Source organism: Klebsiella sp. RHBSTW-00215 (assembly GCF_014103785.1).
GTDB lineage: Bacteria > Pseudomonadota > Gammaproteobacteria > Enterobacterales > Enterobacteriaceae > Klebsiella.
In genome coordinates, this window is record NZ_JABXQS010000001.1 from 3,565,136 (window position 1) to 3,674,725 (window position 109,590).

Below are 109,590 nucleotides of genomic sequence, written 5' to 3' on the forward strand. Positions count from 1 at the left end.
AAAGTTGATACCGCCCTGTAGCGATAAGAAAGCCGGATGGCGGGAGAGAGTGGTCATAGGTTCCTTCCGAATTTATGGAGAAAAATTACGCATCAAGCAGTGTAACCGCGCAATATGACAATGACCCTAACACAAGCGTCCGCTACGATTTTATTACGACCCGTGAAAAGTGAAGCATTTGCTGGCATAATGTCTGGTTCATCACACTTCTCATTCTCTATTTTCAGGATAACCCCGTGCTAGTATCCAGCAACGTCACCATGCAGTTCGGCAGTAAGCCGCTGTTCGAAAACATTTCCGTCAAATTTGGCGGCGGCAACCGTTACGGCCTGATTGGGGCCAACGGTAGCGGTAAATCGACCTTTATGAAGATCCTCGGCGGCGATCTGGAACCGACGCTTGGCAACGTCTCCCTCGATCCAAACGAACGTATCGGTAAACTGCGTCAGGATCAGTTCGCGTTTGAAGAGTTCAGCGTGCTGGATACGGTTATCATGGGCCACGGCGAGCTGTGGGAAGTGAAGCAGGAGCGCGATCGTATCTACGCTCTGGCGGAGATGAGCGAAGAGGACGGCTACAAAGTGGCTGACCTCGAAGTGCTGTACGGCGAGATGGACGGCTATTCTGCCGAAGCGCGCGCCGGTGAGCTGCTGCTGGGCGTCGGCATTCCGGTGGAACAGCATTACGGTCCGATGAGCGAAGTTGCTCCCGGCTGGAAACTGCGTGTGCTGCTGGCTCAGGCGCTGTTCTCTAATCCGGACATCCTGCTGCTCGATGAACCGACGAACAACCTCGACATCGACACCATTCGCTGGCTGGAGCAGACGTTGAACGAGCGCGACAGCACCATGATCATCATTTCGCACGACCGTCACTTCCTCAACATGGTTTGTACCCACATGGCGGATCTCGACTACGGCGAGCTGCGCGTGTACGCCGGTAACTATGATGAATACATGACTGCCGCTACTCAGGCCCGCGAGCGTCTGTTGTCTGATAACGCTAAGAAAAAAGCGCAGATTGCCGATCTGCAATCCTTCGTCAGCCGCTTTAGCGCCAACGCCTCTAAATCACGCCAGGCGACTTCTCGCGCCCGTCAGATTGATAAAATCAAACTTGATGAAGTGAAAGCCTCCAGCCGTCAAAACCCGTTCATTCGCTTTGAGCAGGATAAGAAACTGTTCCGTAACGCGCTGGCAGTCGAAGAGCTGGCGAAAGGTTTTGATAACAACCCGCTGTTTAAAAAATTCAATCTGCTGCTGGAAGTGGGCGAGAAGATTGCCATTCTTGGCGCCAACGGCGTGGGTAAATCTACCATGCTGAAAACGCTGGTCGGTGAGCTGACGCCGGATAACGGTACCGTTAAATGGTCCGAAAACGCGCAGATTGGTTACTACGCGCAGGATCATGAATACGAATTTGAAAATGACCTGACGGTATTTGACTGGATGAGCCAGTGGAAACAGGAAGGCGATGACGAGCAGGTGGTGCGCAGCTTCCTCGGCCGTCTGCTGTTCAGCCAGGACGATATCAAGAAGCCTGCAAAAGTACTTTCCGGTGGTGAGAAGGGCCGTATGCTGTTCGGTAAGCTGATGATGCAGAAGCCGAACATCCTGGTCATGGATGAACCGACCAACCACCTGGATATGGAATCGATTGAATCGCTGAACATGGCGCTGGAGATGTATCAGGGCACCCTGATCTTCGTCTCCCACGACCGCGAATTCGTCAGTTCGCTGGCAACCCGCGTGATCGAAATTACGCCTGAGCGCGTGGTGGACTTCACCGGTAACTACGAAGATTATCTGCGCAGTAAAGGCGTCGAATAATTTTCCCGTTGTTTGCCCCGGATGACGGCGCTAGCGCGCCTTATCCGGGCTACCGGCCCACAGACGGCGGTGAACTTGTAGCCCGGGCAAGGCGCGTCAAGCGCCGCCCCCGGGAGCAGAGCGCAGAGTGGTTGAATTTCCCGGAGGCGTTGCTGTGCCTCCGACGGTAGCGCGAAAAAAGCCTATTGCTCCTGTTCTCTCTCCCGGTGGGAGAAGGGCAGTCTTGGGGCTCCAGATCGCACTACACCAGCCACTCGTTCCTTTCTTCACCATTCACCAGCAGTCGGCGTTTTTCTCCCGCCGGTAATGACACTTTCAGCATTTTCCACGCCGGACGATAATCCCCACTAGCGTTGACCTTCAGGTTGATAGTCGCACCATCACACACCATCTCCCACTCCAGCCACAGCGCATTGCCTTCTTTATAGCCCCAGCTTTCGCCATCATCTTCAAACAACAGTCCGTTGGCTGAACCCACGCCTTTCAGCGGGAACAGCTTCAGTTCGCGGCTATCATCTTTATGCGCATCGACGTAGGTAATGCGCTCGCTCATCGGCAAGCCAGCCCCAGCCCGCACCAGCAACGGTAGTTTTTCCAGCGGCGCATCAAGCATTATCCACTGACCGCCAGAGAACCATTCGCTACTATAAAAATCGTACCAGCCGGATTCGTTGTCTGGTAACCAGACGCGGCGCTGACGCTGGCCTTGTTCGACTACGCTGGCGACCAGGATATCGCGACCGAGAAGAAAGTCATCGCACTCTTCAAAGGTCTGTTGATCGTGCTCGTGGTCGAGAAACGTTGGGCGTAACATCGGTTCATCATCGGCATGCGCCTGCCATAACAGGGTATAAAGATACGGGAGCAGACGATAACGCAGTTCAACCGCTCCGCGAATTGCTGGCGTGATGGCCGGATACATCCATGGTTCGTTTACCGTCTGGTCATCATTCCAGGAATGGATAGTAAAGCGTGGATGCATTATCCCATTCAGCACCCAGCGAACGAACAGCTCCGCGTCAGGTTTATCACCGGAAAAACCACCAACGTCGTGGCCGAGGTTGTAGAGGCCAGATAAACTCATCCCAAGCCCCATACGAGTGTTGTAGCGCAATGTGTCCCAGTTGGTCCGGTTATCACCACTCCAGGTCTGAACATAACGCTGCATTCCGGCGCAGCCGGAACGAGAGATCAGATATGGCCGTTTTTCCGGCGCGAAACGCTGTTGGGCTTCAAGCGAGGCGCGTATCATCAATAAAGGCATAACCGGGCGGATATGCTTGATGGCAATTTCGTGGCCGAAGCCGTGGCAGCGCGCCTCTCCATCCCATACCTCAAACTCGTTATTGTCATTCCACGTTGAGTCAATTCCCATCTCCAGCAGTTGGGTGGTGACTCCCTCCTGCCACCAGGCGACGGTCTGCGGATTGGTGAAGTCAAGGTGAGAACCTTCGTCATCCCAAAAACTGGACCGTTCCGGGGCATCATTTTCTGAATCGCGAATGAATAACCCTTTTTCGGCGACTTCGTTATAGCGCGGGTGGTCCTGTAGCAGACAAGGTTTAATATTGGCCGCTAGCTTAAGCCCGGCATCGTGGAACGCCTTACTCATCACTTTTGGCTGCGGCACTTTGTCGTAGTTCCAGTTAAATACGTAGCGCTTACCGTTGATTGAGGTATAGCCGGATGAGAGCTGGAACGAATCGCACGGAATAGCGTGCTCATCACACAGGCGGATAAAGTTCATCAGCTGGTTTTGTGCGTCAGGGGCATCGGTGTAATGCATGGTGGAACCGCTGTAGCCGAGGCTCCATTTTGGTCCGAATAAGGTTTTACCGGTCAGGCGTACAAACGCTTTAGTCACATCCAACACGCGCTTACCGGTAAACATGTAGTAATCGATATCACCTGCTTCTGCCTGCCAACGGCGATAAGCGGTGTGATAGTTGTCGATTTCGTTGCCCAGATCCAGCCAGCTACTGCTTAGGTTGTCGTAGAACAGACCATAGCTGATGTCGCTGCGTTGAGCGATGGTAAAAGGAATATGTTTGTACAAAGGGTCGGTGCTCACGGCGTTGTAGCCCATTGCGTCGAGGTTACGCATTTCGTAACGCTTACCGGTACGTTGCAGATCGCCCGCTTTATCTCCAAGGCCGTAAAAACGTTCGTCTTTGCGGCGACTCTGGTAGTGCGCCACGCCGTCGCCGTGGGCGTTAACCAAATAAGCGCTGGTTGGGCGGTCATTCACCAACGATTGCCATTGACCTGCATCGTCCCGATAACTCCACTCCAGCCACAACGGCTGGTGCACCGTGACGCGTAGCTGCTGGGTGGCGATGGTCAGGCTGTCGTCCTGCTGTGTGAGAACCCAGTCAGGTAGAGTAAAACCGCTGAGATCCTCGCGCTGGCGTCCTTCCCAGGGGACATCCTGCTCCGGGGCAATACTCCAGGTGCGTTCCAGCGCCAGCTCGCCTTTCCGTTTTAGCAATACGCGGAACAGGTTTTCTTCCAGCACATACAGGCATAGTGTGTGCATTCCATCGACAGTCAGTTCAACGTGATGTGCCAGTTGTTGTTGCAATGTCCAGTGTTTGAGCGTTTTCATCATTTATATCCACTTTCAAGCGCGCTTGGCGCGGCGTTCAGCAATAAATGCTACCAGGAAAAAAGCGCCAATCAGGTCAAAGAACCCCATGGCGATAAATAGCGGATTGAAGCCGATTTTGTCGGCTGTCACTCCGATTAATAAAGAGAACAGGAAGCTGGCAATCCAGGCGGCGGATCCGCGCATCCCGTTGACGGTTGCCATCTGGCCTTTATCAAACGATTCCACAACCAGGGCGCTAAGCATGCAGGAGATTATCTGATGGCCGAAGCCGCCGATTGAGATCAGTACGATGGTGATATAGGGATCGCGGGTAATGGCGACGAGACCCAGTGAAATCATTAGAAACGCGCCGGTAACCGAGCTGGCAACTACTGAGTTAACTCGTGTGCAGCCAAACCAACGGGTATACAACCTGGTCAGATAACCACTGGCGACGCTACCGATATCAGCGGCGAGAAATGGCAGCCAGGCGAACATCGCGATTTGTTTCAGATCCATGCCGTGTTCTTTTGCCAGATACAGCGGTACCCAGAAACTGAGGACTGCCCAGGCCGGTTCCGCCATAAACGCAGGGATCGCAATCCCGTAAAAACGTTTGTTTTTACCAACGGTTTTCAGCGCGGTGAGGAACGGTAGCTTCACGGCCGGTGCTTCGTTATCCTGCTGAATATACTTCAGTTCGTCCTGGCTAAGATTCGGGTGTTTTTCCGGGTTATGATAAAACGCCCACCAAAGCACGACCCACAAAAGCGCCAGCCCACCGGTGAACATGAATGCGCCCTGCCAGCCGAATGAAGCGTGTGCGAAGTAGATAATTGGCGGCGCCAACATTGCGCCGACGGAGAAGCCGACGCCAGCCCAACCTGCCGCGATCGGACGCTCGGATTTTGGAAACCACTCACCTAGCGTTTTGGCGTTTGCTGGCGTTGCCGCCGCTTCAGCGCCACCCATGAAAAAACGCAGAATTGCCAGGTGCAGCCAGCTCCCCGCGCCAGCATGGGCAATGCAAGCGATAGCCCACAGCGTGGCACAGATCATAAAGCCGAGCTTGAGACCAATCACGTCGATGAGCCAACCACATAGCGGCTGGAAAATGGTGTATGCCAGTTGAAAAGCGCCGACTATCCACGAGTACTGCTCGGTAGTAATACCGAGAGAGGTTTTTAATTCCGGGGCGATAATCCCCAACGAGTTGCGTGTGATGTAGTTAACGGTAACGCCCAGTAAAAACAGCACCAGCACCCACCAGCGTAGATTCTTCACTATGCGGCGTGATTTACTCGCCGCCATATCATTATTGAGGCCTTGGCTCATAGAACTCTCCACGAGACATATAGTAGGAAAATTGACCAACCCACTTCCTGAGTGATCGCTAAACGTTTGTATTTCGTTGTTTGCTAATGTTTTAGCTCCACCATCATTGGTTGACTAATTTTGAAAGTTGGTGGACCAATTCAGGCTAAGGGAGAAAGAGGGTGGGCAATAGCGGCAATTCTGCAAATTTTTTCATGGAACGATCGGGATCGCAGTAATTCATCGCCAATTCGCTTAAAAATATTCACATTCTGAATATGAAAATTTTTTCATAATCAAATTAGAGCGCGATCACAAAATGGACAAAAAGCTCAAAGTGAGCGAAATAGCGGGGCGTACAGGGCTGTCGGTCAGTACCGTATCGCGTGTGCTGGCAGGTAAAGCGAACACCAGCGTGAAGGCGCGGCAGAAGGTACTGGACTGCGCTCGCGAACTGGGAGTCATGGAAGGTATCGCCGCCGGAAGAATGCTGCTTAATAATCTGGTGGTATTCGCCCCGCAGCGGGCTTTTGATGAGCGGACGGACATTTACTACTATCGCGTTATTCAGAGCATTAATACCGCGCTGATGCCGCACGAGGTTCATTTGCGCTATTGCGCTCTGGAAGAGAATGACAGCGATGCCAATTTGTTTTTGCATCGCATGCATGAAGTATCGACCCAGGCCGCTATTTTGCTGGGTATTGACGATCCGCATATTCACGATCTGGCGGCCGATCTGGCGAAACCTTGCGTGATGATTAACTGCCACGATGCGGGAATGCGCATACCTTCCGTGGCGCCGGATCATCGACTGATTGGCCAATTTGCCGCCCGCTATCTGTTTGATATGGGACATCAGGCGATCATGAATGTGATGTGCCTGCGTCGCTATACCATGGAGCTGCGCTTGCTGGGGATCAAGCAGGCATGGCGCGCGCGTAATTTGAGCTTTGTTGATAGCATGGATTTGATCGATGTGGCCAATTTCAGCGCCAGGGATACCGAAGAAAAAGTTGGCGAGTGGCTGGATCAACGCGGCGATAGCCCGCTACCGACGGCATTTCTGGTTGGCGGTGATTTTATGGCGGCAGGTACTATCGCTGCCTTACAAAAACGCGGTTTACGCGTGCCGCAGGATATTTCCGTCATGAGTATCGACGGCTTTAATCTGGCAGCGATTCAGGATGTGCCGCTAACCGCCGTACATGTCCCGCGCGATGAATTGGGGGTTGAAGCGGTACATTTACTACAGCAGAAGCTGATTCGTCCTGATGCGCCGCACGGTTCTTTATTGCTGCATGGCACATTGGCGGTACGTGATTCGGTACGGCGGATACGTGCTGGTAACCGCCGCACCGCCGTGGAACCAAAGGGGCTATATGACGATTAATCAACCATCCCCAGCGCCCGCTTGCCGTGGATATTTAAATCATCCAGGGTAAAGCGGTCTTTCCAGTCGGCTTCATAATCTTCACGCGGGAAATCTCCCGGCGAAGCGCCTTTCTCCAGCGCCGCTTTGACCTTCTGCGCATAGGCGAGATTTTTCTCGCACATCGGCGCGGCGGGGATGTACATTACGTTGCCCCAGCCCTGCTGGTTGTCCACCGGCGCGACCGAGTGGATTACGTCGCAGTGCCACCACACCGAATCGCCCGCATTTAGCGCAGGAATAGAGCTTAAGGCTTTAATCAGCAGCGGATGCCATTTTTCCGAAATAGGCAGCACCTTGCCCGGTGCGACGCCGCACAGTTCATCATCCGGCACATCGTCGAGCAGAGGGCGCAACAGCACATAGGCCATCGCTTCAGGAATTGGCACCACGTGCAGCAGGCCCTGATCGGGGATCATATCGGAGAGCGCGGTCCAGCCCTGGAAGGTACGGAACACTGAGCATTTGGTGGTGTTATCGACGGTATACTCCTCCACCTCAGTACGATGCGCCGCATCCCACGGATCGTAAGCGTCGATATTGCCGTTAAAAACGTCAGCAAAGACTTGCTGATAAGCCGGCAGCAGCCAACGCTCCAGCGCGCCGGAATCGGTATGTGCGCCAAGGCCTTTCGACGTGGTTCCCGGCGGGCGGCGGCGAATGCGGTCAGGATAAATCACGCTCACATCCGGGTCGAACCACTGCTTACCGTCGCGGTTAAAAGTCCACAGGCGGTTGAGGAAAGATTGCACGGCAGCCATTTCGTTGCTCTGGCGAGCCTGCATTTGCGTCTGTGACCAGTAAATCGGATAAATTTCCGGGCGCGAAGCATCCAGCGAGCCGAAAAAGGTGTCGCCGGGGCCTTTATAGACGTCGTCGAAATGGTTGAGGTCGAGATACTCCAGCATTGAGTTATCCCACGCCAGCGCCTGATCGCGAGAGAAATGACCTTTGATGACCGCGCAGCCGCGACGCTTGATAGCTTCGCGCTGGGCATCCGTTACCAGGCCCTGCGCAATATCGCTGAACGGAATGACCGGCCAGACATCCTGGCCGTTGGCTTTGAGGGCGTCAATTTCCTCCAGGCGTGCGGTGATGCGCGCCGTCAGCCGATCGAACACCGCCTGCACGTCACCGATCTGCGCGCGCAGCTCCTGCTTAATCTGGCGGATTGCCGCTTTATGGTCGGCGGGTAGTGTTTCACAGGTATGGGTAACAGCCATGATGACCCCTCACCTTTCATTCGAAAGTAATAAATCTTACAAACGTTAATTTAAGTTAAAATTAAGTTAATGCAAGTTTAAAATTATGCGGAGGTGCACAAAACGGAAAACCGGAGCAGAAAAGCCCCGGTGAGAGATCATTCGTTGAAAGGGGGAGCATGGTCGAGGACGGCCTGAATAACATTTAGCGCGCCGCCATGGTTGTTGTCATCGGTGGCGAAACGGGACACCGCTTTGATGCTCTCAGCGGCGTTATCCATGGCAAAGGAGTATTTCACCAGCTTTAACATCTCCGTATCGTTCGCGCTATCACCAATGGCCACGCAGGCCTGCGGGGAGATGTTCCAGCGCTTCAGCAGGCGGCTAATGCCGTTGGCTTTATGCAGGCCAGGGATAATTAAATCGACGAAGCCAAAGCCGCTGGTGACCGGTTTCATGATGCCGTCCAGCGAGACGTGCAGTTTGTCGATAAGCAGCGGGATTTCGCTATCCGGCAGGTTAAGCGAAAACTTAAACAGCTTATCGTCAATATCGTGGTAGTTGCTGATGCGCTGCAGGCGATGGTAGTGCTTTGACATCAGCGCGACAAAGGCGTCGGGGGCGCGGTCGCTGACGTAAGCGCTTTCAAGGCCGCAGGCGACGAAGTTGAGCTGCGGGTCTTTGAGCAATTCACCAATCACTATCTGGGATTCGTGGCGGGTGAGTTCGCCGTGAAACAGCTGTTGACCGTGTTCATATACCAGCGCGCCGTTTTCGGCAACGAAGGAGATCTGCTCGCGGATTTCCGGGAAAAATGAGATCAGCTGGTAGTACTGGTTGCCGCTGGCGACAACGAATTCGATACCCTGCTGTTGGAGTTGCGCGAACTGCGCGAGAAAACGCGAGCGGTCATACTGCTTGGCGTCATTGAGAAAAGTTCCGTCCATATCGGTGACGATAACTTTAACAATCATAACAAATGCTCCTGGCTTAACTTCGACCAGCAACATTCTAATTACAATGTGATGTGGAGCACAAATTTATTTCGAATGAAAGTTTGCGTTCACCAATGTGCAGGAGAAAATCCCCGGGTTGCGGCGTAAACGCCTTACCCGGGCTACCGGCTGTCCGGGCTACGGGGCTTGTGCCGTCGGGTAGCCCGGACAGGCGCAACGCGCCGCCTCCGGGGGATTTAACTTACAGCGTATGCTCGGTACGGGCGATAATATCGTCCTGGGCATCCGGCGACAGGGCGGTAAAGAACGCCGAGTATCCGGCGACGCGGACGACTAAATCGCGGTACTGGTCAGGGTGTTTCTTCGCTTCCAGCAGCGTCTCGCGCGACACGATGTTGTACTGAATATGCCAGCCTTTGTGTACCTCAAAGAAGGTACGCAGTAGCACCATCAGTTTCTGCTTATCGGACTCGTTTTCAAGCGTTGCCGGGTTCAGCTTCTGGTTCAACAGTACGCCGCCAAGAATCGAGCCGGTGGGCAGTTTACCCACTGAACTGATAACCGCGGTTGGCCCCAGATGGTCGGTACCGGAAGCCGGGCTCGCCCCTTCCGCCAGCGGTGAATGCGCTTTACGGCCATCCGGCGTCGCCATGGTCTGCGCGCCGAACGGGACGTTCGCGGAGATGGAGGAGGTCCCGGCGTAGTAGTTGCCGCCAATCGGGCCGCGACCGTAGCGCGGGTTGTGATACTGCTTCAGCTCATCGATATAGGTCTGGTAAGCGCGGGCCAGCAGGATATCAACGCTATCTTCGTCGTTGCCGTATTTCGGCGCGCCGTTGATTAAGCGCTGGCGCAACTGCTCGTGGGTCAAGCCTTCAAAGTCTTCAGCCAGCGCTTTTGCCAGCTCTTGCTGTCCAATGACGCCCTGATCGAACACCAGTTTCTTCACCGCTACCAGGCTGTTGCCGAGGTTAGCGATACCGACCTGCAGACCGGAAACCCAGTCATATTTAGCGCCGCCCTGCTTGATACTCTTCGCGCGCTCGATACAGTCATCAACCAGCGCCGAGCAGAGAATATCGTGCACGTTCTCTTCCAGCATGGTGTCGACCACATACTCAATCTCGATAGATTTGCGCGTGTAGTAGCGGATCTGCGTATCCCAGTCGGCCAGCACCTGGTCGAAGTTATCAAAGTTACCTTTCGACAGCGCGTGCGTTTGCGGCAGGAAAACTTCACCGCTGGTGGCATCGCGGCCGCCTTCCAGCGTCGCCAGCATTACGCGGGCAAAGTTGATAAAGCTCATCCCGGTGCAGCGATAGCCCCACTTGCCGCCGACCGCGGTTTCGATGCAGCCGATAGCGGCATAATCGTAGGCGTCCTGCGGCTCAATGCCGAGCTTGATAAATTCCGGAATAACGATTTCGTCGTTGTTGAACGCCGGCATCCCGAAGCCGCAGCGAATCACCTGCACGCAGGCGTCGAGGAAGTCGTTGCTCATGCCCGCGTGGTAACGCACGCTGAGGTTTGGCTGCGTAGAACGCAGGCGACCGCAGGATTCTAGAATCGCGTAGGAGAGCGGGTTCACTGCATCTTGCGCGACGCCGTCTACCAGATTTTGACCGCCGATGGTGACGTTCTGATACAGCGGGCTACCGGCGGAGGCTTTAGAGTGCGAGCCGGAGCGAATTTTGTTCACTTCCAGCAGCTTCAGCCAGCAGCAGTGCAGCAACTCAATGGCGTGCTCGCGGTCCAGAGATTGCTCAAGCTCGACATCGCGGCGATAGTACGGGTAGAGATACTGGTCCATGCGGCCAAAAGAGACCGAGTGACCGTTGGATTCGACCTGCAGAATCAGCTGAATGAAATAGCACAGCTGCAGCGCCTGCCAGAAGGTCTTAGGCGGTTCGTGGGCGATAATGTCGCAGTTCTCGGCAATGGCCAACAGCTCGTCGCGACGGGATTCACGGGTCTCCGTCGCCGCCATGCTGCGCGCCAGCTCAGCGAAGCGCTTGCTGTGCTCGCTCACTGCTTCCAGCACGATATCAATGGCTTTCAGGAACTGCTCGCCGTGCAGGTCTTCCAGTACTGTCAGGTTGATGCGAGAACGGCGCTCGGCGACTTTAGCGCGCATCCCGTCAAGGCCTTTTTCCAGCAGCAGTGGATAGTTGACAGCCAGGTGCGCATCGCCGGAGGTCATATTACCTTCGGCTTTAATAATCCCGGTTGCGAGCAGCGCTTTTTGCTCATCGGTGAACATCCCGTAGCAACGATCCTGTACGGTCTGGCCACGCCACCACGGACACACTTCGTGCAGTACGCGTTTGTTCTCTTCGCTGACCGCAAAGCCTGCGCCGGGGCGATCGGCCAGGTCATCGATCTCTTTTTCAATCCAGCTAACCGTATACTCCGGGAAGATTGGCGCGGCGCGGACTTCGCTTGCCTGGTTACCGACAACCAGTTCGTCATGTTTGATCCAGATAGTGCGTTCCGCCAGGTGATGGGCCAGCGCCAGCGCGCGGCGTACCGGAATCGGTTTATCCAGATGCTGCTGATAGGCTTCAGTATAGTGCTGGGCGCGCTCGGTACAGACCGGCGGCTTGACGATATGCACCAGCGCCATTTTATGTGCCTGAATGCGCGGGCTTAGGGTATCCAGTTTCAACGTTGTCATAAGGTTATCCTCGTAGAGTCGCCGTTAAACCTTTGCTCTGAGCGTAATGCTGCGCGAAGGCGAGCAGCTCGGGGGCAGCAAGCGGTTTGTCCGGAGCGGTATAGGGCTGACTGAGTAATTGGTATTTGTTCATTCCCAGCGTGTGATACGGCAGGAAGTGGATCTCGCCGACCTTTAAGCGGTCAGCGGCAAAATCGGTTATGGCGGTAATATCGCTTTCATTGGCGTTAAAGCCCTGAATCAGCGGCACGCGAATAATGATTTTTTTCCCGGCCTGCGCCACGCGTTGCAGATTATCCAGCACCCGGCGAGCACTGCCGTCGGTCCACTGCTGGAAAATAGCTTCATTGACATGTTTAAGGTCGGCGAGGAACAGGTCGATAAAGGGTAAAGAAGGCTCAACGTATTTCCATGGTACGTGCAGACAGGTTTCGACGGCGGTATGAATCCCTGCGTTGTGGCTGGCTTCAAACAGCTGGCGGGCCAGATCCGGGTTCATAAACGGCTCGCCGCCGGAGAGAGTGACGCCGCCGCCGCTGCGATCGTAAAACGGTTTATCGCGCAATACCTTCGCCATAATCTCTTCGACGTTTTTCTCTTCGCCGCACACCGTCAACGCCGTAGTCGGACAGCAGTCGCGCAGCTTGCTGATATGTGCATCGGTGAGCTTTTCTCGATGGATTATCAGGCCATCCAGTTTGCGGGTAATAACGTCCGGCGCCGCCTGCTGGCAGAGGTCGCAGCCGTCAAGACACAAGCGCGCGTCATACAGCAGATCCGCCGTGCGGGCGCGGCTTTCCGGGTTCTGACACCAGCGGCAGCCCAATGAACACCCTTTAAGGAATACGACGGTGCGGATCCCTGGGCCGTCATGGGTGGAGTAACGCTGAATGTTGAAGATCATGATTTACCCTCTTCTTTGCATATGAAGATTAAATTACTTTCGAATGAAAGTTGTATTGATATAAATCAACAAGCAGAGTGGGGGATAAAAGCGGGAGCAAAAAAGTTGCGAGCGGTCACAAATAATCCGGCGGTAAGGCCCGCCGGAGAAGGGTTAAGGTGTACCACACACCTCACACTGTGGATTACGCATCAGTTTCATTTCGCGAAACTGGCAGCGCATGGCGTCGTACATAACTATTTTACCCGTAGCAGGGCTGCCGTAACGGGTCAGAACCTTGATGGCTTCCATTGCCTGAAGCGAACCGATGGTACCGACCAGCGGCGCCATCACTCCGGCTTCGACGCAGGTAAGGGCGTTTTCGCCAAACAGACGGCTCAGGCAGCGGTAGCAGGGCTCATCTTCCTGATACGTAAAGACGCTGATTTGCCCTTCCATACGAATCGCCGCGCCGGAGACCAGCGGGGTTTTATGCCGGAAACACCCGGCATTGAGCTGGTTGCGAATAGCGACGTTGTCGGTACAGTCGAGCACCAGATCGTGGGCGGCGATTTGCGCCCACAGCGCTTCTTCATCCAGCAGCGCGTTTAGCGGCGTGAGCTGAACGTTGGGGTTAATGCGCGCAAGCGTAGCGCGGGCGGAGTCAACCTTCGGCTGGCCGATGGTGGCATCGCTGTGCAGAGTCTGGCGCTGGAGGTTAGAGAGCGACACGGTGTCGAAATCAAGCAGGGTAAGCTGGCCAACGCCAGCTGCCGCCAGATACTGCGCGGCGGCGCAGCCCAATCCGCCGAGGCCAACCACCAGCACACTGGAGGCTTTTAGCTGCTCCTGGCCGTCAAAATCGAAATTGCGCAGGATGATTTGCCGGTTGTAGCGCAGCATCTCTGCATCGCTCAGCTCCACGCCCATTACAGCCCCCCGAAAAGATGGTTAAAGGGCTCAACTTCTACCCATTCACCCGCTTCAACGTTATCGCGCTCGCGTTCCAGCACGATAAAACAGTTGCCGAGGCTGAATGAACTGAAGATGTGCGAACCCTGATGACCGGTGCTGCTAACGATCAGTTCACCGTCCGGGTTGCGTTGCAGTACGCCGCGCTGAAAATCGAGGCGCCCCGGCGATTTTTTCAGCCGTGAAGCGGCGCGTACGCGCAGGCGCATCGGCTGGGTCTGTCCGACGTTGCCGGAGAGTTTTGCCAGCAGCGGCTGCACCAGTTGATAAAAAGTCAGCGCAGCGGAAACCGGGTTGCCCGGCAGACCGCAGAACCAGCTGTGGTTGAGCTTGCCGAAAGCGAAAGGTTTGCCCGGCTTGATTGCCAGCTTCCAGAAGCCGATTTTCCCCAGCTCTTCGAGGATCTCTTTGGTGTAATCTGCTTCGCCGACGGAGACGCCGCCGGAGCTAATCACCACATCGGCCTGCTGGTCAGCCTGAATAAAGACTTCGCGTAGTTTGGCCGGGTCGTCGGGAATAATGCCGAGGTTAACGACCTCACAGCCCAGCTCTTGCAGCATCAGGTGTACCGCCAGGCGGTTGGTGTCGTAAATCTGCCCGTCGGCAAGCGGTTGTCCTGGAAGCTGAAGCTCATCGCCGGTGGAGAATACCGCAACGCGCACTTTACGCACCACGTCGACTTCTGCAACCCCCAGAGAAGCCAGCACCGGCAGTTCGGCGACGGTCAGGCGGGTTCCTGCAGGGAAGACGACCGCACCGTTAGCAATATCTTCGCCACGACGACGAATATTTTGCCCACTTTTTACCGGAGCGATAAAGCGCACTTCGCCGTCTGTTTGTTCGGTTTGCTCCTGCATCACCACCGCGTCGCAGCCTTCCGGTATCGGCGCCCCGGTCATAATGCGGATACAGGTGCCTGCGGGCCAGACGTCGTTAAAAGGCTGACCGGCAAAAGCCTTGCCTGCCACCGGCAGCACCGCGCCATCGGTGAGTTCAGCCAGGCGAACGGCGTAACCGTCCATCGCTGAGTTATCAAAACCAGGAACGTCGAGAGGCGAAACGAGATCATGGGCGGTCACGCGCGAAAAGGCCTGCAACAGCGGTACGGTTTCCGTCGCATTCAGCGGCATAATGCGATTGAGCATCTGGGTCAGGGCTGTGTCGAGTGGCATCAGTCCGGCGGTAAAATCCATGGGTTTCTCCTGCGGGCAAACATCGAAAACGCCTATTATACCCTAAATAATTCGAGTTGCAGGCAGGCGGCGACGTAGGGAACCCCCGGGAGCTTACTTCAGTAAGTGACTGGGGTGAGCGACAAATCTGTCTGGAACAGATTTGAACGCCGTATCCGGCGGCCCGTTAGGGCGAGGCTCATGGATGAGCCGAGTAACAAAGCCAACGCACATGCAACTTGAAGTATGACGGGTATATGGCAGAAAAGAGAAGCAGGCTATATCCCACCTGGGTACAAGCTTTACATCACCGCCTGCTCTTTCTATATTCAAAAATGGTATAGGACAGTCAGCAAGATAATGATATTTATACACGTTATCCTTCAAGCTGCCTCTTTGTTGGCTGTGCTCAGAAACCCCAGTCACATAGTTATCTATGCTCCCGGGGATTTCTTCTCTTGCCGCCTCGATGCATCTCGAATGATGGTGTGTATATACACTTTATCGTTAAGGAATGGCGTAATGGGCAAGGCGGTTATAGCAATTCATGGCGGCGCCGGGGCAATTACCCGCGCGCAGTTGACGCCGGAACGCGAGCGGGAGTACGTGGCGGCGCTGTCGGCGATTGTCGATAGCGGGCAAAAAATGCTGGCGGCCGGGGCCAGCGCGCTGGATGCGGTAACCGAAGCGGTGCGACTGCTGGAGGAGTGTCCGTTATTTAACGCCGGTATAGGCTCCGTATTTACCCGCGATACCACTCATGAACTCGATGCCTGCGTCATGGATGGTTACAGTTTACAGGCGGGAGCGGTGGCCGGAGTTAAGCATTTACGTAATCCGGTGCTGGCGGCGCGTCTGGTGCTGGAGCAAAGCCCGCATGTGCTGATGATTGGTGAGGGCGCAGAAGATTTTGCCGCTTCCCACGGTATGAAGCGGGTGGATAACGCCCTGTTTTCGACTCCTGAGCGCCTGTTGCAGCTACGTCAGGCGCAGGAGGGCGATGATATCGTGCTCGATCACCATGCTGCCCCGTTGGATGAGAGGCATAAAATGGGCACCGTCGGCGCGGTGGCGCTGGATCTGGCGGGTAATCTCGCGGCGGCAACCTCCACCGGCGGAATGACCAATAAGCTGCCGGGACGCGTCGGCGATAGCCCGCTGCCGGGAGCTGGCTGCTATGCCAATAACGCCAGCGTTGCCGTCTCTTGTACCGGTACCGGCGAGGTGTTTATGCGCACCCTGGCAGCCTATGATATTTCGGCGCTGATGGAGTACAGCAATCTCAGTTTGCACGACGCGTGCGAGCGGGTGGTGATGGAGAAACTCCCGGCGCTGGGCGGCAGCGGCGGTCTGATTGCGGTCGACAGAGAAGGCAACGTAGTATTGCCATTTAATAGCGAAGGTATGTACCGTGCCTGGTGCTACGCGGGCGATACGCCCACGATTGGAATTTATCGCGAATAAGAGGAAAGGGCGTTGCCGCATAGTCTGGAAATCGATGCTAATGATGTTCTGCTGGTACGCGATCTGAACGTTTCGTTTACTCAGCAGCAGCAGGCTTTTTCTGCCGTTCGTCACCTCTCGTTCACACTACGGCGCGGCGAGACGCTGGCGATTGTCGGTGAGTCTGGATCGGGTAAATCGGTAACGTCGCTGGCGCTGATGCGTCTGCTTGATTCGGCGACCAGCGAAGTGCGCAGCGATCAACTGCTGCTACGTCGCCGCAATCGGCAGGTGATTGAACTTAGCGAACAGTCTGATGCCGATATGCGCAGCGTGCGCGGTGCGGATATGGCGATGATTTTTCAGGAGCCGATGACCTCGCTGAACCCGGTGTTCACCATCGGTGAGCAGATCGCTGAATCAATACGATTGCATCAGGGGTTAAAGCATGATGAGGCGCTGCGTGAGGCCAAAAAGATGCTCGATCAGGTGCGGATCCCGGAAGCTGAAGCGATGCTGTCGCGTTATCCGCATCAGCTTTCCGGTGGGATGCGTCAGCGCGTGATGATCGCCATGGCGCTGTCGTGCCGTCCGGCGGTGCTGATTGCCGACGAACCCACGACCGCGCTGGATGTGACTATCCAGGCGCAGATTTTACAGCTGATTGCCGTCCTGCAAAAAGAGATGGCGATGGGCGTTATCTTTATTACCCACGATATGGGCGTGGTCGCCGATATTGCCGACCGGGTGCTGGTGATGTATCGCGGTGAGGCGGTGGAAACAGGCAGCGTCGAAGAGATTTTCCGTGCGCCAAAACACCCCTATACCCAGGCGCTGCTGGCGGCGGTACCGCGATTGGGTGCGATGCGCGGCAGCGATTTGCCGCGTCGCTTCCCACTCTTCAACCAAAGCGCGCCGGAAGAGGGTCTGAATACCGTTGTTGCTGGAGAACCCATTCTTAAAGTCCGCGATCTGGTGGCGCGCTTTCCGCTACGCAGCGGCATTCTCAACCGCGTTACCCGCGAGGTACATGCGGTGCAAAAAGTCAGCTTTGATTTATGGCCTGGCGAAACCTTAAGCCTGGTGGGCGAGTCCGGTTGTGGTAAATCTACCACCGGGCGGGCGTTGCTGCGGCTAGTGGAAACCCAGGGTGGGAGTATTACGTTTAACGGTCAGCGTATTGATACGCTGGCAGGCAGTAAGCTTCAGGCGCTGCGCCGTGATATTCAGTTTATCTTCCAGGATCCTTACGCTTCTCTCGACCCACGGCAAACGGTGGGGTATTCGATTATGGAGCCGCTGCGCGTGCATCGGCTGCTGGAAGGTGATGCCGCGAGAGAGCGAGTGGCCTGGCTGCTGGAGCGCGTCGGGCTGGAGCCGGAGCACGCATGGCGCTATCCACACGAGTTTTCCGGCGGCCAGCGGCAGCGCATCTGTATTGCCCGCGCGCTGGCGCTCAATCCAAAGGTGGTTATCGCCGACGAATCGGTATCGGCGCTGGACGTGTCGATTCGCGCGCAAATCATCAACTTGATGCTCGATTTACAGCGCGAAATGGGCATCGCGTTTCTGTTTATTTCCCACGACATGGCGGTGGTTGAACGCATCAGCCACCGCGTGGCGGTGATGTATCGCGGGCGGATTGTTGAGATTGGCCCGCGGCGCGCCGTGTTCGAAAACCCGCAGCACCCCTATACCCGTAAATTGATGGCTGCCGTACCGGTTGCCGACCCGGCGCATCGTCACCCGCAGCGCGTGCTGCTCTCTGACGAGCTGCCGGGCAATATCTACAAGCGGGGAGAAGAGGGGATCAGTACGCCGTTACAACAGGTAGGCCCGGGACATTTTGTCGCCAGAGAACCCGCCGCTGACGTACTGGCACGATAACAACGACACCAATAACGCAGCATTTCAGGAGAACAACATGACTCAACGCGTTTCAGGCAAATGGCTGTTGGCGCTGGGCGTCGCTTCGGCGCTGGCGACAACTCCGGCCTTTGCCGCAAAAGATATAGTGGTAGCGGTCGGTTCTAACTTCACGACCCTCGACCCATACGATGCTAACGACACGCTGTCGCAGGCGGTGGCTAAGTCCTTCTATCAAGGGCTATTTGGCCTTGATAAAGAGATGAAATTGCAGAATGTGCTGGCGGAGAGCTACACCGTTTCCCCGGACGGGCTTGTGTATACCGTTAAGCTGCATCCGGGCGTGAAGTTCCAGGACGGTACCGAGTTTAATGCCGAAGCGGTGAAGGCTAACCTCGATCGCGCCAGCAATCCGGAAAATCATCTCAAGCGCTATAACCTGTATAAAAATATCGCCAGCACCGAAGCTGTAGATCCGACAACGGTGAAAATCACGCTTAAACAGCCTTTCTCCGCGTTTATCAATATCCTGGCCCACCCGGCGACGGCGATGATTTCCCCGGCAGCGCTGAAGAAATACGGTAAAGAGATTGGTTTTCATCCGGTGGGTACCGGGCCTTATCAGCTCGATACCTGGAACCAGACCGATTTTGTTAAAGTGACGAAGTTCGCCGGTTACTGGCAGCAGGGGTTGCCGAAGCTGGATTCCATTACCTGGCGTCCGGTGGTGGATAACAATACCCGTGCGGCAATGTTGCAGACCGGTGAAGCGCAATTTGCTTTCCCGATCCCTTACGAGCAGGCGCCGCTGCTGGAGAAAAACAGCAAGCTGGAGCTGGTGGCCAGCCCGTCAATTATGCAGCGCTATATCAGCATGAACGTGACGCAAAAACCGTTTGATAATCCGAAAGTGCGCGAAGCGATTAACTACGCCATCAACCGTCAGGCGCTGGTGAAAGTGGCCTTTGCGGGCTATGCCACCCCGGCGACCGGCGTGGTGCCGCCCTCTATTGCCTATGCTGAAAGCTACACCGCGTGGCCGTATGACCCGGCTAAAGCGCGTGAGCTGCTGAAAGAAGCGGGATATCCTAACGGTTTCAACACCACCCTGTGGTCGTCGCATAATCACAGCACGGCGCAGAAAGTGCTGCAATTTACCCAGCAGCAGCTGGCGCAGGTGGGCATCAAGGCGCAGCTGACGGCGATGGATGCGGGCCAGCGCGCAGCGGAAGTGGAAGGTAAAGGGCAGAAAGAGAGCGGCGTGCGGATGTTCTATACCGGCTGGACGGCCTCAACCGGTGAAGCCGATTGGGCGCTGTCGCCGCTGTTTGCCTCGCAAAACTGGCCGCCGACCCTGTTCAACACGGCTTTCTACAGCAATCCTCAGGTCGATAAAGACCTCAACGAGGCGTTGAAAACGACCGACGTGAAGGAAAAAACGCGGCTGTATAAAGACGCGCAGGATACTATCTGGAAAGAGTCGCCGTGGGTGCCGCTGGTGGTGGAAAAACTGGTCTCAGCGCACAGTAAAAACCTGACTGGTTTTTATATCCAGCCGGATACCGGGTTTAGCTTTGAACAGGCGGATCTTAAGTAGAGAACTGTATACCCTAAATAATTCGAGTTACAGGACAAAACGGTTAACCGTTTTGAACAGCGCCTGCGCTGGCCCCAAAGGGGTGAGGCCGCAGGCCGAATCACGCGGCAAGCTCGTGAGTCCCCAGGAGCATAGATAACTATGTGACTGGGGTGAACGAGTGCAGCCAACGCACCTGAAACTTGAAGTATGACGGGTATATCTCCCCGGGCGCAGGCCGCGGGGACTTCACGCAAGGAGAAGCATGCTCAATTATGTGATTAAACGCCTGCTGGGGCTGATCCCTACGCTGCTGATTGTGGCGGTGTTGGTGTTTCTGTTCGTGCATATGCTGCCCGGCGATCCGGCGCGGCTAATTGCCGGGCCGGAAGCCGATGCGCAGGTGGTTGGAATGGTCCGCCAGCAACTGGGGCTCGATCAGCCGCTGTACGTGCAGTTCTGGCACTATATCACCAATATTTTGCAGGGAGATTTCGGCACCTCGATGGCTTCGCGCCGTCCGGTAAGCAGCGAAATCGCCAGCCGGTTTATGCCGACGTTCTGGCTAACGCTCGCCAGCATGAGTTGGGCGGTGGTGTTTGGTATGGCGGCGGGAATTGTGGCGGCAGTCTGGCGTAACCGCTGGCCGGATCGTTTAGGCATGGCGCTGGCGGTGACCGGGATCTCATTCCCGGCGTTTGCGCTCGGCATGCTGCTGATGCAGGTGTTTTCCGTTGAACTGGGCTGGCTGCCGACGGTGGGCGCCGACAGCTGGCGGCACTATATTTTGCCTTCGTTGACGCTCGGAGCGGCGGTAGCGGCGGTGATGGCGCGCTTTACCCGCGCCTCGTTCGTCGATGTTCTGCATGAAGACTACATGCGCACTGCCCGGGCGAAAGGGGTTAGTGAGACGCTGGTGGTGCTTAAGCACGGCCTGCGCAATGCGATGATCCCGGTGGTCACCATGATGGGGTTACAGTTCGGCTTTCTGCTCGGTGGTTCAATCGTGGTGGAGAAGGTCTTTAACTGGCCTGGGCTTGGGCGTTTGCTGGTGGACTCCGTCGAGATGCGCGACTATCCGGTGATTCAGGCGGAAGTGCTGCTGTTTTCGCTGGAGTTTATTCTTATCAATTTAGTGGTGGATGTACTCTATGCCGCCATTAACCCGGCTATCAGGTACAAGTAAGGTGCGATTGCTCAACTGGAGAAGACAAGCGGTTATCAACGCGATGCCGGGGATTAAACCCGGGCAGATACGCACGCCGTGGCATGAGTTCTGGCGACGTTTTCGTCGCCAGCCGGTGGCGATGGGAGCGGGGATATTTGTTCTGCTGCTGATTGCGGTTGCGGTCGTTGCGCCGTGGATTGCGCCGTTCGACGCGGAAAACTACTTTGATTACGATCGGCTTAACGACGGTCCGTCAATGATGCACTGGTTCGGTGTCGATTCATTAGGGCGGGATATTTTTAGTCGGGTGCTGGTAGGGGCGCAGATCTCGCTGGCTGCCGGGGTGTTCGCGGTATTGATCGGCGCGGTCATTGGCACCGTGCTCGGACTGTTGGCCGGATATTACGAAGGCTGGTGGGATCGCATCATTATGCGCATCTGCGACGTGCTGTTTGCGTTCCCCGGTATTCTGCTGGCGATCGCCGTCGTGGCAGTGATGGGCAGCGGGATGTCGAACGTCATCATTGCGGTGGCGATCTTTTCAATCCCGGCGTTTGCCCGTCTGGTGCGCGGCAACACGCTGGTGCTCAAGCAGCAAACCTTTATTGAGTCGGCGCGCAGCATCGGCGCCAGCGACGCTAATATTCTGTTTAGCCATATCTTGCCCGGCACGGTATCGTCGATTGTGGTCTATTTCACCATGCGCATCGGGGTATCCATTATCTCCGCCGCCAGCCTTTCATTTCTAGGGCTTGGCGCGCAGCCGCCGACCCCTGAGTGGGGCGCGATGCTGAATGAGGCGCGAGCGGATATGGTGATGGCTCCGCACGTGGCGCTGTTCCCGGCGATCGCCATTTTCCTGACGGTACTGGCGTTTAATCTGCTAGGGGACGGCCTGCGCGATGCGCTGGATCCGAAGATAAAGGGGTAGGCGTTCGAGGGTTTTGTTGCCCGGATAAGGTGCGTTAGCGCCGCAATCCGGGATACATTCAGAGGAAGGAATTAAACCCGGCTGCCCCACAGGTCGTATTCATCGGCGTGTTCGACTTTCACCCGCACAACGTCACCCGGTTTAACTTTGCTTTCGCCATTCAGGTAGACCGCGCCGTCGATTTCCGGAGCATCCGCCATGCTGCGGCCAATCGCGCCTTCTTCATCAACTTCATCGATCAGGACCATAATTTCGCGGCCCACTTTTTCTTGCAGGCGCTCGGCGGAGATCTGCTGTTGAAGTTGCATAAAGCGGTTCCAGCGCTCTTCTTTAACCTCTTCTGGCACCTGGTCCGCCAGTTCGTTAGCGGTCGCACCTTCCACCGGGCTGTATTTGAAGCAGCCAACGCGGTCGAGACGGGCCTCTTTCAGGAAGTCGAGCAGCATCTGGAAATCTTCTTCCGTTTCGCCCGGGAAGCCGACGATAAAGGTCGAGCGCAGGGTCAGCTCAGGGCAGACTTCGCGCCACTGTTTGATACGCGCCAGCTGACGGTCAGCGGAGCCAGGGCGTTTCATCATTTTGAGAATACGCGGGCTGGCGTGCTGTAGCGGGATATCCAGATACGGCAGAATTTTGCCTTCCGCCATCAGCGGGATGACATCATCAACATGCGGATACGGGTAGACGTAGTGCAGGCGCACCCAGATACCGAGCTTAGCCAGCTCTTCGCACAGGCTTACCATGTTGGTTTTCACCGGCATACCGTTATGGAAGCCGCTGCGATGCTTGACATCAACGCCGTAGGCGGAGGTGTCCTGAGAAATCACCAGCAGCTCTTTGACCCCGGCATCGGCCAGGCGTTTGGCTTCCGCCAGCACTTCACCAATCGGACGGCTGACCAGGTCGCCGCGCATTGACGGGATAATGCAGAAGGTGCAGCGATGGTTGCAGCCTTCAGAAATTTTTAAATAGGCGTAATGACGCGGCGTCAGCTTAACACCCTGTTCCGGCACCAGGCTCAGGAACGGGTTATGTTTTGGCTTCGGCGCGTAGTGGTGGACGTGTTCCAGCACCTGCTCGTAGCTGTGCGGGCCGGTAATTTCCAGCACCTTCGGATGGACTTCACGGATCTGATCTTCTTTCGCGCCCAGGCAACCGGTGACAATCACTTTGCCGTTTTCTTTCAGCGCTTCGCCAATCGCTTCCAGCGACTCCTGCACGGCGCTATCAATAAAGCCGCAGGTGTTTACGATAACCATATCGGCGTTATCGTAGGTTGGAACCACGTCATACCCTTCGGTGCGCAGTTCGGTCAGGATACGTTCTGAGTCCACGAGATTTTTCGGGCAGCCCAGAGAGACAAAGCCGATTTTCGGCTGATGGGTGACATTGCTCATAGCTTAAAAAGTGTTCAATTATTGGAATGGTCAGGGCAGGGATTTTACAGATCTTTGGGGAAAAGAGTATAGCAACGACATGCTTAATGATGAAAAAGCCCGGGAGAATATCCCGGGCGCGAAAATTACTGCGCTTGCGTCACCCCTGTACCTGGCGCTGTTCCGGGGGAAGTCGGCTCCCGGTTATCGCGAAGGGTAAATATCGAGATCAGTGTAAACAGCCCGGCGATGCCGCCCAGAATGTAATACGTGTGCGCAAAGCCAATGGTGTCGTACAAATATCCCGCCAATGGTGAGTAAATCGCGGTGGCGATAGAGGCAACAAACAGCACCAGCAGGTAGACCGTCGATGACAGCTTGTTGTCGAAGTTGGCGGCGATAAATTTAAACACCGAAACCAGAATCAGCGGTTTTTCCAGCGCATGCATCATTTTGACTGCGCCGATCCACACCGGACCAAGCGGGATAGCAGAGCCGACGATACGCACTGACATAATCAGCCCGGCAATGATCAACGCCCACTTCGCGCCGGTGCGGTTAACAAACCACGGCATCAGGCATAAAAACAGCGTTTCGCCGCACACCTGAATGGAAGCCAGAATCCCGTACCAACGGTTGCCTTCTTCCGGCGTCGGAAACTGCAGAGAAAAGTATTGAGCGAACTGCTGGTCATAGGTGTCGTAGATTTGCGTAACAAAAAGGGTAAACACCAACAGCATCCAGAACTGACCGTTCTTCGCCAGTTCCAGGGCATGCGAAACTTTCAACGCGCTGGTTTTTTGCATTTCCGCTTCGGTCAATTCGACCTTAGTCAGCATAAAACAGATTGCCGCGATAACGATGGCGAAGCTGGCCAGCCAGAAAGCAAGGTTCGGATTGCTGTCGATATATTTGCCGACGATCCACGCTGCAGCCGCCCAGCCTAACGATCCCCACATCCGCACGCGACCATATTCGAACTGATAGCGGCGCGAGATTTTATCGATATACGAATCAATCACCCCGCAGCCGGAGTTGAAAATAATCCCCAGGTATACCCCGCCAAGCAGTGCCCCTAGCCAGAAGCTGTGTACCAGTAGCGGCGCATATAAATAGATAAAGAACGGGCCAACCGGCAGCAGCATTGCGACCAGGATCCAGATCAGCCGCTTTTTCAGGCCAAACTTGTCGGAAATAAAACCGAAGAAGGGCTGCATCAGCAAGGCGATAAAGGCATTGACCGAATAGAGCAGGCCGGTTTTGGTCGCACTAATCCCGAGGTGTTGAGTGGTCCAGATAACAAAAAACGCCATGGTCGATGACCAGGCGAACAGATAGAGGAAATCGAAAAGACTCAACAAGATATAGTTTCTTTTGCCGGGCGTAATCATTTCAGTTCCTTCAAGCGATAGAGATAAAGGTTGCAAACAGGATCGAGCTGCTTGCTGTTGTTTTTGAATGTTATACGTAATACATTTATTGGCATGATATGACACCCGGCAGGCTTTTCAGGCAATAAGCATTACGCTGTTTTGTGATCATTGCTGCAATAAATGATTGTTCATCGCCAGATTGAAAATTGTATTTTTATGAGAGCGTATAACATTTTTATTGTTTTTTGCTTTGGGGGCTGTCTGAACGCAGGGAAGGATTTTACCTATCGTTGTAACATTGTAAATGATGTTAATGGACTGGTATTTATTGATCTCTCTCATCGTTTTGTACGAAAAATGACCATATTATAGTTATGGTAAAGGACGACAGAGGAGGAGCTATGATGACTGTTGACAAACTATATCGTAACCTTATGAATAAGCTGATTAATGCCAATATTGATCTTGATGCTTATTTGCAGTTGCGAAAAGCGAAAGGCTATATGTCGGTCAGCGAAAATGACCATCTGCGTGATAACCTGTTTGAACTGTGTCATGAAATGCGTGAACGCGCTCCGCGCTTGCAGCACGCCATCGCGCCGGAGGAGAAGGAAGCCCTGCGACTTGCGGGTGAAGCCATCGCCTCTGCGGCGGTATGCCTGATGACCGGGCATCATGATTGCCCATCCTACATTGCGATTAACGTAGATAAGCTGGAACGCTGCCTGGCAGTATTGACGCTAAATATTCATAAATTGAATGATTCTGCGCCTATTCACCCTGCCTGAGATAAGGGGGAGCCTGCTCCCCCTGATTAATGTTATGTAAAAATCTCTTCCCGCCTCCCCACGCTGGCTACCCTTATCCCATTGCTGACAAAAGGAGAGTGCCATGCGCCAGACCGTCAACCTGATAGCCCTTACCGCGTTGTTGTTACCCGCCGCAACCTTTGCCGCCCAGGAGCGCGTAGAGGTGTTGCTGAATCAGCTTGAACACCCGTGGGCGCTGGCCTTTCTGCCTGACGATAAAGGCATACTGATAACCCTGCGCGGCGGCGAGCTTAAGATCTGGCAACCGAACAAAGGGCTGTCTTCGGCGTTATCTGGCGTTCCGCAGGTATGGGCCAACGGTCAGGGTGGGCTGCTGGACGTCGTATTAGCGCCGGACTTTTCCCAGTCGCGACGCGTCTGGCTGAGCTATGCCGAAGGCGGCGATGATGGTAAAGCGGGGACCGCCGTCGGCTATGGGCGATTAAGCGATGATCTCAAGCGCCTGGAAAACTTCCAGGTCGTATTCCGCCAACAGCCAAAACTCTCTATCGGCAACCATTTCGGCGGACGGATGGTGTTTGACGGCCACGGGTATCTGTTTATCGGACTTGGGGAAAATAACCAGCGTTCGACAGCTCAGGATCTGGATAAGCTTCAGGGAAAAGTGGTCCGTCTGACGGCTGATGGCAAAGTCCCCACTGATAACCCTTTTGTCGGTAAGCCGGGCGTCAAGCCGGAAATCTGGTCTTACGGTATTCGTAATCCGCAGGGGATGGCGATGAATCCGTGGAGCGATACGCTGTGGTTGAATGAACACGGTCCACGCGGGGGTGATGAGATTAATATCCCGCAAAAGGGGAAAAACTACGGCTGGCCGCTGGCGACGCACGGCATCAATTACAGCGGTCTGCCGATACCGGAAGCCAAAGGCAAGGCGGTGGCGGGAACCGAAGCTCCGCTGTTTGTTTGGGAAAAATCTCCGGCGGTGAGCGGGATGGCTTTTTACGACGCAACGACCTTCCCGCAGTGGCAACACCGGTTGTTTATCGGTGCGCTGAAGGATCAGTCGCTGATTGTATTGAAGGTGGATGGCGATAAAGCCACTGAAGAGGAACGCATTTTGGCCGATCGCGGGAAGCGCATCCGTGATGTGCGCGTTGGACCCGACGGTTATCTGTATGTGTTAACCGACGAGTTCAACGGCGAACTGCTGAAGGTGAGTCCGGCAGGCTAAATCAGGTGACCGGGATCATCACTACATTGCGCCAGGCCTGACGCTCGTTAATCTGCTGATACCAGCGCTGCAGGTGCGGGCGCGGTTGCCAGGTTTTTACGCTTTCCAACAGGTTGTATACGAACGGCGCGACGGCAATATCGCCCAAGCCGAAGGCATCTCCTGAGAGCCACGGATGGTGCGCCAGTTCATCATCAAGAATGGCGAACAGCGCCTCGCAAGCGGCAATGCCCGCTTCAATTGCGACGGGATCGCGCTTTTCCGGCGGTGTTCTGACCAGCCCCATCAAAATGGGCCGATGAGCAGGAGAGAGCGAACCGTTGGACCAGTCCATCCATTTGTCACCCTGGGCACGCAATGCCGGCGACTCTACCCACAGGCGATTCTGACCATATTGCGCGGCCAGATAGCGAATAATAGTATTCGATTCCCAAAGCACGATGTCGGTGGACTCATCTTTTAACAGCGGCACCAGGCCATTGGGGTTCATGGCCAGATACGCCGGGTCATGGTTCAGGCCGAACTCCAGTCCCGCCAGAATTTGCTGATACGGGAGATCGAGCTCTTCCAGCACCCAGCGCACTTTCTTCACATTGGTCGAGTTATTTCTGCCCCATAGCGTAATCATATCCGCTCCTGCCTTTTATTTAGCCGCCATTGCAGCGTGATGAGCATTCATGTTGGAATAAAGTTAATATTCCGGCAAGTGATTTTATTCTACTGAAACTAAACGTTTTTTATGCCTACTACCTTGCGTTTGGGGCATCCTTGGGACACAACGTCAGAAAAACTACTGTTCAGCATTTCCACCTGGTTGCGGTCCATCTCTCCGATCCACTTCGAGTAAATCTCATAAACCATCTTCGCGTTCTCGTGGCCCATTTGCCCGGCGATGAAAGACGGGTTAGCTCCGGCAGTTAAAAGCCAGCATGCGAACGTGTGGCGCGACTGGTAAGGGCGTCTGCTCCTGATTCCCGCCTTCTTTAATCCCGCCTCCCAACTATACCCCAGAGACTGAGAGCCGTAATACTTCGTTTCCCCGCGCCAGTTTTTGGGCGGGATAAACACGAATCGCAATTTTTGTTGTTCAGTTAAGCCATGTTCTCGGTGATGAAAAGTGATTTCGGTTTTGCTTAATGCGCCAGTTAGCTTGAATTGCTCACGTAAGGCGTTCAGCGCAGGCTCAAGCAGGGTTACAGTTCTGTTCCCCGCTTCGGTTTTGGGTGGCACAAACAGCCCCTCATTAGTTTGATTACGCCTGACGTGAAGCTCACCCTTATCAAGATCTACATCCTCCCAGGCTAAAGCTGTTAGCTCGCCATGCCGAAGACCCGTAAAGATAGCTGTAGTCCAGAGCAAAGCATGCCGAGGAGTTAGCGCTTTTATAAATCCCTCGAACTCGCTCTGAAGAAGCGGATCCGGGTCTCTCCTGGAGCGCTTGAGCATCTTTATACCTTCGTGAGGGGTATGCTCGATAAAGCCGCTCAGGTTCGCCAGTTTGAGCAACGCAGTCAGGTTGTTCATCAGGCCGTTGACCGTGGATACAGCGCGACCTTTTCTTTTAAGCCAGGGCGCGTGATCGCTAAAGGTGTTACCAGTTAATAGCGCGTTCCTGTAATTCAACAGGTCGGTATGCTGAATATCCGCAATATGCGTATTACTTCCAACAATAGCGCAAAGTGTTGCTATACGTGATTCTGCGCCTCTGTATGACGCAGCTGAGACCTCAAGCTTTTTGGCATTAAGATAAACTTTGCACAATTCGCCGAAGGTTTTAATTTTTTGTGTTGTGGTGAATTTTTTAAGCGCCTTTGATTCAGGAAAGTGCTCTGCATAGTCAAATTTACCTTGCTGAATCTCACTCATAATTAAAGCACGGAGATTGCCAGCTTTTTTTATATTGCTATTTGATACAGTCCAGCCCCGCAAAACTTCGCGGCAACGTATGCCGCGATATAGAAAGCTAATTCTTATTCCTTTCCCATGCAGCTCTACGCCAGCAGGCATATTCATTATGTTTCCCCGACAAGCCTATTAATCCTGGTGTAGTTGTAGAGAAGCGTTACCCTTCCTTCTGAAGCCTTTGGATCTGGTGGGTGCTTCTTATAATGAATACCCTCGATCCATCTCCCCTCCCGGTAAGATTTAATTTGCCGGGGAGTCATATACATCTTCGCTACAATTCCCTTTTCCATCACCCATTCATCTTCTTGAGTAATATCGGCCATAAATAACCTCATGGCCGGGAAACTATAATCAGTTCCCCGGTTTAATGTTGATTATTGGAAATCAGTTCAGTGCGTACGGTCGTATTCTGCAATTGCTTCCATAGCTTCATCGGCGGTATATAGAGATGCAGGGTGAGTAATTCCTCTGATAAAGTCATCGCGGTCGCGTTGGCGATGCCTTAGCTCCAGTTCCGCAATGCGGGCCTCAGCCTCTTTGAGCTTTTTGGTCAGCCTGTCATGACCATCAACAATCTTCAGAGCCTCGCGGTTCATGCATTCCTCTGCCCGCTCTATGGCATTGCGAAGTTCACGGGTGCTTACAACACGCTTGTTCATTTCGCAGAGGTTATGCAGTGGAGCAAAGAACTCACGACGCACCAGTCGTGCGGCGACGATAATCAGGATGCTGCCGGACTCTCTGGCAACCTCCGGGGTAAGTTCGGTGATATTCATGCTGCACCCCCAAATATCCATTGATTACCCGCGTGAGCCTGGAACTTGCACGACGTATCCGGCAACAGAAGTTCCTGAACCACTTCACCGGTTTCAACGTAGTAATAATTGCTGTCGGTAACGTTGTTAATGAATAGAGCCTCACGCTCGTGCTCAGTCATTCCACCAATGATTTTCATCACCTTCTTAGTGATCGGGCGGAAATCCGGTTCTACACCTGCCAGCTTTGCTGCTGCGTAGTTGTGATGCCCGTCCATCAGGATGGTGTACTGAACCCCACGTAAAATGATGGGATAGACAGCCACTATGAACCGTTTAAAGCGCAGCGCTCTGTCTGCCACTTTCGACCTGTCCAGATAGCGCTGGCTGCTGATAAGTTGGCCTTTGATGATGCTCATGCCGCCACCTTGTGCGCTTCCGCATCGAACTTCCGGCCTTGATACCAACCGCGACGCAGCCAGCGACGGATGGTGCGCATAGCCTTTGCATCACCACGTACGGGCTCAGGGAAACCGCCGTATTTCACTGTTTTAGGTCCACGCTTGCGCTCTGACTGCATCATTCCGCACTCAATGATGTGATCGCGGTAGAAGGCCAGCCACTGCTTGCGATTACAGACAGGGCAAGGAATGTCACCACCATTCGTCAGCATGCCATCTTCGTATGCGTCGCAATCCCACAGATAACCATCGCAGCAAAGGCTATCCGGGTAATGCGCACCAAATTCATAACCTTGATATCCGCAGCTCATAAGGTTCCCTCCGTCGCATCCTGATAACCTTCAGGAACAAGGAAATTGAAAACACCGTGTGGACGCAGGCCCGTATTGAAAAAGCTCAATCGCCCCTTCATGGGTACGAATCGCAGCGGCTTCGCGTAGTTCAACTGAATTCCGACCGGGCCGAAAAACCACGGCGAGTCACTGAGTCGGGTGGTTCCGTCGATGCGGACAACCCCAACGATGCCGCCCAGCTGGAAGTTGTTGGCGGAAGGCATCATAAGTGCCACTTCTCGGCCGTTCGTCCTCTCCAGAATGCTACGAGCTTCTTTTACCTCGTCCACAGTAGGCCGTTTGCTTGAGGCGTGAATGAGTACCGGCCCACGGTATTTCGTGTCCCAATTTCGGTTCTCAATATCTTTGTATCCGTTAATGATGAGCCACGCCCACGGCTGGCGTATAGAGAGAGCTTTCATATTTCGTCCTCCAATTATTTATTCCACGCCGCCGGTCGTAATTGAAATCCTGCCGGTCTTTTTGGTAATGAGTTTCGGAATGAAGATTTTGCAGCCGTAAGTGTTTCTTTCTTCTTTTGCTTCTCATTACATACAGGGCGGTAATAGGCATTCTTACGATAAGCGCCTTTACCAAATGGGCGATATTGCAACTCTTCGCGTGCAAAGGAGCCGCCGCAGCCATAGCAGTGGTGTGTTTCGGTTTCCATATTTATTCCTGCGTTAAGGTGTGTGGATACCTGCCATTTAAGGCATTAATTCATTTATTCGATAATTAAAATGAAACTTCGGTATTTACTTTATATTGACCTGTAAGCAAGTCAGCATCTACGGAAATTAAATCTCCGTACAGGTCATAATTTAAAATAACATCACGAAATTGAAGTCCTGAAAGCGCATCCGTACGACCACAAAACATACGGTCTTCTTCGTGCTTGGTTGCTTCATGAATATCTTTTATTGACGCCATGGCATCAGACCACATGCAACTGTTACCAATGAACTGCGCAATAGCGAGTTTGCTTTGAGCTGCTTTAACCATCGGGTTGCTTTGCAGAAAATTAGCCATTGAACACCCCCGTAACATGTAGAATTTTGATGATCGTCGCTGACCAGGCAACAAGGCAGATAGCCAGAACAATTACCAGTGAACGAATGCCGTTTCTGCTCATATTCCTACCCTCTTATTGGTGCCGAACCTTCCCCCGGTATATCCTGACGGTTCCTACACCTACGGACCGAAGGAGGTTCGACATGTCTAATCTCGATGCACTTGAGCTAGCAAAAAACTACTTATCCCGAACAACTGAGCCACTAACCCCAATCGAATACCTGTCAAGGCTTCTGGACCTTGAGGGGGAATTCGAAGCCCTCCTCAGGGAGTCTGGTGATTTCGGGGTGCTTGATGACGAGACCTTTATTCGCCTTCACAACGAAGAGTTCGGTCACCTTTCTCCAGGTGATTACTGAGCGTCTTTAAAATCACACGTGCAGTAATTTCTGCTGCCTCTGTAATTTCACTTTCAGTCTTCCCAGCCAGAACCAACGCTATTGTTACGTCGCACACTGGCTGGGAAATCTTCTGGTTAATCAACTGAGCAATTCGGAAATTGCGGGTTTCTGGGCTGATTTCTGATGCCTTTTTCATTTCTGCTCCTATTGATTGATGTGACATGTCACACCTCGTTAGTTGACCCTTATCGCCGGGTAGCGGAACGTTTATCTATGGCACCGTTGTGGTGTTGATGGGTTAAATCTACTGCAAAATATTGTTGGTTGCAACTGTATTTTGTTGTTGTTTGGTGGGGGACCATTCGGCCAGAGCGGGAGTGACCGTATGGGGCAGGGAGGGGTTCGTGGTATGCTCATAAAAACGTCAAAGAGGATTGTGGATATGGACTACGAAGAAGCCGCGCAGCTGCGCTATCAGGAGATGTGTCGCATTGTCGGGGATGTCGTGTTTGCTATGGTTGCCGAAGGTCATGAAACCAAGCGGGTAGCCATAGCAGACGTGATAAGAACGGAGATTGCAAAGGGGCTGGATAAGTGGGATTTGGATCAGATTCAGGTGATGGAACTGGCGGTGAAGCTGCTGGAAGAGTAGGGCAAAGAAAACCCGGCGCGGGGGACCGGGTTTAGAAATGCTTACTAGTGTGCGTGCCTGAATTTATGCTTCAAAGCCAGCAATTTCATCGCAATTCCGGTTACTAGCAAGGTATGATTCGGAATCTTTGATGCCTTGTTAAGCATAGTGCCAATAACTAAAGATATAGCTAAGGATACCCCAACTCCAGAGAGAACAAACACTGAAATTATGGGATTTCTTGCCATATACATTTGCATCAGTACACCAAAAAACTCATCAAATTCTTTACTGTTTTCCTTCGCTAACTGCTCTGGTTGAAACTTGTTGGACGCTAGGGCAAAAATGACGAAAAACGGGGTAAGCACTGCAAATAAAGGCAGTGCAAACCAATTTCTGAACAGGCGATAGTTAAGAAACATTTTCGTTTTCTCTTTTTCAGAGATGTTATCGTCATCCAGAAAGCCTTCCAGCATTTCAACCGCTCGCCTCTGATGCTTCAATGCACTCTTACGACATAGGATCCAGTAGGCCAAAACGCCAACGCATATAGCTAGTGCATACAGCCAGTTTGTCATTTTTTGCCCTCCTTTTTCCTTTTCCGTTTCGCGTTTGAATCTTTTGCCCTTCGATCCAACTCGGTTTCAGTTGTTTTGAGTCTACCCCAAGTGTAGATGAAGTAAATAGCGATGGTAGGCAAAGAAAGAATCAGTAAACAACCCAAAAGCGGATGTCTATCATCAATTTTCTGCCAGGCATTGCTGAGGGCATCAATGGATTTAGAAACAATATCGTCGCCAACATCCAATTTAAAAAGAGAGAAGCCCATTGTAATCCTTTATAAACAACGAGTTGCTGCAATGATGAATCACCGCACCCCGTAACCCAAACATCTAATCTTTTTGTTAAGCTTTATTGCCCTTCTGGGCTGCAAGCCACCGGGCAACGGTCTTATCCATTGTCTCTTTGCGATCTTTCATTTCAGACAGCATTTGCTGCTGGTCTTCTTCCGGGAACGCATTGAAGGTTTTAAGCAGGTCCAATTGCATTGGGCCTAGCTTCATTGCGTCTGGAGTCACCACCTGATCGCCTTCGTCAGGAGGGAGCATGAACCAGTAGGGTGGATGACCTGTAACTTTTACAAGGCTATCAATACTGGCGGGCTTTGGAGTGGATTTTCCGTTAACCCACTGCTGCACAGTTTGCTGTGTCACACCTATTCTACGGGCGAGTTCTGCCTGACTCCATCCCGTCTCTTTCAGGAGCCTGCTAAGCCGGTACATTGAAATTTCTATAGCTTTCATCATTGGTAAATTTTACAGGGAATGCTTGTATTTATCATCACAAGAAATAACTGTTGACCATCAACAAGAGTATCTTGTACTCTTCATCTTGTTAACTTGGAGACTTGGTGAATGAAAGAAGAATTAAGAAACAAAATTACCCAGCGCTTTTCTCAAGCTGAAATTGGTCGGCGCCTGGGTTGTATGCAGCAATCGGTGTCGCTCTGGTTAAGTACCAAAGTTCCAGCCGCACGGGTAATCCAGCTTTGTGAGCTTATGGAGTGGAGCATTACGCCTCATGAGTTACGCCCTGATATTTATCCCAAAACTACCGATGGTTTGCCTGTAGGGATGAATGTACCTGAGAAACAAGAAGGAGTCTGATTAATGGAAATCAAACACGAGCATGTAGAAATGGTTCTGCTGGTCTGGGCTGCTGAAGTCGGTCAGGCATACGCAGCCAACGCTATTACTGAAGAGTATGTGCGTTCAGGTGGGACTGAGCTTCGCCTGGTTCCGGGCAAAACGTGGGCCAATCAGCAGAATATCTTCCACCGCTGGCTGAAAGGTGAAACCGAACAGCAGCGTGAAAAAATCCGTCTGCTGCTTCCGTCAATCCTGCGCGTTCTGCCGCGTGAAATTCGGCATCGTCTGAGCATCTACGACACGATTGAGCGTCGGGCTTTGCTGTCGGCTCAGTATGCAATCGGAACGGCGATTGATGCTCATGATGACGCGATTGAAGCACTGTACAGCAAGGCGTACCAGCATCGCGCTGTTGAAGTAACGAAATACCACTGATTCCGGAGGTGACTATGTGTAACCAGTCTGCTGCTGAATTGATTGCTCGCCTGAAACGGGCCTATCCGGCGTATGTGCCCTCTGAAGGAGATTGTGCAAACAACGGCATCCCTAAGGCCGGCACACGCTTTCAGCACAGGCACAAGGGCCACACGGTGACGGTAATCAGTGCGACTAAAAAAGATGTTTCATACCGCAAAGCCTGCGGGGCTATTGGCTGGGTGGGATTGAGAGAGTTTTTACGGCAACACAATGAGGTTTCGGAATGAACAATCAGGTCTTTGAAATTGTTCAGGCCATGTCGGGGCAGGGGAACTGCATCACGATCCCCGGACCGTATCTGGATTTCTTTGCAGGAGACAGGCAACAGCATTTGCTGGCGGCCATTCTCAATCAGCTGGTGTTCTGGTCGGGTAAGTCGAGCCTGGAAAATGGCTGGTTTTACAAAGAGCATGCAGCGCTTGCGAAAGAGGTTCGCGCTAAAGATGGTGATGTGGTCAGAAAGGCAATGTTCAAGATTACAGAGCAGTACCTGTCGGGGGTTATTGAGGAAGAACTTCGACAGGTAAGCGGTACACCGAAGAAGCATTACCGGGTCGATCAGGATGCACTAATCGCCAAAATATTCCCGCAAGGGGGAAATTCAAATAAACCATTGAAAGATATGGATACGGCTCAAGAGCCGAATGGAAACGGCTTAAGAGCCGAATCAAAGCAAGTTGTTGAAAGTAATGGAAACGGCTCTCAAGCCGAATGCATTCGTCCCAAGAGCCGAATGGAAACGGCCCAAGAGCCGAATCCTGGAAACGGCTCTCAAGCCGAATCCTATCTCTATACAGATCTTAAAAACAGATCACTACATACAGATCATAAAAACCACGCGGGAGAGATTCTTCCTGTGGATAACTTTGCAGAATCAGGACGTGAAACGGTCATCCCTGAGATGGAAATCCCGGATGCAACCGAAGACAGCAACCTGGCTACCGATGACGATTTCGATCTCGCGATTTGGTTCTGGTCGACCATCATCGAGATGTACGAACGCGCCGCCGAATTCGACGGAACTCTGGCAAAACCGAGAGAGCCAAACTTTGTCGCATGGGCCCAAGAGGTTCGCCTGCTTCGCCAGGAGCATGGATGTAGCCACGACCAAATTCGCACCATGATTGAGCGCATTCAGCGCGATCAGTTCTGGTGCCCAAAAGTTCAAACCATGAAGACATTACGCAACAAATGGCCAGAGCTGGCACTGAAGCTGTGCCCGGTAAATCTCGCAACCGGCGGCAACCTCGGTTTTAGCGGCAAAGTTCAGGCAGATATTCCCAAGGGTTTCAGGGGCTAAGGAGATTTTAATGAAATTACAGAAATGCCCTGATTGCGGCGCAGCACCTGAGTTTCACTGGAAAGATTATACGTTTGGATCCTGCTCTGGTGCGCTGAAATGTCCTAACGACCATTACCGAATCCAGCATAGTTACTGGGCTGGTGGAAAGAGAAAAGCCAGACAGGCCCTGGAACAAAAATGGGCTGCGGCGGTTAACAAAAACGAGGTGAGCAATGGAAAACCTGACTGATATCCTGAAAGCGATGGGTAAAGCCACTACCAGAGAAATAGCGGCGCGAATGAAGATTGAGCCTATCGAAGCGCTTAACCTGCTCCGTGAACTTGAAGAGCTTGAGAAGGTAGCCAGCACCAACGGCTACTGGAATCTGGTAATACCGTTTACGCCTGAAGTTAAACCGAAAGTTGCCGCTACCCCTAAACCAGTTTCACGCGCCAAGAATACCGCTAAGACAAAAGCACCACGCCACCCGGAGCGTCTGGATCCTGATGCTGAGCTTGAGAAGGTTTCGGAACTACTCCGCAAGAATGACCGCATGACCGCCGCTGATATTGGTAAGGCGCTGAGTCGCGACTCTCGCGGCATGATTTCTACACTGTGCGTACTGGAGAAGCGGGGCCGCATTGTGAAGAACGGGACAGGAAAGGGCGTTACATGGAGCTTGCCAGAGTCCACTGAAGAGCCAGTGCTGCCGGTTGAGTCTAAGCCCACTCAGGCGCAGGAATTCATTAATACAATCCCGGTGCTTATCAAGCCCCAGAATGAAACAGTCATCCCGACGCTGGCGCAAGTCGCGAAAGAAATCCGGCAAGCCAAAACAAAATTAAACCGCCTGCAGAAGTTGCGCGAAACCATACGTGAGCTTGGCAAGCACAAGAAATTCATTCAGCAGGTAATGGGGGCGTAAACATGGCTAAGAATTCAATCGACGCATACGGTGCCAGCGGCAAAACCAACGTTCTGATGTTTGAACCTGAAAAATTGCATCTGGTCACTGATAAGGCCCACCCGCTTTACGATGAACGTATTCACTTACCTCTCAGTGAAGCCATGGTGCTGAACATCATGGACCAGGGTGTTCTGGAGCCGATTATTGTCTGGAAAGACCCTGAAACCGGGCTGTCCTGTGTGGTCGATGGCCGTCAACGTGTCCGTCATACCCTGGAGGCTAACAGCCGTCTGGCAAAAGAGGGTAAAACCCCGCTGCTGGTTCCGGCAGTTACTAAACGCGGTTCAGCTGTACGCATGGCTCAGGCGATGGTCAGCGCAAACGAAATCCGCCAAGCCGATACACCGCTGGGCAGAGCCAAAAAAATGGCTGATGCGCTGGAGCGCGGGCATGATGAGGAAGACCTCGCGCTGATGTTCGGTGTCAGCGTCCCCACTGTACGCGCAACCCTATCACTGCTGGATGCCACTCAGGCAGTCAAAGACGCTGTAGAGTCCGGCACAGTAACAGTTACCCAGGCGCGTCAACTGGCATCACTGAAACCCGAAGAACAGCGGGAAAAGGTAGCCGAAATCGAAGCGGCAACTGCTGGCACTACCGGCCATGAAAAAGCGCGTCGCCAGCGTCAGGTGCTGGGCGATAAGAAACCACGCATTAAAACCCGCAAAGAAATAACCAAAGCCCTCGAGGGCGCCAGTGGAGATTACGCTGATGCTCTGCGCTGGGTGTTAGGGGAGGCTGTATGAATATTGAAACAGTAATCGAGCTCATTCAGTCGCTGGAGTCTGCGGGCGAGCTGTCGATCAGAGAGCAGAAGTTCCTGAAGCTGGCGAAAGCGTACCAGCAGCTGGCTGCGGAGAATGTGGTGCTGAAGGAAAGCCGAAATAATTTGGCTGAATTCATCCATGAAGAACTTGATGCTGATTACCCGCTGAATATGAATCTGGAAACCCATGCCACCGATCACATCGTAGCCGGGATTAAGGCTGATGGCCGCGTTGAAGGTGCACACTTCGTTGCTAATAGGATGCTGGCTGCTTGGGATGCAGGTTTTATCGAAGACACAGCCAAAAACGCTGCCGATATCGCTCGCATGATTCTCACCTCAACCGAGTTTATGGCAGATGCACCAGAGGGTGATTTCGACCGTTCTTTTGCTGATGGCATCCTGGAAGATATCGCCCAGCAGATGCGCGTGGAGGCCAAATGAGCATGAGCAACAGAAAAGCCAGAGCGCTCCTGTCCAGAGGTGGGAAACACTGGTACCTGCGGAAATGGGTGAGGGTAAGCAATCGCCGCTCAGTCGGCCTGGTGCATTCCGGTAGGCACGTAATGGGTCGTAAGGATAAAAACTCTGCTGCTCAGAACCGCTGGAAAAACCACACACACCGCACGGAGCGTGCAGCATGACAACTGATATCACCGAAATGGCGCAGAGAGCCAGAATCAACGCTGAGTGTGGTGAGCATCTTTCCCCAGCGGAGACCATGGAGCTGGTAGAGGCGCTGGAGAAGGCGCAGACAAAAGCGATTGAGCAGGGACGTACTGCCTGTGAGTTGTTCGACGAGGTTACTGCTCTGCGCCAGCGCATCGCCGAGCTGGAGTCCCGCACCATCACCGTGAAGCAAGGCGAGGTTCTGGTTACTGTGGCCGGTTTTACAGGCTGTGGTAAGAGCGCGATTGCTGGCGAAATTGAGATTGCCATGAAGGCTATCGGAGTGCCTGTGACCTGGGCTAATGGCGACGCCGAAAAACGGATGACTGGTGCTGACTGGCTTACCGCCATCGAGATGTATAAGCCCACCGTGCGCATTGTTGAGGTAAATATTCCTCGCGCCGCTGGCATCAAGGTGGAGGATGAGTGATGTTCAAAATCGAAAGTTCCGAACAACGCCTCAAGAGGGTTCTCACAGAAAACGCCGGAAAATTCACCATCGACGAAGACGGCTCTATTCATACCAACTGGCAGCATCCAGAGGTACAGGCAACTATGCGCAGGCACTTTGAGGCGCTCAGCAAAATTAAGGTGGACCGGAAATGAGCGAATTTTCACGAGAAACACTACTCAACATTATCGAGACTGACCATGTGCAATGCGGTGAGGCTTCGGCATTGGCCCGCATGGCGCTGGCCGCAATGGACTGCGAGCCGGTGGCGTACACCGACGAAGCAGAATTATGTTTCGTCAATGATATGGCCTGCATGTGGACAAAGGGGATGGGGATTAACGAAGTCCCACTCTATCGCCACGCGCAGCCAGCGCCGGTAGTGCCGGAAGATGTGCAGCGGGATGCTAAACGTTGGCGCGCATTGCTGGGAAGTGCCCGCATCCGAATTATTGGTTCGGCTGGATTCGATGCAACAGCGCACCCTGGCGAAAATCCTGATTATCGACATTTTGGCATGGAAATCTGGACGCATTATCCCAACTGGTTGCACGAGAAGAACGAGTACGGAATTGACACACTGACGCAATATGCTGACGCCATGCTCAGCGGAGGTAAGTCATGAAATTCGAAGAATGGTTATCGCAACAAAACGGCGTCATTGAGGTTGATTGCGGCTGTGTTACCACAGAAGCTTTTTATCACTGGATGCGCGTAGCTTATGAGGCTGGCAACTCTCCGGCGATTCCGGATGGTTCAAAAGAAGCGCTATCGGAAGCCGTCGCAGCGATTTATTTCACGGACAGCACCGATTATCTACCCGCCCTGTATTCAGTGGTGAACGCGTTATCGCCGGAGGTATTCGCCCAACTTTTAAGTAATGAGAAGGCTGCGTTTGATGCAACCAGATTGGCAGCTGCCCCGCAGGAGGTGAAAGGTGAGCATCAAATCAGGGATGAGATGGACATGGGCGCCAGAATAACAAGCCATCGGTTTAAGGTCTGACGCATGCCTTACAAACTCGAATCCGTAAAACGTAAACATGCTATTTGCTATCAACAAATCTAAGGTTTGTTATTTATGCGAATGATAACGAGGAAAAAGCCAGCCTTCACCGAGCTGTATCAAACCGGCGTATTAACGCGCATAGCCGCGGTAAAAAGTCCTGATGGTGGCGGCTGGCGGTTATTTGGTCTTTGGCGCGATAAGGAAATCGCGGTTTTTGTCGAGGCTGCGCGCGGAGGCGTTCGGGAGTGGGCTGGCCTGGACTATCTCGCCAGTTTCTGCGCAAGTTGCGGAATCAGCCTGTGGGAGATTCATAACAAGGTCGAACAAAAGTTACCAAATTGATAGCTCACATACAGCAAGCTGATTTATAATAATCACATCGGCTGAACACCGAATCTATGGCGCCATCACCGGAGTAAAGTGATGACGCAAAAACGCAGCAACGCCATTTCACACCGTGCCCTTGAGCGCGGTGTCTCTGTTCATCTGCGCCCAGGTGGTGCAGCATGAAATTACCTCGCCGCAAATGCAAAATCTGTAATGAGTGGTTTTATCCCGCTTACCCCAATATTCGCTGGTGCAGCCCCGAGCACGGAACAGCTCTAGCTATTCAACTGCATGAGAAAAAGAAAGCCAAAGAACGTTCTCAGGAACACCAACAGCAACGCCAGCAGCACAAAAAAGAGCGTGCTCTCTGGCGTCAGCGTAAAGATGCAGTAAAACCCCTCAAGCACTGGATTGATTACACCCAAAGAACGGTTAACGATATTTGCCGCGAAACGGCTCTGGCGAACGGTGAGGGCTGCATTTCTTGCGACACTCACAATGCCAACGCATGGCACGCCGGGCACTACCGGACGACCGCCGCCGCTGGTCACCTTCGCTTTAACCGCATCAACATCAACCTTCAATGCGACGTCTGTAATACCCATAAATCCGGGAATATCGAAGCTTATCGCGCAGGGCTGGTTAAGAAATACGGTGAAACTGCCGTCCAAGAGCTGGAAAACAACAATACCCCGCACCGCTGGACAGGCGAAGAGTTGAAGGCAATCAGGCTCGAAGCGCTGGCAGACTTACGCGCCCTGAAAAAAGCGCAGGAGGCTGCATGACTAATTCTTACTGCGAATCCCTCACGACTCAGCGCAATGCACCATCCCATTATTTAAAAGAGGTTGGTGACCAGTGGCGAACGCCGGATCCGCTTTTCTGGGGTATCAATGCGATGTTTGGCCCGTTGATGCTGGACCTGTTCGCTGATGATAGCAACGCAAAATGCCCTGTCTGGTACACGGCAGAAGATAATGCGCTGACACAGGACTGGTCGGAAATGCTGGACTTAATCGGTGGCGCAGCCTTTGGCAATCCACCGTATAGCCGCTCTCAATACCACGAAAAGCAAGCCATCACTGGCATGACTCACATCATGAACTACGCAGCAGCGCAACGAGAGAAGGGCGGCCGCTATGTTTTCCTGGTGAAATCCGCAACGAGCGAAACGTGGTGGCCGGAAGACGCGGATCATGTCTGCTTTATCCGTGGGCGAATTGGTTTCGATCTGCCTGTCTGGTTTAACCCTGCCAACGACAAACAAAGGCCGACCAGCGCATTTTTCGCTGGTGCCATAGCTGTGTTTGATAAGACCTGGCGAGGCGAGAAATTCAGCTATATCAACCGCACCGAACTGGAAGCGAAAGGCTACGCATTTATGGCGCTGGCACAGTTTGCTATTGATAAGAAGGTGACCGCATGAGCCGTGACGCAATAGAGCGGATCCGCTACCGCTGGATGAAGCTTCGCCTTTGCCGTCATCGCGGCACTGTATTGGTTGACTACCGCATACTGAAAAACTTTATACGCACCTGCCAGATCCGGGGAGAGACAGCATGACTCCAATGCAACGCCGTAGACATAATGCGGCCCTTAATGAGGTTGCCCTGGCTACGCATAAGCGCTATCTGGGGCGGGCAAAACTCTTGACCGGCATACAATCAGGCTGGATTAAATCATTGCTTACCGTATGGGGTGATACCATGCGCGGTGAGGCTGCGCCCCGATTACCAAGAAGCCATGAGTGCTGGCGAGTTATCAGAGGAGAACGCTGGTCTGATAAATCACTTGAGCGCTTTACTGCGGCAATTAAGCAGGCGAGGGAGGAAGGTTATCGCGGTCAGCATGCGTTAAATAGAGCACACGCAATTTTATGGCCGAAACCCACTACCAGCATAATAGATACCGCTATAAGAGATGATGATGCGGATTTCGTTGAGGAGTGTGTGTTAAAGGCATTCGACATAACGGATCCGGTTTATATCGTAGGGATGAGTTTTTACACCACTCGTAAAAAAGTCGCGGATATTGCCCGTGAGCTGGAGCGGGCAGCTCCATGGCTGACGTTCAAGATGGCAAAGGATCGTGTTAACTGGTGCTTGCAGGTATTTCAGGCGAAAACATTTTTGTCAGCCCGGCAAAGCCTGAAAGCCCAGGAAGATTAATGTCCAAGAGCCCACTTAAGTGGGCTTTTATGGGGCTTTGCAGGTAACGTTAGCTGCCTTTCGGGTAAAAATCACTTAAATAATGAGTAAACAGATAGTCCAAACTCACGCGCCAAATCATTTTGCTTCCGGTCATGAAGTATCTTCTGACAAAGGTTAAATCTAGGGCTAAATAACTTCCGCAAATTTAGGCTGCTTAATTTCTTGTGTAACAGATGAAATGGTTTGCGCCCTTTGCTTGAGAATAGCTTTCGTCTCATGATAATGCTGGGCTGTGGCCGTTTCGATGAAGTCCACATCATCACCAGCGATCTCAAAAACGGCATTTTTGATGTCATTCAGACTTACATTGAAAAACTCTTTACGTCTGTTAATAAGGTTAGTGCGTTGGTCATTGAAGCGCTGATGAAGTTTATTTTCCATAGAGGGGGCATCCTCGCTGAAGATCATCGCATGAACATCAAACAAAAAAGGCACTGAGGCGCTACCTAGTTCATCTACACGATCTTGTGGGTCAAGGCGACGCGTCATACCAATTTTGAAAACATCCTCACCAAAAGAACCAATATTAGATATAATGTAAACGTGTCCGCGCTTAGTTTGCTGAGCCATAGAAAGCGCTTTTTGACCTTTTAGTAACGCCTCTTCGAGGGCATTTTCCAATTCCATAACTTTTTCTTGGTGCTTTGCAGCTTGCTCGGCAGTCATTTGGGCTAGCTTCGACTCCATTTCTTTACGGGCTCTATCCAAGGCTTTTGTGGCGCGACGCTCTTCTTCCTCAGCTTCACGAAGTGCGCGTTCGATTTCAGCTTGCGCTCGTTTTTCCTCAGCCATCTGAGCGCGGATTTCTCGCTGCTCTTCGCGTTCTTCTTGTTTTCTCAGGCGATATTCATGGGTAAGGTGTAGTTCATCAATTTTCATATCTAAAAATGCGCGATTGATATAAATCTGGTTAACTTCATTCATCTTATTCAGTGCATCGAATGCTTTATAGATTCTTTGCTCCATCTGATGCACGTTTTTGAATGTGCAGTTTGCAATAGCTGCATCACATTCACTATTGAATGCTCGGGCTGTCATTTGAATTCCGCGAGTGGTCATTTTACGACCTTCACTTTTGGAACCACCTACCGTCCATTCGGTTGGGCAGTGAATTGCACCAAATTTAGTTTTGTCACGCAGCAGGTTTTTTTGTCGATCACGACATGCTTTGATCGCATCCTGAAAACTAGTCGAAGTATCAAAATCAAAGTGTGGTGCATAGAAACCCATGTCGGCAAATTCCATATCATCTCTATAAATTGACAGGGCTTCTTCCAATTCATCGTAAGTTATTTTTTTCTCGCGGTAGGAGTTGCGTAGTTCGTCGATCTGTTGTTCAATTTCTGCGCGTTTGGCTTTTTGTGTTTCTACAGAGGCCAGCGCCTCGGCATTCATGCGCCTGGATGCAATGCGAGCATCAGACAAAAGATCTTCTGCGCGTAAGGTAATAGATTTTGCATCAGCATTACTGGCAACTATTGTACTGGCCGCTTCAACTTTCGCTTCATCCAAAATTCTCTGTGAATCAGCTTCGAGCTCTTGTGCGGCTTGTTTGGCGATACTCACAATGCGATTTGCTTCGGCTTCAGCATCGGCAATTGTTGCGTAACGTTCAAGGCGAGCAGACTTTTCAGCAGAATCAGCTTTAGCTGATTTTAATTTTATTATGCTAACCACGAGCATGCCTAGAACAACGATGAACAATACCGCCACGATAATTGAGTAATACATTAATTCCATTAACTTATCCCCATGAGTAATTATTTGATGCGCATGTTATTTTTTATCTGTTTTGTTGCTATTTTTGCGAATGTGATTCCCTGGCGCCACCTCATCCGAAGGGGGCGAATTAAGCTCTGGCTTATTAATAAAGGTAAGCGAGACTGAAGCTATTGCATCCACCATGGACTGAAGTTCTTTTACCCGCTCAGCTACAGCTTGAATCGATACGGGACTAGTCTTGTTATTATTATGAATCTCTAACCAGCGCTGAATCGCAGCAATTATTTCAGCGTTGATTGAGCGATGGTTTTCGGCAGCTAACTCAGTAAGTTGTTGTTTTATCTTTGCTGGCATACGCACATTAAATTGCGGGTCTGTTCTGGCCATGCCTACTCCTCATAAATTTTTTGACATAGTAGAACGGTGATAGTACGCTTTCAATGGTAGCACGGTAATATAACGGAGGTGGGATGATAGGAGCACGTAAACTACCGCAGTTTAACCTGCGATGGCCGCAAAAAGATCTCGACTTGATAAGGAGGGTGGCGGAGGAAAATGGATGCTCAGCAAATTCAGAAATTTATCGGAGGGTGATGGAAAGCCTGAAGAAAGAAGGTCGGAGCACTGCTTAAAAGTTGAAGCCCCAACTACTTGCGATAGTCAGGGCTTCGGTATCAACAAACCACCTAGGAATATTGACATGACAAGTTTAGCAATAGCAGATCGTACAATCAACGTGCCTTTTCATGGCTCAAATCTTTTTATGGTTAGCTTCAACAATGAACCTTACGTACCGATGAAACCAGTCGTTGAAGGTATGGGTATGGTGTGGGCTGCTCAGTTTGTTAAGTTAAAACAGAGGTTTGCTAAAGGTGTTTCGGAAATCGAAATACCTTCCGCTGGTGGTAAGCAAGCGATGACATGCCTTGCTTTTCGTAAGTTTGCAGCTTGGCTTTCCAGTATTAACCCCAACAAAGTTCGCCAGGAAATCCGAGAAAAGGTAATTCAGTACCAGGAAGAATGCGATGATGTTCTTTACGAATACTGGACGAAGGGCGAAATCAAAAAACCTCGAAAAGCCGTGAAAACGCTACCAGGTAAAATCACCGCCGATCAGCAAGAAGCTATAAAGCAGTTAGTTCTGACTCGTGGACATGCGTTACCGAAGGAAAATCAGGCGCGAGCCATTATCACGATGTGGTCGTCGCTGAAATCTCACTTTGGTTGCAGCTATAAGGAAATCAGCGAAGAGCAGTTCACCGAAGCGCTTTCAATCGCTGCACGCGTAACGCTTGAGGGTGAACTGATTCCCGCTCAACAAAAATCAGTTACTCTTTCCGCGCCGGGACGCTACCAGTTGCTGCAAACGATTGAGGCAAATCAGGTGGTGGAAAGCCAGCTGATAGGCCCAAATCAATTCTGCGCCACTAAGGACGAATTCACCTCAATGTTGCGGTGGTGCGGATACGTGGTGACACGCCCTGAAGACCTGATGAAGCTTACGGCCGTAGAGCTGACCGAGTACATCCAGAAGTGCATGGTAAGGCGTAGAGAATGGCTCTCTACCCAGAATGCATAACACCGTATTTAGCAAATCGTGCTTATTTTTCAATTATCAGTTGATTTCAGGTCTAAAAATTAGATAATTCCTTCATGCTTGGCAGAGCTGCGCCACTCGGCAGCGACAAAAAGCGACAATTTGAATATAACGAGAACCCCGCCAGCGCGGGGTTTTTGCTTTCCGGCGATACGACAGGGGTATTCGCGAGATGCATTGCATCAGTACCCCTGTCACATCGTCGTATTGCAACTTAAACCAACCAAAAACGGTAGGTTCCATATTTGTTAATTTAAGGTAAAAAGTTGCCGTGAAGTTACCTGGTCAACCTCCAGACCGGGGCGGAAGTTGTCAGCCAGAGATGGAGTTAAAAGGCCGCAGACCACGGTATGACAAGCCAACGGTCTTCCGAAGCAATTCGGCTTCACGAACATTCACATTTATTTGTACTAAACATACTTTCGCCTGCTCGCTGCAGGCTTTTTTTTACGGATGACCTCTTTAATCATATGGCATGAGAGTGGTATTTGACTGCAAAACAATTTGATAATAAATTGTTAATGTGGTGAATCCCCCTATGCGGAGGGGCATTGCCAGTCTGATATGTTTTTTTGCGCATTGCGAGTCGTCTGTGGACTGGCGGCGACTTACCGGGAGGCACCCGGCACCACACCTAATAAAAAATGATGATAGCTGTAAGGCCCACTTCGGTGGGCTTTTTCTTTGGGCAAAAAAAAAGCCCGCATGGTTTCATGCAGGCAAGGCAGTTACATTTAGATTTTGTCCCGGTATATGTTTTTTTGTCCGGAAGTCGAAAGATACTGTCTCGAATACATTTTGTAAATAACGGATTCAAATCACAAGGCCATGCATTTGCATGGCTTTTTTCATTTGTGCCGCCAGAACGTCATTCACTCTGTGCTTTGTCGTTAATCCATCTGGCGGCCTTTCTAATTTCCCCTCGCACTGAGAGGACTCACAGCAATAGAGGGGGCTAAATGTCCGATCCTGTTTCTGCCACAACGATAGCGGCTGGTGGACTGTTCGGCGCCAGCCTATTCGGCCTGGCAACTGGTATTGATTACGGCGTGGTATTTGGTGCGTTTGCTGGTGCGGTGTTCTATGTCGCAACGGCGGTGAATATTAGCCGCATAAAGCTGGTGAGCTATTTCATCACTTCATTCATATTCGGTGTGATTGGTGCTCCTCTGCTGGGGTCGTACTTCTCAAAGTGGACTGGTTACAACGACAGGCCGCTTGATGCACTCGGCGCCGTAATCGTTGCAGCTATAGCCATTAAATTGCTGACTTTCGTAAACAGTCAGGACCTGGGTAGCCTGTTTGGGATTCTCTCTCGCTTACGTGGAGGAGGGACAAGCAATGGTAACAAGTGATCCGAGCGCAATCATCAATGCGGTGATCTGCGCTGTAATTGTTGTTGCGTTGATGTTCTACCGACGCGACGGTTCAAGACACCGCCCCATGATATCGCTGATGGCTTACTTCACTGTGCTGGTTTATGCCAGCATCCCTTTCCGTTTCCTGTTTGGCTTGTACGAGTCATCCCACTGGCTGGTGGTACTAGCGAACATTCTTATCTGCGGCGCGGTTCTCTGGTTCAGGGGGAATGTGGCGCGACTGGTTGATGCACTGAGGCACTGATGAATAAATCACAATTCCAGAAGGCGGCCGGTATCAGCGCCGGGTTAGCTGCGCGCTGGTTTCCCCACATTGATGCTGCGATGAAAGAATTCGGTATCACAGCTCCACTCGATCAGGCGATGTTCATTGCCCAGATGGGGCATGAATCGGGAGGCTTTACCCGGCTGGTGGAAAATCTGAACTATGCAGCAGATAGCCTTGTGCCTACGTTCGGTAAACACCGTATCACCGCCCAGCAGGCCGCCGCACTCGGCAGAACGGCAACGCAACCAGCTAATCAGCGAGCAATCGCGAATCTGGTGTATGGGGGCGAGTGGGGAAAAAAGAATCTCGGTAATCAGGTTGCCGGTGATGGCTGGAAATATCGCGGTCGCGGCCTGAAACAAGTTACGGGCTTGAGCAACTATCGCAGCTGCGGACAGGCGCTGAAGCTTGACCTTGTTACCCAGCCTGAGCTGCTGGAGCAGGACGAAAATGCCGCACGCTCCGCTGCATGGTTCTTTGCTACCAGCGGATGCCTTGTGTATTCCGGCGATGTTGAACGTATCACGATCATCATCAACGGCGGTAAAAACGGTCTTGATGACCGCCGTCGCCGCTTCAATCAGGCAAAAGCCGTACTGGTGGTGTGACATGCAATTGAGACTGTTTGTAGTTATTTCGGTTCTTCTTCTTTCAGCATGTGACTCCGGGCCAGAGCCAGCCAAATCAACGATGGTTGTTTCCTCTCAACTTTCTTCGGATGCTGACCGCATCAGAGTGACAAAAATGTCTGAATTTCGTGATGAGCTTGCATATGGGAGCTGGCGAGGTGTCTACCTCATTCAGGATAAGCAGACCGGACAGGAATACATCGGTATCAGCGGTATTGGAATTTCTGAGGTAGGTGCGCATAGCCAGATGGTTGGAAAAGTTTCGCAATCAGTAAGGGATGAACGATGAGCTTAGAAATTATTGCCGGACTGGTGGTTGTCATCCTAGGCGCCATTGCTGGAGCGTTCGGCATCGGCCACACACGCGGAACCAGCAAAGCGGAAGCCAAAGCCGAGCAGCAGCGAACCAAAGAGAACGCCGCCGCTAACGTCGCCGTGGCAGAACGGAAGGCGCAAGCAACTAAAGAGGCCAGCAATGTACAGCAGACTGTTAGCCATATGCCTGATGACGATGTTGATCGCGAGCTGCGCGAAAGATTTACCCGCAAAACCTGAAGTCATCGATACTGCCTGCAGCTGGGTGCGCATCATCTACCTGACTGACCACGATATCGATGTTCTCGACCGCCAGACAAAGCGCGACATTCTGGCGCACAACAAATCAGTGCAGGCTAACTGCCCGCAACAGTAAAGAGAGGAATGTATGACAGTAGTTCTAACAGCTAAACAGATTGAAGACCTCGCCGACTTTGCGAAAAAGGACGGACAACCGCAATACACCATCACTACCGGCACTATTCCTGAGTTTGAAGCTGAAGACGGTAGCACCATCCCGGAGTATCACGGTTTGATTGCCTATTCTGATTCGCTTGAGCATGGTGTTTTGCAACTGTGTGAGTAGGGCATTACAGGAGCCATTCTACAGAGTGGCTTCGATAATGCTGGAGGAATCTTATGGCAACGATTAGGGATTTATCCCGGCAGCTAAAGCAGTTGCAAAAGCAAATCCCTTTCGCTACGGCGCAGGCTATGACATCGGTAGTAAGGGATATCGCTGCAGCGCAAAAAGTGGCGCTGGGACGAAAGCTGGAATCGCCGACGCCTTTCACAGTTAATGCTGTGGGCTCATCGGGGGCCAGAAAGAATAACCTCCGCGCGAAAGTTTATGTGCGTGATATCGCCGCTGAGTATCTGGAGCCATTCGAGTTTGGCGGCGAGCATAAGCTGAACAGCCAGGCACTGCTCAACCCGAAGAACATCAAACTGAACAAGTACGGCAACATGCCGCGCAATAAGCTGTCGCAGTTGAAAGCGAAGCCCAATGTGTTCGTCGGTGAGGTCAATGGCGTAGATGCTGTTTGGCAAAGACGTAAACCAATGAAGGCGAAAAAGAAACGCGCTAAGCGCTCAGCAAATGGTACGCGTCGACCAAAGCGGAAACAGCGCGCTCCTAAGCTGCTGCTGAGGTTTGGCGATGCGTTGCCCGTAACGCCAGTGCTCGGGTACATGGACCGCTCACGGGCTATGGCGGAAGCATTGATGCCCGGTGCGCTGAGCCGTGCCATCGCAGAAGCGATCAGGACAGCAAAATAAGCAAGGTGATGAAATGTCGAAACAAAGGAAAAAGAAAACCACAGAATCTGCAAATTCTGCGGTTGGATGTAAGATTGATTCAGCGTGGCTGAATAGAGCGCAGAGAGAACTAATGCATTTACTGATTAATGCAGGACATTCTTAATTATCTCTTCGATATTTTTCTGGTGCTCAGTCGTAGAAGTGTCAATACCTTTTGCTATCTGGTTCAGCACTGTAACAATAGTGTCTCTGTTCATTACGTCCTGCTCCAGTAACTCAGCCGTTCGACGAAAAGAATCGGCTACCAAACCCTTTGATATACCAGCCTGTTCAGCGAACAGCAGCGACAGATGCACGGTTGCCGTTTGTTGTCCGGCAAGCATTGCTACGATGAGATCGAGTTGCTCTTTGGTCATAATCTTTTCCTTTAAGTGAAGCGCTCCACCTGCTCGTGGCGCGCCTCTTGAAAATACCCGACTCGATGTGGGCTTTCATCATCCGCTTACAAAAAATGGGTCCTTCCTGAGACTTTTGTAAGGCACGGGCATTGCGCGCCGCAGTGTTTTCCTAGCTACAGGTTTTCAAATTTGGGTAACAGGTAACAGTTACATTTTGTTTCATCTTCTGGTTTGTCACTGTTTATAAAAAACTTTCTCAAAAAAAATCTGTTACATGGGTTGTTACCTTTCTTCATGGGTAACAGATTTGGGTAACAGGTGCAGGTAACACAGAGGTAACAATGAACCAGTCGGATTTTGCAAAGCTCCACGGCGTCAGTCGTAAAACGGTCACGATGTGGAAAAGCAGGGGATGGCTGATCATGTCCGGTGATGACATTGATGTTAGCGCCTCGAATGCCCAGCTTGAAAAATACAGAAAAACAATTAACCGGACGGGTAAGGACAATACCGTCGTTCCCATTAAAAAGAATCCCATTCCGTTACCGTCTAAAGATAAAAATGCGGATGAAGGGGGCGATCCGTCACTGGAAAGTATTGCCAGGGAATTACTCCTGGAGAACGGGGCTGAGTTATCGCTGGATGAAGCGCGTCGTGTAAAAGAAAACTACTTAGCATTACTGACAAAATTAGAGTTTCAGCAAAAAGATGGTCAGCTCATTGAAATGACCGTAGCCGAGGAGGTTCTTTTCAACGCCTTTCGCCAACAGCGTGATGCCTGGCTCAACTGGCCATCAAGAGTGGCGCCGTTGATGGCTGCTGATCTTGGCGTGCCAGCGGACAGGATGACAGAGGTGCTGATTGAACATGTCCACAAACATATCTCAGTCCTCGGAGAACCAGAATTTAACCCGGCAGAAGACTGAGCGACTTCAGCTTAGTGCCAGAAAGGGGTGGATGCCGCCGCCGCGTATCAGCGTACCGCAATGGGCGGATGATTACCGAAAGCTGGCTAAAGAAGCGGGCAGCACCTCCGGTAACTGGGAGACCTCGACCGTAGAGATTGCCCGTGGCCCGATGCTGGCGGCGACCGAATCCGGCGTGCATGTCATTACGGTAATGTGCTGCACGCAGCTGATGAAAACGGCATTGCTGGAAAACCTGTTCGGCTATTTCGCTCACCTCGACCCATGCCCGATTTTGCTCCTGCAGCCGAAAGAAGAGGCAGCAGAGCAGTTTTCAAAAGAGCGTATCAGCCCACTGGTGCGGGTGACGCCGGTACTACGGAAAATCATCGGCGACTCAAAACAGAAGAGTTCGAAAGAAACCATCCTCTATAAAGCGTTTACCGGCGGATTTCTGGCGCTGGCTGGCGCCGGCAGTCCGGATAACCTGGCACGCCGACCTATCCGCGTTCTGCTGGCGGATGAGGTGGATAAATACCCGATTACCCGCGAGGGGGATCCGATCACCCTGGCGGAGGAGCGAACTGCAACGTTTGGCCTGACCTGGCTTTCTGTCCGCGCCTGTTCGCCGACCGTTGAGGACGAAAGCCGGATTGCCGACAGCTATGCCGAATCTGATCAGCGCCGGGCCTCTGTGGTTTGTCCGCACTGCGGGCATCGGCAGTTTCCGGATTTTTTCAAACACGTTCAGTGGCCGAAAGAGGGTGATAAACACCTGACAAAATCAGCCATGATCCACTGTGAGTGCTGCGGTGCAGGATGGTCTGAAGGAGAGCGCCTCCGGGCGTTACAAACCATTCGCTGGCACCAGACCCGGCCATTTGAGTGCTGTGGCTCACGCCACTCCCCGTTGCTTGAGTACGATCAGGTCTGGCGGGCGAATGATGAAAATAGCGTGGATGCTGTCTGGAAATGGTCAGAATCACCACGGCATGCAGTCTACCGGGCGATTTGCCCGGATTGCGGCAACGAGGCAGTCGACAACCACCACGCCGGCTATCAGGCCTCAAAACTGTTTAGCCCCTGGCAGAAAGATAAACCGTCGGATATCGCGGGAAAATATCTCAAGGCGAAGGGGGATCCAGATAAAGAACAAGCCTGGTGGAATACCCAGATGGGTTTGCCACACAGACCCAACCACGGAAAACAACTGCCGGTTGATATCTTACTGGCGCGTCGTGAAGTCTTCCCGGCTTCTGTTCCCGATGGTGTAGCGTTGTTAACTGCAGGCGTTGATACGCAGGATGACCGCTTCGAAATAACCATCACCGGGTGGGGCCGCGATGAGGAATCCTGGTCGGTTTCTCACGATGTTATCTATGGCGATCTGGAAACGGATGAACCATGGAAGCGTCTCGATGCGTACCTGAAGCAAATCTGGCGCCGGGGTGACGGTCGAGGTCTGAACATCATGGCGACATGCATGGACTCCGGCGGGCACCATACCCAGAAAGTCTACGAGTTTGCCAAAGAGCGCCTGGGTCGTCGTGTATGGGCGATCAAAGGTGAGTCTGCTCAAAGTGGCAGGCGTAACCCGGTCTGGCCGACAAAGCGCCCTTCGTCGAAAAGCAAAGCCAGTTTCCGTCCGATAATCATTGGTGTGAACTCTGCCAAGGATGTGGTGCGCGGAAGATTACATCTGGAACCTCCCGAGCCAGGAAAGCCTGCTGCAGGTTATATGCATTTTCCTGATGATCGTGATTTGGGGTATTTCAACCAGCTGTTGGCCGAACGACTTGTTTATAAAGTCACTGCAGGCCAACGTTACAGCATTTGGGACCCGATACCAGGTAGGGCGAACGAAGCGCTTGACTGCCTGGTCTACAGCTACGCCGCACTGTGTGGGCTCAAACATATGGGGTTAAAGCTCAATGTTCGGGCCTCAAACCTTGAAGCTAATCCTGATAAGTTCCTGCCGGCACTTGCCGTACCAGAAGAAAAAATCAGCTACGAGTTGCCCGGCGCGGTTATTGAAGAACCCGCGCCAGTTAAGCGTAAGCAAATCTCTAAACTCCTGCCGCAATAAGGAAAACCATGTTCAACCGAAACACCAGTCTGCTGGCTGGAATGAGTGATGATCAGGCGCGTGCAGCACTGGCTAAAGCTCAGGCTGCTTACGTTGACTTAGCAGCCGGGAGCCATGGTGTTTCGTTTTCCTATACACAGGGTGACGGAACACGCTCCGTGTCCTATCAACAAACCACACTGTCAGAACTATTAGGGCTAATTCAGCTTCTACAGGCGTATCTGGGTATTGTCGTGAGGCCACGTAAGCCAGTGAGGTTTCGATTCTGATGAATAAAGTACAAATACTTGGTCCGGATGGTACCCCGTATCGCGCACCGCGGCCCAGTATGCTGACGGGCGGCAGCCGGGTACCTTATGACGCCGCCGATTCATTTAGTGATCAGCTGGCGAACTGGCAGCCGGCGCTATGGTCGCCAGACAATGAAATCAACATCTATCGCGATCGTATCGTTTCGCGTGCCCGAGATTTGGTACGTAACGATGGTTGGGCGAATGGCGCTGTTACCCGCCTTCTGGATAACGCTGTCGGTGCCAATTTCAGGCCCATCATGAAACCCGATTACCGGGTGCTGCGTATGGTCACCGGTAATAAAGCCTTTGATTCAACATGGGCAGAAGAGTACGGCAAAGCGCTGGAGGCGCACTGGCGAACCTGGGCGTACGACACAGGGAGGTACTGCGATGTTGAACGCAAATTAACCGTGCCTCAGATGTTGCGCCTGGCCTTTCGCCACAAGCTGATTGACGGGGACGCGCTGATGGTACTCCAGTACCGGCCTGACCGGCTGGGACGGGGCAGGGGACGATATGCCACCACGGTTCAGGTCGTCGATCCTGACAGGCTAAGTAACCCACAGCAGAATTTCGACATGCCAAATATTCGCGGCGGCGTGGAGATTGATGCGGACGGTGCACCGGTTGCTTATCACATCCGCGAGGCGCATATCGGCGACTGGTGGAGTGGCGCCAAAACTATGACCTGGCGACGCATACCCCGCGAAACGAACTGGGGACGTCCGCATGTTGTCCATGATTTCGATCATGAGCGGGGAGCCCAGCACCGTGGCAATGGCATCCTGACACCTGTCATTCAGCGGCTGAAGATGCTAGTGAAATACGACCAGAGCGAACTGGAAGCCGCTATTTTGAATGCCATTTTTGCAGCCTATATCGAGTCACCGTACGATTCCGAAATGGTTCAGGCTGCGATGGGGGAAAGCTTTGACGACACCAGTCTTGGAGCCTATCAGGACGGCCGTGTGGAGTTTCACAATGACCGCCGACTGACCCTGCAAAACGGCGCCCGGATGCCGATTCTTTATCCCGGTGAAAAAATCACAACGGTTAACGCCGCACGGCCGTACAGCAACTTTGAAGTATTTGAATCCGCTGTGCTGCGTAATTTCTCGTCCGGTACCGGGCTTTCTCCGCAACAGGTTACACAGGACTGGTCTGATGTTAACTACAGCTCCGCTCGTTCGTCCTTACTGGAAGCCTGGAAGACACTGACACGGCGACGGGATGATTTTTCCATGGGGACGGCGCAGCCTGTTCTGACGGCGTTTGTTGAGGAAGTTCACGACAATGAAGACCTGCCGTTGCCTTCAGGTGCGCCTGATTTTGTCGAGGCCCGTGCCGCCTATTCCCGCGCGCGCTGGATGGGGCCGGGACGGGGCTGGGTAGACCCGGTTGCTGAGAAAAAAGGCGCCATTCTGGGTCTGGATGCAGGGCTTTCCACGCTTGAAATTGAAGTGGGGGAAAACGTCGGTGAGGACTGGGAGGAGGTGCTTGATCAGCGTCAGTTGGAGATTGAATCCTGCCTGAAGCGTGGCCTTCCATTACCCAGTTGGGCGCAGGCGGATCAGTTCGCCAGCGAGACAATCAAAGATCCGGAGGAAAAGTGAATCTACCCCATCTGGCTCAGCGGCTGTTTAATACGCCGCTGGCTCTTCACCCAAATAAAGCCGAGGTCATCATGGCCGCGGTTATGGACCGGTTTGGTATAAGCAGAATCGAATCCTCTCTGGCGATGGAAGACGATGACTGGTACGGCTACGACGGCAACCGCAGTCGGGAGTCAAAGCGTGATCCTGGATACGACAACGTAGGCGGGATTGCTGTTATCCCGGTTTGCGGCACTCTGGTTCAAAAGCTGGGATGCCTGAGGCCGTATAGCGGCATGACCGGTTATGACGGCATCCGCCAGTCATTTCTGACCGCGCTGGCCGACCCGGAAGTTAACGGCATCTGCCTGGATATTGATTCGCCCGGCGGTGAAGTGGCCGGGTGCTTTGATCTCGTGGATGAAATCTACAACGCCCGGGGCACGAAACCCATCCATGCCATTCTGACCGAAAATGCGTATTCCGCAGCGTATGCGATTGCCAGCGCAGCTGACCGTATTTCCGTTCCCAGAACCGGCGGTGTGGGTTCAGTCGGCGTCATCACCATGCATCTGGACTGGACGCAGCGAATTAAAGACGACGGTCTGAAAGTGACGATCATTACCTTCGGAAGTCGTAAAGCAGAAGGCTCGCCATTACGGGAACTCTCTGAAGAGGCCTTCAATGCCATCCAGCAGGACATTAACGCGATGGGGGAATTGTTTGTGAATACCGTCGCCAGGAATCGCGGGATTAGCGCGAAGGTGATTAAAAGTACTCAGGCTGCCTGTTTTATGGCTGCTGATGGTGTGGAAATTGGACTGGCTGATGAGGTGTGTACGCCTGATGCTGCATTCAGACATTTACTCGAAAAAACAGGAGCCTGAAATGGCAAAGAAACCATTTAGTTTTGCACACCTTCTCGGACGTGGCGCGTCGGCATCCGAAGAGGAAGAGGATAAAAAGGCCAAAAAGGCGAAAGCGCGTCGCGCGGAAGAAGACGAGCGCGATGATGATGCGGAAGACGATGAGCGTGACGACGACGCTGAAGAAGACGAACGCGACGACGATGCGGAAGATGAAGGCGACGATCCGGATGCTTCCGAAGAGGATGATTCCGACGATGACGACGACCGCAAAGAAGGCAAAGCGGCTAAAAGTGCCCGCATTGCTGAGCGTAAACGTTGCGCCCGCATCTTCGGCAGTAAGCACGCCGCGGCAAATCCGTCACTGGCCGCTTCACTCGCATTCAATACCGGGATGAGCTCTTCCGCCGCTATCGATGTTCTGGCATCCACGGCGCCAGCCTCGCAACCACAGGCAACGCGCGGGCGCTCTCTCGATCAGCGTATGCAGGAAAGCCATGATGTCCGGCTTGGGCAGGATGGAGGGAAACCAGCCAGCGGTAAATCGGCACTGGTGAGCAAAATGACCAGTCTCTACAACTCCACTAAAGGAGAGAAATAATGGATCAGTTTGGTCAGAATCAGTTCGCCCCGGGTATGAAAAGCTCGTTGTTTTTACCCGACCAGCTTATTGCGGGCACGCTCCAGCTGGTTACCGATTCCGGCATTATTACCGGCGGTACCTATAAGCGCGGAACGGTACTGGGGATGGTCACCGCCAGCGGGAAGTATAAACTGAGTGTGAAGACGGCAACCGATGGTAGCGAAACTCCGGTGGCGATTCTGGTTGATAATGTTGATGCGTTAACTGCAGATCAGAACGGCGGCCTGTACCTGATGGGCGAGTTCAACCAGAACCACATTATCTTTGATAACTCCTGGACCGTTCCGGCATTGAAAGCTGCTCTACGTCCGCTGGCTATTTTCCTGAAAGACAGTATCCAGGCTCCTGTAGCCGCTTCCTGATTTAACCCTCTTGCCACCTGATTCAATGCTTTAAAAGGCAGGGGCTGACTCATTCCAATCTTTGCCAGCGCATAGCTGGCATTATAAAGAGACTGAATATGGACAATATTTTTGATACCAGTGTGCTGGTAGGGGTAGTACCCAACCTGATGACCAGCCAGAACTGGTTACTGGATCGCTTCTTCCCGAATGTCGTGACTTATGAGACCGAAGAGGTGGCGATTGACGTTGATGTTGGTCTGCGTCGTATGGCGCCGTTTGTCTCTCCACTGGTAGAAGGCAAGATTGTAGAAAGCCGTAAATACCAGACTAATACCTTTAAACCTGCCTATATCAAGGATTTGCGTGCGCCAGACCTTCGCAAACCTATTCGCCGTCAGATTGGTGAACGTATTGGCGGTGAATTTACTGCCGGTGAGCGTGAAATGCTCAACCTGCAGTTCGAAATGGCAGACCAGATCGACATGATTCAACGTCGTCTGGAATGGATGGCCTCCAGCGCGCTGGTATCTGGTACGGTAACTGTCGCCGGTGAAGGATATGAAACCAAAGTTGTTAACTTTGGGCGATCTTCAGATTTGACGATTACTTTGAGCGGCGCTGATAAATGGCCTCAGTCTGTCGCTGCCGGAGCAACGAATACCCAGCCCTCTGATGATATTGAAGAGTGGCAGACTCTCATCCTGAAGAACTCAGGTGCAGTGCCAACTGACCTTGTTTTCACTAACAAATCATGGCGGGCATTCCGTCTGGATACCACCATCAAAGATAACGCCATCACTTTCCCTGCGCTAAGTCCGTTTGGTAACCAGGTTAATGCTGGCGCTCAGGTGAATAAAGGTGCGGTCTATAAAGGACGCTGGGGTAACTTTGATCTCTGGTTGTATAACGACTGGTACATTGACCCGCTGGATAATGTTGAAAAACCCATGATCCCGGATGGCGCTGTCATTATGAGCGGCGCTGACCTGATGGGGACCCGCGCCTTTGGCGTCATTCTGGATCCGGAGTTCAACTATGGCCCGCTGGCGTACGCACCCAAGTCCTGGGTTGAAAAGAATCCAGCACAACGCCTCATCCTGATGCAGTCCTCCCCGCTGGTTATTCCGAGCCGGGTGAACGCATCCCTCTGCGCAACGGTGGTCTGATATGGCTAAAACAACCAAAACCGGGTCGGTGGATGACCTGAATGCGGAAGGCACCGCCGAAGAAGGCCTGAATGTTGACGATCTGAATGCAGGCGGCATCGTTCAGGATAACCAACAGCATGACGAAAAAGACGGTGATTCAGTAGAGGATGCGGATAGCGATGAAGATGAAACCGCTGCCCCTGAATACGTAGTTCTGAAGGGGAACTGCATTCGCCATGACGGCGAGATTTACCGCGAAAATCTGCGTATTCCGGTCTCCGGTAAGGACGCCGAACGTCTGCTGGCTGCAGGTGTGATCGCCGATGTTCAGGTTCTTCGGCAGCGTGCGTTATCTGCTGCGCGTGGCGTGAAAATTACTACGGAGTAAGCGCGATGGGAGTGGACTGGGATTTACACCTGTTGAGTCCGCTACATGGCGTCTTCGGCGATGAACACGAGTACCGTCCCAAAGACGGTACTACTCCTTTCACGATTAACGGCATTTTTGACCGTGGGTATGCCCAGGCTGCTGAAAACCTCGATGGCGACTCAGTGATTAACACGTCCAGTCCGATGCTCGGTGTGCGTGATGCCGAGTTCCGCCAGTTGGGTAAACCTCAGCCTGAAGTATCGGACCGGGTGTTTATTAAAACCGTCGGTGGCCACGTCATTAATCAGTTATTCGTGGTGGCCAATGTCGAGCCTGACAGTCATGGCGGATCCCGCCTTGTTCTCAATGTGGTGAAAACACGATGAATGCATCAGCTATTCGCAAAATGGTGGTGACGGCGTTGTCCGGTCACACCGATGCCGGCGACCGCGTTTATTCGCCGCGGGACTGGCCAACCTCAGCAGCGCTCTATCCGGCGCTGCTGGTTCAGACCCCGTTCGACCATAAAAAGGCGCAGGGGCGGAATACGCCGGCGTTCACCACGGTGACCACCGTCCGTATCACTGGCCGCGTACAGGAATATGACGGGGAAACCGATGATGATGGCGCCATGCGGGCAGAGGTGGCTCTGGAGGACCTGCGCGAGCAGGTGGAAAGGGCGGTCATCAACAGCTACGAGCTCACCCGTAAAATCCAGAAGTACGCGGAAGTCCGTTCGACGATTAATGTTGACGGCGAGGGGGAAGCGCATTTGGGCCAGCTGCTGTTCGAAATCGATATCGAACATTATCAGGGGCCGGAAGATTTTTATCCCATCAACCCGCCTCCGCTGGAGGGGATCGATATCACCGTTGAAATGCCGGATGGCACCCCGCGCCCGCGCCTCAGTATTAACCTGCAGGAGTAATCAATGTTTGTAAAACCAAAAGACGGGCTTAGCGTTCGCTGCCCCGTCCGGGGAGAGCCTTTGCCCCAAGAGGGCGGGGAAGTTCCGGATAATACGTTCTGGCGCCGCCGGTTAAAGGATGGCGATGTCAGCCTGGTGCTGGAAAAAGGTGTGAAGAACACCGCTAAAAAAGAGGACGCTTAAATGACCGTTCCGTTTTCACGCGTACCCGGTAACCTCCGGCCGCCGTTGTTTTACGTCGAGTTCGACAACTCCATGGCCAATACGGCGACGGCGACGCAACGAACATTGCTGATTGGCCAGATGCTGGCTGCTGGTTCGACGCAGGTCAATATTCCCGTTAAAGTTTCCTCCGCCAATGGTGTTAGTGAACTGACCGGCAAGGGCTCGCAGTTGCATGGCATGATGACGGCCTATCAGAAGAATGATACGTCCGCTGAAATCTGGATCCTGCCGCTGGCGGACGACTCCGGGTCAATGACGGCCGCGAAGGGGAGTATTAAGGTTGCGTCACAGGCGTCAGAGACGGGCGTAATCTCTCTCTACCTCGCGGGGATCCGCGTGCAGCTCACCGTGCTGGCAACCGATACACCGGCGCAAATTGCGGCGGCACTGGTGGCTGCTATCGCCAAAAAAACCGACCTCCCGGTAACCGCTGCCGTAAAATCTGATGCGACGGATACGGTTGAACTGACGGCTAAAAATGCGGGGCTCCTCGGTAACGGGATTGATATTCGCCTCAACTATCTGGGGACGCAGGGTGGTGAAGTGACGCCGACTGGTCTGACGTTGACGGTGACAGCCATGACGGGCGGCGCAGGCGCGCCGGATTTTGTGGATGCCCTCGGCAACCTGCAGGATAAAACGTTCGATTTCATCATCAATCCCTACGACGATACGGCCTCTCTTGATGCCATGAAGGCGTTCCTGAACGACGCTTCCGGCCGCTGGGCGTGGGATAAGCAGCTCTACGGGCACGCCTTTGGAACAACATCGGGAACCTATGCTGAGTTGGGTACGAAAGGTGAGGCCCGAAATAACCAGCATGAAACACTGCTGGGTGTCTATCGCTCTCCAACGCCTCGTTATATCTGGTCTGCCGCGCTGACTGGCGCCATTGCCCCGAGTCTGCGTAATGATCCGGGCCGTCCGCTGCAGAGCCTGCCAGTTTATGGCGTGCTGGCGCCTGATCTGCAGGACCGTTTCGAACTCACTGAGCGTAACAACCTGCTGTACAGCGGCATTTCAACGTATACCGTCGCCGACGACGGAACGGTCAACGTGGAAAACATCATCACCACCTACCAGAAAAACAGTTACGGCGATGAAGACGACAGCTACCTGCAGGTGGAAACGTTGTTCAGTCTGATGTTCGTGACCCGCTATCTGCGCACGGCAGTGACAAGCAAGTTTGGGCGTATGAAACTGGCCGCCGACGGTACCCGTTTTGCACCCGGCCAGCCGATTGTCACGCCCAACATCATCAAAGCTGACCAGATCGCCGTATACCAGACACTGGTGTTTAACGGTTATGCCCAGGATGCTGAAGCGTTCGCGAAAAATATTATCGTGGAACAAAATGCGTCCAATCCGAACCGCGTTGACGTGCTGTGGCCGGGAACGCTCATCAATCAGCTGCGCATTTTTGCGCTGCTTAACCAGTTCCGCCTGCAGGCGCAGTCAACAGATACAGGAGCATAAATCATGGCTGATACCTCAAACCGCCTGGCTGGCACCGCCTACGTCACTGTGGACGGTGTTTCAGTCATGGTGGAGGGTTCCTTTAAATACCAGCCGTCTACTGTTAACCGCTCGACGCTGACGGGTATGGATGGTGTTCATGGTTATAAGGAAAAACCGGTTGCCGGGTATATTTCAGCACGTCTGCGTGACAGCGGCGGCACCAGTATCCGGGGTTTTAACGGGCAGACCAACGTTAACGTGATTGCCGAACTGGCGAACGGGAAAACGATTATTGGTCGCGCGCTCTGGACGGTAAACGTTCAGGAAGTGGAAAGCGAAGATGCAGTGTTCGATGTTCGCTGGGAAGGCCGCGACGTTACGGAGAATTAATGTATGGCAGAATTAGAACGTACGAAGACCATTATTCTGACCGTCCCCCTGGACGATACCGCGCAAAAAATACGTTATGAGCAACTGGAGCTGCAGGCCCCCACGCTGACTCAGGTTGAGAAGTTCTACGAAAAACAGGAATCCTCCACCTCGATTGCTGCAATGCGCTTGCTGATCGCCCTTGTGGCAGACACCCGGGAAAGCGTACTGGCGCCGATGGACTATGTGGATTTCTGCAAGTGTAAGGAGTATCTGCTCGGTTTTTTGAACTGGAAGCCCTGACCGCGTGGCAGGAGGTGGCGGCGGACGTCACCTTCTATTTCGGGTGGAGCGACGAACGGGCGTGGGGTATGACCCAGAAACGGCTGCTCTGGTGGGTGGCGCAGGCAAACCGAATCAATAAACTGAAGTCCGGAGGTCAGGACGATGAGTAACTCATTCGATTTCGAGCTGATTGCGGACGACAGGGTCAGCGCCACCATTGATGAAATCAACGAGGCCATTAAAAACCTGCTCCCTCAACTGGATGAGACGCAGGAAAAGCTTAACCTCGGCGGTGATGAGACGGTTGATAGTCTGGATGATGTCGGCGGACGACTGGATAAAATGGCCCGTAGTGCACGGGATAACGTCCAGTTCATCGGAGATATCATTCCTCCACTGAAGATCGTCGGTGAGCTGGCAGATAAAGTGGCTACCTTTGGCGCGGCCGGCGTTGTCGGATACGGCATAAAAAAGGTTGCCGACGGTTTCAGGGACGCGGCAAAAGAGGCTTACAACCTCGAAACACACGCGCAGAACACCGCTATGAGCGTTAAAGATTTCTCGGCACTATCCGGGGCATTACGTATTCTTGGTACAGATAGTGAGACCGCAGCCGCATCAATTGAGAGCGTCTTTAAATCCCTGAATGAGGCCGCCAGCGGGTCTAATGCGGGAGTTACGGGCGCGATGGCGCAAATTGGCGCTCAGATAGTCAAAAATAAAGATGGCTCCCTTGATCTGCTGAGCACACTTAACTCTATTTCCGGCGCCCTTCAAAACTGGAGCCCATCGCAACAAAAATCATTCGCTAATGCTGTCGGGCTAACCCCTGAGATGTTGACACTGTTACGTGAAGGCTCAAAGTATGCCGGACTGTTGGCAAAAGCAGAGAAGTTTGGCCTGACTGTTGACCCAGAACTAAATAAACAACTTTCTGATGTCAACGTGACGATGAATGAGTTGGGTGCTGCCTGGGATGGGCTAATCAATAAGGCAGAAAAAAAGGTTCTGAAATTTGTCATGTCTGACGGATCCGTTAAGAACGGACTGGAAGGTATAACAGACTTGCTCATCAACGGTGATTTTACTGCTCTGTCTCACGCAGTGGGCTTTATCAATACCGATGAGGCTGAAAAGTTACGTCGCATCCAGGGCAATAAAGACCTTTATAATACACTGAGCCGAAGCGAACGTGGGGCGGTTGATGCCGGCTTTATGACGGATGCTGTTCGTAAACGTTATGATGCCGAGTATGGCGCGATGGATGCGGCAGATCGCTTACGTAGCGACATGTCGGTGATAATGCCGCAAAATGTCCCCGGTAATGAAAAAATACCTTATCGACAAAACGACAACACCAGCCAGTATGACGATCTCCTCAGCGAGGCGGGTAGAAAGTACGGCGTTGACCCCCGCCTATTGAAAGCCATCATGAAGCAAGAATCTGCTGGCGACCCATATGCTGTTAGTCGAGCCGGAGCCCGCGGACTTATGCAGATTATGCCTTCTAATTTTAAGTCAACCGGGATTACAGACTGGACCGATCCCCGACAGAATATTTATGCTGGCGCGCAGATTATGGCGGAAAACATGCAGAATGCAGGGGGTAACATCCCGTTAGCGTTACGCTACTATAATGGTGGCTATGATAAGCGTCGCTGGGGGCGGGAGAATGCAGCTTATCCCGGTGCGGTTTTGGGACATTATCAGAATATTATCAGCGGCGATTCTGGGGGTACCTCATCTGGCAGCATTATTCAATCCGCGCAGAATACAGGCCCTGTATCTGTGAACGACATTACCAAATCATTCAAAAGCGCTATGGAAGATAACAAGCTGAAGCTCGAAATTACCATGGTCAGTGAGAAGGGGGATCGGAAGGTTTTTGAAAGCCAGGATGGTGGGCGGATAACGCTACCCATGAGCTATTAGTGATAGATGACAAAGTTTGCATGGAGAGGCAAACTATCAACACCCTGGGTAATAATTAAAAGGTTGGTTGATATGAGTGTTTATCAAGGTATCATTGTCTTGTTGGTATTGTTCGTTATTTGCCTGATTATGTCTTTTGGAAAAGTAAAGAGCAGAAAACGGACCTTAGCAAGAATTATCACTAGCTGTATCTTTGTTGTGTTTGTCGGAGTTTTCGCACTGTTCAAAAATGAATTATCTGAATTGGATAAATGCAAACAAAGCTACCATGGTTTTTATGTCAGTAATTCTTTGTGTTACAACACAACAAATGTGTCCCATGATTACCTAGAAGGGCATGGGGTTAACATTTCTGCAGTTATGTACTTATCCGAGAAAACAGCGGAGATAATAACGACAGATGGTCGCACTATAATAGTTGCCAAGTCGCCTGATGGCTTCTCCTTCTTTCCGCAGCGTTAGTTTCAGTAAAGATATCTATCACCGCAAACCGCTACAATGTTGGCGGTTTTTTTATACCTGGAGTTCAAATGCCGATTATTCAGGATGCGATTTCGTCGCTGATGGGCGGCGACGCCAGTGATGACTGGCAGAGTAAGTTGCAACCCTCCAGTTTCCGGGGTGTCCCGTTTGCCGTTATTGCTGAGGAAGGCAGTCACGGACGCCGGCAGGCAGTACATGAGTACCCCTATCGCGACACTGCCTGGATAGAGGATATGGGACGCGGTGTCCGTCGGATTGTTATTCGTGGCTTCCTCATTCAGGACAGTCAGATGTATGGCGGCGGGGATGTTATTACCCAGCGTCAGGCGCTCATCACTGCATGTGAAGAGAAAGGCGCAGGCACATTGATTCACCCGACTCTGGGTGAAATGACGGTGGCTATACCGGAAAACGGGCTTCGGCTTTCCGGTTCTGCAGATGCAGGCCGTGTTTTTGAATTCACGTTGATGGCGATCGAGTCAGGGCTAAAGGTTTTTGCGGTCACCGGCAGCAGTGCGGCAGGAAAATCTGTTCGCACAAATTACCTGAAGTTGGTCAGCACCACTGTATTAAGCACCATCGCACGGATTAAAGGTGAAGTCCGTGGCGTGACGCAGGCGATAAAAACCATCAGGAACACGATCGCTTTCTGGACAAATATGGTGGACAGCACCACCAATGAAGTGACGAATGTCAGCAACGTTCTCAAATCAACGTTCGGTAATCAGCGCTACGGGCGCTATAGCAAGGGGGAAGTAGGTGGCAGCTCATCAGGTGTAAACGGTAGCATCTCTGCCGATGACACCGATGATTTTGAATCACTTTCCGCGCAGGTATCAGCCAGCGCTATCATGGACCGTCAGGGGATTTTTGATACCGTCACCGGACTGAATAGCTCTGCCACGGTTGATGAGTTTGTGCAACGTACTGCTGACGTTATCAACGCTATCCTCAACTGCACCGGTGGTGTTAATGAGCGGATAACTGCGCTGGAGGAGTTGGCCAACGCCACCAGTTCAGAATATCAGCAGTCGTCAGCTGGCGCGGATATAGCGGAAAGCGTCAATGTTCTCATCATTGTTCTGTGCAGCGGGGCAATGGCGGCAGCGGCCGCTGAATCAAACCCGACGAGTCGCAACGAAGCAGAGCAGATAACCCGCCGGGTTTCAGACCAACTGGATGCTGCCCTACTGGCGACAGGTGACCGCGCCGACGATGAACTCTACAGTTCATTGTTGCTGGTCAGGTCGTCATTTCTCGACACCATGTCGTCGCTTTCAGCCAGTTTAAGCGAGCTCATGCAGTTCAATTCCGCGCAACCACTCCCCGCGCTGACGCTGGCTAATCGGTTATATCAGAATGTTGGGCGCGCTGATGAGCTGATTCAGGAATCAGACGTACCGCACCCGGCGTTTATGCCTGTTTCGATGAGGGTGTTACGACAATGAGCGATGATCAGGATGTAGTCACGCTGACAGTCGGTGACAAAAAAATAGAGGGCTGGGATTCAGCCCGCGTAACGCGATCTGTTGAGCGCTTCCCGTCTGATTTTAGCCTAGGACTTCTGGACTATTACCCGGGCACCTACGAAAAGCAGCTGGTGGTTGAGGGGGCGCCCTGTGAAGTTCATTTCGGTGAGGACCCGGTGATAACGGGTTATGTTGACAGCTGGGAACCCGCGATAACGAGAGCCCGGCATGAGGTACAGGCGAACGGACGCAGCAAATGTCAGGATCTGGTGGACTGTTCTGCCGAGTGGCCTAACAACGTCATCAACCGAAGTAATGCGCTGAATATCGCTTCCCGTCTGGCTTCATGGTACGGCATTAAAGTTTCATCCGATGTGGATGATATGGTGGAGGTGCCTCAGTTCACGATTAACTGGGGGGAGTCGCCACAGGAAATCATCGAGCGAGTATCCAGGTGGTCGGCGCTACTCTATTACGATTTGCCCGACGGAAACCTGCTGCTCACGCGCGTAGGAACCCGACGGGCGGCCAGTGGAGTGGCGGAAGGCGAGAACGTCGAGCAGGCGTACTACCGCGCCGATATGTCGGAACGATTCTCTGATTATGTTGGCGTTTCGATGAGCGTTTCGCCGATCGCCGGATTTTCTCCTGATACGGCCTATGATTCGGTGACGCTGGCCACCGCCCGGGATCCTGAGGCGGCCGGTATGCGATACCGCAAACGCATCGTTATCGTTGAAAGCACGCTGATGGCGTCGCGGCAGGCGCAGCGCGCCATCGACTGGGAGATGAACCGCCGTTATGGCCGTTCGAAGCAGTTAAGCGTCACAGTAGACAGTTGGCGGGATAAGGCCGGGAAGCTGTGGGAGCCAAATACGCTGATCCCGGTGAATCTCCCCACCCTCAGGTTACCAAACACTGAATTGCTGATAGCCGAAGTCACGTTTATGCGGGACAGCGATGGTACGCATGCCCGGTTGACGCTGATGCCGCCAGAGGCGTTTGCGGTGCAGCCCTATGCATTTTACCAGCAGATAGCAGGATTCAGCCAATGAACCAGTTTCGACATATTGCAAACCGTATTGCCAGCATGCTGGGCGTGGGGCGAGTTACTGCGATGCAGGACGGCGGTGGAACCCAGTCCGTGCAGTATCAGACCCCGCTCGAGGTCGCCAGCGCCCACCGGCTGGCCGAATTTGGGTTTTCCTCCGGGCTTCCCGTTGGTACCGATGTCGTGCTGGCGTTCCTGGGCGGTGATCGTTCGAACCCGGTAGTCATCGCGACCAACCATCAGGGGTACCGCCATTCAGATCTGACCCCCGGTGAAACGGTAATGTACAACCAGTGGGGTCTGTACATCCAGTTGACGGAGGACGGTATCAGCATCGATGCAAAAGGCCAGGACGTCACCGTCAATAACGCAAAAAATCTGACAGCTACCGCGACAGAACAGGTGAAACTCATTACACCTAAATTACTGGTTACCGGTGATGTGATTGATAACTGTGAAACCAACGACAAAACTCTGAAACAACTACGGGACGCATATAACGAGCACGATCACGAAGTGAAAGGGGTTGAACAAGGTAACGACGCCGTAACCAGCGAGAAACCGGGGGAACAGGTATGAGTGATATTTCATCATTCTGGAATGTCGATGCGCTTCATGCTGACTGGCGTACCGATCCTGGCGCGCTGGAAACCGGCAATGATCTGCAAACTGCAATCATCCTCAGTTTGTTCACAGATCGCCTTGCCCGCCGGGACGACGCTTATGACGGTAGTGATCGCCGCGGCTGGTGGGGAGACTCAGACGCCGATACGCAACTGGGTAGCCGGCTGTGGTTGCTGCGTCGAGAAAAACTGACGACCAATGTTGCCATACGGGCAGAAGAGTACGCAAAAGAGGCCCTTGACTGGCTGAAAGGCGATGGTGTGGTCAGTGATATCAGTTGCACAACGCAGATCGTTATCCCGAACAGACTCAACCTGATTATTCGTTATCTGCCGCCGAATGGAGACTGGCAGGAGAGCGCATTTTTCTGGATCTGGGAGCAAATAAATAATGCCGTTTAAACGAAAAACGCTGAGTGAGCTGCGCGAAGAAAACCGGCAGTTTATGCAGGCAGAACTTAAAAATGTCGGTGCCTTGCTTCGCTTCGGAAATCTGAAGGTCATAGCGGATATGGATGCCGGCATGTCACATCTTCACTATGCGTACCTGGATTATATTGCCCTGCAGACGAACCCGTTCACCTCTACCGGCGAATGGCTGGCGGGCTGGATGGCTCTTAAACAGATCTATCGGAAAGCGGCCACAGCTTCCCGGTCACCGGTACTAAAGGCCACGGGAACTGTTGGGGCAGTTCTTCCTGCGGGTACTGTTCTGAACCGATCCGATGGTTATCAGTATGTCACTGATTCGGAGCTGACCATATCAGCCGCGAAAACCGGCACCACTTCTGCCACGGCTGTTTTGCCCGATATATCTGACGACGTAAGTGGCGGCGGAAGCGCAGGCAACGCTGATGCCGGCACATTGCTGACGCTGGATGCCAACGTGTCAGGTATCGATAATACGCTGACACTGATCGAGGCGGCAAGCGGCGGGGCAGACATCGAGAATGAAGATAATTTCCGGCAGCGCGGGCTGCAGGCATACCAGAACCCGCCTCAGGGTGGAAGTGACGCCGATTATAAAAAATGGGCGCTGGAAATCTCTGGCGTAACCCGTGCATGGGTAAAGCGGCGCGGAATGGGGGCGGGTACCGTCGTTATTTACATTATGTGTGATGGCAATGACACGACGAATAACGGTTTCCCGGTCGGGGCCGATGGGGTGTCATCGCTTGAAGACTGGGGTGCAATAAAAGCGACCGGCGATCAGGGAAGGGTGGCGGATTATATTTATCCTCTCCAGGCTGATACCGCGATTATTTACGCCTGCTCTCCAATAGAAAAAGTTGTCGACTTCACCATCTCAGGGATCCCGGACACAGACTCCGACACAGTGCAGGCAATAAAAGACGCTATTAATTTGCTATTTTTTGACAACGGAACGCCGGACGGGTCAGGAAAAATATATCTCTCAGATATTAACGGTGCGATTAGTCAGGTCGCCGGCACGACGGGATATGTGCTGGAATCACCCTCCCAGAACATCATTTTAGGGACGGGTGAGCTGCCATTGCTGGGGGCGGTTGATTTCACATGAGCCTTTATTCTGTTGATGACTATACGCGTGCTTTGGTTTCACTGTTGCCCACCGGCCTTGCATGGCCCCGTGATGTTGAAAGTACACAGTACGCGACGGTCAAATCTCTTGCACATTCATTTGCACGTTCTGACACTGATTCATTGGCGCTATTGTCAGGTGGCTTTCCTTCAACAGCACTGATGATGCTTTACGAATGGGAGCGTACACTCGGACTGCCTGATGATTGTGCTATTGGCGAAATTGATAGTATTGGCGCTCGCCAGAGAGCTGTTGTTTCAAAACTCATCAGCACTGGCGGCTTAAATCGTAATTACTACATCACTATAGCGGCTGCATTGGGTTATGACGTTACGATTATGCTGTTTCGCCCTGCAATGTGCGGAATGTCAGTATGTGGAGATGCAATAAATGGTGATGAATGGCCATATACCTGGCAGATAAACGTACCGGGTTCAACAGTAAGGTATGCGTACTCGGGGGAAACATATTGCGGTGACCCCCTGGCTTCGTGGGGTGATAAACAACTGGAATGTTCAATTAACAAGATAGCTCCTTCACATATTAATATCATTTTTACGTATGGACTGGAAGCTGAAATGAACACACCTTCATATCAGTCTGAATTTGACCGGTTAATGAATTATGTCTGGCCCGCCTTTGAGATCTAAATACTAATTTCTCATTATTTTATATTAAAGGTTGTAATATATGTTGAAGATAAGTGACGTAGAACCAGTTACGGCGCTGGATGGATTATTTACGGATGGTAAAATTTCTGGCGGCATTCCTCCAACTCGCCTTGTTGCGGCATGGTTTAATTCTGTACAGACTGAGTTAGGGAAGGTGCGAACAAGTCCCTGATATGAGATCATGTTTGTCATCTGGAGCCATGGAACAGGGTTCATCATGAGTCATCAACTTACCTTCGCCGACAGTGAATTCAGCAGTAAGCGCCGTCAGACCAGAAAAGAGATTTTCTTGTCCCGTATGGAGCAGATTCTGCCATGGCAAAACATGGTGGAAGTCATCGAGCCGTTTTACCCCAAGGCTGGTAATGGCCGGCGACCTTATCCGCTGGAAACCATGCTACGCATTCACTGCATGCAGCATTGGTACAACCTGAGCGATGGCGCGATGGAAGATGCTCTGTACGAAATCGCCTCCATGCGTCGGTTTGCCCGGTTATCCCTGGATAGCGCCTTGCCTGACCGCACCACCATCATGAATTTCCGCCACCTGCTGGAGCAGCATCAACTGGCCCGCCAATTGTTCAAGACCATCAATCGCTGGCTGGCCGAAGCAGGCGTCATGATGACTCAAGGCACCTTGGTCGATGCCACCATCATTGAGGCACCCAGCTCGACCAAGAACAAAGAGCAGCAACGCGATCCGGAGATGCATCAGACCAAGAAAGGCAATCAGTGGCACTTTGGCATGAAGGCCCACATTGGTGTCGATGCCAAGAGTGGCCTGACCCACAGCCTAGTCACCACCGCGGCCAACGAGCATGACCTCAATCAGCTGGGTAATCTGCTGCATGGAGAGGAGCAATTTGTCTCAGCCGATGCCGGCTACCAAGGGGCGCCACAGCGCGAGGAGCTGGCCGAGGTGGATGTGGACTGGCTGATCGCCGAGCGCCCCGGCAAGGTAAGAACCTTGAAACAGCATCCACGCAAGAACAAAACGGCCATCAACATCGAATACATGAAAGCCAGCATCCGGGCCAAGGTGGAGCACCCATTTCGCATCATCAAGCGACAGTTCGGCTTCGTGAAAGCCAGATACAAGGGGTTGCTGAAAAACGATAACCAACTGGCGATGTTATTCACGCTGGCCAACCTGTTTCGGGCGGACCAAATGATACGTCAGTGGGAGAGATCTCACTAAAAACTGGGGATAACGCCTTAAATGGCGAAGAAACGGTCTAAATAGGCTGATTCAAGGCATTTACGGGAGAAAAAATCGGCTCAAACATGAAGAAATGAAATGACTGAGTCAGCCGAGAAGAATTTCCCCGCTTATTCGCACCTTCCCTAGTTAATGTGGTCGAGGGGGCCGGGATTGCAATAAACCCTGAAGACTCTGCACAGGTACTTGAGGCAATAAAGAAACTGGCTTTATCAGCAATGCCAACAATACCTGTCACCAGCGTAAACAGCAAAACAGGGGATGTTAACTTGAGCGCTGGAGATGTTGGAGCTTATCCCTCAACGGGCGGCGATTTGAGTGGCTCGATAAACGCAGCAGGGCTGGTATCCGAAGCAGGGCAGAGAGTATACAGCCCAAACAACCCACCTCCGCAATCCTTTATCACAAGTGGTATTGCAAATATTGGGGTTGGCGCTGTTGGCTCCTACGCAATTCTTAGAAATATGGTCTTAAATTCGACGATTAATCCCGGTGACGTTGTTAACGGAAGTCAGCTCATTTACTCCGGTGTTACAGCCTACGGAGGTGAGTCTGGTGGTGACTGGGCAAGAATCACTGAGGGAACTGCTGTTTCTGGTTCGTGGCGATGCATGGGGTTTGTCGTTAATACTGACAGACATTATGGCGTCTCATTATTCTTAAGGATTGCATAATGAAATATACAGACGTAAAAAATTTATCATATGCAAATGAGGATAAAACTCTTATCATCTGCGATGTTAAGTTTGAGTTGCTTTCTGATTACATTCCCTTTGCTGCATCGCCTGATGATACAGAAGATCACGGCAGAAGCATTTACAATGAATGCATTGCGGGTAACTATGGAAACATTGGAGATTACACTTCACCCGTTATTGATTATATCTTGTTAGCGGAGTATCGGCGTGATTCGCTCTTATCTTCTGCTAGTGATAAAATAAAAGACTGGCGCACAGAACTTGAGCTCGAAATCATTTCAGATGATGACAAAGTGAAGCTTGTTAAATGGATGGTCTATATCAAAGACTTAAAGTCTATAGATTTAACCCGTATTAAGAATAAAGCAGAATATGAATCTGTAAGTTGGGTAGAGATGCCCGAGTAAAGGTATTGTTATATTTTTATTCTTCTCATGCTAATAAACAATTTTATTTGGCTGGATAGTCTGGCCAATACGAGGTTGACTATATGTCAGAATTGACCCCTCCGCTGGGTACAGCAAGCTTCGATATCCTGAGAACCAATATCGAAAATATGGACATTGCCTTGAATGGAGATGGAGAAATATGGACAGATCGCGGCGGAAAAGAACGAACTACGTGGCAGGGTGTATTAAAACAAAACGCCGATGCAATTGAAAAAACCCGCGAAAATCTTATTCCCCTGAGCAAGCAGTACATGACGCTTGAAGCGGCCCAGGCAGATATCGCGAATATCTCTGAGGGTTCGACCACTTATGTGCGCAGCGCGGATGGAAGTTCGCTGGCAGATGAGTACATTAACAACGCCGGGACGCTGACAGCGACCGGGAGAAAGATGCTTTCTCAGGAATCCGTAGAGCCACTGTTAAAGCTGCTGGAACTGATCACCTTCATTTCAGACGATGAATATGAAGGTTCCGGCGTTGATTCAGCCGGAATGGACACTGCTGGTCGCTGGTTGTGGAAGTGGATAACGGATGTTTTGTGGTTAAAGAATCTCGTCGTGACGGGGGATTTAACTGCTGCGAAGGCTGAGGTAAAAGAGATTAATGCCGGACAGGTCACTATCAACGGTATTCCTTTAAAAAGCGTTGATAACGTCGACTACCTCGATTCAGATGAGTACGCCGGGGCGCTATTTGACAGCGCATTAGTGTCGGAAAATCTGCGCTGGCTGATGGGCTGGATTGGTGACCGGGCATTCTTTAAGAATGTGACGCTGGGCTCACTGCTGGCCCGTATCATCGATGTTGACAGCCTGACAATCGCTGGCGTGCCGTATCAGTCGTATTTAGCGGACGCATCCGAATTTGAAGGCAGCGTGCTCATGTCCGGCCTTCTGGATGAGAACAACCGTATTATCAGCGGTCTGTCGGAAAATGGCGGGACGTATCCTAAGGAAGAGGACAACTTCCGCGCATTCGTTGATGACAAAAACCTCAAGGTGCTGAGTACCCGCACCGCCAGAATGGCGGTATTTGCCACAGATACCGACTTCACTAATGTTCGTAACGAATCCGACTATTTCGTTTTTAATTCCCCCTCATCAGATGCCGTCGCCGGAGAAATCATGTGCCCATACAATGCCTGGCTGCCTGTTTCAGAGTACGGGCGTAAAACGCTCGCGCTATGGGGGCATTCGTTCATCGGGAACAACACTTCATTCAGTTTAAAGCTCAGCCAGTTGACCGGATATCCCGCCTACAACTTCGGGCGCTCCGGCGCGACGTCGGTCGCGATCGCACTCAGGAACGGCGCTTATACCAAAAACTACCAGCCTGCAGGGGGCGTCATCCCGGCGACAGGCGATGTGACGCTGACGCCAGCTCAGCCTGGGCCATTGCAGATTGTTGGCGATGTTGCTGCGGAAGACGGTCTGAAATGCTCCCTTGCCGGTGTTGATGGTGTCATTAACTGGACCGGAACGGAGATGGTATTCAGCCGTTCAGAAGCAGGGAGTACTGTCAGTGTCACCGGGCCGACGCCGTTGGTGGTTTATCCCTATACCACCCGAGAAATCGGCGATATTCCGCTGGCGACCCGTTACGACCAGCACCGCGAGTCTGTAAACATTCTGTGGATCGGCAGAAATAACGCTTCATCCATCATGCAAATCCTCGCTGATATGAAGGCCATCACTGACAAGCTGGCACGACAGAACCGGCGCTTTGTTGTGTTACCAGAATTCCCGATAGCCAGCGAAGTGATCGGCACGACCGGCCAGGCACAGGTCATGTACCTGAATTCAGAGCTGAAGCGGCTTTACCCCGGAAACTACTGTGAAATTAACGGTGTTGACCTGCTGCTGAACTTCAAAAATCACCACAACCCGGATTATCACCAGGACGTGGAAGATATTGCCAACGGCATCACCCCAACGTCCTTACGGCAGGACACCCTGCATCCCAGCCAAAGCCTGCGCCCTAATGCGCTGTTTATCGGCACTGAAGTCAACGCAATTTTCGTTCATCAATTCATGGTCAGCAAAGGCTGGCTGTAAAGGGAGTAATAAACATGACAGCAGGTCCTTTTGAGAAACGTGGAAATGTCACTCTGGCGAGTGGTGAATATCTATACCGTGATGCGGCTATTAACGATGCGTGTCGCTTGTTGCTGGATTTTGGTCGCACCTGGCCGGGCGGAAATAAAACATCCGGCTACAGCAAGGATGATATTGTGAAAAATCTTTGCTATACAAATGATGCAGCAACAGTCGGTAACGCAATGAGCTATGATGGTGGCGGCATTAAGTCATCTGGTAATTATCTGGATCGCATCCTGCTTCCAGACAGCGCCATACTTTCAGCGTCATGCACCCGGCAGCTTATTACTCTGACATTTAAATTACCCGTCACCGGATATGATCCCCAGAATACCGCACGACAATGTGCCTTATTTTCAGTAGGTAATGGGCCCACCTCTGCAACAGCACTCTCAGGCATTCTTGCAAACAGTAATGCCGCTGGCGCACTGAATAACATGCAGTTCCAGGCGTGGGGGGCGTGGTGGGATGGTTCTGGTGGTGTGGATACCGCTGTGAAAGCTGCGCTGGGGACAGTCACGCAGGTAGCGATGTATGCCTATAAGGTCAGTGATACACAGGTTAAGAGCCAGATTTTTGTTAACGGCTCCCCGGTCGTTGAAAAGGCAATCGCTAACTCAGCAGCGCGCCCAACGGAGTTTACGAAGGTTCAACTTTTGAGCGGCAGTTGGGCTTCTGCATCCGGTGGCACTGTGGGAACAATCTATCGCGCCGCCGTTTACGACATGACAAGTACAGATGTGAATCCGGCAGATATTGTTGCTCTGGATTATTCTCGCAATCATTCGCGCTTTAGCTAACAACAACTTGCGGCTGTCATGAAAATTGATAGCCGCACATCATTCAACGATATGAGGCAGGATGATAGCCCTGTTTGAAGGGGCGCTGTGATTAACCGTACCTTAACCACTGTTCCCTTAAATTAACATCTGAGATAATAACCTCACGAATAATAGATGAAAGATTGGTTAACTGTGAGTAGTAAGAAAACGTTAACGTTTGCGCAATTTTTGGTAATAAATAGTCAACTTGCCAACATATCAGATACTTGGGCTGATTTGTGGGCATTGATTTTCCATACGAGCCTTAGTGCGGGCAGGCTGCTGTCGCTTCGTTACGATGACATAGATGGCAATTCGATACTGATACGAGAGAGGGGGAGGCTGAAAGCGCTGCGCGTTGAAATTCCACCTACGGTGATGGCGATGATAGCCCGGCGACGGGAAAGGCATCCAGAGGATATTTTTGTGTTCCAGAGCCATTCAAATCGTGTGAAGAACGAATGTCGGCCAGTAACACTCATTGCGTTCAATGCTGCGTTGAGGCATGCGTCTAAATCACTACCCGCAGTGACTGTAAGCAGTAGTAGTGCAAGAAATATCACAAGTTAAGCGCCCCACCCAGTAGCCGTGTCGCAAATTATTATATAAAGCGTATTGCGTGCAAACTCACCACCAACTCCCGAAGCCCTTCTCTTTGGTGAGCTGTTTTTTGGGGCAGATTTTGGGGCAAAATGACGCTTGGGGCACGGTTTGGGGCAATCAAATGTCTGTATTTGTCTGCATTTGTCCAGAAGTCAATCACTCTATATCTTTGAAAATGAAGCAGATCATTGAATTTGCTAAACTATTTTTTTGCATGCCATAATAAAGTTAATATATAGGCAACCACGATCAAAAAAATTGCTCTGTTTGCGGCAGGGCGTGAGGTTATTGCGTAAACTTTAAAAACTTTACCAACTCGCTGTTTCTTTAAGGTCATTTGTACGCTTTACTCACCGGCTGCTGCGGCGCCGAAAGAGTGTTGCGGCATATTTTTGTTTGGAAAGGATACTTGGGTGGCTCTTATGACGCATGATGCTTTTTCCCTTCGCGGCCTCGCGGCAGGCTGCGCGCTTTTACTTCTCGTTGCGCCTGCGGTGCAGGCTGCGGAACAACTCCCCGATGCGCCGTCGATTGACGCGCGAGCCTGGATCCTGATGGACTATGCCAGCGGCAAAGTGCTCAGCGAAGGCAATGCTGATGAAAAACTCGACCCGGCGAGCCTGACCAAAATCATGACCAGCTACGTCGTCGGTCAGGCGTTAAAGGCGGGTAAGATTAAGTCCACCGACATGGTGACCATCGGGCGTGATGCGTGGGCAACCGGTAACCCGGCGCTGCGCGGTTCGTCGGTGATGTTCCTTAAGCCGGGCATGCAGGTCTCGGTCGAAGACCTGAATAAGGGCGTAATCATTCAGTCCGGCAACGATGCCAGCATCGCGATTGCCGACTACGTGGCGGGAAGTCAGGATGCGTTTGTCAGCCTGATGAACGGTTATGCGCAGAAGATGGGCCTGACTAATACCACCTTTATGACCGTGCACGGTCTGGATGCGCCGGGGCAGTTCAGTACCGCTCGTGATATGGCGCTGCTGACTAAAGCGATGATCCATGACGTGCCGGAAGAGTACGCCATTCATAAAGAAAAAGAGTTCACTTTTAACAAAATTCGTCAGCCAAACCGCAACCGGCTGCTGTGGAGCACCAGTTTTAATGCCGACGGCGTGAAAACAGGGACCACCGCAGGTGCGGGTTATAACCTGGTTTCCTCCGCAACGCAGGGCAATGATATGCGCCTGATTGCCGTGGTACTTGGAACTAAAACTGACCGCATCCGTTTTAATGAGTCAGAAAAACTGCTGACCTGGGGCTTCCGCTTCTATGAAACCGTAACGCCGATTAAACCGGATGCCACCTTTATTACCCAACGCGTCTGGTTTGGTGATAGCAGCGAAGCGAAGTTAGGCGCGGGCGAGGCCGGTTCCATTACGCTGCCGAAAGGACAGCTGAAAAACCTGAAGGCCAGCTACACCCTGAACGAAACGCAGCTGACCGCGCCGCTGACCAAAGGCCAGGTCGTGGGTACTATCGACTTTAAACTCAATGATAAGACCATTGAGCAGCGACCTCTGATAGTGATGGAAGCGGTAAACGAAGGTGGCTTCTTTAGCCGGATGGTTGATTTCGTGCTGATGAAACTGCACGGCTGGTTCGGTAGCTGGTTCTCTTAAGATGCAGGCCGCGCCCTGCGGGGCGCGGTTAGTAGAGTAGTGAAATCTGTTTTTCTTTCGCCAGCGCCTGTAGGTCGTCATCCGGACAAACGTCGCTGGCAATCACATCAAACTGCGCTAAATCACCCATTCTCGCCGGTCGAACTTTACCGAATTTACTGTGATCGACCACCAGCACGTGGTAGCGAGCGCTTTTCATCGCCCAGTGTTTGACCGGTAGCTCTTCCAGATTAAAACAGGTTGCGCCCTGCTCGCAGTCAATTCCGGCCGCTGAATAAAACGCGATATCCGGGCAAAGATGGCTCAGCGTATCCTGAAGGCTCAGCGGTTTAAAAATCGCGTTGCTGGCGTGGAATTCGCCGCCGCATAAAATCGCCCGACACTGGGGCTTATCCTGAAGGGAAAGAAAGGTATTGAGCGAATAGCACACGCCAGTAAAGGGCAGGGCGTTGTCGATGGCGTCGATGATCCACGGCGTGGTCGTTCCGCAGTCGAAAAAGGCCATCTGATGAGGTTCTAACAGTTTGGCGGCGTGGCGGGCGGCGCGTCGCTTCTCATCGACCAGGCGCGTTTTTTGGTCGCTTAACAGATAGTGCGTGGCGCTACGCGGCTCCAGCACAATGTAACCGCCGAGCAGCACCACCGGACCATTATGACCATTGAGATCGCGACGAATGGTCATTTCTGACACACCAAGCAGGGTTGCTGCTTCTTTTAGATGGAGTTTATCACTGCGCTTGAGTGCCTGAATAAGCTGGCTGATGCGTTCGTCACGACGAGTTTCCATATTCCCTCTAAGCTCAAAGCGCCCTGCATCGACAGGGCGTCAGCGGCGATTTTACCTGCCGAAAGAGGGTTAGTCACGCGGTGGAATAGCGCCGTGACTACGCGATGGGTTTCTCAGGAATAAGATTATCCGCGCACCCAGCCTTTGCGGATTGGCAACGAAAAAAACAGGCGGTACAGCCGCTGTAGATGCTGGTAAAGGCTATGTCCTCCGCTATGCCACAATAGCTGGGCGCTAAGGCAAGCGCTCATGGCGGTCAGCAGTCCACCCAGCATGTCCATCGGCCAGTGGACGCCGAGATAAACCCGGGACCAGGCGATTGCGCAGGCGATACCGAGGAGCAATGCGCCAGACCACAGTCGATGCCAGAACATAAAGGCCAGCGCAAAGGTAAAGCAGATGGTGCCGTGGTTGCTCGGGAAAGAGTTATTCGACGAATGGTGCAGGAAGTTATAGCCGACACCGGCGGCAAACGGACGTTCGTGTGGAAAGAGAAGGCCGAATATCCATGAAAGCGTGAGGCTAATAGCTAACGCCATCATGACCTTAAATACCAACTGGCGCTGATTAGGCCCCCATAGCCATAGGGCTAATACGAGTAATGGCACAAGAATAATCAGGTCTTTGGCAATAAAAGTCGCCACTTCAATCGCCCACCACGGGGAATCAGGCGTTGCATTGAGCAATGCAAACAGCGCGTAGTTGATATTTTCCAGCATACATCCAGGCTCTTTAGTCCGTCAGCAATAAGCCGCCTACCTTAAAAAAGGGTGGCGATGAGGTAAAGCAGTATTGTCTTAATTATCAGTTTGTTATGAATTTATACGTATTTGTGCCTTCGTTAACAGACTGCAATGGAGAGTATATAGCCTGTAATCTAATTGAAACATAAACGAAATATATACAGTTGGCTTTTCATTTGCTGATGGCGATGTTGTTACCTGAGTGGCGCTATTTTTCGTTGTCGCTCACAATTCGCTATCTCACCGGCTCGACTTTCATTAAACTTTGCGCGGTTTTATTTAAATAAGAGATTTCATGCAGAATTATTCGCTTTCGGGCAAGCGCCTCGGACGTCAGGCCTTGCTGTTTCCGCTGTGCCTGGTGCTATACGAATTTTCCACTTATATCGGCAACGACATGATCCAACCGGGAATGCTCTCGGTGGTGGAAGAGTTCGGCGTTGGCAATGAGTGGGTTCCGACCTCGATGACCGCTTATCTGGCCGGCGGTATGTTTTTACAGTGGCTGCTGGGGCCGCTGTCGGACCGTATCGGCCGTCGTCCGGTGATGCTGACCGGCGTTGTGTGGTTTATCGTGACCTGCCTGGCGACGCTGTTGGCGCAAACTATTGAGCAGTTTACGCTGCTGCGCTTTTTGCAGGGCATTAGCCTCTGTTTTATCGGCGCAGTGGGCTATGCAGCGATTCAGGAGTCTTTCGAAGAGGCGGTCTGTATCAAAATTACTGCCCTGATGGCCAACGTTGCGCTGATTGCGCCGCTTCTCGGGCCGCTGGTGGGGGCTGCCTGGGTTCATGTTCTGCCGTGGGAAATGATGTTTGTCCTGTTCGCCGTGTTGGCGGCTATTGCTTTCGTTGGCCTACAGCGGGCGATGCCGGAAACCGCCACCCGGATGGGCGAGAAACTGTCGGTAAAAGAGTTGGGGCGCGATTACCGTGAGGTGCTGAAAAACCTGCGTTTTGTAGCCGGAGCGCTGGCGACCGGTTTTGTCAGCCTGCCGTTGCTGGCCTGGATTGCCCAATCGCCAGTGATTATTATCAGCGGCGAGAAGGCGACCAGTTATGAATATGGCCTGCTACAGGTACCGATTTTTGGCGCGTTGATTGCCGGTAATCTGGTGCTGGCGCGCCAGACTTCACGCAAAACGGTGCGTTCGCTAATTATTCTCGGCGGCTGGCCGATTATGATTGGCCTGCTGATCTCCGCGGTGGCGACGGTGGCTTCAACCCACGCCTATCTGTGGATGACCGCAGGGCTGAGCGTTTACGCGTTCGGGATTGGTCTGGCCAACGCCGGACTGGTTCGCCTGACGTTATTTGCCAGCGAGATGAGTAAGGGGACGGTGTCGGCGGCGATGGGGATGCTGCAGATGCTGATCTTTACCGTTGGCATTGAAGTCAGTAAGCATGCTTATGAATCTGGCGGTAGCGGGATTTTCAGCTTGTTAAACTTACTGAGCGGGGTGCTGTGGCTGGCAATGACGGTCTACTTCCTGAAGGATAAGAGCGTGGGAAGCTCCCACGATCCTCAGTGACTTTCAAAATGACCCGCTACGACGTTAAGCGCCGCAGCGGGTCATTCCTCAGGCGAACGGCGCTTCGCGATTAAGCACTTTATCAATAATATGCAGCACGCCTTCCTCGTTGTTGTGCGGCGCATCATATCTAGCAACGGCTTTCACCGGGGCTGCGGCGTTTGCCATCGCAAAACCGAAACCGGCGTGTTGCAGCATTTCAATATCGTTTCCGCCGTCGCCGAACGCGACGACTTCATGGTTTTCAATGCCCCAGCGCTCTTGCAAAATACGCAAGCCGTTGGCTTTGTGTACGCCAGGAATAATCAGGTCAATGCTACCGTAGCCGGTGGCGACGGCAGTGACCATGTCGCCCAGCGCAGCGTGCAGTTTCGGCTGCATCTGCGGGATTAAGTGATCCGGTACGTTGAGGCCGAATTTCAGAATCACATCATCAATCTGATTAAAGTCGTCGACCAGTTCAAGGCGATGATAATACTTCGCTGCGATCGCCTTCAGTTCATCGTTATATTGATTGAGGGTGTAAGCGCTGCGTTTACCGCAGGCGATAATTTCAATGTCAGTCAGCGTTTGCAGATGATCGATGACGGTATTGAAATGCGCTTTTGGTATTTGGCAGTTAAACACATCGTCCCCGGCGCTGACCACCCAGCCGCCGTTTTCGGCGACAAAAGCAATCTCATTGGCTACCTCAGGGAAGAACGAAATCAACTGGTAATACTGGTTGCCGCTGGCCACGACGAAGCGGATGTCTTGTTCACGCATTCGCTGGTATTGGGCAAGGAAGCGCTGGCGGTTATAGGTTTTGGCATCGCTTAAGAAGGTGCCATCCATGTCTACCGCAATCAATTTGATGCTCATTAACTGTTCTCCAAAACAGGTTCAGGTTGTGGTTTCGCCACCGCGCGGGCGACCAGTGCTGCCACCAGGACCAGCGCCAGCACGACCATCATCGCACTGCGCAGGCCAAAATGTTCGCCAAGGAAGCCCAGCAGCGGCGGGCCGACGAGGAAGGCGAGGTAGCCGGTGATCGCCACGATGCTAACACGCTTCGGCGCATCGGGCCCGGTATCGCTGGCGGCGGAAATAGTCAGCGGGAAGCCCAGCGAAGCGCCGAGGCCCCATAACAGCACGGAAATGCCGGCGACCCACGGACTATCGACAAAAATAATCAGCGCAATGCCCAGCGCGCCCATCACCGCGCTGGCGCGAACGACGGTTACCCGGCTGTAGCGGTCGATAAACCAACCGCCGGTAAAGCGACCGATGGTCATTCCGAGCGTGAAGCCTGCGTAAATCAAAGAGCCGGAGGTTGGGCTGAAGCCATGACCATCCACCATTAGCAGCGGTAACCAGTCGTTGGCGGAACCTTCGGCAAAGGCCATCGCCAGCACGATTAACCCAATGAGTAACAGTTGGGTATCACGCCAGACCGGCAGTCCTTTTCCTTCGTTGCGTGCGGCTTCTGCAGCATTTTTGCCGGTACCGTCGGGGATGGCGCGAATGGCGATGGCGATAGGGAGGATAGCCACCAGCGCCGCCAGCAGAATATGCGGCGCGGCGGGCAGGCCGAAACCGGTGACCGCCATGCCAATTCCTGCACCGATCAGCGTGCCGAAGCTGTAGAAACCATGCATCATCGGCAGGACGGTTTTATTCATTTCACGTTCAACGGCAGCGCCTTCAACGTTAATTGCCACCTCGGCTGAGCCAAAGCTGGCACCAAAGATGGCCAGCCCAAGAGCAAATAGAACGGCTGATGTAAACCACAGCGCGACGCTGAGCACCAGCATCCCTACCACCGCGCAGGACATGGTGGCGCGAATGACTTTACGGGTGCCGAAACGATTGACCAGCCACGCAGAGCAGAGAATTCCGCTCATTGAACCTATCGATAGTCCAAATAATACAATCCCCATTTCCGCCGTGGATAGCGTCAGTAAATCGCGTATCGCTGGCGTGCGGGTTGCCCATGAGGCCATGAGTAATCCGGGAATAAAAAAGAACATGAAGAGCGCCCACAGCCGTAGCTGGAGGGCTCTGCGGGAGGTTTGTGCTGTCATCCGTAAATGCCCGTGAGTGAAGAGATGGAGACAACAGTAGCAAGGTTGTGTACATTTGTACATATAGGTTGCTTACTGCTGGCCGCTTTTTTATTGACCTCAATGACTCGATTCAGCCTGAGGGATATCTTAAGCGCGTGCCGTGAGAGTATGCGTCCATTTGAATAAAAGAGGGAAACTTATGGCTCGTCGACCGAACGACCCACAGCGTCGGGAGCGCATTTTGCAGGCGACGCTGGACACGATTGCTATACATGGAATTCATGCGGTCACGCATCGCAAAATCGCCAGCTGTGCCGGTGTTCCACTGGGCTCGCTGACTTACTATTTCAGCGGTATTGAGGCGCTGGTCGAAGAAGCATTCAGCGTATTTACCGGCCAGATGTCGGTACAGTATCAGCAGTTCTTCGCGAACGTAAGCAACCGTGAAGAGGCGTGTGACGCCATTGCTGAGCTGATTTTTAGCGCCCAGGTTACCACCGCGCGCAATATGGAACTGATGTACCAGCTTTACGCCTTTTGCAGCAGCCAGCCGAATTTAAAAGCAGTGATGCAGAACTGGATGTTACGCAGCCAGCAAACCCTCGAGCAGTGGTTTGAACCGGCAACGGCCCGCGGGCTGGATGCCTTCATTGAGGGTATGACGCTACATTTCGTGACCGACAGAGCGCCGCTATCAAGAGAAGCGATTCGGCTGATGGTGGGAAGGCTGGCGGGGGAGTGAGCGGGGCGCAGAAAACAAAAAACCCATCAACCTTGAACCTAAGCGGCGGGGTTGATGGGCTCCACAAAATGGGGACATCAAAGAAAAGCAGTGGCACTACTTATGACTGATGCCAGCAAAAAAAGTTCTGAGAATATGCGTTTTTTTCTGAAAAATTTACTGTAGCCCTGGCCAGATGATGACAATTAGCGTACCTGCCAGGGTTAACAACACGTTAGCGATAGCATAGGTCCCGGCGTACCCCAGCGCCGGAATGTTGCTGCGCGCGGTGTCGCTGATAATTTCCATCGCTGGCGCACAGGTGCGGGCTCCCATCATCGCGCCGAATAGCATTGCGCGGTTCATGCGCAGGACGTACGCGCCGAACAGGAAGCAGATAACCACCGGCACCAGGCTGACGATGAGACCCGCTGCCAGCATCTGGCCACCGACGGCGCCCAGGCCGTTATTAATCCCCGCACCCGCGCTGAGGCCGACACCGGCCATAAACACCATCAATCCGAACTCTTTCACCATATTCAGCGCCCCCTGGGGGATATAGCCGAACGTCGGATGGTTAGCTCGCAGGAAGCCGAGCATGATCCCGGCAAACAGCAGACCGGCGGCGTTACCGATGCCGAAGCTGAACGAACTGAACTGGAAGGTGATCATGCCGATCATCAGGCCGACGATGAAGAAGGCGCAGAAGGCGAGCAGGTCGGTCACCTGGCTGTGAATAGAGATAAAGCCGATACGGTCTGCGACAGTTTTAACGCGACGCGCGTCGCCGCTGACCTGTAACACATCGCCCTTATTAAGCACCACGTTATCGTCAATGGGCATTTCGATTTGGCTGCGGATCACGCGGTTTAAGAAGCAACCGTGATCGGTCAGCTTCAGCTGCGCCAGACGACGGCCAACGGCATTGTGATTTTTTACCACGATCTCTTCGGTGACGATGCGCATGTCCAGCAGGTCGCGGTCGAAGACCTCTTTGCCGTTACGAAAGCTCGGGTCGAGACGGGCATGGGCATCCGGGTAGCCCACCAGCGCGATATCATCGCCCATCTGCAACACCGCGTCACCGTCTGGGTTGGCGAGAATACCGTTACGGCGAATTCGCTCGATATAGCAGCCGGTCTGGCGATAAATACCCAGCTCGCGCAGGTTTTTGCCGTCTGCCCATGCCACCAGCTCCGGGCCGACGCGATAGGCGCGGATCACCGGCAGATAGACCTTGCGCCGGGAATCGTTATCGAGGCCACGTTCACGGGCGATTTGCTGGGCGCTGGTTTGCAAATCCTGGTGCTGTAGTTTGGGCATATAGCGAGCGCCAACAATCAGGCTCACCAGGCCAACCAGGTAGGTCAGAGCGTAGCCAAGACTCAGGTGATCGAGTGAGGCGGCGAGCTGCTCGCTGGACATGCCGAAGTGGCGTAGCGTATCGCCAGCGCCGACCAGCACCGGGGTTGAGGTCATTGCCCCGGCGAGCATCCCGGCCGTCAGGCCGATATCCCAGCCGAACAGCTTACCCAGACCCATGGCGATCAGCATTGCGCTACCGACCATTACCAGAGCCAGCATCAGGTAATTTTTCCCATCGCGAAAAAAAATAGAAAAAAAGTTGGGACCCGCTTCCACGCCGACACAAAAAATAAACAGCATAAAGCCGAGATTTAGGGCATCAGTGTTAATACTAAAATGTTGCTGGCCTAATAATAACGAAACGACTAAAACGCCAATGGAATTACCAAGTTGTACTGACCCGAGACGCAGTTTCCCGAGGCAAAGACCTAATGCAAGAACAACGAACAATAACAGGATGTAATTCCCGTTTAACAAATCTGCGACGTTTATATTCACGAAAGCCAACTTCTCATTTACTAGTAAGTTGTTGAAGGAAATGGTTATTTGGTCTAAGGTTGCTCCAGTGTTCGCGCTGTCACGAACGCTATTCTGGCATCCCGTTATAACCAGCAAAATATAGTCGATAGTTTAATCCTTCCTGGAGGCTTCGGCTAGTAACAATCGTTTTTGCACTGGCGGGATCTTTAATTGGAATGGACTGCCAGAATCTTTATCTGACTGGACGAAGTGGAAGTTGGTTAGAGGCAAAATCAGGAGGATGTAGTGAAATCTGAGCGTGCTTGGGCCGGTATTATCTGTGGGTTCTTTCTATTTATTGTGGTTTGTTTATCGCTGCTGTTACATATGAAAGGTGCCTTTCGGGCTACCGGTAATCCCGAGCTCGGGCTACTGTTTTTTTTACTCCCCGGCGCTGCGGCAAGCTGCCTCTCACCTGGACAGCGGGTTATTCGTCCCCTTATCGGCGCGATGCTGGCGGCCCCCATTTGTCTGGTGGTAATGCGGCTTTTCTTTGTGACTCAGCGTTCTTTCTGGCAGGAGCTGGCGTGGTTGTTTAGCGCGGTGTTCTGGTGCGCGCTTGGCGCATTATGCTTTCTGTTTATTTGCGCCTGGCTTGATACCAGACGCAAGCACTCATCAGAAGATTGAGCCGTCTCAGGCAAACAGACCCAAATTCTCTTTCGCCCAGGCTTCAAAATCCGTGCAGCCGCCGATGTGTTTCTGATCGACAAAAATCTGCGGTACGGTTTCTACCGGCTTGCCCACGGTTTTTTCCAGATCGGCTTTGCTGATGCCTTCGGCGTGGATATCAATGTAGCGATAGTTGAAATCATCACGCTCATTGGTCAACTTTTCAGCCAGTTCTTTGGCGCGAACGCAATACGGACAACCTGGACGACCAAAAATTACGGTAAACATCGTTTCTCTCCTTAAATCTCAGCCTGATGGCGAATGGGGCGTATCATGACGCGTTATGCCGACGAGGGAAAGAAGGTTCTGCCTTTTGCTTCGATGGTTTAGGGCTATGTTTGATAAATACTCTGGCGATGAAACCGCTATACTGGCCCTGTTGCGTGACCCGTTATCGCTGGGTTGTGCGAATTATTTGGACCGGAGGAGTGTTATGCGATCGCCCGCTGCATTGCCAAAAAGCGTGCTGGTGGTTGAGATTCTCGGCATGGTGTTGTTGACGCTGGCCTGGCTCTCGCTCAATCAGTACGTCAGTCTACCCGCGCCGTTTTCCAGCCCGACGGCTGCGCTATTGATGATCTTCGCGGGGATCCTGCTGATGCTCCCGGCCGCCGTGGCGTTAATGTGGCGGGTGGCGAAAGTGATTGCCCCGCAGTTGACGCAAACCAAAACCCCACCTTCTTCCTTGTCTGACAGAGAAAAACGAGATGACGCCGACCATTGAGCTGCTGCGTAGCCACCGTTCTATTCGCCATTTTACCGACGCGCCTATCAGTGATGAACAGCGCGCTGCGATTATTGCCGGTGCACAGGGGGCTTCCAGCTCCAGTTTTTTACAATGTACCTCAATCATTCGTGTTACCGATGCACAGCTGCGTCAACAGCTGGTGACAATGAGCGGCGGTCAGAAGCACGTGGCGCAGGCTGCCGAGTTCTGGGTGTTCTGCGCCGATTTTAACCGCAATCAGCAAATTTGCCCCGATGCCCAACTGGGACTGGCGGAACAGTTGCTGCTGGGTTGCGTTGATACCGCGATTATGGCGCAGAATGCGCTGGTGGCGGCAGAGTCTCTGGGGTTGGGCGGTGTCTATATCGGCGGCTTGCGCAACAATATTGATGCAGTGACCGAACTGCTGAAGCTGCCGCAGCACGTACTGCCGCTGTTTGGCCTGTGCCTTGGCTGGCCTGCGGATAACCCGGACGTAAAACCGCGCATGCCATCGGAGATGCTGGTGCACGAAAACAGCTATCAGCCGCTAGACGATGCGATACTTAGCGAATATGACGAGCAGCTGGCGCAGTATTATCTGTCACGTGGGAGCAACACGCGTCGTGATACCTGGAGCGACCATATCCGTCGTACTATTGTTAAAGAGAGTCGCCCGTTTATTCTTGAATATTTGCATAAGCAGGGATGGGCTACGCGCTGATTGCGTGTAAACTGCCCCGGCCTGACGCCAGGCGATTTTGCAAGGTCAGCGTAAATTTGAGTCGTTGTTAGCTATCAAAGGCCCGCCAAAGCGGGTCTTTTCGCAGAGGTACAGGGTGAAAATTGCCATATTATCCCGGGATGGAACGCTTTATTCATGTCGACGCCTGCGTGAAGCCGCGCATAAACGCGGTCATCAGGTCGAAATCCTCGATCCACTTTCTTGCTATATGAACGTCAGTCCGGTGGCCTCATCGATTCACTATAAAGGCCGCCAGCTACCGCATTTCGATGCTGTGATCCCTCGCATCGGTTCAGCGATCACCTATTACGGCACCGCCGCGCTGCGTCAGTTTGAGCTGCTGGGCAGCTATCCGCTGAATGAGTCTGTCGCTATTACGCGCGCCCGTGACAAGCTGCGCTCGCTACAGCTGCTGGCGCGTCAGGGGATCGACCTGCCGCTCACCGGGATTGCCCATTCACCGGATGATACCAGCGACCTGATCGCGATGGTGGGCGGCGCGCCGCTGGTGGTAAAACTGGTGGAAGGTACGCAGGGCATCGGCGTGGTGCTGGCCGAAACCCGCCAGGCGGCGGAGAGCGTGATTGACGCGTTTCGCGGTCTGAACGCCCATATTCTGGTGCAGGAGTATATCGCCGAGGCGAAAGGTCGGGATGTGCGCTGCCTGGTGGTGGGCAATGAAGTGGTGGCGGCGATTGAACGCCGGGCGAAGGAGGGCGACTTCCGTTCCAATCTGCATCGCGGTGGCGTGGCGACGGTCGCGACCATCAGCGAGCAGGAGCGAGAAATGGCGATTAAAGCCACGCAAACGCTGGGGTTGGATGTGGCGGGCGTCGATATTTTGCGTGCTACGCGCGGCCCGCTGGTGATGGAAGTGAATGCTTCTCCAGGCCTGGAGGGCGTTGAAACCACAACGGGGGCGGATATTGCCGGGCGAATGATTGACTGGATTGAGCGTCAGGCAACACCGGGGTTTTGTCTGAAAATGGGAGGTTAGTTTCCTTTCACGACAGCGTCATGGTACACGACGCTTTTTTTGCGTAAGCTATGGCGTCGCATTTTTTCACAGCAAGAGGTCACAGGTCATATGGATTCACTGGTCGTTCCGGGTCTTGATACGTTACGTCAATGGCTCGACGAATTGGGCATCAGCTTTTTTGAGTGTGATTCCTGCCAGGCGCTACATCTGCCGCATATGCAGAATTTCGAAGGCATTTTTGATGCCAAACTCGACCTGGTGGACAACGTGGTACTCTTTTCCGCACTGGCGGAAGTTAAGCCTTCTGCGCTGCTGCCGCTCTCTGCCGATCTTTCAGCGATTAACGCCAGTTCGTTGACCGTGAAGGCTTTTCTCGATATTCAGGATGATAATCTGCCGAAACTGGTGGTGTGCCAGGCGCTGATCGTCGGTGTCGGTATTACCTTTGATCAGTTCGCGTGGTTTTTCCGTCAGAGCGAAGAACAGATTTCAATGGTTATGCTCGAAGCCAGCGCCAATCAGGTGTTGTATAAGCCTGAGGAAGAAGAGCCCGTCGCTGAGAATATCCAGTACCATTTTCTTCACTAAGCCTGTCGAAAAATAGCGCAGCCACTGCCATAGCGGCTGCGTATTTCCCGCTTTTATTCTGCCATTAACCTTTCTTTAAAGAATTTTTCACCGCCATTCTGCCGCTTTCGGCTTATCACGTAGACCGTTATTGCATAAAAAATTGATAAAAGGCGTTTTTTTACCTGGGCTATAGCCTCTTATTCTGGCTACAGTTATTCTGACGATGCTTCCAGTTGCGGGCAACCATTCCGGGAGAGGTCCTCTCTCCTTTTCTTAGGCAATGAAAAAATATGCATGATTATTGCATGCAAACAAGTGCGTATATTCAGCCCGCTTGTTAACGGGCATTGAGAAGGAATAAGAGATATGACCGCCTTTGGTAAAAAATGGTTAACAGGTCTGGTTACGGGTGCGCTGATGGCCGTTTCTGCCGGTTCGCTCGCAGCTGAACAAAAAACCCTGCATGTTTATAACTGGTCTGATTATATTGCGCCGGATACGGTAGCGAATTTTGAGAAAGAGACCGGTATTAAAGTGGTGTATGACGTTTTTGATTCCAACGAAGTGCTGGAAGGCAAACTCATGGCGGGCAGCACCGGCTTTGACCTGGTGGTGCCGTCAGCGAGCTTCCTTGAACGACAGCTGGCGGCAGGGGTTTTCCAGCCGCTGGATAAGAGCAAGCTCCCCAACTGGAAAAATCTCGATCCGGAAGTGCTGAAGCTGGTGGCGAAGCACGACCCGGACAATAAATACGCGATACCGTACCTGTGGGCGACTACCGGTATTGGCTACAACGTGGATAAAGTCAAAGCCGTGCTGGGCAAAGATGTACCGCTGGACAGCTGGGATCTGGTGATGAAGCCGGAAAACCTGGAGAAACTGAAAAGCTGCGGCGTCTCATTCCTTGATGCTCCGGAAGAGATTTTCGCCACCGTGCTGAACTATCTCGGCAAAGATCCGAATAGCAGTAAAGCCGATGATTACACTGGCCCGGCGACCGACCTGCTGCTTAAGCTGCGTCCGAACATCCGCTATTTCCACTCCTCGCAGTACATCAATGACCTTGCCAACGGCGATATCTGCGTTGCTATCGGCTGGGCGGGTGACGTATGGCAGGCGGCTAATCGGGCGAAAGAAGCGAAGAACGGCGTAAACGTCTCCTACTTTATTCCGAAGGAGGGAGCGCTGGCGTTCTTTGATGTCTTCGCCATGCCTGCGGATGCCAAAAATAAAGATGAGGCTTATCAGTTCCTTAATTATCTGATGCGTCCTGATGTTATCGCGCATATTAGCGATCACGTTTATTACGCTAACGGTAACAAAGCCTCTACGCCGCTGGTTAGCGAAGAGATTCGTAATAACCCGGCAATTTATCCACCAGCTGACGTATTCGCCAAGCTGTTCACCCTGAAAGTACAGGATCCAAAAATCGACCGTGTGCGTACTCGCGCATGGACAAAAGTGAAAAGCGGGAAATAACGACTTTTAATACCGTTGTCCGGTGGCGTTAATGCTACCGGGCCTACAAAACCCGTAGGCCGGGCAAGCGTTAGCGCTGCCCGGCGATACGCACCATAACAGTGCGTTTGCACCAGTTTTGATTTCTGCCGGAGAACACCCCGTGAATGACGCAATCCCCCGCCCGCAGGCAAAAGCCCCCAAAGCGCTGACCCCGCTACTGGAAATTCGTAATTTAACCAAGTCGTTTGATGGGCAGCACGCCGTCGACGATGTCAATCTCACCATTTACAAAGGCGAAATCTTTGCCCTGCTGGGCGCATCCGGCTGCGGTAAATCGACCTTGCTGCGCATGCTGGCGGGTTTTGAACAGCCAACAGCTGGGCAGATTGTTCTCGATGGCGTCGACCTGGCGCGGGTGCCGCCGTATCAGCGGCCTATCAACATGATGTTTCAGTCCTACGCGCTGTTTCCGCATATGACGGTCGAGCAGAATATCGCCTTTGGCCTCAAGCAGGACAGATTACCGAAAGCGGAAATCACCAGTCGGGTGCAGGAGATGCTGGCGCTGGTGCATATGCAGGAGTTCGCGAAGCGCAAACCGCATCAGCTCTCTGGTGGCCAGCGCCAGCGCGTGGCGCTGGCCCGTAGCCTGGCGAAAAGACCGAAGCTGCTGTTGCTCGATGAGCCGATGGGGGCGCTGGATAAAAAGCTGCGCGACAGGATGCAGCTGGAAGTGGTCGATATTCTCGAGCGCGTCGGCGTCACCTGCGTGATGGTGACCCACGATCAGGAAGAAGCGATGACCATGGCGGGACGCATCGCCATTATGAACCGCGGCAAGTTTGTGCAAATTGGCGAGCCGGAGGAGATTTACGAGCATCCAACCACCCGCTATAGCGCGGAGTTTATCGGTTCGGTCAACGTCTTCGAAGGGCTGGTGAAAGAGCGTCAGGAAGATGGACTGGTGCTGGATTCGCCGGGTCTGACGCATCCATTGAAAGTAGACCCTGACGCCTCCGTGGTGGATAACGTCCCTGTGTGGGTAGCTCTGCGCCCGGAAAAAATCATGCTCTGCGAAGATCCGCCTGCGGATGGCTACAACTTTGCGGTGGGCGAAGTTATCTATATCGCCTATCTCGGCGACCTGTCTATCTACCATGTACGCCTGAAAAGCGGGCAGATGATCAGCGCCCAGTTACAAAACGAACACCGCTACCGCAAAGGTGCGCCGACGTGGGGCGATGAGGTTCGTTTGTGCTGGGACGCCGATAGCTGCGTCGTGCTGACGGTGTAAGGAGAGGGCGATGAGTACATTAGAACCTCCGTCAGGCGCGAAAAAGCCGGGCGGTTTTGCGCTGTGGCTGGCGCGCCTGCAAATGGCTCACGGGCGCAAACTGGTGATTGCGCTACCTTACGTGTGGCTGATTTTGCTGTTTCTGCTGCCGTTCCTGATTGTGTTTAAAATCAGCCTGGCGGAAATGGCGCGGGCGATCCCGCCTTATACCGATCTGCTGGAATGGGCTGACGGCCAGCTGACGCTGACGCTGAATCTTGGCAATTTCCTGCAGCTTACCGACGATCCGCTCTATTTCGAAGCGTATTTGCAGTCGCTTCAGGTGGCGGGGATCTCGACGTTCTGCTGCCTGCTGATGGGCTACCCGCTAGCGTGGGCGGTCGCGCACAGTAAACCATCAACGCGCAACATCCTGCTGCTGCTGGTTATCCTGCCATCGTGGACGTCGTTCCTGATCCGCGTCTATGCCTGGATGGGACTGCTGAAAAGCAACGGTGTGCTGAATAACTTCCTGTTGTGGCTGGGGGTTATCGATCAGCCGCTGGAGATCCTGCATACCAACCTTGCGGTCTATATCGGCATTGTATACGCCTATCTGCCGTTTATGGTGCTGCCGATTTATACCGCTCTGACGCGTATCGATTACTCACTGGTCGAGGCGTCGCTGGATCTGGGGGCGCGTCCGCTGAAAACCTTCTTCCAGGTCATTGTTCCGCTGACCAAAGGCGGCATTATCGCCGGGTCGATGCTGGTGTTTATTCCGGCGGTAGGGGAGTTCGTGATTCCGGAACTGTTGGGCGGCCCGGACAGCATTATGATTGGCCGCGTGCTGTGGCAGGAATTCTTTAATAACCGTGACTGGCCGGTGGCCTCGGCGGTAGCGATTGTGATGCTGTTGCTGCTGATCGTACCGATCATGTGGTTCCACAAGCATCAGCAAAAACAGGGAGGAGAACACGGATGAGTGATTTGCCGGTAGTCCGTTCGCCGTGGCGAATTTTAATTCTGGTGCTTGGCTTTACCTTCCTGTACGCGCCGATGCTCATGCTGGTGATTTACTCGTTCAACAGCTCGAAGCTGGTGACGGTCTGGGCCGGGTGGTCGACGCGCTGGTATCGCGAGCTGTTTCATGACGATGCGATGATGAGCGCGGTGGGACTGAGCCTGACCATTGCCGCCTGCGCCGCGACGGCGGCGGTGATCCTCGGTACCATTGCCGCGGTGGTGATGGTGCGTTTTGGTCGCTTTCGCGGTTCAAACGGTTTTGCCTTTATGATTACCGCGCCGCTGGTAATGCCTGATGTGATAACCGGTTTGTCGCTGCTGCTGCTGTTTGTGGCGCTGGGGCACTCTATTGGCTGGCCGTCGGATCGCGGAATGCTGACCATCTGGCTGGCGCACGTCACCTTTTGTACCGCTTACGTGGCGGTGGTAATTTCGTCGCGTCTGCGCGAGCTGGACCACTCTATCGAAGAGGCGGCAATGGATCTGGGGGCTGCGCCGCTGAAGGTCTTTTTCGTCATTACGCTGCCGATGATTATGCCGGCAGTGGTCTCCGGCTGGCTGCTGGCGTTTACCTTGTCTCTGGACGATTTGGTGATTGCCAGCTTTGTTTCCGGGCCGGGCGCGACGACGTTGCCGATGCTGGTCTTCTCCAGCGTGCGCATGGGCGTGAACCCGGAGATTAACGCCCTGGCGACCTTAATCCTCGGCGTGGTCGGAATTGTCGGTTTTATCGCCTGGTATTTGATGGCGCGCGCAGAAAAGCAGCGGGTGCGCGATATTCAGCGTGCAAGAAGGGGCTGAACCACCTATACCCGTCATACTTCAAGTTGCTTATGTGTTGGCTACGCTCACTCACCCCAGTCTCATAGTTATCTATGCTCCTGGGGACTCCCCCCCTTGCCGCCTTTAAGCAACTCGAATTATTTAGGGTATAATATCTGCAATAGAGTTAACATCGGCGCCGCATTTGTGGCGCCGTTTTCATGGAAGACTTTACGTTGGGATTGTTTACAAAAACGCACTCGTCTCATGCTCGTCTTAACGTTCCTGCACTGGTGCAGGTGGCGGCTTTCGCCATTATTTTGATCCGTGGTCTGGATCTGTTGATGATCCTCAATCAGCTTGGCGTCAGAGGGATCGCGGAATTTATCCATCGCAGCGTGCAGACGTGGCCGTTGACGTTGGTCTTTCTCTCAAGTCTGGTGCTGGTGTTCGTTGAAATCTGGTGTGCGTTTTCGCTGGTAAAAGGGCGTAACTGGGCGCGCTGGCTGTATCTGCTGACTCAGGTTATCGTCATCGGCTATCTGTGGGCCGCATCGTTAGGTTACGGTTATCCCGAGCTATTTAGCATCGCCGGAGAATCGAAGCGCGAAATCTTCCGCTCGCTGATGATGCAAAAACTGCCGGATTTGCTGGTGCTGGTGCTGCTGTTTGTCCCGGCCCCGTGTCGACGCTTTTTCCGTTTACAGTAACGGTGATACAATCCCCGCCCCTGTTTTTTTGAAGGTCTTCTTATGCACTGCGCACTTTATGACGCGGGCCGCTGTCGCTCCTGTCAGTGGCTGGAACTACCGGTACCGCAACAGCTCGCCGATAAAATGGCCGACCTGCATAGGCTGTTGGCGGAGAGTCCGGTAGCTAACTGGTGCGCACCGGTTTGTGGCCCGGAAGCCGGGTTTCGCAACAAAGCCAAAATGGTGGTCAGCGGCAGCGTTGAGCGTCCGCTCCTTGGCATGCTGCACCGCGATGGTACCCCGGAAGATCTCACCGATTGCCCGCTATATCCCGAAAGTTTTGCGCCAGTGTTTGCCGCGCTTAAACCGTTTATCGCCCGCGCCGGACTCACGCCCTATAACGTTGCCCGCAAACGCGGCGAGCTGAAGTATATTCTGCTTACCGAAAGCCAGCAGGACAGCAGCATGATGCTGCGCTTTGTCCTGCGCTCAGAGGCCAAACTTGGCCAACTGCGCGCCGCGCTGCCGGAGCTACAGGCTCAGTTGCCGCAGTTGAAAGTGATTACCGCCAACATTCAGCCGGTGCATATGGCGATAATGGAAGGGGAGCAGGAAATTTTCCTTACTGGCCAGCAGGCGCTGGCGGAAAATTTCAACGGCGTGCCGCTGTGGATCCGCCCGCAAAGTTTCTTTCAGACTAACCCGGTGGTTGCCAGCCAGCTGTACGCCACCGCTCGCGACTGGGTGCGCGGGCTGCCGGTCAACCATATGTGGGATCTGTTCTGCGGAGTCGGCGGTTTTGGCCTGCACTGCGCTACGCCGCAGATGCGTTTGACCGGAATTGAAATTGCTCCGGAGGCTATTGCCTGCGCGAAGCAGTCGGCGGCGGAGCTTGGCTTGCATAACCTGCATTTTCAGGCGCTCGACTCCACGCAGTTCGCCACTGGCGAAGGGGAAGTTCCCGAGCTGGTGCTGGTGAATCCGCCGCGTCGTGGTATCGGCAACGAGTTGTGTGACTACTTAAGCCGCATGGCACCCGGCTTTATCATCTACTCCAGCTGTAACGCCCGGACGATGGCGAAAGATATCGCCCGCCTGACCGGCTACCGAGTTGAGCGCGTCCAGCTGTTCGATATGTTTCCCCATACCGCCCACTATGAGGTGCTGACCCTGCTGGTTCGCGAAGTTTAAACAAAATGTGAACTCTTCAGCAGGCGAAGATCGGGTAAGCTTGGCTAATCAGAATGTATGAAAAGCGGAGTGCTGCCGGTGGCTAAGAGAATTCTGTTGGTTGAAGATGATGAGGATATTGCCGCGCTGCTGCGCCTGAATCTGCAGGATGAGGGGTATCAGATTGTCCACGAGGCGGACGGGGCGCAGGCGCTACAGTGGCTGGAGAAAGAGAGCTGGGATGCGGTGATTCTCGACCTGATGCTGCCCAACGTTGATGGTCTGGAAATCTGTCGGCGCATTCGCCAGCAAACTCGTTACCTGCCGGTGATTATTATCAGCGCTCGCGCCAGCGAAACCCAGCGCGTGCAGGGGCTGGAAATGGGTGCGGATGATTACCTTGCTAAACCCTTTTCAATTCTCGAACTAACCGCCAGAGTGAAAGCGGTGTTTCGCCGCCAGGAGGCGATGGGCCAGAATCTGTTGATGGATGCCGGGCGCATCGTCAGCCATGGTCTGAGCATCGACCCCTTGTCCCGCGAAGTGAAGCTGCGCGGCGAGGCGATCGATCTCACGCCGCGAGAGTTTGACCTGCTGTACTACTTTGCCCGCCACCCGGGCGAGGTCTTTTCCCGTCTTGCGCTGCTTGATCAAGTTTGGGGCTACCAGCATGACGGCTATGAGCATACGGTCAATACCCATATCAACCGCCTGCGAACTAAAATCGAACGCGACCCGACTGAACCTGACATCATCCTGACCGTCTGGGGAAAAGGCTATAAGTTCGCCGTGGAGCGCAAAGAGGCGCTGTCATGATCCACCGTCTCAGCCTCAGCCAGCGCCTGGCGTTGGTTTTCACCTCGCTGCTGCTGCTCTGCGCCATCGCCGTGTGCCTGATCCAGCTTTACAGCAGCGCGCAATATGGCAATGCGATGGTGCAGCGCCTCTCTGCCGGACTGGCGCAACAAATTGCCGCCCGCGAACCGCTTCTGGACTCTCAGGGGCAGGTTGATCGCCAGATGCTGAAACCACTTTTCGACCGGCTGATGACCTTTAACCCAAGCGTCGAGCTGTATCTGGTTTCACCCGACGGCGAGCTGCTGGCCGACGCTGCGCCGCCGGGTCATATCAAGCGTCAGCGTATTGGTCTGGACCCGGTACAAACTTTTCTCTCCGGCGGCACGTGGCCGATTTATGGCGACGACCCGCGCAGTATCGACCAGCAAAAAGTGTTTAGCGTCGCGCCGCTAAGGCAGGACGGCCAGCTGCGCGGCTATCTGTATATCATTTTACAGGGTGAAACCTTTAATGAACTGGCGGCGAGCGCCTGGCAGAAAACCTTGTGGAGCCTGTTATTGTGGACCCTGTTGCTGGTGGCTGCCCTTGGCCTGCTGGCGGGCGGCCTTGCCTGGTATTGGGTAACGCGCCCGGTGCGCCAGCTTACCGCGTTGGTGGCAACGGATGAAAAAGACAGCATTCGCGCGATTAAAGCGCTGGCGGCGCAAACCCCTGAAGCGAATCCGGGCAATGAAGTCGCCGTGCTGCATAACCGCTTTATCGAACTGGCCCGCCAGATTGCCGGACAGTGGGATCGCCTGGCTGATAGCGATCGCCAGCGTCGCGAATTCGTCGCCAATATCTCTCACGACCTGCGCACGCCGCTGACCTCGTTGCTGGGCTATCTGGAAACATTGACCCTTAAGGCCGATCGACTCACGGTGGAGGAGAACAAACAGTATCTGAACATCGCGCTACGTCAGGGGAATAAAGTTCGCCATCTTTCTCAGCAGCTGTTTGAGTTGGCCCGCCTGGAGCACGGGGGGATTAAGCCGCAGCCGGAGAAGTTTGCACTGGCTGAGCTGGTGCAGGACGTGGCGCAAAAGTTCGATTTGACGATCGCCACGCGAAAAATTGCTTTGCAGCTGGAGCTGTCGGAGGGGTTGCCGCCGGTTGTCGCGGACCTGTCGATGATCGAACGGGTGCTGACTAATCTACTCGATAACGCCCTGCGGCATACTCCGGAAGGCGGCGTGATTCGCCTGACGGCGCGTCGGTCAGGGCCGGAGTTTATCGTTGAGGTCGCGGATAGCGGGCCGGGAGTGGCTGGTGAGCTACGGGCAACGTTGTTTGAACGGCCTTCGGTACTTGAGCCTGGCGCGCAAAGTGCATTGCGGGGAGGGTTAGGGTTGATGATTGTGCGCAGGATGCTACAGCTACACGGCGGCGATATATGCCTTCTGGAAGCACCGGCAGGGGCCTGTTTTCAGTTTACCCTGCCGGTTTAAGGTTCCTGGTTTGTTGACCGGCTCTGTCCAGGTCGTGTGGTTGCACATTATCATCCCGGGGGCGGCCGCTTGATGCGCCTTGCCCGGGCTACAGGTTCACAGTCGCCTCGGGGAAGGATTACTCCGGGAACCACTGGTTGCTGATTTTCTGGTAGGTCCCGTCGGCTTTAATTGCCTTCAGTGCGTTATTCAGTTTTTCCAGCAGCGCTTTGTTATCCGGGCGTACCGCAATGCCAAGGCCGGTGCCGAAGTATTGCGGGTCGGTCACTTTCGGCGTCGCTACGCCCAGCTGCGGGTTGGTTTTCAGCCATTCGTTAACCACGGCGGTATCGCCAAATACTCCATCAATACGGCCATTTTTCAGGTCAATAAATGCATTCTGGTAGCTATCGTAGGCCACGGTTTTCACTTCAGGATGTTTATCCTGCAGGTATTTCTGATGCGTAGTGCCATTTTCCATGCCGATGCGCTTGCCTTTCAGATCGTCGAAAGAGTGGAAGGCATCTTTCTTCGAAATAACCAGCGCGGAGTTGGCGTAGTACGGGTCAGTAAACGCCACCTGCTTGCTGCGCTCCGGCGTGATGTCCATACCGGAAATCACCGCATCATATTTCTTGAATTTGAGCGCCGGGATCAGGCTGTCAAAAGCGTGGTTGGTAAAGGTACACTCGGCCTGCATCTGTTTGCATAGCGCGTTTGCCAGGTCGATGTCGAAACCGGCGATCTGGTTGTTGGCGTCCATCGATTCAAACGGTGGGTAAGTCGCTGAAACGCCAAAGCTGATTTTTTCTGCGGCGGCGGCGCCAAAGGCGAAAGAGGTAAGCAGTGCAGCCAGAACTAACTTTTTCATCGTCAAACTCCCGTCGGTCAATCTTATGATGTTGTGCCGTATTTGCGGCTGGGTCTAACAATGCCATTAAATGAATTTATATGCAATAAACATGGATATTTATTTTAATGTGAATAAAAAAAGACGGACAAGTCATTGGGCTTGTCCGTCCTCGTTTTGCTAATTATGCATTTCGCTGGAGCGGTTAGTTGCGTCGCTCAAATGCCAATGCTTTATGTTCAACCACCCGCATCAGCAGCGTCAGCAGGCCGTTGACGATGAGATAGACAATCCCGGCGGCGCCGAACACCATCACGTCATAGGTGCGCCCATAGAGCAGCTGGCTATGGCCCATCACTTCCATCAGCGTGATGGTGTAGGCCAGAGAGGTACTCTTGAACACCAGCACCACTTCGTTGGAGTAAGAGGAGAGGGCGCGCTTAAAAGCGTACGGCAGCAGAATCGCCAGGGTATCCTTTTTGCTCATCCCCAGCGCGCCGCAGGATTGCCACTGACCGTCAGGAATAGCGCGAATAGCACCATAAAACAGCTGCGTGGTATAAGCGGCGCTATTCAGCGAAAGGGCAATCAGCGCGCAGAGCCATGGCTCGGAAATCAGGTGCCAGATTGCCGGATATTCCTGCAGCGACGGGAACTGGCCCGGGCCGTAGTAAATCAGGAAGATCTGCACCAGCAGCGGCGTGCCGGTAAATAGCGTGATGTAGCCGCGAACAATCCATACCAACACCGGCGTTTTGAGCGTCAGGACGATGGTAAAAATCAGCGACAAAATCAGCGCCACCGCGATGGATGCCGCAGTCAGCGTCAGGCTGGTGTGCAGTCCTTTCAACAGTTCGGGTAAATAATCAAGCATCAGCCTGGACTCCTTTCGAAGCGCGTCGCACGCTGGTCAATACGTTTGAGGATGTACTGACTTAACAGGGTGATGACCAGATAGATTGCCGCCGCGATGATGTACCAGTTAAACGGCTCCTGAGTACGGGTGGCGATACTTTTGGTTTGCAGCATAAGATCGTTGACGCTGATAAGGCTGACTAACGCGGTATCCTTCAGCAGCACCAGCCACTGATTGCCGAGTCCCGGCAACGCATGACGCCACATTTGCGGCATCACCAGACGGAAGAAAATGGCGGATTTGGATAACCCCAGCGCCTGACCGGATTCCCACTGTCCCTGAGGGACTGCTTTTAGCGCCCCGCGCAGAGTCTGCGACGCATAAGCGGCGTAGAGCAGAGAGAGGGCAATGGCCCCGCAGAGGAACGGGCTGACGTCGAAGTTTTCAATTTCCATCTGCACAGGGATCTGCGCAAAGCCGAGATTGATCGTAAAGCCGTCAGAAAGAATGAGCAGCAGCTGCGAGGAGCCAAAATAGATAAACAGAACCACCAGAATTTCCGGTAGTCCGCGCAAAAGGGTGACAATGCCGGTTGCGAGCCAGGCGACGGGACGCAGCTTCACCGACTCGAGGACGGCAAACAGCATCGCCAGCACCAGACCGATGATCAGGGCGCAAACGGCAAGGCCGACGGTCATCCCGGCGGCGCTTGCTAATGGAAAAAATTCGTTCATTCAGCGTTACTTCTGGAACCATTTGTTATAGATAGACTGGTAAGTCCCATCGCTCTTCACTTTTTCCAGCGCAGCGTTGAATTTCTGCTGCAGCTCGGTATTACCCTGGCGCAGCGCAATGCCGAGACCGGTGCCGAAGTAGTCTTTGTCGGTGACTTTGTCGCCCACTGCTCCCAGCTTCGGATTGCTCTTCAGCCATTCGGTGACGACAGCGGTATCGCCGAAGACGGCGTCAATGCGACCGTTTTGCAGATCCAGCTTCGCGTTCTGGTAGCTGTCGTAAGGGACGGTGGTGATTTCCGGGTGCTTATCGGTGATGAATTTCTGGTGAGTCGTGCCGTTCTGGACGCCGACTTTTTTGCCTTTAAGCTGATCGATACTGGTGAATTTACCCTGCTGACCGACGAACAGCGCTGAGTTCTCGTAATATGGCGTGGTGAACAACACCTGTTTTTCACGCTCAGGGGTGATGTCCATCCCGGCCATTACCGCATCGAAACGGCGGAACTTGAGGCTTGGGATCAGGCTGTCGAAAGCCTGGTTGGTAAAGGTGCAGGTGGCATCAATCTCTTTACACAGCGCGTTGGCCAAATCGACATCGAATCCGACGATTTTGTTATTAGCATCAATCGCTTCAAACGGAGGATAGGAAGCCTCGGTGGCGAAACGAATGGTCTGGGCTGCGGTGGCGGAGAGGCTCATGCCCGCAAGAAGAGCGGCAATCAGTACTTTTTTCATCGTCATTTCCCCGAAAACATCAATGTGAAAGATAGTTTTTAAACGCGTCGGTTTGCGGATGCGTAAAGCAGTCAGCATCCCCTTGTTCGACGATATAGCCATTTTCCATATACACCACGCGGCTCGCGGTTTTACGCGCCACTTCCACCTCGTGGGTGACGATAACCTGCGTGATGCCGGTTTCAGCCAGTTCGCGAATAATGCTGACGATCTGAGCGGTGATTTCTGGATCGAGCGCCGCCGTTGGTTCATCAAACAGCAGAATCTGCGGTTCCATCATCAGCGCGCGGGCAATGGCGACACGCTGCTGCTGGCCGCCGGAAAGATGCAGTGGATAGCGATCGCTGTAGGGTTTCAGGCGCAGACGTTCGAGCAGCTTTTCGGCGCGGGCCAAAGCCTGATCCTTGCTTAAGCCGAGTACACGGCAGGGGGCTTCAATCAGGTTTTGCTGCACGGTCAGATGCGGCCACAGATTGTACTGTTGGAAAACCATACCGACGTTCTGGCGCAGCTCACGAATGGCTTTGTCAGAAGGCGCTTTGGTAAAGTCGAAATGATTCCCGGCAATGTGCAGGGTACCGGAACGCGGCATCTCCAGCAGGTTGAGTACGCGAAGCAGCGAGCTTTTACCGGCACCACTAGGGCCGAGCAGCACCAGCGTTTCCCCCTGCGGGCAATCCAGCGTGATGTCGAACAGCGCCTGGTGTGCGCCGTAGAAGCAGTTAATGCCGTTTAGTTTAATACTCATCTGGGCAGTCTGATACAAATAGCAATTGAGGCCGCAAATAGTACCTTTGGCAGAATAGTTATGCAATATTTATGCGTTAAAAGTTAAATGTAAACCACGTTTACATTTAAAGGTAGCACAAAATATGGCTTCGTGAAGGCGAGGGGAGTAAATGTCGGTATTACTGGAAGGAATACCGACATTTTACCGGGGTTATTAATCTGGCAGAGTCAGTTCAACGCCCAACTCAGCGTTTTTCGAGACTCTGACGCAGGCTACCTGCTGGCGCATGGGAGTTATTACCGAGGTAACGGACGTCATCCACGGCCCAGCACTGGCCTTCCTGAATCATCAGTACTTCGTCTTTCCAGCTTTGCGTCCCCTGTTTCAGCTCAACGCGCAGCGGAATATTACGCGCATCGCGATTAGGGATCGTGGAGGCGCTGGCGACATCGGCACTGTCGGCAGGCGTTGTGCTGCTGGAGAACAGGTTAGACTGCAGCAGGGTATTGTTTGACGGGTCCTGACGCGCGTCGTTCAGCAATTTCGCCAGATCGTCGCTCAGATACGGACGCAGCGCCGTCAGATCGCTGTTGCGATTCTGCACCTGGTAATCATAAAACTTCTGCGCCACGTCATCCGGACCGCCTTCGACGCAAGGGCCGCTGCGGGTGCCGTTATCTTTGTAGGCAGGCGTGACGGTGGTACAGGCGCTGAGCGCCAGCGCGCAGGGGAGGACTAATGCAAGAACTTTGTAGCGCATGATGATTTCCTTATAAGCTCACTACGTTAGAATATCTTTTCAAGCATAGTGTATCAGATAGGGATTGTGCTTGACCCTTAGAGCTAACGCATTGAACGCTAAAGAAGGAGTTTCATCATGCAATTCTCAACCACCCCGACCCTGGAAGGTCAGCCCATTATCGAATACTGCGGCGTCGTCACGGGGGAAGCGATTCTCGGTGCCAACGTATTCCGCGATTTTTTTGCCAGCATTCGCGATATCGTCGGCGGTCGTTCCGGTGCCTATGAGAAAGAGTTGCGTAAGGCGCGGGAAATCGCTTTCGAAGAGATGGGCGAGCAGGCGAAATCGCTGGGTGCGGATGCGATAGTCGGTATCGATATTGATTACGAAACCGTCGGTAAAGACAGCAGCATGCTGATGGTGAGCGTCAGCGGCACTGCGGTGAAGACCCGGCGATGAGAATTTGCCGGGCTGGCGTCCTGCTCGCGCTGCTGTTGGCGGGCTGTGCCACGGAAAAAGGGATTGTCGATCGCGACGGCTATCAGCTGGATACGCGCCACCCGGCTCAGGCGGCTTATCCGCGCATCAAGGTGCTGGTGATTCACTACACCGCCGATGATTTTGACGTTTCGCTGGCGACGCTAACGGATAATCAGGTGAGTTCCCACTACCTGATCCCAGAGAAACCGCCGCGGCATAATGGCAAGCCGCGGATCTGGCAACTGGTACCGGAAGAAGATCTGGCCTGGCATGCAGGCATCAGTTTCTGGCGCGGAAGTACGCGCATTAACGATACTTCGATTGGCATTGAGCTGGAGAATCGCGGCTGGCAAAAAACGGCAGGGGTAAAAAGCTTCACGCCGTTTAATCCGGCGCAGATTGACGCCCTGATCCCGTTGGCAAAAGATATTATCGCCCGCTACCACATTGCGCCGCAGAACGTTGTTGCCCATGCAGACATTGCCCCGCAGCGTAAAGACGATCCGGGGCCGCTTTTCCCGTGGCACAGGCTGGCGGAGCAGGGGATAGGCGCATGGCCGGATGCGCAGCGGGTGGCGTTTTATCTGCAAGGCCGCCCGTCATACGAACCAGTGGATACGGCAGAGCTGCTGGATGTACTGTCGCGCTACGGCTATCAGGTGACGCCGGAAATGACCCCAGCGCAGCAGAAGCGGGTGATTATGGCATTCCAGATGCACTTCCGCCCCGCGCGCTGGGATGGCGTTGCCGATGCCCAAACGCTGGCGATTGCTGAAGCGCTGCTGGAAAAGTACGGGCGGGGTTAGAGGTGCAGTTTACCGTGGTCTTTTAGCCATGCGGCGGTACGGATGATGCCTCCATCCATTGTCACCACCGGCTGGTAGCCTAGCTCCTGCTGGGCGCGGGTGATGTCGAGAGTGAAATCAAAGTTCAGCTTGGAGACGCCGTAGTGGGTGAATGCGGGCTCTTTAGCTGACTTATTGCCAAAGTGCTCCATGCTGCGGGCGATGATATCCAGCATTGGATAAGGGACCGAACGGATGCGGCACTTAATCCCCAGCTCATTAATAAGCTTCTGCACAATGCTGTGCAGGTTTTGCGGTTCGCCGTTGGTGATGTTGTAGGCGCGAGCCGAAGGCAGACGGTCGCACTGCGGTTGGCTGGCGAGCCACATCGCGTGCACTGCGTTTTCATAATAGGTCATGTCCACCAGCGCGCTGCCGCCGCGCGGCAACAGAACGCTGCCGTAGTGCTGCATCATCTGCGCCAGGCGCGGGATAAACACCTTATCATGCGGGCCAAACAGGCTCTGCGGGCGCAAAATCGTAAAACGGGTATTCGGGTTAGCTTGGGCCAGCAAATTGATCACCTCTTCGCTTGCCGCTTTACTGCGGGCAAACTCGTTGGCGAACCGGTTTGGGCGAAAATCTTCCTGAATATCGCGATGATGGTGATAATCAAAATAGAGCGATGGCGAAGAGATATGTACGAAGTTGCGCACACCCCAGGCGACCGCCCATTCACCGAGGCGACGGGTGGCGCGAACGTTGGCTAAATCGAAGGCCTGCTGGGTGCCCCACGGCGAGGTAAAGCTGGAGCAGTGCCACAGGGTATCGATACCGGCGAGCATCACTTTGGCCTGCGAGGAGACCAGCTCGGTTAAGTCTGCGGGAACGAACTTGGCGCCCATTTTGCACAGAAGCTTGCCCATCGCTTCGTTTCGTCCGGTCGCTCTGACGCTGATGCCCTTGTTACGCAGATATTCCACCGCGTTGCGGCCTAACCCGCTGGTCGCACCGGTAACCAGTACCTTCATATCGATCCACTGTCCCACAAAAGAATTTCGTGCGCATTTTTCCGTGATTCTGACTGTGATGCAATGGGAATCATGAAAGAATTCGCTACATACATACCCGTCATACTTCAAGTTGCATGTGTGTTGGCCGCGTTCGTTCACCCCAGTCACTTACCAGTGTAAGCTCCTGGGGATTCGCTCACTTGCCGCCTTCCTGCAACTCGAATTATTTAGGGTATAGCCGATTGCGAGCAAAGAATTGCCGGGGGCGGGCCTACGCGATCCGCGTATGACATCAAGCCCGTAGCCAGCCAGGGCAACCGGCCCGCAGACGATTGTGAACCGTAGGCCGTGTAAGGCGCTAGCCGCCGCCCGGCAAAAATGCGGGCACGTTAGTTAAAACGGGCTTGTCATCAATCCGGGGTGTCGGTGATTTGCTCCGCCAGCCGGGCGATGCGCCGCGCCATGCCGCGAAAAATAAACAGATGCGCCGGGATCATCAGCAGCCAATAGAACAGGCCTGGCATACCGTGCGGATGCCACCAGGCGCGAACGTCCAGCTCGCGATGATCGCCTTTATCGCGCAGGGTAAAACTCAGGCGACCAAGGCCGGGGGCTTTCATGCCAAATAACAGCGTGAGCTGTTTTTCTGGCTCGACGATAATCACTTTCCAGCTGTCCACCGCGTCGCCGGTCTGCAGATATTCTTTTTCCGGGCGGCCTTTTGCCAGCCGATGGCCGACTAGTAAATCCATCGCGCCGCGAGTTTTCCACAGGACGTTACCGAAGAAGTAGCCCTCTTTGCCGCCAATTTGGTTGACCACCTTCCACAGCGCGTCCAGGCTGGCAGGCGTGTTAACGGTACAGCCCGCCTGTTTCGGGAAGTAGCCGTATTCCGGCCGCCAGCGGGCGAAGGCCTGCGCATCGTAGCCCCAGTCGCTGGAGTTCACCAGTTGCTCCTCTTCTTTCAGCGTGCGGCGCACTGCCTCATCGAAGGAGATGAGCGGTTGGGGAATGAGCGCCCGCAGAGAGTGGTCGTCGGCGATCAGGTCATGTTTCAGACCCTGGATCAGCGCTTTGGCGATGGTGGGCGGCACCGAAGTAATGACGTTGAGAAACCACACCGAAATCCAACTGGTCGGGAAGGGGATGGGGATCAGCAGACGGTGCTTGCCGCTAACCGCCATAAAACGGGTGAACTGCTGCTGATAGCTTAAAACCTCCGGCCCGGCGGCTTCAAAAACACGATGCTCGTGGGCGGGATGATTAAGCAACTGCACCAGATAGTAGAGCAAATTTTCCAGCGCAATCGGGGTTGTGCGCGAGCGCACCCAGCGCGGCGGCGTCAGTACCGGCAGGTTGTAAACCATATCGCGCATCACTTCGAAGGCGGCGGAACCCGCCCCGACGATAATGCCCGCCCTGACTTCAGTCACCGGAACGCTCGATTCGCGTAGCAGGTCGGCGGTGACCTGGCGGGCGCGCAGATGGTCGGATTGCTCTTGTTCCGCAACCTGAAGTGAACTCAGGAAAATCACTTCGCGGACCGGGACCTGGCGTAGGGCGTTGCGCACGTTCAGCGCAACCTGACGCTCATGACGGATAAAGTCGCCGCCTTCGCCCATTCCGTGAACCAGGTAGTAGACGGTATCGGCCTGCGCCAGCAGAGCGGGGAGCGCGTCTGGTTGGTTTAAATCGAGCTGATGACACTCGACGCCGGGGAGGTTCTGTTTTTTGAGCCTGTCGATATGGCGTGCCGCCGCCAGCACCGGAAAACCTTGCTCGCTGAGCCTTTTAACCAAATGCTGGCCGATATAACCGCTGGCGCCAAGCACCAGAATTCGTTGCGACACGCCGGACTCCTTAACGATTCAGAAACGCCTGCCAGTGGTTCACCACCTCGGCAAGCTGCTGACGATTCACGTCAATATGCGTCACCAGACGCACGGCCGTTGAGGCGTTGATCAACACGCCGTGCTCGCGCAAATGTTCACCCAGCGCGGCATGTTCTTCGCCGACGCGAATAAACAGCATGTTGGTATCATGGCGCATAACGTCAGCGCCGATAGCGCGCAGTTGCTCCGCCATCCATGCGGCGTTGTCGTGATCTTCTTTTAAACGCTCGACGTTATTCTGCAAGGCATACAGACCCGCCGCCGCCAGAATCCCCGCCTGGCGCATCCCGCCGCCGACCATTTTTCGCCAGCGGATAGCGCGGTGAATGTACTCCTGGCTCCCCACCAGCAGCGAGCCTATCGGCGCACCGAGGCCTTTTGACAGGCAGATAGTGAATGAATCGCAGTACTGCGTGATATCGCGCAGCTCGCAGCCGTAATCCACTACGGCGTTGAAAATACGCGCACCGTCAACGTGCAGCCCCAGGCCGCGTTCACGGGTGAATTCCCATGCTTCTTTAAGATATTCACGCGGCAGCACTTTGCCATTATGAGTGTTTTCAAGGGTGAGCAGGCGAGTGGGGGCGAAATGGATATCGTCCGGCTTAATCTTCGCGGCGACTTTATCCAGCGGCAGGGAGCCATCTGCAGCGGCGTCGATCGGTTGCGGTTGGATGCTGCCGAGCACCGCTGCGCCGCCGGCTTCGTAGAGATAGTTATGTGCGCCCTGGCCGACGATATACTCTTCGCCGCGCTGGCAGTGGCTGAGTAAGCCCACGAGGTTGGCCTGGGTGCCGGTCGGCAGGAAGATAGCCGCTTCTTTGCCAGCCAGTTCTGCGGCGTAGCGCTGAAGTTTATTTACCGTCGGGTCATCGCCATAAACATCGTCCCCGACCGGGGCGGCCATCATCGCTTCCAGCATGGCGCGGCCCGGGCGGGTGACGGTATCACTGCGTAAATCAATCATATAAATTCCTTCTCAAGAGTTGTCTTCAATTTGTACCGGAAGTTCCAGGCTTACGCCACTCTGGAGAAGGAAAAGTCCGTTTAATCGATATTCTCCCCCAGCCCGGCATTAATCAACGCCTGCAAATTGACCATTTCCGCCGCTTTTCCGGCGGGCAGGCGCAGGATTATCTCATCCCCGCGGCTGACGCCGAGGCCGAGGAGCTTCATTAAACTGCCCGCATTGACGAAGCGCTCCGGATGCCGCGTATGGGCAATCTCCACCGGGAAATCCAGTGCCTTAACGGTTTTGACTAACTGCGCCGCAGGGCGGGCATGCAGGCCGCTAGGGTTGCGAATGCGAATATGTGCTTGTAGATAATTCACGATATCACTCCTCGGTCAGGCGCATTTTTGTGCCAGTCGCTGTAAATTCTCCAGGCTGATGGCCAGGCTATCGAGCGGGTTGCCAGGGCAGATATCCTGTTCAACGGCGTAATATTCAACGCCGTAGCGCTCACCCCATTGCAGGATGGGCAGGAAATCAATACTTCCACGGCCAATTTCGGCTAACGACTCCGGGTAGCCGAGTGCCGGGTCGGCATAGATATCCTTCAGATGCAGGATGGGGATGCGGTATGGATATTTTTCGATACAGCTAAGCGGATCGAACCCGGCATATTTGACCCAGTAGGTGTCAATCTCCGGATACAGACAGCGGTTATTTTCTGGCGCCATCAGATAGTCGTGGGCGACGAGCCCATCCACCTGCGACTGAAACTCAAACTCGTGATTGTGATATCCGACGCGCCAGCCGAGCTTCGCGAGCTTATCGGCAACGCCCAGCAGCTGCGATTTAATCTCCCGGTAGCCCGACTCATTCTGTCGCTCCGGTTCGAGATAATGACAAAACATGGTCTTTGTGCCGAACAGCAACCCTTCGTAAACCACCGCATCCAGGTCATTGACCATTCTCTGCGGGCTGATATGCATTCCCGGGACCTTCAGATTGGTTTCGCGCAAGGCATCTTTGACTTCCTCCGCGCTGTGCCCGCGCAGGCCATCTATTTGCACCGCTTTCCAGCCCATTTTTTTAACTTCACGTAATGTCCCGGCGAAGTCCTCAGTGAGCGCGTGACGCAGGGTATAGAGCTGTACGGCAAATTTTCCGTTGTTCATGTTTTGTCTCCTGTTTCCAGCCAGTTAAGTTCCTCTGTCGTTAGCGTTAACGCCGCCGCGCGCAGGCAATCTGCTAATTCAGCAGGGGTTTCAGGGCCGATGATTGCCGCACAGGGGAAGGGGCGGGCCAGTACCCAGGCGAGGGCGATATTGATGGCGTTGACGTTTTTATGCTGTGCCAGCTGTTGAGCGCGGCTCAACCGTTGCCAGTTGTCATCAAAGCAAAAAGCGTCGACCATCTCTTGTTCCTGCGGCAGTCGATTTGGACCGTACAGCCCGGAAAAAAAGCCTCCGGCTTGCGATGACCAGGCAATCAGCGGGAGCTGCGTTTGCTGATGCCACTGCTGCATCTGCGGGTCGGCGCTAACACATCCTGGCCAGCGGGGGACCCGGCTTTGCGCAAGGCTTAACTGCGGACTGTTAAAACTCAATGGCGTAAGTCCGTTGTGCGCAATAAAATTCTGCGCCTCGGTGATCCTCGCCTGAGACCAGTTTGACACGCCAATAGCGCGGATCCTGCCCTTAAGGACATGTTCATGCAGGCAGGACATTAACGATGAAACGTCGACGCTGGGATCGTCACGATGCAGGGCATACAGGTCGATATAGTCCGTTTGCAGTTGTTCAAGACTGGTGAAAATGTCTTCATCGATGGCGGGTGGAGAAATGCGTGAGCGATCGGGCTCCTCGCGCGTGGGGTGACCGCCTTTTGTGGCTATCCGCACCTGCTTGCGTAGGCCGCGTTGTGCAATCCAGTCGCCTAATACCGTCTCGCTGGCGCGGTAGTGGCGTGCAACATCAAACGTGTTACCGCCAGCGGCGAAGAAGGCGTCCAGCAGGGCAAAGGCTTCCTCCCGGCGATCCTTACATAAGCAGTTCGCTGAGCCCAGCACCAGTTGGCTACAGGAGAAGGTGAACGGTTTGCCATCGCGCCAGCCGCGCAGCGCTATCTGTTTCATCGTATCGCCTCCTGAGTGATGTTGGCGCGAGGAATAACCCTGTCCGTCCAGAAGGTTGTTTGCGGTAAATCACGCAGCAGGCTGGCGGGGAAATGTGGGCTAACCGGCGTGTTGATAAACCGTTCAGCGATGTCAGTTTTGTGATCACCGGTGATCATCAGCAAAATCTGTCGCGCCGTGCGCAGTTGCTGAATGCCCAGAGTGATGCCCTGCGTGACCGGCTGCGGACGGTTGAAATATTTCGGGGCGATGGTGCGGGTGACCTCATCCAGCGGTTCGATATGGCTGTTTTGCTCGCCATTGACGCCCGGTTCGTTGAAACCGATATGACCATTCATGCCCACCCCGAGCACAACCAGATCCAGGCCACCATGGGCGGCGATGACCGCGTCGATTCTTCGGCATTCATTTTGCAAATCCGCCGCTTGACCGTCAAAGAACACGATCTGTTCGTTCCTTAACGCCAGAGGCTGAAATAACTCATCGCTCAGCGTTTGCAGGCAGCTGCCGACGTCCTCGCGGCCAAGGCCGATCCACTCATCAAGGCTGACAAAGCGGCAGCGGCTAAAATCCGCCAGGCCCGCCTGCTGTGCGGCGACGCAGGCGCGAAACACGGGCAGCGTGGTTTCTCCCCCCGCCAGACATAACAGGCTATCGGGCCGCTCCTGTAGCTGTGCCGCAATGCGTAAGCTGATGGCTTGCGCCAGTTGATCCGCCGTGTCTTGGTGATAAATATGCATACTCAGCTCCTTATTTCTCAATCAAAAATCCAGGTCCAGGCTGTCGAAGGCTGCCTGACGGCTATCCTGCTGCTGCGTTTTCTGCAGCAGGCTGCGTTCGTAGAGCCGAAAGAAGGGGTAGTAGACGAGGGTGGCGATGCCGAGGATGGCAAATCCCAGAATAACCGCACGCCAGTCCATGGTTGAGAGGTACTGCGCCAGCGGAATGGGCGTTGCGCCGACGTTGGTGACCGGCGGGCGAACCCAACCCCAATGGAAGATGTACCAGCTTATGACGCCAATCGTCGGCGTACCCAGCACAAAGGGGATAAAGAACCACGGGTTCCAGGCGACGGGCAGGCCGAAAACCACGGGTTCGGAGATAGTAAAAATAGCCGGGACCACGGCGGCTTTACCGACGGCGCGTAGCTCCTGCGAACGGCTGCGCAACGATAAAATGACCAATGCGCCAGTGATGCCTGAGCCGGAAAA

The 109,590-nt window shown here is 53.2% G+C and carries 131 protein-coding genes and 1 pseudogene (2 of these 132 only partly in view); 84 read left to right on the forward strand and 48 right to left on the reverse strand.

What is annotated here, in order from left to right:
• Positions 1-57 carry the 5' end (the start) of a tyrosine-protein phosphatase gene (locus HV127_RS16880; protein WP_182237402.1) on the reverse strand. 726 nt of this gene lie to the left of the window's left edge, so the window shows 57 of its 783 coding nt (coding positions 1-57); the start codon lies at positions 55-57; the stop codon falls past the left edge of the window.
• 179 nt (positions 58-236) lie between these two features.
• On the opposite strand from HV127_RS16880, the gene HV127_RS16885 reads away from it, so the two are divergent.
• Positions 237-1,829 carry an ABC-F family ATPase gene (locus HV127_RS16885; protein ID WP_182237404.1) on the forward strand — a complete coding sequence of 531 codons (1,593 nt, stop codon included), beginning with the start codon at positions 237-239 and terminating at the stop codon, positions 1,827-1,829.
• Positions 1,830-2,070: 241 nt separating this feature from the next.
• Here HV127_RS16885 and HV127_RS16890 read toward each other — a convergent pair whose 3' ends face one another.
• A complete protein-coding gene (locus tag HV127_RS16890; RefSeq protein ID WP_182240700.1) occupies positions 2,071-4,434 on the reverse strand; it encodes a glycoside hydrolase family 31 protein in 2,364 nt (787 codons plus the stop codon).
• 15 nt (positions 4,435-4,449) lie between these two features.
• A complete protein-coding gene (locus tag HV127_RS16895) occupies positions 4,450-5,751 on the reverse strand; it encodes an MFS transporter (protein ID WP_182237406.1) in 1,302 nt (433 codons plus the stop codon).
• A 298-nt stretch (positions 5,752-6,049) separates the two neighbouring features.
• Between HV127_RS16895 and HV127_RS16900 the strand changes: the two genes are divergently transcribed.
• Entirely contained in the window at positions 6,050-7,123 is a 1,074-nt protein-coding gene (locus HV127_RS16900; protein WP_182237408.1) for a LacI family DNA-binding transcriptional regulator, read from the forward strand.
• On the opposite strand, the gene HV127_RS16905 is transcribed toward HV127_RS16900, so the two are convergent.
• The 6 genes from HV127_RS16905 to moeA form a co-directional block, all read right to left on the reverse strand.
• Complete coding sequence (locus tag HV127_RS16905) at positions 7,120-8,385, reverse strand: DUF1479 domain-containing protein (RefSeq protein WP_182237410.1); 1,266 nt, start codon at positions 8,383-8,385, stop codon at positions 7,120-7,122. The two genes, HV127_RS16900 and HV127_RS16905, sit on opposite strands and share 4 nt — an antisense overlap.
• 137 nt (positions 8,386-8,522) lie before the next feature.
• Positions 8,523-9,338 carry a Cof-type HAD-IIB family hydrolase gene (locus HV127_RS16910; protein WP_182237412.1) on the reverse strand — a complete coding sequence of 272 codons (816 nt, stop codon included), beginning with the start codon at positions 9,336-9,338 and terminating at the stop codon, positions 8,523-8,525.
• Between the two features lie 223 nt (positions 9,339-9,561).
• On the reverse strand, positions 9,562-11,994 hold the full coding sequence (locus tag HV127_RS16915) for a formate C-acetyltransferase/glycerol dehydratase family glycyl radical enzyme (RefSeq protein ID WP_182237414.1): 2,433 nt from the start codon (positions 11,992-11,994) through the stop codon (positions 9,562-9,564).
• 4 nt (positions 11,995-11,998) lie between these two features.
• A complete protein-coding gene (locus tag HV127_RS16920; protein WP_182237416.1) occupies positions 11,999-12,898 on the reverse strand; it encodes a glycyl-radical enzyme activating protein in 900 nt (299 codons plus the stop codon).
• A gap of 153 nt (positions 12,899-13,051) precedes the next feature.
• Positions 13,052-13,807, reverse strand: a complete 756-nt coding sequence (moeB, locus tag HV127_RS16925; RefSeq protein WP_182237419.1) for a molybdopterin-synthase adenylyltransferase MoeB — start codon at positions 13,805-13,807, stop codon at positions 13,052-13,054.
• Positions 13,807-15,042, reverse strand: a complete 1,236-nt coding sequence (gene moeA, locus HV127_RS16930; RefSeq protein ID WP_182237421.1) for a molybdopterin molybdotransferase MoeA — start codon at positions 15,040-15,042, stop codon at positions 13,807-13,809. The genes moeB and moeA overlap by 1 nt, the downstream gene beginning before the upstream one ends.
• Positions 15,043-15,543: 501 nt before the next feature.
• On the opposite strand from moeA, the gene iaaA reads away from it, so the two are divergent.
• The 5 genes from iaaA (at position 15,544) to gsiD (ending at position 22,005) form a co-directional block, all read left to right on the forward strand.
• Positions 15,544-16,485, forward strand: coding sequence for a beta-aspartyl-peptidase (gene iaaA / locus HV127_RS16935; protein WP_182237423.1), 942 nt, complete (start codon positions 15,544-15,546; stop codon positions 16,483-16,485).
• Positions 16,486-16,497: 12 nt separating this feature from the next.
• Entirely contained in the window at positions 16,498-18,351 is a 1,854-nt protein-coding gene (gsiA, locus tag HV127_RS16940; RefSeq protein WP_182237425.1) for a glutathione ABC transporter ATP-binding protein GsiA, read from the forward strand.
• Between the two features lie 37 nt (positions 18,352-18,388).
• Positions 18,389-19,927 (forward strand): glutathione ABC transporter substrate-binding protein GsiB, encoded by a 1,539-nt coding sequence (gene gsiB, locus HV127_RS16945; protein WP_182237427.1) that lies wholly within the window; start codon positions 18,389-18,391, stop codon positions 19,925-19,927.
• Between the two features lie 244 nt (positions 19,928-20,171).
• The gene (gene gsiC / locus HV127_RS16950) at positions 20,172-21,092 is read left to right on the forward strand and encodes a glutathione ABC transporter permease GsiC (protein WP_110275317.1); all 921 of its coding nucleotides are present in this window, start codon (positions 20,172-20,174) and stop codon (positions 21,090-21,092) included.
• Between the two features lies 1 nt (position 21,093).
• Complete coding sequence (gsiD, locus tag HV127_RS16955) at positions 21,094-22,005, forward strand: glutathione ABC transporter permease GsiD (RefSeq protein ID WP_110275315.1); 912 nt, start codon at positions 21,094-21,096, stop codon at positions 22,003-22,005.
• Positions 22,006-22,076: 71 nt separating this feature from the next.
• On the opposite strand, the gene rimO is transcribed toward gsiD, so the two are convergent.
• Both rimO and HV127_RS16965 read right to left on the reverse strand, forming a co-directional pair.
• Positions 22,077-23,402, reverse strand: coding sequence for a 30S ribosomal protein S12 methylthiotransferase RimO (gene rimO, locus HV127_RS16960; protein WP_142513199.1), 1,326 nt, complete (start codon positions 23,400-23,402; stop codon positions 22,077-22,079).
• A gap of 125 nt (positions 23,403-23,527) precedes the next feature.
• Positions 23,528-24,769, reverse strand: a complete 1,242-nt coding sequence (locus HV127_RS16965; protein ID WP_181421831.1) for an oligosaccharide MFS transporter — start codon at positions 24,767-24,769, stop codon at positions 23,528-23,530.
• A gap of 389 nt (positions 24,770-25,158) precedes the next feature.
• On the opposite strand from HV127_RS16965, the gene bssR reads away from it, so the two are divergent.
• Positions 25,159-25,542, forward strand: a complete 384-nt coding sequence (bssR, locus tag HV127_RS16970; RefSeq protein ID WP_182240702.1) for a biofilm formation regulator BssR — start codon at positions 25,159-25,161, stop codon at positions 25,540-25,542.
• A gap of 103 nt (positions 25,543-25,645) precedes the next feature.
• Positions 25,646-26,758, forward strand: a complete 1,113-nt coding sequence (locus tag HV127_RS16975) for a PQQ-dependent sugar dehydrogenase (protein WP_182237429.1) — start codon at positions 25,646-25,648, stop codon at positions 26,756-26,758.
• Between the two features lies 1 nt (position 26,759).
• Here HV127_RS16975 and HV127_RS16980 read toward each other — a convergent pair whose 3' ends face one another.
• The 11 genes from HV127_RS16980 to HV127_RS17025 form a co-directional block, all read right to left on the reverse strand.
• On the reverse strand, positions 26,760-27,386 hold the full coding sequence (locus HV127_RS16980; RefSeq protein WP_182237431.1) for a glutathione S-transferase family protein: 627 nt from the start codon (positions 27,384-27,386) through the stop codon (positions 26,760-26,762).
• A gap of 98 nt (positions 27,387-27,484) precedes the next feature.
• A complete protein-coding gene (locus tag HV127_RS16985; protein ID WP_182237433.1) occupies positions 27,485-28,771 on the reverse strand; it encodes a site-specific integrase in 1,287 nt (428 codons plus the stop codon).
• Positions 28,771-28,986: an excisionase family protein gene (xisR, locus tag HV127_RS16990; RefSeq protein WP_004111685.1), complete on the reverse strand. Its 216-nt coding sequence runs from the start codon at positions 28,984-28,986 to the stop codon at positions 28,771-28,773. Before xisR ends, HV127_RS16985 begins: the two co-directional genes overlap by 1 nt.
• Positions 28,987-29,052: 66 nt before the next feature.
• Positions 29,053-29,439, reverse strand: coding sequence for a hypothetical protein (locus HV127_RS16995; RefSeq protein WP_228727469.1), 387 nt, complete (start codon positions 29,437-29,439; stop codon positions 29,053-29,055).
• Positions 29,436-29,837 (reverse strand): ParB/RepB/Spo0J family partition protein, encoded by a 402-nt coding sequence (locus tag HV127_RS17000; RefSeq protein ID WP_182237435.1) that lies wholly within the window; start codon positions 29,835-29,837, stop codon positions 29,436-29,438. The genes HV127_RS16995 and HV127_RS17000 overlap by 4 nt, the downstream gene beginning before the upstream one ends.
• A complete protein-coding gene (locus tag HV127_RS17005) occupies positions 29,834-30,190 on the reverse strand; it encodes a hypothetical protein (protein WP_128696940.1) in 357 nt (118 codons plus the stop codon). Before HV127_RS17005 ends, HV127_RS17000 begins: the two co-directional genes overlap by 4 nt.
• Entirely contained in the window at positions 30,187-30,633 is a 447-nt protein-coding gene (locus HV127_RS17010; RefSeq protein WP_182237437.1) for an ASCH domain-containing protein, read from the reverse strand. Before HV127_RS17010 ends, HV127_RS17005 begins: the two co-directional genes overlap by 4 nt.
• A 14-nt stretch (positions 30,634-30,647) precedes the next feature.
• Entirely contained in the window at positions 30,648-30,881 is a 234-nt protein-coding gene (locus tag HV127_RS17015) for a hypothetical protein (protein WP_182237439.1), read from the reverse strand.
• Positions 30,882-30,946: 65 nt separating this feature from the next.
• Positions 30,947-31,240 (reverse strand): host cell division inhibitory peptide Kil, encoded by a 294-nt coding sequence (locus HV127_RS17020; protein WP_182237441.1) that lies wholly within the window; start codon positions 31,238-31,240, stop codon positions 30,947-30,949.
• Entirely contained in the window at positions 31,233-31,343 is a 111-nt protein-coding gene (locus tag HV127_RS32095) for a hypothetical protein (RefSeq protein ID WP_004111705.1), read from the reverse strand. The genes HV127_RS17020 and HV127_RS32095 overlap by 8 nt, the downstream gene beginning before the upstream one ends.
• Positions 31,344-31,588: 245 nt before the next feature.
• Positions 31,589-31,819: a hypothetical protein gene (locus HV127_RS17025; RefSeq protein WP_142461857.1), complete on the reverse strand. Its 231-nt coding sequence runs from the start codon at positions 31,817-31,819 to the stop codon at positions 31,589-31,591.
• Positions 31,820-32,065: 246 nt separating this feature from the next.
• Here HV127_RS17025 and fumD point away from each other — a divergent pair, with 246 nt between their 5' ends.
• Entirely contained in the window at positions 32,066-32,275 is a 210-nt protein-coding gene (gene fumD / locus HV127_RS17030) for a fumarate hydratase FumD (protein ID WP_128696945.1), read from the forward strand.
• Between the two features lie 44 nt (positions 32,276-32,319).
• Here the strand turns inward: fumD and HV127_RS17035 are convergent, their stop codons facing one another.
• From HV127_RS17035 to HV127_RS17045, 3 genes are all read right to left on the reverse strand, one after another.
• Positions 32,320-32,832 carry a hypothetical protein gene (locus HV127_RS17035; RefSeq protein ID WP_142461856.1) on the reverse strand — a complete coding sequence of 171 codons (513 nt, stop codon included), beginning with the start codon at positions 32,830-32,832 and terminating at the stop codon, positions 32,320-32,322.
• Entirely contained in the window at positions 32,829-33,083 is a 255-nt protein-coding gene (locus HV127_RS17040; RefSeq protein WP_142461855.1) for a hypothetical protein, read from the reverse strand. Before HV127_RS17040 ends, HV127_RS17035 begins: the two co-directional genes overlap by 4 nt.
• A 76-nt stretch (positions 33,084-33,159) precedes the next feature.
• The gene (locus tag HV127_RS17045; RefSeq protein ID WP_182237443.1) at positions 33,160-33,561 is read right to left on the reverse strand and encodes a helix-turn-helix domain-containing protein; all 402 of its coding nucleotides are present in this window, start codon (positions 33,559-33,561) and stop codon (positions 33,160-33,162) included.
• Between the two features lie 108 nt (positions 33,562-33,669).
• Between HV127_RS17045 and HV127_RS17050 the strand changes: the two genes are divergently transcribed.
• The 17 genes and pseudogenes from HV127_RS17050 to HV127_RS17130 all read left to right on the forward strand — a co-directional run bounded on the left by HV127_RS17050 (position 33,670) and on the right by HV127_RS17130 (position 42,019).
• Positions 33,670-33,921 (forward strand): YdaS family helix-turn-helix protein, encoded by a 252-nt coding sequence (locus HV127_RS17050; protein WP_182237445.1) that lies wholly within the window; start codon positions 33,670-33,672, stop codon positions 33,919-33,921.
• A 3-nt stretch (positions 33,922-33,924) separates the two neighbouring features.
• Positions 33,925-34,338 carry a toxin YdaT family protein gene (locus HV127_RS17055; RefSeq protein ID WP_182237447.1) on the forward strand — a complete coding sequence of 138 codons (414 nt, stop codon included), beginning with the start codon at positions 33,925-33,927 and terminating at the stop codon, positions 34,336-34,338.
• 14 nt (positions 34,339-34,352) lie between these two features.
• Positions 34,353-34,607, forward strand: a complete 255-nt coding sequence (locus tag HV127_RS17060; RefSeq protein WP_182237449.1) for a hypothetical protein — start codon at positions 34,353-34,355, stop codon at positions 34,605-34,607.
• Positions 34,604-35,680: a hypothetical protein gene (locus tag HV127_RS17065; protein WP_182237451.1), complete on the forward strand. Its 1,077-nt coding sequence runs from the start codon at positions 34,604-34,606 to the stop codon at positions 35,678-35,680. The genes HV127_RS17060 and HV127_RS17065 overlap by 4 nt, the downstream gene beginning before the upstream one ends.
• A gap of 10 nt (positions 35,681-35,690) precedes the next feature.
• Positions 35,691-35,912, forward strand: a complete 222-nt coding sequence (locus HV127_RS17070; protein ID WP_182237453.1) for a hypothetical protein — start codon at positions 35,691-35,693, stop codon at positions 35,910-35,912.
• Positions 35,896-36,588, forward strand: a complete 693-nt coding sequence (locus HV127_RS17075; protein ID WP_182237455.1) for a hypothetical protein — start codon at positions 35,896-35,898, stop codon at positions 36,586-36,588. Before HV127_RS17070 ends, HV127_RS17075 begins: the two co-directional genes overlap by 17 nt.
• Before the next feature lie 2 nt (positions 36,589-36,590).
• Entirely contained in the window at positions 36,591-37,376 is a 786-nt protein-coding gene (locus HV127_RS17080) for a hypothetical protein (protein ID WP_182237457.1), read from the forward strand.
• Positions 37,373-37,840: an ead/Ea22-like family protein gene (locus tag HV127_RS17085; RefSeq protein ID WP_182237459.1), complete on the forward strand. Its 468-nt coding sequence runs from the start codon at positions 37,373-37,375 to the stop codon at positions 37,838-37,840. The genes HV127_RS17080 and HV127_RS17085 overlap by 4 nt, the downstream gene beginning before the upstream one ends.
• Before the next feature lie 196 nt (positions 37,841-38,036).
• Positions 38,037-38,495 (forward strand): hypothetical protein, encoded by a 459-nt coding sequence (locus HV127_RS31745; protein ID WP_228727470.1) that lies wholly within the window; start codon positions 38,037-38,039, stop codon positions 38,493-38,495.
• Positions 38,495-38,671, forward strand: coding sequence for a hypothetical protein (locus HV127_RS17095; protein WP_182237461.1), 177 nt, complete (start codon positions 38,495-38,497; stop codon positions 38,669-38,671). The genes HV127_RS31745 and HV127_RS17095 overlap by 1 nt, the downstream gene beginning before the upstream one ends.
• A complete protein-coding gene (locus HV127_RS31750; protein WP_228727471.1) occupies positions 38,668-39,141 on the forward strand; it encodes a hypothetical protein in 474 nt (157 codons plus the stop codon). The genes HV127_RS17095 and HV127_RS31750 overlap by 4 nt, the downstream gene beginning before the upstream one ends.
• Positions 39,138-39,521 (forward strand): hypothetical protein, encoded by a 384-nt coding sequence (locus HV127_RS17105; protein ID WP_182240899.1) that lies wholly within the window; start codon positions 39,138-39,140, stop codon positions 39,519-39,521. The genes HV127_RS31750 and HV127_RS17105 overlap by 4 nt, the downstream gene beginning before the upstream one ends.
• A 75-nt stretch (positions 39,522-39,596) precedes the next feature.
• Positions 39,597-39,866 carry a hypothetical protein gene (locus HV127_RS17110; RefSeq protein ID WP_182237463.1) on the forward strand — a complete coding sequence of 90 codons (270 nt, stop codon included), beginning with the start codon at positions 39,597-39,599 and terminating at the stop codon, positions 39,864-39,866.
• A 164-nt stretch (positions 39,867-40,030) separates the two neighbouring features.
• The gene (locus HV127_RS17115) at positions 40,031-40,636 is read left to right on the forward strand and encodes a recombination protein NinG (RefSeq protein ID WP_182237466.1); all 606 of its coding nucleotides are present in this window, start codon (positions 40,031-40,033) and stop codon (positions 40,634-40,636) included.
• Positions 40,633-41,274, forward strand: a pseudogene (locus HV127_RS17120) (phage N-6-adenine-methyltransferase); the annotation flags it as partial. The gene HV127_RS17115 and the pseudogene HV127_RS17120, both read left to right, overlap by 4 nt.
• A complete protein-coding gene (locus HV127_RS17125) occupies positions 41,274-41,414 on the forward strand; it encodes a YlcG family protein (RefSeq protein WP_182237471.1) in 141 nt (46 codons plus the stop codon). The pseudogene HV127_RS17120 and the gene HV127_RS17125, both read left to right, overlap by 1 nt.
• On the forward strand, positions 41,411-42,019 hold the full coding sequence (locus tag HV127_RS17130) for a hypothetical protein (RefSeq protein WP_182237473.1): 609 nt from the start codon (positions 41,411-41,413) through the stop codon (positions 42,017-42,019). Before HV127_RS17125 ends, HV127_RS17130 begins: the two co-directional genes overlap by 4 nt.
• 168 nt (positions 42,020-42,187) lie before the next feature.
• On the opposite strand, the gene HV127_RS17135 is transcribed toward HV127_RS17130, so the two are convergent.
• Positions 42,188-43,801, reverse strand: coding sequence for a DUF4041 domain-containing protein (locus HV127_RS17135; RefSeq protein ID WP_100663621.1), 1,614 nt, complete (start codon positions 43,799-43,801; stop codon positions 42,188-42,190).
• A 36-nt stretch (positions 43,802-43,837) separates the two neighbouring features.
• On the reverse strand, positions 43,838-44,170 hold the full coding sequence (locus tag HV127_RS17140; protein WP_100663622.1) for an Arc family DNA-binding protein: 333 nt from the start codon (positions 44,168-44,170) through the stop codon (positions 43,838-43,840).
• An 83-nt stretch (positions 44,171-44,253) separates the two neighbouring features.
• Between HV127_RS17140 and HV127_RS17145 the strand changes: the two genes are divergently transcribed.
• The 10 genes from HV127_RS17145 (at position 44,254) to HV127_RS17190 (ending at position 49,249) form a co-directional block, all read left to right on the forward strand.
• Entirely contained in the window at positions 44,254-44,415 is a 162-nt protein-coding gene (locus tag HV127_RS17145; RefSeq protein ID WP_100663623.1) for an Arc family DNA-binding protein, read from the forward strand.
• 68 nt (positions 44,416-44,483) lie between these two features.
• Positions 44,484-45,362, forward strand: coding sequence for a phage antirepressor N-terminal domain-containing protein (locus tag HV127_RS17150; RefSeq protein ID WP_345944654.1), 879 nt, complete (start codon positions 44,484-44,486; stop codon positions 45,360-45,362).
• Positions 45,363-46,339: 977 nt separating this feature from the next.
• Positions 46,340-46,735, forward strand: coding sequence for a phage holin family protein (locus tag HV127_RS17155; protein WP_182237475.1), 396 nt, complete (start codon positions 46,340-46,342; stop codon positions 46,733-46,735).
• Complete coding sequence (locus HV127_RS17160) at positions 46,722-47,003, forward strand: phage holin family protein (protein ID WP_017145564.1); 282 nt, start codon at positions 46,722-46,724, stop codon at positions 47,001-47,003. The genes HV127_RS17155 and HV127_RS17160 overlap by 14 nt, the downstream gene beginning before the upstream one ends.
• Complete coding sequence (locus tag HV127_RS17165) at positions 47,003-47,635, forward strand: glycoside hydrolase family 19 protein (RefSeq protein ID WP_182237477.1); 633 nt, start codon at positions 47,003-47,005, stop codon at positions 47,633-47,635. Before HV127_RS17160 ends, HV127_RS17165 begins: the two co-directional genes overlap by 1 nt.
• A 1-nt stretch (position 47,636) precedes the next feature.
• Positions 47,637-47,945 carry a hypothetical protein gene (locus tag HV127_RS17170; RefSeq protein WP_182237479.1) on the forward strand — a complete coding sequence of 103 codons (309 nt, stop codon included), beginning with the start codon at positions 47,637-47,639 and terminating at the stop codon, positions 47,943-47,945.
• On the forward strand, positions 47,942-48,211 hold the full coding sequence (locus HV127_RS17175; RefSeq protein WP_182237481.1) for a hypothetical protein: 270 nt from the start codon (positions 47,942-47,944) through the stop codon (positions 48,209-48,211). Before HV127_RS17170 ends, HV127_RS17175 begins: the two co-directional genes overlap by 4 nt.
• A complete protein-coding gene (locus tag HV127_RS17180; protein ID WP_182237483.1) occupies positions 48,168-48,347 on the forward strand; it encodes a hypothetical protein in 180 nt (59 codons plus the stop codon). The genes HV127_RS17175 and HV127_RS17180 overlap by 44 nt, the downstream gene beginning before the upstream one ends.
• A gap of 12 nt (positions 48,348-48,359) precedes the next feature.
• Positions 48,360-48,557: a hypothetical protein gene (locus HV127_RS17185; protein WP_142472155.1), complete on the forward strand. Its 198-nt coding sequence runs from the start codon at positions 48,360-48,362 to the stop codon at positions 48,555-48,557.
• 53 nt (positions 48,558-48,610) lie between these two features.
• A complete protein-coding gene (locus HV127_RS17190) occupies positions 48,611-49,249 on the forward strand; it encodes a hypothetical protein (RefSeq protein WP_182237485.1) in 639 nt (212 codons plus the stop codon).
• A 125-nt stretch (positions 49,250-49,374) separates the two neighbouring features.
• On the opposite strand, the gene HV127_RS17195 is transcribed toward HV127_RS17190, so the two are convergent.
• Positions 49,375-49,647, reverse strand: coding sequence for a hypothetical protein (locus tag HV127_RS17195; RefSeq protein ID WP_117254150.1), 273 nt, complete (start codon positions 49,645-49,647; stop codon positions 49,375-49,377).
• A 323-nt stretch (positions 49,648-49,970) separates the two neighbouring features.
• On the opposite strand from HV127_RS17195, the gene HV127_RS17200 reads away from it, so the two are divergent.
• The 30 genes from HV127_RS17200 (at position 49,971) to dacC (ending at position 76,445) form a co-directional block, all read left to right on the forward strand.
• The gene (locus tag HV127_RS17200) at positions 49,971-50,555 is read left to right on the forward strand and encodes a hypothetical protein (protein ID WP_182237487.1); all 585 of its coding nucleotides are present in this window, start codon (positions 49,971-49,973) and stop codon (positions 50,553-50,555) included.
• Entirely contained in the window at positions 50,497-52,620 is a 2,124-nt protein-coding gene (locus HV127_RS17205; protein WP_182237489.1) for a terminase gpA endonuclease subunit, read from the forward strand. Before HV127_RS17200 ends, HV127_RS17205 begins: the two co-directional genes overlap by 59 nt.
• Positions 52,621-52,661: 41 nt before the next feature.
• Positions 52,662-52,889, forward strand: a complete 228-nt coding sequence (gene gpW, locus HV127_RS17210; protein WP_306673487.1) for a gpW family head-tail joining protein — start codon at positions 52,662-52,664, stop codon at positions 52,887-52,889.
• Positions 52,889-54,526, forward strand: a complete 1,638-nt coding sequence (locus tag HV127_RS17215) for a phage portal protein (RefSeq protein ID WP_182237492.1) — start codon at positions 52,889-52,891, stop codon at positions 54,524-54,526. Before gpW ends, HV127_RS17215 begins: the two co-directional genes overlap by 1 nt.
• Positions 54,523-55,392: a S49 family peptidase gene (locus HV127_RS17220; RefSeq protein WP_136071012.1), complete on the forward strand. Its 870-nt coding sequence runs from the start codon at positions 54,523-54,525 to the stop codon at positions 55,390-55,392. Before HV127_RS17215 ends, HV127_RS17220 begins: the two co-directional genes overlap by 4 nt.
• A gap of 1 nt (position 55,393) precedes the next feature.
• Positions 55,394-55,972, forward strand: a complete 579-nt coding sequence (locus HV127_RS17225) for a hypothetical protein (RefSeq protein ID WP_182237494.1) — start codon at positions 55,394-55,396, stop codon at positions 55,970-55,972.
• Complete coding sequence (locus tag HV127_RS17230) at positions 55,972-56,376, forward strand: head decoration protein (RefSeq protein ID WP_182237496.1); 405 nt, start codon at positions 55,972-55,974, stop codon at positions 56,374-56,376. Before HV127_RS17225 ends, HV127_RS17230 begins: the two co-directional genes overlap by 1 nt.
• Before the next feature lie 98 nt (positions 56,377-56,474).
• Positions 56,475-57,524 (forward strand): major capsid protein, encoded by a 1,050-nt coding sequence (locus HV127_RS17235; protein WP_182237498.1) that lies wholly within the window; start codon positions 56,475-56,477, stop codon positions 57,522-57,524.
• A gap of 1 nt (position 57,525) precedes the next feature.
• On the forward strand, positions 57,526-57,894 hold the full coding sequence (locus HV127_RS17240) for a hypothetical protein (protein ID WP_182237500.1): 369 nt from the start codon (positions 57,526-57,528) through the stop codon (positions 57,892-57,894).
• A 5-nt stretch (positions 57,895-57,899) separates the two neighbouring features.
• Positions 57,900-58,262 carry a hypothetical protein gene (locus HV127_RS17245; protein ID WP_182237502.1) on the forward strand — a complete coding sequence of 121 codons (363 nt, stop codon included), beginning with the start codon at positions 57,900-57,902 and terminating at the stop codon, positions 58,260-58,262.
• Complete coding sequence (locus HV127_RS17250) at positions 58,259-58,804, forward strand: ATP-binding protein (protein ID WP_148852991.1); 546 nt, start codon at positions 58,259-58,261, stop codon at positions 58,802-58,804. The genes HV127_RS17245 and HV127_RS17250 overlap by 4 nt, the downstream gene beginning before the upstream one ends.
• 3 nt (positions 58,805-58,807) lie before the next feature.
• Positions 58,808-58,987 (forward strand): DUF2635 domain-containing protein, encoded by a 180-nt coding sequence (locus tag HV127_RS17255; protein WP_025713564.1) that lies wholly within the window; start codon positions 58,808-58,810, stop codon positions 58,985-58,987.
• Positions 58,988-60,505, forward strand: a complete 1,518-nt coding sequence (locus HV127_RS17260) for a phage tail sheath subtilisin-like domain-containing protein (protein ID WP_182237504.1) — start codon at positions 58,988-58,990, stop codon at positions 60,503-60,505.
• Positions 60,506-60,508: 3 nt separating this feature from the next.
• On the forward strand, positions 60,509-60,877 hold the full coding sequence (locus HV127_RS17265; RefSeq protein ID WP_182237506.1) for a phage tail tube protein: 369 nt from the start codon (positions 60,509-60,511) through the stop codon (positions 60,875-60,877).
• 3 nt (positions 60,878-60,880) lie between these two features.
• Positions 60,881-61,159, forward strand: coding sequence for a phage tail assembly protein (locus HV127_RS17270; protein WP_182237508.1), 279 nt, complete (start codon positions 60,881-60,883; stop codon positions 61,157-61,159).
• A 144-nt stretch (positions 61,160-61,303) separates the two neighbouring features.
• On the forward strand, positions 61,304-63,073 hold the full coding sequence (locus tag HV127_RS17275; protein WP_182237510.1) for a transglycosylase SLT domain-containing protein: 1,770 nt from the start codon (positions 61,304-61,306) through the stop codon (positions 63,071-63,073).
• A 72-nt stretch (positions 63,074-63,145) separates the two neighbouring features.
• Positions 63,146-63,535: a hypothetical protein gene (locus HV127_RS17280; protein WP_182237512.1), complete on the forward strand. Its 390-nt coding sequence runs from the start codon at positions 63,146-63,148 to the stop codon at positions 63,533-63,535.
• Positions 63,536-63,603: 68 nt separating this feature from the next.
• Entirely contained in the window at positions 63,604-65,004 is a 1,401-nt protein-coding gene (locus HV127_RS17285; RefSeq protein WP_182237514.1) for a DNA circularization N-terminal domain-containing protein, read from the forward strand.
• Positions 65,001-66,080 carry a phage baseplate assembly protein gene (locus HV127_RS17290; protein ID WP_182237516.1) on the forward strand — a complete coding sequence of 360 codons (1,080 nt, stop codon included), beginning with the start codon at positions 65,001-65,003 and terminating at the stop codon, positions 66,078-66,080. Before HV127_RS17285 ends, HV127_RS17290 begins: the two co-directional genes overlap by 4 nt.
• A complete protein-coding gene (locus tag HV127_RS17295; RefSeq protein ID WP_228727473.1) occupies positions 66,077-66,655 on the forward strand; it encodes a phage baseplate assembly protein in 579 nt (192 codons plus the stop codon). The genes HV127_RS17290 and HV127_RS17295 overlap by 4 nt, the downstream gene beginning before the upstream one ends.
• Positions 66,652-67,101 (forward strand): phage GP46 family protein, encoded by a 450-nt coding sequence (locus HV127_RS17300; RefSeq protein ID WP_182237518.1) that lies wholly within the window; start codon positions 66,652-66,654, stop codon positions 67,099-67,101. Before HV127_RS17295 ends, HV127_RS17300 begins: the two co-directional genes overlap by 4 nt.
• Positions 67,091-68,239 (forward strand): baseplate J/gp47 family protein, encoded by a 1,149-nt coding sequence (locus tag HV127_RS17305; protein ID WP_182237520.1) that lies wholly within the window; start codon positions 67,091-67,093, stop codon positions 68,237-68,239. Before HV127_RS17300 ends, HV127_RS17305 begins: the two co-directional genes overlap by 11 nt.
• A complete protein-coding gene (locus HV127_RS17310) occupies positions 68,236-68,910 on the forward strand; it encodes a putative phage tail protein (RefSeq protein WP_182237521.1) in 675 nt (224 codons plus the stop codon). The genes HV127_RS17305 and HV127_RS17310 overlap by 4 nt, the downstream gene beginning before the upstream one ends.
• A gap of 238 nt (positions 68,911-69,148) precedes the next feature.
• Positions 69,149-70,129 carry an IS5-like element IS5 family transposase gene (locus HV127_RS17315; RefSeq protein WP_042934497.1) on the forward strand — a complete coding sequence of 327 codons (981 nt, stop codon included), beginning with the start codon at positions 69,149-69,151 and terminating at the stop codon, positions 70,127-70,129.
• A 155-nt stretch (positions 70,130-70,284) separates the two neighbouring features.
• Positions 70,285-70,824 carry a hypothetical protein gene (locus HV127_RS17320; RefSeq protein WP_182237523.1) on the forward strand — a complete coding sequence of 180 codons (540 nt, stop codon included), beginning with the start codon at positions 70,285-70,287 and terminating at the stop codon, positions 70,822-70,824.
• Positions 70,824-71,255 carry a tail fiber assembly protein gene (locus HV127_RS17325; protein ID WP_182237525.1) on the forward strand — a complete coding sequence of 144 codons (432 nt, stop codon included), beginning with the start codon at positions 70,824-70,826 and terminating at the stop codon, positions 71,253-71,255. Before HV127_RS17320 ends, HV127_RS17325 begins: the two co-directional genes overlap by 1 nt.
• 83 nt (positions 71,256-71,338) lie before the next feature.
• A complete protein-coding gene (locus HV127_RS17330) occupies positions 71,339-73,351 on the forward strand; it encodes a hypothetical protein (protein ID WP_182237527.1) in 2,013 nt (670 codons plus the stop codon).
• Positions 73,352-73,365: 14 nt separating this feature from the next.
• On the forward strand, positions 73,366-74,193 hold the full coding sequence (locus HV127_RS17335) for a hypothetical protein (RefSeq protein WP_182237529.1): 828 nt from the start codon (positions 73,366-73,368) through the stop codon (positions 74,191-74,193).
• A 156-nt stretch (positions 74,194-74,349) separates the two neighbouring features.
• The gene (locus tag HV127_RS17340) at positions 74,350-74,784 is read left to right on the forward strand and encodes a hypothetical protein (protein WP_142463801.1); all 435 of its coding nucleotides are present in this window, start codon (positions 74,350-74,352) and stop codon (positions 74,782-74,784) included.
• 455 nt (positions 74,785-75,239) lie between these two features.
• Complete coding sequence (gene dacC / locus HV127_RS17345; protein ID WP_182240706.1) at positions 75,240-76,445, forward strand: serine-type D-Ala-D-Ala carboxypeptidase; 1,206 nt, start codon at positions 75,240-75,242, stop codon at positions 76,443-76,445.
• 28 nt (positions 76,446-76,473) lie between these two features.
• Here the strand turns inward: dacC and deoR are convergent, their stop codons facing one another.
• Complete coding sequence (gene deoR / locus HV127_RS17350) at positions 76,474-77,232, reverse strand: DNA-binding transcriptional repressor DeoR (protein WP_110275304.1); 759 nt, start codon at positions 77,230-77,232, stop codon at positions 76,474-76,476.
• Between the two features lie 125 nt (positions 77,233-77,357).
• On the reverse strand, positions 77,358-77,951 hold the full coding sequence (gene ybjG, locus HV127_RS17355; protein WP_182237531.1) for an undecaprenyl-diphosphate phosphatase: 594 nt from the start codon (positions 77,949-77,951) through the stop codon (positions 77,358-77,360).
• Positions 77,952-78,270: 319 nt separating this feature from the next.
• On the opposite strand from ybjG, the gene HV127_RS17360 reads away from it, so the two are divergent.
• Positions 78,271-79,506 (forward strand): MFS transporter, encoded by a 1,236-nt coding sequence (locus tag HV127_RS17360; protein ID WP_182237533.1) that lies wholly within the window; start codon positions 78,271-78,273, stop codon positions 79,504-79,506.
• 48 nt (positions 79,507-79,554) lie between these two features.
• Here the strand turns inward: HV127_RS17360 and HV127_RS17365 are convergent, their stop codons facing one another.
• Both HV127_RS17365 and HV127_RS17370 read right to left on the reverse strand, forming a co-directional pair.
• Positions 79,555-80,367: a Cof-type HAD-IIB family hydrolase gene (locus HV127_RS17365; RefSeq protein ID WP_182237535.1), complete on the reverse strand. Its 813-nt coding sequence runs from the start codon at positions 80,365-80,367 to the stop codon at positions 79,555-79,557.
• Entirely contained in the window at positions 80,367-81,569 is a 1,203-nt protein-coding gene (locus tag HV127_RS17370; RefSeq protein ID WP_182237536.1) for an MFS transporter, read from the reverse strand. The genes HV127_RS17365 and HV127_RS17370 overlap by 1 nt, the downstream gene beginning before the upstream one ends.
• A 181-nt stretch (positions 81,570-81,750) precedes the next feature.
• Between HV127_RS17370 and HV127_RS17375 the strand changes: the two genes are divergently transcribed.
• The gene (locus HV127_RS17375) at positions 81,751-82,293 is read left to right on the forward strand and encodes a TetR family transcriptional regulator (protein ID WP_181482888.1); all 543 of its coding nucleotides are present in this window, start codon (positions 81,751-81,753) and stop codon (positions 82,291-82,293) included.
• A 156-nt stretch (positions 82,294-82,449) separates the two neighbouring features.
• Here the strand turns inward: HV127_RS17375 and HV127_RS17380 are convergent, their stop codons facing one another.
• A complete protein-coding gene (locus HV127_RS17380; RefSeq protein ID WP_112214733.1) occupies positions 82,450-84,135 on the reverse strand; it encodes an aspartate:alanine antiporter in 1,686 nt (561 codons plus the stop codon).
• A 267-nt stretch (positions 84,136-84,402) separates the two neighbouring features.
• On the opposite strand from HV127_RS17380, the gene ybjM reads away from it, so the two are divergent.
• Positions 84,403-84,786 (forward strand): inner membrane protein YbjM, encoded by a 384-nt coding sequence (ybjM, locus tag HV127_RS17385; RefSeq protein WP_110275284.1) that lies wholly within the window; start codon positions 84,403-84,405, stop codon positions 84,784-84,786.
• Between the two features lie 6 nt (positions 84,787-84,792).
• On the opposite strand, the gene HV127_RS17390 is transcribed toward ybjM, so the two are convergent.
• Positions 84,793-85,056: a GrxA family glutaredoxin gene (locus HV127_RS17390; RefSeq protein ID WP_110275282.1), complete on the reverse strand. Its 264-nt coding sequence runs from the start codon at positions 85,054-85,056 to the stop codon at positions 84,793-84,795.
• A 205-nt stretch (positions 85,057-85,261) separates the two neighbouring features.
• Here HV127_RS17390 and HV127_RS17395 point away from each other — a divergent pair, with 205 nt between their 5' ends.
• From HV127_RS17395 to HV127_RS17450, 12 genes are all read left to right on the forward strand, one after another.
• On the forward strand, positions 85,262-85,552 hold the full coding sequence (locus HV127_RS17395) for a YbjC family protein (protein WP_181482886.1): 291 nt from the start codon (positions 85,262-85,264) through the stop codon (positions 85,550-85,552).
• Complete coding sequence (gene nfsA / locus HV127_RS17400) at positions 85,536-86,258, forward strand: nitroreductase NfsA (RefSeq protein WP_182237537.1); 723 nt, start codon at positions 85,536-85,538, stop codon at positions 86,256-86,258. The genes HV127_RS17395 and nfsA overlap by 17 nt, the downstream gene beginning before the upstream one ends.
• A gap of 115 nt (positions 86,259-86,373) precedes the next feature.
• Complete coding sequence (gene rimK, locus HV127_RS17405; RefSeq protein WP_112214686.1) at positions 86,374-87,276, forward strand: 30S ribosomal protein S6--L-glutamate ligase; 903 nt, start codon at positions 86,374-86,376, stop codon at positions 87,274-87,276.
• A gap of 90 nt (positions 87,277-87,366) precedes the next feature.
• Positions 87,367-87,846 (forward strand): YbjN domain-containing protein, encoded by a 480-nt coding sequence (locus HV127_RS17410; RefSeq protein ID WP_110275402.1) that lies wholly within the window; start codon positions 87,367-87,369, stop codon positions 87,844-87,846.
• Between the two features lie 348 nt (positions 87,847-88,194).
• Entirely contained in the window at positions 88,195-89,307 is a 1,113-nt protein-coding gene (gene potF / locus HV127_RS17415; RefSeq protein ID WP_112214684.1) for a spermidine/putrescine ABC transporter substrate-binding protein PotF, read from the forward strand.
• A gap of 142 nt (positions 89,308-89,449) precedes the next feature.
• On the forward strand, positions 89,450-90,583 hold the full coding sequence (gene potG, locus HV127_RS17420; protein ID WP_181482881.1) for a putrescine ABC transporter ATP-binding subunit PotG: 1,134 nt from the start codon (positions 89,450-89,452) through the stop codon (positions 90,581-90,583).
• A 10-nt stretch (positions 90,584-90,593) separates the two neighbouring features.
• Positions 90,594-91,547 (forward strand): putrescine ABC transporter permease PotH, encoded by a 954-nt coding sequence (potH, locus tag HV127_RS17425; RefSeq protein ID WP_181482880.1) that lies wholly within the window; start codon positions 90,594-90,596, stop codon positions 91,545-91,547.
• Positions 91,544-92,389 carry a putrescine ABC transporter permease PotI gene (gene potI, locus HV127_RS17430; RefSeq protein ID WP_181482879.1) on the forward strand — a complete coding sequence of 282 codons (846 nt, stop codon included), beginning with the start codon at positions 91,544-91,546 and terminating at the stop codon, positions 92,387-92,389. The genes potH and potI overlap by 4 nt, the downstream gene beginning before the upstream one ends.
• Before the next feature lie 182 nt (positions 92,390-92,571).
• A complete protein-coding gene (locus HV127_RS17435; protein WP_110275267.1) occupies positions 92,572-93,060 on the forward strand; it encodes a YbjO family protein in 489 nt (162 codons plus the stop codon).
• A gap of 42 nt (positions 93,061-93,102) precedes the next feature.
• Positions 93,103-94,233 (forward strand): 23S rRNA (uracil(747)-C(5))-methyltransferase RlmC, encoded by a 1,131-nt coding sequence (rlmC, locus tag HV127_RS17440; protein ID WP_182237538.1) that lies wholly within the window; start codon positions 93,103-93,105, stop codon positions 94,231-94,233.
• Positions 94,234-94,311: 78 nt separating this feature from the next.
• Positions 94,312-95,028 carry a response regulator transcription factor gene (locus tag HV127_RS17445; RefSeq protein WP_182237539.1) on the forward strand — a complete coding sequence of 239 codons (717 nt, stop codon included), beginning with the start codon at positions 94,312-94,314 and terminating at the stop codon, positions 95,026-95,028.
• Entirely contained in the window at positions 95,025-96,497 is a 1,473-nt protein-coding gene (locus HV127_RS17450; RefSeq protein ID WP_182237540.1) for a sensor histidine kinase, read from the forward strand. The genes HV127_RS17445 and HV127_RS17450 overlap by 4 nt, the downstream gene beginning before the upstream one ends.
• Positions 96,498-96,615: 118 nt before the next feature.
• Here HV127_RS17450 and artJ read toward each other — a convergent pair whose 3' ends face one another.
• The 6 genes from artJ to HV127_RS17480 form a co-directional block, all read right to left on the reverse strand.
• The gene (gene artJ / locus HV127_RS17455) at positions 96,616-97,347 is read right to left on the reverse strand and encodes an arginine ABC transporter substrate-binding protein ArtJ (RefSeq protein ID WP_182237541.1); all 732 of its coding nucleotides are present in this window, start codon (positions 97,345-97,347) and stop codon (positions 96,616-96,618) included.
• A gap of 184 nt (positions 97,348-97,531) precedes the next feature.
• Positions 97,532-98,200 (reverse strand): arginine ABC transporter permease ArtM, encoded by a 669-nt coding sequence (artM, locus tag HV127_RS17460; protein WP_110275257.1) that lies wholly within the window; start codon positions 98,198-98,200, stop codon positions 97,532-97,534.
• Positions 98,200-98,916: an arginine ABC transporter permease ArtQ gene (gene artQ, locus HV127_RS17465; protein WP_182237543.1), complete on the reverse strand. Its 717-nt coding sequence runs from the start codon at positions 98,914-98,916 to the stop codon at positions 98,200-98,202. The genes artM and artQ overlap by 1 nt, the downstream gene beginning before the upstream one ends.
• Positions 98,917-98,922: 6 nt before the next feature.
• Positions 98,923-99,654, reverse strand: a complete 732-nt coding sequence (gene artI / locus HV127_RS17470; RefSeq protein ID WP_110275253.1) for an arginine ABC transporter substrate-binding protein ArtI — start codon at positions 99,652-99,654, stop codon at positions 98,923-98,925.
• A 19-nt stretch (positions 99,655-99,673) separates the two neighbouring features.
• Positions 99,674-100,402, reverse strand: coding sequence for an arginine ABC transporter ATP-binding protein ArtP (artP, locus tag HV127_RS17475; RefSeq protein WP_112214677.1), 729 nt, complete (start codon positions 100,400-100,402; stop codon positions 99,674-99,676).
• Positions 100,403-100,628: 226 nt separating this feature from the next.
• Positions 100,629-101,144: a lipoprotein gene (locus HV127_RS17480; protein WP_182237545.1), complete on the reverse strand. Its 516-nt coding sequence runs from the start codon at positions 101,142-101,144 to the stop codon at positions 100,629-100,631.
• Positions 101,145-101,261: 117 nt separating this feature from the next.
• Between HV127_RS17480 and HV127_RS17485 the strand changes: the two genes are divergently transcribed.
• Together HV127_RS17485 and HV127_RS17490 are read left to right on the forward strand one after the other, a co-directional pair.
• The gene (locus HV127_RS17485; protein ID WP_182237547.1) at positions 101,262-101,585 is read left to right on the forward strand and encodes a heavy metal-binding domain-containing protein; all 324 of its coding nucleotides are present in this window, start codon (positions 101,262-101,264) and stop codon (positions 101,583-101,585) included.
• Positions 101,582-102,412 carry an N-acetylmuramoyl-L-alanine amidase gene (locus HV127_RS17490; RefSeq protein WP_182237549.1) on the forward strand — a complete coding sequence of 277 codons (831 nt, stop codon included), beginning with the start codon at positions 101,582-101,584 and terminating at the stop codon, positions 102,410-102,412. Before HV127_RS17485 ends, HV127_RS17490 begins: the two co-directional genes overlap by 4 nt.
• Here the strand turns inward: HV127_RS17490 and HV127_RS17495 are convergent.
• The 8 genes from HV127_RS17495 to HV127_RS17530 form a co-directional block, all read right to left on the reverse strand.
• Entirely contained in the window at positions 102,409-103,422 is a 1,014-nt protein-coding gene (locus tag HV127_RS17495) for an NAD(P)-dependent oxidoreductase (protein ID WP_182240708.1), read from the reverse strand. The genes HV127_RS17490 and HV127_RS17495 overlap by 4 nt on opposite strands.
• 392 nt (positions 103,423-103,814) lie before the next feature.
• On the reverse strand, positions 103,815-105,254 hold the full coding sequence (locus tag HV127_RS17500; RefSeq protein ID WP_182237551.1) for an SDR family oxidoreductase: 1,440 nt from the start codon (positions 105,252-105,254) through the stop codon (positions 103,815-103,817).
• Between the two features lie 10 nt (positions 105,255-105,264).
• Positions 105,265-106,263: a low-specificity L-threonine aldolase gene (gene ltaE / locus HV127_RS17505; protein WP_182237552.1), complete on the reverse strand. Its 999-nt coding sequence runs from the start codon at positions 106,261-106,263 to the stop codon at positions 105,265-105,267.
• An 80-nt stretch (positions 106,264-106,343) separates the two neighbouring features.
• Positions 106,344-106,628 (reverse strand): HPr family phosphocarrier protein, encoded by a 285-nt coding sequence (locus HV127_RS17510; protein WP_181482868.1) that lies wholly within the window; start codon positions 106,626-106,628, stop codon positions 106,344-106,346.
• A 15-nt stretch (positions 106,629-106,643) separates the two neighbouring features.
• Positions 106,644-107,420: a sugar phosphate isomerase/epimerase gene (locus tag HV127_RS17515; RefSeq protein WP_182237553.1), complete on the reverse strand. Its 777-nt coding sequence runs from the start codon at positions 107,418-107,420 to the stop codon at positions 106,644-106,646.
• Positions 107,417-108,379 carry an aldo/keto reductase gene (locus HV127_RS17520; RefSeq protein ID WP_182237554.1) on the reverse strand — a complete coding sequence of 321 codons (963 nt, stop codon included), beginning with the start codon at positions 108,377-108,379 and terminating at the stop codon, positions 107,417-107,419. The genes HV127_RS17515 and HV127_RS17520 overlap by 4 nt, the downstream gene beginning before the upstream one ends.
• A complete protein-coding gene (locus tag HV127_RS17525; protein ID WP_182237555.1) occupies positions 108,376-109,119 on the reverse strand; it encodes a glucosamine-6-phosphate deaminase in 744 nt (247 codons plus the stop codon). Before HV127_RS17525 ends, HV127_RS17520 begins: the two co-directional genes overlap by 4 nt.
• Positions 109,120-109,140: 21 nt before the next feature.
• On the reverse strand, positions 109,141-109,590 hold the end of the coding sequence (locus HV127_RS17530; RefSeq protein ID WP_182237556.1) for a PTS transporter subunit EIIC. It continues 858 nt past the right edge of the window; only the last 450 of its 1,308 coding nucleotides appear in the window; its start codon lies beyond the right edge, outside the window; it ends in the stop codon at positions 109,141-109,143.

What these genes read in the sequence shown, in the direction of transcription:
- HV127_RS16890 (WP_182240700.1), bottom strand. Translation starts at nt 4,434, where the DNA reads ATGAAAACGCTCAAACACTGGACATTGCAACAACAACTGGCACATCAC.
- HV127_RS16895 (WP_182237406.1), bottom strand. Translation starts at nt 5,751, where the DNA reads ATGAGCCAAGGCCTCAATAATGATATGGCGGCGAGTAAATCACGCCGC.
- HV127_RS16900 (WP_182237408.1), top strand. Translation starts at nt 6,050, where the DNA reads ATGGACAAAAAGCTCAAAGTGAGCGAAATAGCGGGGCGTACAGGGCTG.
- HV127_RS16905 (WP_182237410.1), bottom strand. Translation starts at nt 8,385, where the DNA reads ATGGCTGTTACCCATACCTGTGAAACACTACCCGCCGACCATAAAGCG.
- HV127_RS16910 (WP_182237412.1), bottom strand. Translation starts at nt 9,338, where the DNA reads ATGATTGTTAAAGTTATCGTCACCGATATGGACGGAACTTTTCTCAAT.
- HV127_RS16915 (WP_182237414.1), bottom strand. Translation starts at nt 11,994, where the DNA reads ATGACAACGTTGAAACTGGATACCCTAAGCCCGCGCATTCAGGCACAT.
- HV127_RS16920 (WP_182237416.1), bottom strand. Translation starts at nt 12,898, where the DNA reads ATGATCTTCAACATTCAGCGTTACTCCACCCATGACGGCCCAGGGATC.
- moeB (WP_182237419.1), bottom strand. Translation starts at nt 13,807, where the DNA reads ATGGGCGTGGAGCTGAGCGATGCAGAGATGCTGCGCTACAACCGGCAA.
- moeA (WP_182237421.1), bottom strand. Translation starts at nt 15,042, where the DNA reads ATGGATTTTACCGCCGGACTGATGCCACTCGACACAGCCCTGACCCAG.
- iaaA (WP_182237423.1), top strand. Translation starts at nt 15,544, where the DNA reads ATGGGCAAGGCGGTTATAGCAATTCATGGCGGCGCCGGGGCAATTACC.
- gsiB (WP_182237427.1), top strand. Translation starts at nt 18,389, where the DNA reads ATGACTCAACGCGTTTCAGGCAAATGGCTGTTGGCGCTGGGCGTCGCT.
- gsiC (WP_110275317.1), top strand. Translation starts at nt 20,172, where the DNA reads ATGCTCAATTATGTGATTAAACGCCTGCTGGGGCTGATCCCTACGCTG.
- rimO (WP_142513199.1), bottom strand. Translation starts at nt 23,402, where the DNA reads ATGAGCAATGTCACCCATCAGCCGAAAATCGGCTTTGTCTCTCTGGGC.
- bssR (WP_182240702.1), top strand. Translation starts at nt 25,159, where the DNA reads ATGACTGTTGACAAACTATATCGTAACCTTATGAATAAGCTGATTAAT.
- HV127_RS16975 (WP_182237429.1), top strand. Translation starts at nt 25,646, where the DNA reads ATGCGCCAGACCGTCAACCTGATAGCCCTTACCGCGTTGTTGTTACCC.
- HV127_RS16980 (WP_182237431.1), bottom strand. Translation starts at nt 27,386, where the DNA reads ATGATTACGCTATGGGGCAGAAATAACTCGACCAATGTGAAGAAAGTG.
- HV127_RS16985 (WP_182237433.1), bottom strand. Translation starts at nt 28,771, where the DNA reads ATGAATATGCCTGCTGGCGTAGAGCTGCATGGGAAAGGAATAAGAATT.
- xisR (WP_004111685.1), bottom strand. Translation starts at nt 28,986, where the DNA reads ATGGCCGATATTACTCAAGAAGATGAATGGGTGATGGAAAAGGGAATT.
- HV127_RS16995 (WP_228727469.1), bottom strand. Translation starts at nt 29,439, where the DNA reads ATGAATATCACCGAACTTACCCCGGAGGTTGCCAGAGAGTCCGGCAGC.
- HV127_RS17000 (WP_182237435.1), bottom strand. Translation starts at nt 29,837, where the DNA reads ATGAGCATCATCAAAGGCCAACTTATCAGCAGCCAGCGCTATCTGGAC.
- HV127_RS17005 (WP_128696940.1), bottom strand. Translation starts at nt 30,190, where the DNA reads ATGAGCTGCGGATATCAAGGTTATGAATTTGGTGCGCATTACCCGGAT.
- HV127_RS17010 (WP_182237437.1), bottom strand. Translation starts at nt 30,633, where the DNA reads ATGAAAGCTCTCTCTATACGCCAGCCGTGGGCGTGGCTCATCATTAAC.
- HV127_RS17015 (WP_182237439.1), bottom strand. Translation starts at nt 30,881, where the DNA reads ATGGAAACCGAAACACACCACTGCTATGGCTGCGGCGGCTCCTTTGCA.
- HV127_RS17020 (WP_182237441.1), bottom strand. Translation starts at nt 31,240, where the DNA reads ATGGCTAATTTTCTGCAAAGCAACCCGATGGTTAAAGCAGCTCAAAGC.
- HV127_RS32095 (WP_004111705.1), bottom strand. Translation starts at nt 31,343, where the DNA reads ATGAGCAGAAACGGCATTCGTTCACTGGTAATTGTTCTGGCTATCTGC.
- HV127_RS17025 (WP_142461857.1), bottom strand. Translation starts at nt 31,819, where the DNA reads ATGAAAAAGGCATCAGAAATCAGCCCAGAAACCCGCAATTTCCGAATT.
- fumD (WP_128696945.1), top strand. Translation starts at nt 32,066, where the DNA reads ATGGACTACGAAGAAGCCGCGCAGCTGCGCTATCAGGAGATGTGTCGC.
- HV127_RS17035 (WP_142461856.1), bottom strand. Translation starts at nt 32,832, where the DNA reads ATGACAAACTGGCTGTATGCACTAGCTATATGCGTTGGCGTTTTGGCC.
- HV127_RS17040 (WP_142461855.1), bottom strand. Translation starts at nt 33,083, where the DNA reads ATGGGCTTCTCTCTTTTTAAATTGGATGTTGGCGACGATATTGTTTCT.
- HV127_RS17045 (WP_182237443.1), bottom strand. Translation starts at nt 33,561, where the DNA reads ATGATGAAAGCTATAGAAATTTCAATGTACCGGCTTAGCAGGCTCCTG.
- HV127_RS17050 (WP_182237445.1), top strand. Translation starts at nt 33,670, where the DNA reads ATGAAAGAAGAATTAAGAAACAAAATTACCCAGCGCTTTTCTCAAGCT.
- HV127_RS17055 (WP_182237447.1), top strand. Translation starts at nt 33,925, where the DNA reads ATGGAAATCAAACACGAGCATGTAGAAATGGTTCTGCTGGTCTGGGCT.
- HV127_RS17060 (WP_182237449.1), top strand. Translation starts at nt 34,353, where the DNA reads ATGTGTAACCAGTCTGCTGCTGAATTGATTGCTCGCCTGAAACGGGCC.
- HV127_RS17065 (WP_182237451.1), top strand. Translation starts at nt 34,604, where the DNA reads ATGAACAATCAGGTCTTTGAAATTGTTCAGGCCATGTCGGGGCAGGGG.
- HV127_RS17070 (WP_182237453.1), top strand. Translation starts at nt 35,691, where the DNA reads ATGAAATTACAGAAATGCCCTGATTGCGGCGCAGCACCTGAGTTTCAC.
- HV127_RS17075 (WP_182237455.1), top strand. Translation starts at nt 35,896, where the DNA reads ATGGAAAACCTGACTGATATCCTGAAAGCGATGGGTAAAGCCACTACC.
- HV127_RS17080 (WP_182237457.1), top strand. Translation starts at nt 36,591, where the DNA reads ATGGCTAAGAATTCAATCGACGCATACGGTGCCAGCGGCAAAACCAAC.
- HV127_RS17085 (WP_182237459.1), top strand. Translation starts at nt 37,373, where the DNA reads ATGAATATTGAAACAGTAATCGAGCTCATTCAGTCGCTGGAGTCTGCG.
- HV127_RS31745 (WP_228727470.1), top strand. Translation starts at nt 38,037, where the DNA reads ATGACAACTGATATCACCGAAATGGCGCAGAGAGCCAGAATCAACGCT.
- HV127_RS17095 (WP_182237461.1), top strand. Translation starts at nt 38,495, where the DNA reads ATGTTCAAAATCGAAAGTTCCGAACAACGCCTCAAGAGGGTTCTCACA.
- HV127_RS31750 (WP_228727471.1), top strand. Translation starts at nt 38,668, where the DNA reads ATGAGCGAATTTTCACGAGAAACACTACTCAACATTATCGAGACTGAC.
- HV127_RS17105 (WP_182240899.1), top strand. Translation starts at nt 39,138, where the DNA reads ATGAAATTCGAAGAATGGTTATCGCAACAAAACGGCGTCATTGAGGTT.
- HV127_RS17110 (WP_182237463.1), top strand. Translation starts at nt 39,597, where the DNA reads ATGCGAATGATAACGAGGAAAAAGCCAGCCTTCACCGAGCTGTATCAA.
- HV127_RS17115 (WP_182237466.1), top strand. Translation starts at nt 40,031, where the DNA reads ATGAAATTACCTCGCCGCAAATGCAAAATCTGTAATGAGTGGTTTTAT.
- HV127_RS17125 (WP_182237471.1), top strand. Translation starts at nt 41,274, where the DNA reads ATGAGCCGTGACGCAATAGAGCGGATCCGCTACCGCTGGATGAAGCTT.
- HV127_RS17130 (WP_182237473.1), top strand. Translation starts at nt 41,411, where the DNA reads ATGACTCCAATGCAACGCCGTAGACATAATGCGGCCCTTAATGAGGTT.
- HV127_RS17135 (WP_100663621.1), bottom strand. Translation starts at nt 43,801, where the DNA reads ATGGAATTAATGTATTACTCAATTATCGTGGCGGTATTGTTCATCGTT.
- HV127_RS17140 (WP_100663622.1), bottom strand. Translation starts at nt 44,170, where the DNA reads ATGGCCAGAACAGACCCGCAATTTAATGTGCGTATGCCAGCAAAGATA.
- HV127_RS17145 (WP_100663623.1), top strand. Translation starts at nt 44,254, where the DNA reads ATGATAGGAGCACGTAAACTACCGCAGTTTAACCTGCGATGGCCGCAA.
- HV127_RS17150 (WP_345944654.1), top strand. Translation starts at nt 44,484, where the DNA reads ATGACAAGTTTAGCAATAGCAGATCGTACAATCAACGTGCCTTTTCAT.
- HV127_RS17155 (WP_182237475.1), top strand. Translation starts at nt 46,340, where the DNA reads ATGTCCGATCCTGTTTCTGCCACAACGATAGCGGCTGGTGGACTGTTC.
- HV127_RS17160 (WP_017145564.1), top strand. Translation starts at nt 46,722, where the DNA reads ATGGTAACAAGTGATCCGAGCGCAATCATCAATGCGGTGATCTGCGCT.
- HV127_RS17165 (WP_182237477.1), top strand. Translation starts at nt 47,003, where the DNA reads ATGAATAAATCACAATTCCAGAAGGCGGCCGGTATCAGCGCCGGGTTA.
- HV127_RS17170 (WP_182237479.1), top strand. Translation starts at nt 47,637, where the DNA reads ATGCAATTGAGACTGTTTGTAGTTATTTCGGTTCTTCTTCTTTCAGCA.
- HV127_RS17175 (WP_182237481.1), top strand. Translation starts at nt 47,942, where the DNA reads ATGAGCTTAGAAATTATTGCCGGACTGGTGGTTGTCATCCTAGGCGCC.
- HV127_RS17180 (WP_182237483.1), top strand. Translation starts at nt 48,168, where the DNA reads ATGTTGATCGCGAGCTGCGCGAAAGATTTACCCGCAAAACCTGAAGTC.
- HV127_RS17185 (WP_142472155.1), top strand. Translation starts at nt 48,360, where the DNA reads ATGACAGTAGTTCTAACAGCTAAACAGATTGAAGACCTCGCCGACTTT.
- HV127_RS17190 (WP_182237485.1), top strand. Translation starts at nt 48,611, where the DNA reads ATGGCAACGATTAGGGATTTATCCCGGCAGCTAAAGCAGTTGCAAAAG.
- HV127_RS17195 (WP_117254150.1), bottom strand. Translation starts at nt 49,647, where the DNA reads ATGACCAAAGAGCAACTCGATCTCATCGTAGCAATGCTTGCCGGACAA.
- HV127_RS17200 (WP_182237487.1), top strand. Translation starts at nt 49,971, where the DNA reads ATGAACCAGTCGGATTTTGCAAAGCTCCACGGCGTCAGTCGTAAAACG.
- HV127_RS17205 (WP_182237489.1), top strand. Translation starts at nt 50,497, where the DNA reads ATGTCCACAAACATATCTCAGTCCTCGGAGAACCAGAATTTAACCCGG.
- gpW (WP_306673487.1), top strand. Translation starts at nt 52,662, where the DNA reads ATGAGTGATGATCAGGCGCGTGCAGCACTGGCTAAAGCTCAGGCTGCT.
- HV127_RS17215 (WP_182237492.1), top strand. Translation starts at nt 52,889, where the DNA reads ATGAATAAAGTACAAATACTTGGTCCGGATGGTACCCCGTATCGCGCA.
- HV127_RS17225 (WP_182237494.1), top strand. Translation starts at nt 55,394, where the DNA reads ATGGCAAAGAAACCATTTAGTTTTGCACACCTTCTCGGACGTGGCGCG.
- HV127_RS17230 (WP_182237496.1), top strand. Translation starts at nt 55,972, where the DNA reads ATGGATCAGTTTGGTCAGAATCAGTTCGCCCCGGGTATGAAAAGCTCG.
- HV127_RS17235 (WP_182237498.1), top strand. Translation starts at nt 56,475, where the DNA reads ATGGACAATATTTTTGATACCAGTGTGCTGGTAGGGGTAGTACCCAAC.
- HV127_RS17240 (WP_182237500.1), top strand. Translation starts at nt 57,526, where the DNA reads ATGGCTAAAACAACCAAAACCGGGTCGGTGGATGACCTGAATGCGGAA.
- HV127_RS17245 (WP_182237502.1), top strand. Translation starts at nt 57,900, where the DNA reads ATGGGAGTGGACTGGGATTTACACCTGTTGAGTCCGCTACATGGCGTC.
- HV127_RS17250 (WP_148852991.1), top strand. Translation starts at nt 58,259, where the DNA reads ATGAATGCATCAGCTATTCGCAAAATGGTGGTGACGGCGTTGTCCGGT.
- HV127_RS17255 (WP_025713564.1), top strand. Translation starts at nt 58,808, where the DNA reads ATGTTTGTAAAACCAAAAGACGGGCTTAGCGTTCGCTGCCCCGTCCGG.
- HV127_RS17260 (WP_182237504.1), top strand. Translation starts at nt 58,988, where the DNA reads ATGACCGTTCCGTTTTCACGCGTACCCGGTAACCTCCGGCCGCCGTTG.
- HV127_RS17265 (WP_182237506.1), top strand. Translation starts at nt 60,509, where the DNA reads ATGGCTGATACCTCAAACCGCCTGGCTGGCACCGCCTACGTCACTGTG.
- HV127_RS17270 (WP_182237508.1), top strand. Translation starts at nt 60,881, where the DNA reads ATGGCAGAATTAGAACGTACGAAGACCATTATTCTGACCGTCCCCCTG.
- HV127_RS17275 (WP_182237510.1), top strand. Translation starts at nt 61,304, where the DNA reads ATGAGTAACTCATTCGATTTCGAGCTGATTGCGGACGACAGGGTCAGC.
- HV127_RS17280 (WP_182237512.1), top strand. Translation starts at nt 63,146, where the DNA reads ATGAGTGTTTATCAAGGTATCATTGTCTTGTTGGTATTGTTCGTTATT.
- HV127_RS17285 (WP_182237514.1), top strand. Translation starts at nt 63,604, where the DNA reads ATGCCGATTATTCAGGATGCGATTTCGTCGCTGATGGGCGGCGACGCC.
- HV127_RS17290 (WP_182237516.1), top strand. Translation starts at nt 65,001, where the DNA reads ATGAGCGATGATCAGGATGTAGTCACGCTGACAGTCGGTGACAAAAAA.
- HV127_RS17295 (WP_228727473.1), top strand. Translation starts at nt 66,077, where the DNA reads ATGAACCAGTTTCGACATATTGCAAACCGTATTGCCAGCATGCTGGGC.
- HV127_RS17300 (WP_182237518.1), top strand. Translation starts at nt 66,652, where the DNA reads ATGAGTGATATTTCATCATTCTGGAATGTCGATGCGCTTCATGCTGAC.
- HV127_RS17305 (WP_182237520.1), top strand. Translation starts at nt 67,091, where the DNA reads ATGCCGTTTAAACGAAAAACGCTGAGTGAGCTGCGCGAAGAAAACCGG.
- HV127_RS17310 (WP_182237521.1), top strand. Translation starts at nt 68,236, where the DNA reads ATGAGCCTTTATTCTGTTGATGACTATACGCGTGCTTTGGTTTCACTG.
- HV127_RS17315 (WP_042934497.1), top strand. Translation starts at nt 69,149, where the DNA reads ATGAGTCATCAACTTACCTTCGCCGACAGTGAATTCAGCAGTAAGCGC.
- HV127_RS17325 (WP_182237525.1), top strand. Translation starts at nt 70,824, where the DNA reads ATGAAATATACAGACGTAAAAAATTTATCATATGCAAATGAGGATAAA.
- HV127_RS17330 (WP_182237527.1), top strand. Translation starts at nt 71,339, where the DNA reads ATGTCAGAATTGACCCCTCCGCTGGGTACAGCAAGCTTCGATATCCTG.
- HV127_RS17335 (WP_182237529.1), top strand. Translation starts at nt 73,366, where the DNA reads ATGACAGCAGGTCCTTTTGAGAAACGTGGAAATGTCACTCTGGCGAGT.
- HV127_RS17340 (WP_142463801.1), top strand. Translation starts at nt 74,350, where the DNA reads ATGAAAGATTGGTTAACTGTGAGTAGTAAGAAAACGTTAACGTTTGCG.
- dacC (WP_182240706.1), top strand. Translation starts at nt 75,240, where the DNA reads ATGACGCATGATGCTTTTTCCCTTCGCGGCCTCGCGGCAGGCTGCGCG.
- deoR (WP_110275304.1), bottom strand. Translation starts at nt 77,232, where the DNA reads ATGGAAACTCGTCGTGACGAACGCATCAGCCAGCTTATTCAGGCACTC.
- ybjG (WP_182237531.1), bottom strand. Translation starts at nt 77,951, where the DNA reads ATGCTGGAAAATATCAACTACGCGCTGTTTGCATTGCTCAATGCAACG.
- HV127_RS17360 (WP_182237533.1), top strand. Translation starts at nt 78,271, where the DNA reads ATGCAGAATTATTCGCTTTCGGGCAAGCGCCTCGGACGTCAGGCCTTG.
- HV127_RS17365 (WP_182237535.1), bottom strand. Translation starts at nt 80,367, where the DNA reads ATGAGCATCAAATTGATTGCGGTAGACATGGATGGCACCTTCTTAAGC.
- HV127_RS17370 (WP_182237536.1), bottom strand. Translation starts at nt 81,569, where the DNA reads ATGACAGCACAAACCTCCCGCAGAGCCCTCCAGCTACGGCTGTGGGCG.
- HV127_RS17375 (WP_181482888.1), top strand. Translation starts at nt 81,751, where the DNA reads ATGGCTCGTCGACCGAACGACCCACAGCGTCGGGAGCGCATTTTGCAG.
- HV127_RS17390 (WP_110275282.1), bottom strand. Translation starts at nt 85,056, where the DNA reads ATGTTTACCGTAATTTTTGGTCGTCCAGGTTGTCCGTATTGCGTTCGC.
- HV127_RS17395 (WP_181482886.1), top strand. Translation starts at nt 85,262, where the DNA reads ATGCGATCGCCCGCTGCATTGCCAAAAAGCGTGCTGGTGGTTGAGATT.
- nfsA (WP_182237537.1), top strand. Translation starts at nt 85,536, where the DNA reads ATGACGCCGACCATTGAGCTGCTGCGTAGCCACCGTTCTATTCGCCAT.
- HV127_RS17410 (WP_110275402.1), top strand. Translation starts at nt 87,367, where the DNA reads ATGGATTCACTGGTCGTTCCGGGTCTTGATACGTTACGTCAATGGCTC.
- potF (WP_112214684.1), top strand. Translation starts at nt 88,195, where the DNA reads ATGACCGCCTTTGGTAAAAAATGGTTAACAGGTCTGGTTACGGGTGCG.
- potH (WP_181482880.1), top strand. Translation starts at nt 90,594, where the DNA reads ATGAGTACATTAGAACCTCCGTCAGGCGCGAAAAAGCCGGGCGGTTTT.
- potI (WP_181482879.1), top strand. Translation starts at nt 91,544, where the DNA reads ATGAGTGATTTGCCGGTAGTCCGTTCGCCGTGGCGAATTTTAATTCTG.
- HV127_RS17435 (WP_110275267.1), top strand. Translation starts at nt 92,572, where the DNA reads ATGGAAGACTTTACGTTGGGATTGTTTACAAAAACGCACTCGTCTCAT.
- rlmC (WP_182237538.1), top strand. Translation starts at nt 93,103, where the DNA reads ATGCACTGCGCACTTTATGACGCGGGCCGCTGTCGCTCCTGTCAGTGG.
- HV127_RS17450 (WP_182237540.1), top strand. Translation starts at nt 95,025, where the DNA reads ATGATCCACCGTCTCAGCCTCAGCCAGCGCCTGGCGTTGGTTTTCACC.
- artJ (WP_182237541.1), bottom strand. Translation starts at nt 97,347, where the DNA reads ATGAAAAAGTTAGTTCTGGCTGCACTGCTTACCTCTTTCGCCTTTGGC.
- artM (WP_110275257.1), bottom strand. Translation starts at nt 98,200, where the DNA reads ATGCTTGATTATTTACCCGAACTGTTGAAAGGACTGCACACCAGCCTG.
- artQ (WP_182237543.1), bottom strand. Translation starts at nt 98,916, where the DNA reads ATGAACGAATTTTTTCCATTAGCAAGCGCCGCCGGGATGACCGTCGGC.
- artI (WP_110275253.1), bottom strand. Translation starts at nt 99,654, where the DNA reads ATGAAAAAAGTACTGATTGCCGCTCTTCTTGCGGGCATGAGCCTCTCC.
- artP (WP_112214677.1), bottom strand. Translation starts at nt 100,402, where the DNA reads ATGAGTATTAAACTAAACGGCATTAACTGCTTCTACGGCGCACACCAG.
- HV127_RS17480 (WP_182237545.1), bottom strand. Translation starts at nt 101,144, where the DNA reads ATGCGCTACAAAGTTCTTGCATTAGTCCTCCCCTGCGCGCTGGCGCTC.
- HV127_RS17485 (WP_182237547.1), top strand. Translation starts at nt 101,262, where the DNA reads ATGCAATTCTCAACCACCCCGACCCTGGAAGGTCAGCCCATTATCGAA.
- HV127_RS17490 (WP_182237549.1), top strand. Translation starts at nt 101,582, where the DNA reads ATGAGAATTTGCCGGGCTGGCGTCCTGCTCGCGCTGCTGTTGGCGGGC.
- HV127_RS17495 (WP_182240708.1), bottom strand. Translation starts at nt 103,422, where the DNA reads ATGAAGGTACTGGTTACCGGTGCGACCAGCGGGTTAGGCCGCAACGCG.
- ltaE (WP_182237552.1), bottom strand. Translation starts at nt 106,263, where the DNA reads ATGATTGATTTACGCAGTGATACCGTCACCCGCCCGGGCCGCGCCATG.
- HV127_RS17515 (WP_182237553.1), bottom strand. Translation starts at nt 107,420, where the DNA reads ATGAACAACGGAAAATTTGCCGTACAGCTCTATACCCTGCGTCACGCG.
- HV127_RS17520 (WP_182237554.1), bottom strand. Translation starts at nt 108,379, where the DNA reads ATGAAACAGATAGCGCTGCGCGGCTGGCGCGATGGCAAACCGTTCACC.
- HV127_RS17525 (WP_182237555.1), bottom strand. Translation starts at nt 109,119, where the DNA reads ATGCATATTTATCACCAAGACACGGCGGATCAACTGGCGCAAGCCATC.